The 98,015-nt window shown below is 43.2% G+C and carries 90 protein-coding genes, 1 tRNA gene, 1 other RNA gene, 1 pseudogene and 4 other annotated features (1 of these 97 running past the window's edge); of the genes and pseudogenes, 80 read left to right on the top strand and 13 right to left on the bottom strand.

Features of this window, described 5'->3' with window-relative positions:
• The 7 genes from ACQKMF_RS03640 to ACQKMF_RS03670 all read left to right on the top strand — a co-directional run.
• Positions 1-206, top strand: the final stretch of a protein-coding gene (locus ACQKMF_RS03640) for a GerAB/ArcD/ProY family transporter (protein WP_427571807.1). The gene continues 877 nt to the left of window position 1, outside the view; only the last 206 of its 1,083 coding nucleotides appear in the window; its start codon lies beyond the left edge, outside the window; the stop codon is at positions 204-206.
• A complete protein-coding gene (locus ACQKMF_RS03645) occupies positions 203-1,678 on the top strand; it encodes a spore germination protein (protein WP_427571809.1) in 1,476 nt (491 codons plus the stop codon). Before ACQKMF_RS03640 ends, ACQKMF_RS03645 begins: the two co-directional genes overlap by 4 nt.
• The gene (locus ACQKMF_RS03650; protein ID WP_427571811.1) at positions 1,675-2,796 is read left to right on the top strand and encodes a Ger(x)C family spore germination protein; all 1,122 of its coding nucleotides are present in this window, start codon (positions 1,675-1,677) and stop codon (positions 2,794-2,796) included. Before ACQKMF_RS03645 ends, ACQKMF_RS03650 begins: the two co-directional genes overlap by 4 nt.
• 214 nt (positions 2,797-3,010) lie before the next feature.
• Positions 3,011-3,622, top strand: a complete 612-nt coding sequence (locus ACQKMF_RS03655; RefSeq protein ID WP_101222828.1) for an XTP/dITP diphosphatase — start codon at positions 3,011-3,013, stop codon at positions 3,620-3,622.
• Positions 3,623-3,624: 2 nt separating this feature from the next.
• Positions 3,625-4,137, top strand: a complete 513-nt coding sequence (locus ACQKMF_RS03660) for a metallophosphoesterase (protein WP_260358268.1) — start codon at positions 3,625-3,627, stop codon at positions 4,135-4,137.
• A gap of 172 nt (positions 4,138-4,309) precedes the next feature.
• A tRNA-Arg gene (locus ACQKMF_RS03665) sits at positions 4,310-4,383 on the top strand.
• A gap of 191 nt (positions 4,384-4,574) precedes the next feature.
• Entirely contained in the window at positions 4,575-4,775 is a 201-nt protein-coding gene (locus tag ACQKMF_RS03670; protein ID WP_048688856.1) for a hypothetical protein, read from the top strand.
• Positions 4,776-5,084: 309 nt separating this feature from the next.
• Here the strand turns inward: ACQKMF_RS03670 and ACQKMF_RS03675 are convergent, their stop codons facing one another.
• A complete protein-coding gene (locus ACQKMF_RS03675; RefSeq protein WP_260358266.1) occupies positions 5,085-5,345 on the bottom strand; it encodes a hypothetical protein in 261 nt (86 codons plus the stop codon).
• Between the two features lie 282 nt (positions 5,346-5,627).
• On the opposite strand from ACQKMF_RS03675, the gene ACQKMF_RS03680 reads away from it, so the two are divergent.
• The 19 genes from ACQKMF_RS03680 (at position 5,628) to yihA (ending at position 27,575) form a co-directional block, all read left to right on the top strand.
• Positions 5,628-6,383: a DUF2087 domain-containing protein gene (locus tag ACQKMF_RS03680; RefSeq protein WP_427571814.1), complete on the top strand. Its 756-nt coding sequence runs from the start codon at positions 5,628-5,630 to the stop codon at positions 6,381-6,383.
• Positions 6,384-6,401: 18 nt separating this feature from the next.
• Positions 6,402-6,764 carry a GIY-YIG nuclease family protein gene (locus tag ACQKMF_RS03685; protein ID WP_101222824.1) on the top strand — a complete coding sequence of 121 codons (363 nt, stop codon included), beginning with the start codon at positions 6,402-6,404 and terminating at the stop codon, positions 6,762-6,764.
• Between the two features lie 173 nt (positions 6,765-6,937).
• Positions 6,938-7,111, top strand: a complete 174-nt coding sequence (locus ACQKMF_RS03690; protein ID WP_170971560.1) for a hypothetical protein — start codon at positions 6,938-6,940, stop codon at positions 7,109-7,111.
• A 108-nt stretch (positions 7,112-7,219) separates the two neighbouring features.
• Entirely contained in the window at positions 7,220-7,426 is a 207-nt protein-coding gene (locus tag ACQKMF_RS03695) for a hypothetical protein (RefSeq protein WP_427571817.1), read from the top strand.
• 815 nt (positions 7,427-8,241) lie between these two features.
• On the top strand, positions 8,242-8,517 hold the full coding sequence (locus ACQKMF_RS03700; protein ID WP_101222823.1) for a GNAT family N-acetyltransferase: 276 nt from the start codon (positions 8,242-8,244) through the stop codon (positions 8,515-8,517).
• 158 nt (positions 8,518-8,675) lie between these two features.
• Positions 8,676-9,161 carry a M15 family metallopeptidase gene (locus ACQKMF_RS03705; protein WP_427571819.1) on the top strand — a complete coding sequence of 162 codons (486 nt, stop codon included), beginning with the start codon at positions 8,676-8,678 and terminating at the stop codon, positions 9,159-9,161.
• Positions 9,162-9,486: 325 nt separating this feature from the next.
• Positions 9,487-9,745, top strand: a binding site (T-box leader).
• A 115-nt stretch (positions 9,746-9,860) separates the two neighbouring features.
• Positions 9,861-11,576, top strand: a complete 1,716-nt coding sequence (gene ilvB / locus ACQKMF_RS03710) for an acetolactate synthase large subunit (RefSeq protein ID WP_402938793.1) — start codon at positions 9,861-9,863, stop codon at positions 11,574-11,576.
• 3 nt (positions 11,577-11,579) lie between these two features.
• Positions 11,580-12,092 carry an acetolactate synthase small subunit gene (ilvN, locus tag ACQKMF_RS03715; RefSeq protein WP_101222819.1) on the top strand — a complete coding sequence of 171 codons (513 nt, stop codon included), beginning with the start codon at positions 11,580-11,582 and terminating at the stop codon, positions 12,090-12,092.
• A gap of 76 nt (positions 12,093-12,168) precedes the next feature.
• Complete coding sequence (gene ilvC, locus ACQKMF_RS03720; RefSeq protein WP_101222818.1) at positions 12,169-13,197, top strand: ketol-acid reductoisomerase; 1,029 nt, start codon at positions 12,169-12,171, stop codon at positions 13,195-13,197.
• A complete protein-coding gene (locus ACQKMF_RS03725) occupies positions 13,184-14,719 on the top strand; it encodes a 2-isopropylmalate synthase (protein WP_101222817.1) in 1,536 nt (511 codons plus the stop codon). The genes ilvC and ACQKMF_RS03725 overlap by 14 nt, the downstream gene beginning before the upstream one ends.
• Before the next feature lie 15 nt (positions 14,720-14,734).
• Complete coding sequence (gene leuB, locus ACQKMF_RS03730; RefSeq protein ID WP_402938788.1) at positions 14,735-15,847, top strand: 3-isopropylmalate dehydrogenase; 1,113 nt, start codon at positions 14,735-14,737, stop codon at positions 15,845-15,847.
• 70 nt (positions 15,848-15,917) lie between these two features.
• Positions 15,918-17,327: a 3-isopropylmalate dehydratase large subunit gene (gene leuC, locus ACQKMF_RS03735; protein ID WP_427571823.1), complete on the top strand. Its 1,410-nt coding sequence runs from the start codon at positions 15,918-15,920 to the stop codon at positions 17,325-17,327.
• Positions 17,328-17,355: 28 nt separating this feature from the next.
• Positions 17,356-17,955, top strand: coding sequence for a 3-isopropylmalate dehydratase small subunit (leuD, locus tag ACQKMF_RS03740; protein WP_427571825.1), 600 nt, complete (start codon positions 17,356-17,358; stop codon positions 17,953-17,955).
• A gap of 173 nt (positions 17,956-18,128) precedes the next feature.
• Entirely contained in the window at positions 18,129-19,163 is a 1,035-nt protein-coding gene (locus ACQKMF_RS03745) for a tetratricopeptide repeat protein (RefSeq protein ID WP_402938782.1), read from the top strand.
• 184 nt (positions 19,164-19,347) lie between these two features.
• Positions 19,348-20,640: a trigger factor gene (tig, locus tag ACQKMF_RS03750; protein ID WP_101222812.1), complete on the top strand. Its 1,293-nt coding sequence runs from the start codon at positions 19,348-19,350 to the stop codon at positions 20,638-20,640.
• A gap of 431 nt (positions 20,641-21,071) precedes the next feature.
• Positions 21,072-22,340: an ATP-dependent protease ATP-binding subunit ClpX gene (gene clpX, locus ACQKMF_RS03755; protein WP_101222811.1), complete on the top strand. Its 1,269-nt coding sequence runs from the start codon at positions 21,072-21,074 to the stop codon at positions 22,338-22,340.
• A gap of 409 nt (positions 22,341-22,749) precedes the next feature.
• A complete protein-coding gene (gene lonB, locus ACQKMF_RS03760) occupies positions 22,750-24,420 on the top strand; it encodes an ATP-dependent protease LonB (RefSeq protein WP_101222810.1) in 1,671 nt (556 codons plus the stop codon).
• 255 nt (positions 24,421-24,675) lie between these two features.
• On the top strand, positions 24,676-26,997 hold the full coding sequence (gene lon / locus ACQKMF_RS03765) for an endopeptidase La (protein WP_402938777.1): 2,322 nt from the start codon (positions 24,676-24,678) through the stop codon (positions 26,995-26,997).
• Positions 26,994-27,575, top strand: coding sequence for a ribosome biogenesis GTP-binding protein YihA/YsxC (yihA, locus tag ACQKMF_RS03770; protein WP_063232814.1), 582 nt, complete (start codon positions 26,994-26,996; stop codon positions 27,573-27,575). Before lon ends, yihA begins: the two co-directional genes overlap by 4 nt.
• A 72-nt stretch (positions 27,576-27,647) precedes the next feature.
• Here yihA and ACQKMF_RS03775 read toward each other — a convergent pair whose 3' ends face one another.
• A complete protein-coding gene (locus ACQKMF_RS03775; protein ID WP_101222808.1) occupies positions 27,648-28,130 on the bottom strand; it encodes a LiaI-LiaF-like domain-containing protein in 483 nt (160 codons plus the stop codon).
• Positions 28,131-28,384: 254 nt separating this feature from the next.
• Between ACQKMF_RS03775 and hemA the strand changes: the two genes are divergently transcribed.
• From hemA to ysxE, 8 genes are all read left to right on the top strand, one after another.
• Positions 28,385-29,731, top strand: a complete 1,347-nt coding sequence (gene hemA, locus ACQKMF_RS03780) for a glutamyl-tRNA reductase (RefSeq protein WP_402938773.1) — start codon at positions 28,385-28,387, stop codon at positions 29,729-29,731.
• Positions 29,732-29,741: 10 nt separating this feature from the next.
• Positions 29,742-30,572: a cytochrome C assembly family protein gene (locus ACQKMF_RS03785; RefSeq protein ID WP_133349505.1), complete on the top strand. Its 831-nt coding sequence runs from the start codon at positions 29,742-29,744 to the stop codon at positions 30,570-30,572.
• Between the two features lie 9 nt (positions 30,573-30,581).
• On the top strand, positions 30,582-31,514 hold the full coding sequence (hemC, locus tag ACQKMF_RS03790; RefSeq protein WP_101222805.1) for a hydroxymethylbilane synthase: 933 nt from the start codon (positions 30,582-30,584) through the stop codon (positions 31,512-31,514).
• Positions 31,514-32,305, top strand: coding sequence for a uroporphyrinogen-III synthase (locus tag ACQKMF_RS03795; protein ID WP_402938769.1), 792 nt, complete (start codon positions 31,514-31,516; stop codon positions 32,303-32,305). The genes hemC and ACQKMF_RS03795 overlap by 1 nt, the downstream gene beginning before the upstream one ends.
• Before the next feature lies 1 nt (position 32,306).
• Positions 32,307-33,299, top strand: coding sequence for a porphobilinogen synthase (gene hemB, locus ACQKMF_RS03800; RefSeq protein WP_402938766.1), 993 nt, complete (start codon positions 32,307-32,309; stop codon positions 33,297-33,299).
• A gap of 40 nt (positions 33,300-33,339) precedes the next feature.
• Complete coding sequence (hemL, locus tag ACQKMF_RS03805) at positions 33,340-34,629, top strand: glutamate-1-semialdehyde 2,1-aminomutase (protein WP_230176788.1); 1,290 nt, start codon at positions 33,340-33,342, stop codon at positions 34,627-34,629.
• Positions 34,630-34,962: 333 nt separating this feature from the next.
• Positions 34,963-36,393 (top strand): LysM peptidoglycan-binding domain-containing protein, encoded by a 1,431-nt coding sequence (locus tag ACQKMF_RS03810; protein WP_402938762.1) that lies wholly within the window; start codon positions 34,963-34,965, stop codon positions 36,391-36,393.
• Positions 36,394-36,480: 87 nt separating this feature from the next.
• Complete coding sequence (gene ysxE, locus ACQKMF_RS03815) at positions 36,481-37,551, top strand: spore coat protein YsxE (protein ID WP_427571832.1); 1,071 nt, start codon at positions 36,481-36,483, stop codon at positions 37,549-37,551.
• A gap of 56 nt (positions 37,552-37,607) precedes the next feature.
• Here ysxE and ACQKMF_RS03820 read toward each other — a convergent pair whose 3' ends face one another.
• On the bottom strand, positions 37,608-37,799 hold the full coding sequence (locus ACQKMF_RS03820) for a hypothetical protein (protein ID WP_101222799.1): 192 nt from the start codon (positions 37,797-37,799) through the stop codon (positions 37,608-37,610).
• 226 nt (positions 37,800-38,025) lie between these two features.
• Positions 38,026-38,253, top strand: a binding site (T-box leader).
• A 43-nt stretch (positions 38,254-38,296) separates the two neighbouring features.
• Here ACQKMF_RS03820 and ACQKMF_RS03825 point away from each other — a divergent pair.
• Entirely contained in the window at positions 38,297-40,948 is a 2,652-nt protein-coding gene (locus tag ACQKMF_RS03825; RefSeq protein WP_427571835.1) for a valine--tRNA ligase, read from the top strand.
• Between the two features lie 48 nt (positions 40,949-40,996).
• Here the strand turns inward: ACQKMF_RS03825 and ACQKMF_RS03830 are convergent, their stop codons facing one another.
• Both ACQKMF_RS03830 and ACQKMF_RS03835 read right to left on the bottom strand, forming a co-directional pair.
• The gene (locus ACQKMF_RS03830; RefSeq protein WP_427571837.1) at positions 40,997-41,839 is read right to left on the bottom strand and encodes an ATP-grasp domain-containing protein; all 843 of its coding nucleotides are present in this window, start codon (positions 41,837-41,839) and stop codon (positions 40,997-40,999) included.
• Entirely contained in the window at positions 41,808-42,749 is a 942-nt protein-coding gene (locus tag ACQKMF_RS03835; RefSeq protein ID WP_427571839.1) for an ATP-grasp domain-containing protein, read from the bottom strand. Before ACQKMF_RS03835 ends, ACQKMF_RS03830 begins: the two co-directional genes overlap by 32 nt.
• Before the next feature lie 98 nt (positions 42,750-42,847).
• On the opposite strand from ACQKMF_RS03835, the gene ACQKMF_RS03840 reads away from it, so the two are divergent.
• Positions 42,848-44,137, top strand: coding sequence for a bifunctional folylpolyglutamate synthase/dihydrofolate synthase (locus ACQKMF_RS03840; RefSeq protein ID WP_402938748.1), 1,290 nt, complete (start codon positions 42,848-42,850; stop codon positions 44,135-44,137).
• A 29-nt stretch (positions 44,138-44,166) separates the two neighbouring features.
• Here the strand turns inward: ACQKMF_RS03840 and ACQKMF_RS03845 are convergent.
• Positions 44,167-44,493 (bottom strand): annotated as a pseudogene (locus ACQKMF_RS03845) (transposase); the annotation flags it as partial.
• Positions 44,494-45,012: 519 nt separating this feature from the next.
• Between ACQKMF_RS03845 and ACQKMF_RS03850 the strand changes: the two are divergent.
• The 9 genes from ACQKMF_RS03850 (at position 45,013) to minD (ending at position 52,828) form a co-directional block, all read left to right on the top strand.
• Complete coding sequence (locus tag ACQKMF_RS03850) at positions 45,013-45,765, top strand: prepilin peptidase (RefSeq protein ID WP_427571841.1); 753 nt, start codon at positions 45,013-45,015, stop codon at positions 45,763-45,765.
• 307 nt (positions 45,766-46,072) lie between these two features.
• Positions 46,073-47,047, top strand: a complete 975-nt coding sequence (locus ACQKMF_RS03855; protein ID WP_427571843.1) for a hypothetical protein — start codon at positions 46,073-46,075, stop codon at positions 47,045-47,047.
• A gap of 191 nt (positions 47,048-47,238) precedes the next feature.
• Complete coding sequence (locus ACQKMF_RS03860; RefSeq protein ID WP_101222791.1) at positions 47,239-47,808, top strand: Maf family protein; 570 nt, start codon at positions 47,239-47,241, stop codon at positions 47,806-47,808.
• Positions 47,809-47,866: 58 nt separating this feature from the next.
• The gene (radC, locus tag ACQKMF_RS03865) at positions 47,867-48,541 is read left to right on the top strand and encodes a RadC family protein (RefSeq protein WP_101223484.1); all 675 of its coding nucleotides are present in this window, start codon (positions 47,867-47,869) and stop codon (positions 48,539-48,541) included.
• A 148-nt stretch (positions 48,542-48,689) separates the two neighbouring features.
• Positions 48,690-49,709 (top strand): rod shape-determining protein, encoded by a 1,020-nt coding sequence (locus ACQKMF_RS03870; RefSeq protein WP_034308871.1) that lies wholly within the window; start codon positions 48,690-48,692, stop codon positions 49,707-49,709.
• A gap of 125 nt (positions 49,710-49,834) precedes the next feature.
• Entirely contained in the window at positions 49,835-50,707 is an 873-nt protein-coding gene (gene mreC / locus ACQKMF_RS03875) for a rod shape-determining protein MreC (protein ID WP_101222790.1), read from the top strand.
• The gene (gene mreD / locus ACQKMF_RS03880; protein ID WP_101222789.1) at positions 50,704-51,222 is read left to right on the top strand and encodes a rod shape-determining protein MreD; all 519 of its coding nucleotides are present in this window, start codon (positions 50,704-50,706) and stop codon (positions 51,220-51,222) included. Before mreC ends, mreD begins: the two co-directional genes overlap by 4 nt.
• Positions 51,223-51,338: 116 nt before the next feature.
• The gene (gene minC, locus ACQKMF_RS03885) at positions 51,339-52,022 is read left to right on the top strand and encodes a septum site-determining protein MinC (protein ID WP_230176797.1); all 684 of its coding nucleotides are present in this window, start codon (positions 51,339-51,341) and stop codon (positions 52,020-52,022) included.
• Between the two features lie 2 nt (positions 52,023-52,024).
• The gene (minD, locus tag ACQKMF_RS03890) at positions 52,025-52,828 is read left to right on the top strand and encodes a septum site-determining protein MinD (protein ID WP_034308862.1); all 804 of its coding nucleotides are present in this window, start codon (positions 52,025-52,027) and stop codon (positions 52,826-52,828) included.
• A 126-nt stretch (positions 52,829-52,954) separates the two neighbouring features.
• Here the strand turns inward: minD and ACQKMF_RS03895 are convergent, their stop codons facing one another.
• Positions 52,955-53,398, bottom strand: a complete 444-nt coding sequence (locus ACQKMF_RS03895; protein ID WP_034308861.1) for a S1 domain-containing RNA-binding protein — start codon at positions 53,396-53,398, stop codon at positions 52,955-52,957.
• A gap of 239 nt (positions 53,399-53,637) precedes the next feature.
• Here ACQKMF_RS03895 and ACQKMF_RS03900 point away from each other — a divergent pair, with 239 nt between their 5' ends.
• From ACQKMF_RS03900 to ACQKMF_RS03950, 11 genes are all read left to right on the top strand, one after another.
• Positions 53,638-54,387: a M23 family metallopeptidase gene (locus ACQKMF_RS03900; RefSeq protein ID WP_101222787.1), complete on the top strand. Its 750-nt coding sequence runs from the start codon at positions 53,638-53,640 to the stop codon at positions 54,385-54,387.
• A complete protein-coding gene (locus ACQKMF_RS03905; protein ID WP_101222786.1) occupies positions 54,380-55,246 on the top strand; it encodes a M50 family metallopeptidase in 867 nt (288 codons plus the stop codon). Before ACQKMF_RS03900 ends, ACQKMF_RS03905 begins: the two co-directional genes overlap by 8 nt.
• Before the next feature lie 41 nt (positions 55,247-55,287).
• The gene (locus ACQKMF_RS03910; RefSeq protein ID WP_427572409.1) at positions 55,288-56,760 is read left to right on the top strand and encodes an Rne/Rng family ribonuclease; all 1,473 of its coding nucleotides are present in this window, start codon (positions 55,288-55,290) and stop codon (positions 56,758-56,760) included.
• A gap of 75 nt (positions 56,761-56,835) precedes the next feature.
• Positions 56,836-56,919: a sequence feature (ribosomal protein L21 leader region), on the top strand.
• A 13-nt stretch (positions 56,920-56,932) separates the two neighbouring features.
• Positions 56,933-57,241 (top strand): 50S ribosomal protein L21, encoded by a 309-nt coding sequence (rplU, locus tag ACQKMF_RS03915; RefSeq protein WP_034308849.1) that lies wholly within the window; start codon positions 56,933-56,935, stop codon positions 57,239-57,241.
• A 13-nt stretch (positions 57,242-57,254) separates the two neighbouring features.
• Complete coding sequence (locus tag ACQKMF_RS03920; protein ID WP_101222784.1) at positions 57,255-57,587, top strand: ribosomal-processing cysteine protease Prp; 333 nt, start codon at positions 57,255-57,257, stop codon at positions 57,585-57,587.
• A gap of 12 nt (positions 57,588-57,599) precedes the next feature.
• Positions 57,600-57,890, top strand: coding sequence for a 50S ribosomal protein L27 (gene rpmA, locus ACQKMF_RS03925; protein ID WP_048688955.1), 291 nt, complete (start codon positions 57,600-57,602; stop codon positions 57,888-57,890).
• A gap of 539 nt (positions 57,891-58,429) precedes the next feature.
• Positions 58,430-58,969, top strand: a complete 540-nt coding sequence (locus tag ACQKMF_RS03930; protein WP_101222783.1) for a Spo0B domain-containing protein — start codon at positions 58,430-58,432, stop codon at positions 58,967-58,969.
• Between the two features lie 48 nt (positions 58,970-59,017).
• Positions 59,018-60,307: a GTPase ObgE gene (gene obgE, locus ACQKMF_RS03935; RefSeq protein ID WP_101222782.1), complete on the top strand. Its 1,290-nt coding sequence runs from the start codon at positions 59,018-59,020 to the stop codon at positions 60,305-60,307.
• Positions 60,308-60,347: 40 nt separating this feature from the next.
• On the top strand, positions 60,348-60,797 hold the full coding sequence (locus ACQKMF_RS03940; RefSeq protein ID WP_034308837.1) for an ACT domain-containing protein: 450 nt from the start codon (positions 60,348-60,350) through the stop codon (positions 60,795-60,797).
• Positions 60,798-61,418: 621 nt separating this feature from the next.
• Positions 61,419-62,294 (top strand): prephenate dehydratase, encoded by an 876-nt coding sequence (gene pheA / locus ACQKMF_RS03945; RefSeq protein ID WP_101222781.1) that lies wholly within the window; start codon positions 61,419-61,421, stop codon positions 62,292-62,294.
• A gap of 331 nt (positions 62,295-62,625) precedes the next feature.
• Positions 62,626-63,318: a DUF6944 family repetitive protein gene (locus ACQKMF_RS03950; protein ID WP_427571849.1), complete on the top strand. Its 693-nt coding sequence runs from the start codon at positions 62,626-62,628 to the stop codon at positions 63,316-63,318.
• 58 nt (positions 63,319-63,376) lie between these two features.
• On the opposite strand, the gene ACQKMF_RS03955 is transcribed toward ACQKMF_RS03950, so the two are convergent.
• Positions 63,377-63,907, bottom strand: coding sequence for a transcription repressor NadR (locus tag ACQKMF_RS03955; protein ID WP_101222780.1), 531 nt, complete (start codon positions 63,905-63,907; stop codon positions 63,377-63,379).
• 49 nt (positions 63,908-63,956) lie between these two features.
• Positions 63,957-65,084 carry an IscS subfamily cysteine desulfurase gene (locus ACQKMF_RS03960; RefSeq protein WP_427571851.1) on the bottom strand — a complete coding sequence of 376 codons (1,128 nt, stop codon included), beginning with the start codon at positions 65,082-65,084 and terminating at the stop codon, positions 63,957-63,959.
• 104 nt (positions 65,085-65,188) lie between these two features.
• Between ACQKMF_RS03960 and nadB the strand changes: the two genes are divergently transcribed.
• From nadB to nadA, 3 genes are read left to right on the top strand one after another with little or no spacing between them, the layout of a single operon-like run.
• Positions 65,189-66,772, top strand: coding sequence for an L-aspartate oxidase (gene nadB, locus ACQKMF_RS03965; RefSeq protein ID WP_427571853.1), 1,584 nt, complete (start codon positions 65,189-65,191; stop codon positions 66,770-66,772).
• Positions 66,753-67,604 carry a carboxylating nicotinate-nucleotide diphosphorylase gene (nadC, locus tag ACQKMF_RS03970; RefSeq protein ID WP_101222777.1) on the top strand — a complete coding sequence of 284 codons (852 nt, stop codon included), beginning with the start codon at positions 66,753-66,755 and terminating at the stop codon, positions 67,602-67,604. The genes nadB and nadC overlap by 20 nt, the downstream gene beginning before the upstream one ends.
• On the top strand, positions 67,601-68,707 hold the full coding sequence (gene nadA / locus ACQKMF_RS03975) for a quinolinate synthase NadA (RefSeq protein ID WP_101222776.1): 1,107 nt from the start codon (positions 67,601-67,603) through the stop codon (positions 68,705-68,707). The genes nadC and nadA overlap by 4 nt, the downstream gene beginning before the upstream one ends.
• 411 nt (positions 68,708-69,118) lie before the next feature.
• Here nadA and ypfJ read toward each other — a convergent pair whose 3' ends face one another.
• Complete coding sequence (gene ypfJ / locus ACQKMF_RS03980; RefSeq protein WP_402938717.1) at positions 69,119-69,964, bottom strand: KPN_02809 family neutral zinc metallopeptidase; 846 nt, start codon at positions 69,962-69,964, stop codon at positions 69,119-69,121.
• 367 nt (positions 69,965-70,331) lie between these two features.
• Here ypfJ and safA point away from each other — a divergent pair, with 367 nt between their 5' ends.
• The 10 genes from safA to yajC all read left to right on the top strand — a co-directional run bounded on the left by safA (position 70,332) and on the right by yajC (position 80,135).
• Complete coding sequence (safA, locus tag ACQKMF_RS03985; RefSeq protein WP_427571856.1) at positions 70,332-73,145, top strand: SafA/ExsA family spore coat assembly protein; 2,814 nt, start codon at positions 70,332-70,334, stop codon at positions 73,143-73,145.
• A complete protein-coding gene (locus tag ACQKMF_RS03990; RefSeq protein WP_402938712.1) occupies positions 73,135-74,082 on the top strand; it encodes a phosphotransferase in 948 nt (315 codons plus the stop codon). The genes safA and ACQKMF_RS03990 overlap by 11 nt, the downstream gene beginning before the upstream one ends.
• A gap of 102 nt (positions 74,083-74,184) precedes the next feature.
• A complete protein-coding gene (locus ACQKMF_RS03995) occupies positions 74,185-74,784 on the top strand; it encodes a YhcN/YlaJ family sporulation lipoprotein (protein ID WP_157831014.1) in 600 nt (199 codons plus the stop codon).
• A 109-nt stretch (positions 74,785-74,893) separates the two neighbouring features.
• Positions 74,894-75,394 carry an intercompartmental signaling factor BofC gene (locus ACQKMF_RS04000; RefSeq protein ID WP_230176806.1) on the top strand — a complete coding sequence of 167 codons (501 nt, stop codon included), beginning with the start codon at positions 74,894-74,896 and terminating at the stop codon, positions 75,392-75,394.
• Between the two features lie 343 nt (positions 75,395-75,737).
• On the top strand, positions 75,738-76,352 hold the full coding sequence (gene ruvA / locus ACQKMF_RS04005; RefSeq protein WP_101222771.1) for a Holliday junction branch migration protein RuvA: 615 nt from the start codon (positions 75,738-75,740) through the stop codon (positions 76,350-76,352).
• Between the two features lie 11 nt (positions 76,353-76,363).
• On the top strand, positions 76,364-77,362 hold the full coding sequence (ruvB, locus tag ACQKMF_RS04010; RefSeq protein WP_427571859.1) for a Holliday junction branch migration DNA helicase RuvB: 999 nt from the start codon (positions 76,364-76,366) through the stop codon (positions 77,360-77,362).
• Entirely contained in the window at positions 77,359-77,565 is a 207-nt protein-coding gene (locus ACQKMF_RS04015; protein ID WP_137020415.1) for a DUF2905 domain-containing protein, read from the top strand. Before ruvB ends, ACQKMF_RS04015 begins: the two co-directional genes overlap by 4 nt.
• 38 nt (positions 77,566-77,603) lie before the next feature.
• Entirely contained in the window at positions 77,604-78,632 is a 1,029-nt protein-coding gene (queA, locus tag ACQKMF_RS04020; protein WP_101222769.1) for a tRNA preQ1(34) S-adenosylmethionine ribosyltransferase-isomerase QueA, read from the top strand.
• Between the two features lie 36 nt (positions 78,633-78,668).
• Positions 78,669-79,808 carry a tRNA guanosine(34) transglycosylase Tgt gene (gene tgt, locus ACQKMF_RS04025; RefSeq protein ID WP_101222768.1) on the top strand — a complete coding sequence of 380 codons (1,140 nt, stop codon included), beginning with the start codon at positions 78,669-78,671 and terminating at the stop codon, positions 79,806-79,808.
• 42 nt (positions 79,809-79,850) lie between these two features.
• Positions 79,851-80,135 (top strand): preprotein translocase subunit YajC, encoded by a 285-nt coding sequence (gene yajC / locus ACQKMF_RS04030; RefSeq protein ID WP_076365002.1) that lies wholly within the window; start codon positions 79,851-79,853, stop codon positions 80,133-80,135.
• 46 nt (positions 80,136-80,181) lie between these two features.
• Here yajC and ACQKMF_RS04035 read toward each other — a convergent pair whose 3' ends face one another.
• On the bottom strand, positions 80,182-80,553 hold the full coding sequence (locus ACQKMF_RS04035; protein WP_174524159.1) for a TIGR04086 family membrane protein: 372 nt from the start codon (positions 80,551-80,553) through the stop codon (positions 80,182-80,184).
• Positions 80,554-80,722: 169 nt separating this feature from the next.
• Between ACQKMF_RS04035 and ACQKMF_RS04040 the strand changes: the two genes are divergently transcribed.
• Positions 80,723-81,403, top strand: coding sequence for a DUF421 domain-containing protein (locus ACQKMF_RS04040; protein ID WP_101222767.1), 681 nt, complete (start codon positions 80,723-80,725; stop codon positions 81,401-81,403).
• Positions 81,404-81,431: 28 nt separating this feature from the next.
• Here the strand turns inward: ACQKMF_RS04040 and spoVB are convergent, their stop codons facing one another.
• Complete coding sequence (gene spoVB / locus ACQKMF_RS04045) at positions 81,432-82,994, bottom strand: stage V sporulation protein B (RefSeq protein WP_101222766.1); 1,563 nt, start codon at positions 82,992-82,994, stop codon at positions 81,432-81,434.
• A 171-nt stretch (positions 82,995-83,165) separates the two neighbouring features.
• Here spoVB and ACQKMF_RS04050 point away from each other — a divergent pair, with 171 nt between their 5' ends.
• From ACQKMF_RS04050 to dtd, 6 genes are all read left to right on the top strand, one after another.
• Positions 83,166-83,471: a post-transcriptional regulator gene (locus tag ACQKMF_RS04050; protein WP_157831013.1), complete on the top strand. Its 306-nt coding sequence runs from the start codon at positions 83,166-83,168 to the stop codon at positions 83,469-83,471.
• Positions 83,472-83,666: 195 nt separating this feature from the next.
• Positions 83,667-85,928: a protein translocase subunit SecDF gene (gene secDF, locus ACQKMF_RS04055; RefSeq protein ID WP_402938702.1), complete on the top strand. Its 2,262-nt coding sequence runs from the start codon at positions 83,667-83,669 to the stop codon at positions 85,926-85,928.
• A 146-nt stretch (positions 85,929-86,074) separates the two neighbouring features.
• Positions 86,075-88,450: a single-stranded-DNA-specific exonuclease RecJ gene (gene recJ / locus ACQKMF_RS04060; protein WP_427571863.1), complete on the top strand. Its 2,376-nt coding sequence runs from the start codon at positions 86,075-86,077 to the stop codon at positions 88,448-88,450.
• Complete coding sequence (locus tag ACQKMF_RS04065; RefSeq protein ID WP_034308789.1) at positions 88,441-88,953, top strand: adenine phosphoribosyltransferase; 513 nt, start codon at positions 88,441-88,443, stop codon at positions 88,951-88,953. Before recJ ends, ACQKMF_RS04065 begins: the two co-directional genes overlap by 10 nt.
• A 317-nt stretch (positions 88,954-89,270) precedes the next feature.
• Entirely contained in the window at positions 89,271-91,469 is a 2,199-nt protein-coding gene (locus tag ACQKMF_RS04070) for a RelA/SpoT family protein (RefSeq protein ID WP_101222762.1), read from the top strand.
• Between the two features lie 15 nt (positions 91,470-91,484).
• Positions 91,485-91,928: a D-aminoacyl-tRNA deacylase gene (gene dtd, locus ACQKMF_RS04075; protein ID WP_137020406.1), complete on the top strand. Its 444-nt coding sequence runs from the start codon at positions 91,485-91,487 to the stop codon at positions 91,926-91,928.
• A gap of 64 nt (positions 91,929-91,992) precedes the next feature.
• Here the strand turns inward: dtd and ACQKMF_RS04080 are convergent, their stop codons facing one another.
• Entirely contained in the window at positions 91,993-93,762 is a 1,770-nt protein-coding gene (locus ACQKMF_RS04080; protein ID WP_427571865.1) for an SH3 domain-containing protein, read from the bottom strand.
• Positions 93,763-93,891: 129 nt separating this feature from the next.
• On the opposite strand from ACQKMF_RS04080, the gene ACQKMF_RS04085 reads away from it, so the two are divergent.
• The 4 genes from ACQKMF_RS04085 (at position 93,892) to ssrS (ending at position 97,805) form a co-directional block, all read left to right on the top strand.
• Complete coding sequence (locus tag ACQKMF_RS04085) at positions 93,892-94,065, top strand: hypothetical protein (RefSeq protein ID WP_034308777.1); 174 nt, start codon at positions 93,892-93,894, stop codon at positions 94,063-94,065.
• 78 nt (positions 94,066-94,143) lie between these two features.
• Positions 94,144-94,380, top strand: a binding site (T-box leader).
• Positions 94,381-94,479: 99 nt separating this feature from the next.
• Complete coding sequence (gene hisS / locus ACQKMF_RS04090) at positions 94,480-95,751, top strand: histidine--tRNA ligase (RefSeq protein WP_101222759.1); 1,272 nt, start codon at positions 94,480-94,482, stop codon at positions 95,749-95,751.
• Positions 95,752-95,763: 12 nt separating this feature from the next.
• Entirely contained in the window at positions 95,764-97,533 is a 1,770-nt protein-coding gene (aspS, locus tag ACQKMF_RS04095) for an aspartate--tRNA ligase (protein ID WP_260358223.1), read from the top strand.
• Between the two features lie 86 nt (positions 97,534-97,619).
• Positions 97,620-97,805: non-coding RNA, 6S RNA (gene ssrS, locus ACQKMF_RS04100), on the top strand.
• The last annotated feature ends 210 nt before the right edge of the window (positions 97,806-98,015 follow it).

The raw sequence follows: 98,015 nt of genomic DNA on the forward strand, positions 1-98,015 counted from the left end.
CAAATTCAAAACATCAGAAGTGGATACTGCTCTCACTATATTCATTAATTGTTATTGGAACGCTAATCCATTGGGATGCCACTTCATTTTTTTATTTTATATACAAATATTTCTTTCCGATCAGTAGTCTGTTTCTCTTGAGTGCTGCAATTATACTGTTATTCCTTATTATAAAAAAGGGAAAAGGAAAAGGTGAAACATTATGAGGAAGGGAAAATTGAATGGAACTCCTTCTTGCGTTGACCAAATCCAAAAATGGTTCGAACATTCCTCTGATGTTGTTTTAAGAAAAAAAACATTTGATCCTGAAGGTCGTTATTTGTTGGGGTTTTTATATGCGCCAAACTTAGTCGATATGCAATTTATCAATGAAGTGATACTGCCTACAATATCAAAAGCGGTTCAAGAAAATGGGGAATTAACAATTGATCAACTAAGCAATATTATGGAGATCAGTACGCTAAAAAAAGACGCCGATTTAAAAGAGGAAGTAGAAAGCATTCTATTTTCAGGAGACCTAATCATTATTAATGAATCTTCTAATGAAATTTACTATACTCCATTAGCTAACTCCCCTAAGCGTAGTCCGGAAGAGTCCAATATAGAATCTTCCATTCGCGGACCTAGAGATGGATTTATTGAGAATATATCGGATAACATGTCTTTAATTCGCCAAAGGTTAAAAACGTCAACACTTAAATGCATTGAATATACAATCGGGAAAAGAAGTAAAACCAAAATATTGCTACTTTATATAGATGACATTATTAATCCTTCGATTCTTTTGGATATTAAAAAACGATTGGATTCATTAAATGTTGATATCATAGTCAGCAGTTATCAAGTTGAAGAACTCCTATATGATACTCAACTTTCCATCTTCCCTTTAATGGATTATATCGGTCGACCGGACTATGTTGTTGAATCCTTGAATCAAGGACGCTTTGCCATCCTGGTGGACGGGAATCCCACATGCTTGATCGGACCGACCAGTATTAATCAGTTACTTTATTCTGCTGATGACGCACATGCAAGCTTTTTTTACATTAGTTTTATGCGCATCATTCGTGTAGTCGCCTTATTTGTAACGGTTGCGTTACCGGGTTTTTTTATAGCGTTAGTTTCCTATCAATTCGACCAAATTCCCTTTTCGCTTCTTGCGACGATTTCAATCACGAGACAAGGATTACCGATACCTGCTTCTTTAGAGGCATTCATGATGATCATATTGTTTGAACTATTTAAAGAAGCTGGTCTTCGCCTGCCAAAAGCTGTAGGTCCGACGGTTTCTGTGTTGGGTGGATTGATTATAGGTGATGCAGCGATTCGGGCAGGGCTGACTTCACCCTCCATGTTAGTAGTAATAGCTGTTACAGTTCTCTCAAGCTATACCTTAATCAATCAGAATATTGCTGGAAATATCGTTCTTATAAGGTTATTCATATTTGCTTGTTCAGCGTTTTTAGGCTTGTTTGGATTCTTCATGGGAATATTCCTTATCTTGATTGTTGTGGTTTCCTTGGAAAGTTTCGGACAGCCTTTTGTGAATCCATTTTCCAAACCGAATAAATCGGATATGTTAAAAGTCTTATTCAAGCTTCCGTATGGGATGTTAAGGCAGCGGAATCAAGCTATACAGTCCAGTGATAATGAACCGCAAAAGGAGTCGAACAAATGAGAAAGCTAATTGCAGTCATGGTTATTGGCTGTCAACTTTTATTGACGACAGGATGCTGGGGAATGAAGGAAATTCAAGCTCAAACATATGGATCCGCTCTAGGGATCGATTATAAAGAGGGTGAATTCATCATATACTTTCAAGCGTTGAATTTTGCGGATATAGCAAAACAAGAGGGGGCCACTGCATTACAAGAAAGATCTACTGTTGTCATTGGGGAAGGTAAAGGGGAAAGTATCGAGGAAGCATTTACCGAATTAGAACAACATGCCGCATTACCGCTTTATATCGGGCATATTAACTCCTTCATTTTAAGTGAGAATGTAATCAAGAATAAAATGAAGGATTTCATTGAATATGTAGGAAAAGAGCCCTTATTGCGATACAATTCATGGCTGTTCGTTACGAAAAAGGATATTAAAAAGGTGTTTGACAGTGATAGTTTCTTTAATCTTCCTAACTTATTCACGATCATTCAAAGGCCAGAGACCGTTATTAACGAGAACTATTTCATTTCCCCGTTAAAATTCAGTGAACTGGTTTCGAAGTTTTATCAACCGGTTGGTTCCATTTTAATTCCCTCTTTGGTCATAAATGAGCATCATTACTCAGAGGGCGGGAAAGAAAAGAAGATACCAACGTTGAATGGCGGCTATGTTTTATCAAAACAACAATATAAAGGGTACGTAAGTAAACAAGATTTGATAGGTTTAAAATGGGTTGAAAACAAGGCGACAGTAATGTTTTTTTCCCTGAACAAACAAAAGGTAAGTGTTGAAATCATGGACCCTAAAACAAACATCATAGTATTGGAACAACAAAAGAAACCCTTATATGACTTAGAGGTTAGAGCAAATGGAATATTGAAACAAAATATAGCTAACTTGGATATGGAAAAAATCGAAAAAAAGGTAGAAACAAAAGTTAAGCATGATATTTTGAAGACATTGGAGACGGGGGAGAAAATCAATACAGACCTATTTAACATAAGTGAAAAGGCATACAGATACCATGTCAATAAGTGGGATAACAGAATTATTAATTCCTTTGATAAGACTTCAATAAATAACATAAAAGTTAATATCCATATTGAACATAGTGAAAATTACAAGCGTTAGTTTATAAGTTTCAGGTTATTTCAGATGAGGGAGTTGTGTTAGACTTAACTTATCTGGAAAATTCAGCAGCCGTTATTGATCATGAAAGGCAGCGTTGAATTCGTCCGTTTGGCACTGGAGAATAAGCGGCTTAACATATAATGAGTACAGCAAATTCTTTCTTAGACCGAAAAGAGCTCACATGCCGATAAAATGAAAAAGGGTGAAATGAAAAATGAAGACAGTAATAATTGCAACGAAAAATAAAGGGAAAGCAAAGGAGTTCGAAAGCTTATTCTCTGCTAAAGGATATGAAGTCAAAACACTTCTTGATGTACCGGATGCTCCGGATGTTGAGGAAACAGGGACGACATTTGAAGAAAATGCAATCCTGAAGGCAGAGGCCATTGCCCATCAGCTAGGCCGTTTTGTCATTGCTGATGATTCCGGATTGATTGTAGATGCATTGGAGGGCCGTCCAGGCGTATATTCTGCGCGCTATGCTGGAGAGTCCAAGAGTGATGAAGCGAACACGGAAAAAGTCCTCCGGGAACTGGAAGGCGTGCCAAAAGAGGATAGAACGGCGAGGTTTTATTGCGCATTGGCACTAGCGTCACCCAACCAGGAAACGATTACGGTATCGGGAACGATGGAAGGCTTGATTACAGAACGGCCTTCAGGAGCGAATGGATTTGGTTATGATCCCATCTTTTTTGTTGAGGAACAGGGTAAAACAAACGCAGAATTGACAAAAGAGGAAAAAAACAAAATCAGCCACCGTGCCAATGCATTGAGGGCTCTAGATGAAAAACTTGATCTATTTCTAAAAAGGGAAGAAGGAATGTGACGATGAAAGTGCTAATAATGAGTGACAGTCATGGCTTAACTCATGAAATCAGCATGATTACCGACCGTCATAAACAAGAGGTTGCAGCCATGATCCATTGCGGTGATTCAGAGTTGGAAAGAAATGACCCTCACATGTCGGGGTTCTTAGCCGTACGCGGGAATTGTGACTATGATTCGGCATATCCGAATGACATTGTGGAGAACATCGCAGGCAAGCGTTTCTTCCTTACACATGGACACCTCTATAACATAAATATGACCTTGATGAACCTATCTTATAAAAGTGAAGAGACAGGGGCGGATATTGTTTGCTTTGGTCATTCCCACGCTGCAGGCTCTGAATTGATTGACGGCAAGCTCTTCATCAACCCGGGAAGCATACGTCAGCCGCGTGGACGAAAAGAAAAAACCTATGCCATTTTGGAAATCGGAAATGACCAACTTGAAATCATCTATTATGACCTTGAAGGAAAAATCGTTGAAGAACTAAGAAATGCTTATCAAATGGAATGACTTCATGTATAATGAACAGGAAGCGTTTTTCCCCGCTTCCTGGTTATTAAAAAAAGAAAAAACTTTTTTTGAAAAAGCGTTGACTTTCTTTTGATATCCTACTATAATAAGAAGTGTCCTAAGGGAACAGTTAAGGTAATACATAAGTTTTACCGCAACTTATATCATAAACGTCTCAGTAGCTCAGCTGGATAGAGCAACGCCCTTCTAAGGCGTCGGTCGGGAGTTCGAATCTCTCCTGGGACACTACTAAAAAAAGCCAAAACCTTCAAAGGTTTTGGCTTTTTTACTTTTGGCTTAAGACAACGAGGGTAATTTAAATTTGCTATCCTTTTAACTGTTAAAGTTCGTATGACGACAAGAAGTTTTTTATTTCATATTTATCGCAGGTGGATGACCTTTTATGTCGAACTTGTTATAAATAAGGAGATGTTTAAATGAATAAAGATAGATTATTCAAGTTCATTCAAACTTCCACTCGGGGCAATTTCTTCTCAGTCGAAATAACCGAAGATGGAACAGAAGTGGTCCAATTAGCCAAGGAGTTAGAAAAAGAAGGAAGAATCAAGTTGAGGGAATGCACACGAAAAGAGCAAGGTGTTTATCTGGAAGGGATACTTAAGTTTGTGCCTAGCTAATACTTAAAGAGCTCAACGAAGGACTTATATTAGGAATTTCATATGTTCCACAAACTCAGGCATCCATGATTGGATGCCTGAGTTTGTATCTGAATTTTAAAGCAAAGTTGATTGGAGCCGGTGTGCGAGACTCCTGCGGGGAAAGCGCGTCCAAGGGAGACTCCGCAGGCGCAAAGGGCGCCGAGGAGGCTCCCGGACCGCGGAAAGCGAGTGCCTCGAGTGGAAATCAACGTTCGGATAACAAAAACCAATTATTATCGAGTTTGTCTACAAATTCAGGCATCCATAATCGGATGCCTTTTTTCTATATCAAATTCTATTTAATGTTTGGAGATTTTTTTTAATGATTTCACGGTTTTTGATTATTGCCGTATTCAATTCTTCGACGGGGGAACTTTTATCATCTCCTAAACTAAGCTGCATCCCACTTGATTGGTTTTGTATAAGTAATTCAATCGTATCGCGTAATTCTGGCAGTGATACCTTGAATTGTTCAGATAAATGTTGTATTGCCTTGTGTAAATCGGTGTTATGGATTGATGGAACAATAGCATTGTTTTCATCTTTCAATATATATCCTCCTCTAAAGCTTATTCACGCTTATATAGCATATTATTGGGGAAATTAAGCTTATTATTCAATGTGCTATACGGCATTAGTGTCATGGGGATCGTTTCGTTTAATGGATGGTGTATCGCCTGTCAGCTGTATTGTATGTTATGAAGCCCTCTGGCCATCAAGTTCATCTTTGGATAATTTGCTGGAGTTAAATTAGAAAAAACATTGACATAATTCAAACGAATTAATATTATGTTTATTATATTATAAACTTTATAGGGAAGTGTTTGTTTTATGAAGAACGCTGAAATGTTTTGGAGCGCATCTCAGGATGAGCTTAAACAAGGGTATATAGAAGGTGAGAACCAATATGTTTGTTTGCTGTGCGGAAATGCAGTTGAAAAGGGGGTGGTATACCCGAAAGATGGGGTTCTTTATGAAGCAAAGAGGTATATGCGGATTCATATTGAACATGCACACAACTCCGTTTTTGAATACTTGATCGATCTCGATAAAAAACTTACAGGTCTCACGGACCATCAAAACCGCCTTCTTCGCCTATTTTTCCAAGGGAAGAATGATGCTGAAGTTCAGGAGGAAATGGGGATAGGCAGTCCGTCCACCATTCGGAACCATCGTTTTGTGTTGAAAGAAAAAGAGCGTCAGGCTAAGTTGTTTTTAGCCCTGATGGAACTTTTGAAAGATAAAGATGAACATGCGCCGGCATTTATCCCGCTTCATCAAAAAGCGACGATGGTTGATGATCGTTATAACGTTACCGAGGATGAAAAGGTGACTGTACTGAAAAAGTACTTCCCTAAAGGCAGTCAGGATGCATTAAAGTCTTTCCCGCCAAAGGAAAAACAAAGGCTGATCATTCTTCAAGAAATTATGAACCGATTTGAAAATGAGCGGAAATACGAAGAAAAAGAAATCAATCAAATTTTGGGTGCCGTTTATCATGATCACGTTCTTTTGAGAAGGTATTTAATAGAATATGGATTTTTGGATAGAAAGCCTGATGGGAGCCAATATTGGCTGAAGAAATGATGACTGGAGGCAAGAAAAATGGATCGTAAAAAAGAATTGAAGCAATTATATAAAGAAACGAAAGTTGAAGCAGGTGTATACCAAATCAGAAATACGGTAAATAATAAAGTTTTTATCGGAAGCACGAGGAATTTAAAGACGTTGAAGGGGAAACAATTTGAATTGGAAGTCGGAACAAACACCAATAAAGTGCTGCAAGGTGAGTGGAACCAATATGGGAAAGATGCTTTTTCTTTTGAGGTGCTGGAAGTATTGAAGCCGAAAGAAACAGGATTTTTTGATGTTAAACGGGAATTGAAAAAACTTGAAGAAATGTGGATGGAAAAAATACAGCCATACGAAGAACGGGGATACAATAGAATGAAATCCACTGACTTGTAAGTGGCCTTTAAAACAGGGAGTCATTTGTGGCTCTTTTTTTGTGGGAAAAAAATCAGAGGATCTCACTTGTTGTAAGTTTTTAAATGGTTTAAGCTAATAATGAGGGTCCTGTTTATGAAATAGGGGGAAACCAGTGGAGACCTTCACTAAATAATTTATTTTAGGAGTTGCGAATGAAAAAAATAGGATGGACCATAACGGGGATAGGAGCAATCATAGCGCTGGGGGCCTTACTTTATCCTTTGAATGTTATTGATAAAACTCTATGTATATATTTATTGCTCGGCGGTGCAGGGCTTATGTTTGTCGGGTCTATGTTCAGGGCCTTTTCACTCCTGAAAAGATGACTGATTTTATTAAGGTGATGACATGGAGAAAAACCAATTGAAATATGTCCAGCAGCAGCTGGCTAATGAACGTACCTTTTAGCCTGGGTAAGAACGGTGATTGCGATAGTGGGGGTTGGTTTTCTTGCGACTAGCATACATTTTACGTTTGGTGTGCATCGGGATCCCCGGATTGACCTGATTAGTATCGTGCTGGGGATGTTTACATGTGCATTGGGCCTTGTGATTACAGTGCTGGCGAAGTTCGGTTATCTTCAGAAGAAGCGGCAAATCTATGAAGGGACATTCCGGCCCTCGAGTTCGACGTTATTCTAATCGCTGTTTTTATGTTCATATTGTTATCGATGATCATTTTATATTTTGTTTTCATAAAAGTGTAAAACTGTCCTAACATTTAAAGGGCAGTTTTTTTCAATTTCTACTATTATATACTTATTCTTACATCATTACGGGAAGATTTCTTCCATTGATTAAATGCAATCAAAAAACGAAAGCTTGAAAAACACTGTATTTCAGGTTATGAAGAATTATTCAGACTGTAGAAAATTCGAAGAAAACCTGTTGCCTGCAGTAATTTTATGGTGTTTACAATTTGGACGTTGATTTCCGATCCAGGCACTCGCTTTCCGCGGGCGGCCCGGGAGCCTCCTCGGCTGATCTCCTCTAGACGCGCTTTTCCCGCAGGAGTCTCGCACCTTCCTCTACAATCAACTTCGTAATAAAATTCAGATGGAAATCATACTTAAGGTTTGAAGGTATGGCTACTTTGTGTCCGTTGATTCGGGGGCATCATTTGATGAAAGATAAATTTTCTGAACCCTATTGTCGACAAACTGGAATAATTAAAACCTTTTTATTACATTAAATACAGTGTTGTGCACGTAGCCATGGTGAAATTTGAAGTACCGGAAGGGCATATAAGCGGTAAGGAAAAATCGGTCAAGTTTTGCCTTTCTTGAAAAAATATATATTAGCCACCATCAGTTTGTGAATAAACTTCACATGGGCAATGCTATCATTAAAACTTTTGAAAGTACTTTACTTTATTCAATTTCAATCGCATTTTAAATATTTGTTTAATTTCCATTTTGTGAGATATGATAAAGAGGAACTAAAAGGAGGTCATTAACATGGTTGATATTAGAAAAGGTGAAAGTTCTTTTTTTGTCGAAGAATCTGGTGAGAAATTAGCGGAAATCACATTCTTTAAATCAGGTGATGATGAAATCACGGTCGATCATACCGTTGTTTCTGACAAGCTGCGCGGACAAAAGGTAGGAAATGCCCTTGTTGAAAAGGTAATAGGATTCGCAAGGGAGGAAAAACTGAAAATTGTTCCGGTATGTTCGTTCGTTCAAAAACAATTTGAAAAAAATGAAGAATACGAGGATGTATTGGCTAAATGAACTAGAGGGCTGGACCAGGGGATGATTAATATCACCTGTGTTCAGCCCATTGTCATTTTTTTAGATAATCTTCACTCCATCAATTCCCCAAGAAAAAAATATAAAAATGCCTTTCCGCCTACAGTGTTGTTCGCATTTAATATAGGGGAGGTGCTAGGATGGCCATCAAATTACAAACCCTATTGAATCGCGCAAAGGAAAATATGGGAGGCGGTATGGACCCGGTCGTGAACGAGACGATACTCGAAGTAGTTAAATTAGCTTATGAAGCGGGGATATTTGTTCAAATAACAGCTGGTTATCGAAGTTTCCCAGAACAAAATGAATTGTATGAACGGGGCAGAACGAATAAATCAATGCCTATCGTGACTTATGCCAGAGCTGGCCAGTCCTTGCATAACTATGGACTTGCTGTAGATTTTGTCATTGTTAGTGATGACGGCAAGCGGACATTGTGGACAGAGGGCGAAAAGTGGACAAGGGTAGCGGCCATAGCAAAATCCCTGGGATTTGTTTGGGGAGGGGATTTTGAATTGTTCCGTGATTTTCCTCATCTTGGAATGTCAGGCGGTTTATCCACTAGAGATCTTCAAAAGGGATTGAGGCCGAATCTTATATCAAGAGTGGGTTTCAGCGAACAGTGAAAGGGAAAATGGATGATCCGCTGTTTGAGAACACTAATACTAGTGACTGGCATCATGTGCGTAGTGCGAGGATATTTCAGTGGAGAAGTTTTGTTATCACTTTAATAATTTTAATGGGATATCTGACGTTTTTAAAAATTAAATATTGAAAAAACTTTTTTTATAGAATGTGGCCATGATAGGTATGTAAGCGGATACAACAAATCTTTCAATTTAGAATTATCAAAAAATTTAAAAAAACCTGTTGACTACTACCTGAAATACACGTAAGATAATCACAAATACAAGACATCAAACATAAGCGTTTCAAAAAATATGAATAATGCGAAAAGCATTGAAGAGGATAAGTAGTCTTTTAAAAAGGCAGTCACAGAGAGCCGGGTAGCTGAGAGCCGGTATTGTCCCGAAAGATGAACTCACCTTGGAGTTTCAGCTTGAACGTCAGACTAGTAGGGCTGAACGGGTGCGTACCAGTACCCGTTACCAAAACAGAGAATAGTGTAGGCTATTCAAAGTGCGCATGGAGTTTCATGCGAAAAAGGGTGGTACCGTGGAGTGGCTCATCAAGCCTTTTCACCCCTTTAACTTGCCGAGTGCAAGTACATTTGGGGTGAAAAGGCTTTTTTGTATGCATAAAAAGCTGAAAATTCTGAATGTTAAGAAATATTCAATAGAAAAGAGAAGGAGGTTTTTTACGAAATGACACAAAAGTCAGTTGTTGCTGATCGGAAAAGTGGAAAGAAACATTATACTGGTGCTGAATTTCTGCTGAATGCATTGAAAAAGGAAAATGTTGAAGTCATATTTGGTTATCCGGGAGGTTCTGTATTGCCGATTTATGACAAGCTTTACAGTTCAGAACTTTTTCATATTTTGACAAGGCACGAACAAGGTGCGATTCATGCAGCGGAAGGATACGCCAGGATTACCGGCAAGCCGGGAGTGGTCATAGTTACATCCGGTCCAGGGGCAACGAACATTGTCACCGGTTTGGCCGATGCAATGATTGATTCTTTACCGCTTGTGGTAATTTCGGGTCAGGTAGCTACCAGTGTAATTGGCTCGGATGCTTTCCAGGAGGCTGATGTACTGGGGATTACTACCCCGATCACAAAACATAACTATCAGGTAAGGAGGCCGGAAGACCTTCCGCGCATTATAAAAGAAGCTTTTTATATCGCTTCAAGCGGACGGCCCGGTCCAGTATTAATCGATATACCTAAGGACATGGCCATTATAGAAGGTGTATCGACTGAAGAGGAGCCAGAGATGAATCTCCCGGGCTATCAGCCGACGACCAAGCCGAATTACTTACAGATCAGAAAGCTTGTTGAAGCCGTAAGCGGGGCGAAAAGACCGGTCATTCTTGCAGGGGCAGGTGTCCTGCATGCAAAGGCCTCCCATCTATTAAAGGAATATGTCGAGCAGCAAGGCATTCCCGTCGTCCACACTTTATTGGGTCTTGGGGGCTTTCCGGCGGAACATCCTCTCTTTATCGGTATGGGTGGTATGCATGGCTGCTATGCAGCAAACATGGCGTTAGCGAAATGTGATCTATTAATCAATATCGGTGCCAGGTTCGATGATCGATTGACTGGGAACCTAGCGAAATTCGCACAGCATGCAACGGTGGCCCATATCGATATTGATCCAGCGGAAATCGGTAAAAATGTGCCGACAAAAATTCCGGTCGTCGGAAGTGCCAAGGAAGCACTGGCAGAGTTGATTGCGCAAAATGGCAAGAAACCGGAAATTGATGAATGGACAACACAGCTTACTGCATGGAATGAAGAGTTCCCATTGCGTTATACCCATGAAGAAGGCGTATTGAAACCTCAGCGGGTCATCCAGATGCTTCACGAAAAAACGAATGGGGAAGCCATCGTTACGACGGATGTTGGACAGCATCAAATGTGGGCAGCGCAATACTATCCATTTAACAAACCGAATTCATGGGTCACTTCCGGTGGATTGGGGACGATGGGCTTTGGCTTACCATCGGCTCTCGGAGCGCAACTGGCGAATCCGAAAGCGACGGTGCTTTCCATATCTGGGGATGGTGGATTCCAGATGTGCCTGCAGGAACTTTCAGTCATTGCCGAAATGAATCTGCCAATCAAAATCATCATCGTCAACAACGGGGCACTAGGTATGGTAAGACAGTGGCAGGAACTATTTCATGAAAAACGTTTCTCGCACAGTATTTTTCAATCGCATCCGGACTTCGTGAAATTGGCTGATGCTTATGGAATTCCGGGGTACAAAGTGACGACGGAGGAAGAAGCAAGCAACTGCCTGGATGTAGCGTTAAAGACTGATGGTCCAGTGTTGATTGATTTCCGGGTAAAACAAAATGAAAATGTCTTTCCGATGGTAGCACAAGGAAAAGGGCTTGATGAAATGGAAGGAGTTTAATCAATGAAGGGAATTCTTAGCCTCACAGTGAACAACAGGCCAGGCGTCCTGAATCGGATTACGAACCTGTTCACGAAAAGAAATTATAACATTGAAGGCATGACTGTCGGACCTTCCGAACAGGATGGCATTTCAAGGATGACCTTCGTGGTCGATGTTGATGACGAAGCTGTCATTGAACAGATCACCAAGCAATTGAATAAGCAGATCGATGTTTTGAAAGTATATGATATTACGAATCAATCGATTGTGGCGAGGGAACTTGCACTCATTAAAATATTGGTGACTACACAAACCCGAGCCGAGATTTATTCAGTCATCGAACCCTTCCGAGCTTCAGTTATTGATGTCAGTAAAGATAGCCTGACAGTTCAAATCACAGGGGAATCGGATAAAATCGAAGCCTTCATTGAACTGATCAAGCCATATGGCATCAAGGAATTGGCAAGGACAGGGACAGCCGCCATCCCGCGTGGAATGCAAATTGCACACGCTAAGAGTGCGACAATCGTATAAAAATAAAAATAAAAACCAAAACAAACCAAAACAAACCAAAACAAAAAACAATGATGAAAAGGGAGATGTAATTATTATGGCAAAAGTATATTATAACGCAGAAGCAAACGAGAATTTCTTCAACAATAAAAAGGTAGCGGTAATCGGATATGGTTCACAAGGACACGCACATGCACAAAACCTACGTGACAGCGGTGTAGATGTAATCATCGGAATCAGGAAAGGTAAATCCTTCGATAAAGCGGTGGAAGACGGCTTCAATGTTTACACGGTGAAAGAGGCAGCTGAACAGGCAGACGTGATCATGAACCTATTACCGGATGAAACTCAGCCGAAAGTATACCAAGAAGAAATCAAGCCGGTATTGCGCGCAGGTCAAGCGTTAATGTTCGCACACGGATTCAACGTCCATTTCAATCAAATCGTTCCTCCGGCAGACGTAGATGTATTATTAGTCGCTCCAAAAGGTCCGGGACATCTTGTTCGCCGTACATATGAACAAGGCGCAGGGGTGCCGGCATTATTCGCCATCTATCAGAATGTTACGGGTGAAGCAAAAGATTTGGCCCTTGCGTACGCTCGGGGAATCGGCTCTTTAAGAGCTGGCGGTTTGGAAACTACATTCCAAGAAGAAACGGAAACGGATCTATTTGGAGAACAGGCAGTACTTTGCGGCGGATTGACTGCCCTTGTGAAAGCTGGATTCGAAACATTGACAGAAGCTGGATACCAACCGGAAGTAGCATATTTCGAGTGTTTGCATGAACTTAAATTAATCATCGACCTTATGTATGAAGGCGGTATGGAAAACATGCGCTATTCCATTTCTGACACAGCTCAATGGGGAGATTTCGTTTCTGGACCACGCGTTGTGACGGAAACTACGAAAGAGGCAATGAAAGCGATCTTGAAAGACATCCAAGACGGTGAGTTCGCTAAAGGATGGATCTTGGAAAACCAAGCGAATCGTCCAGTCTTCAATGCTATCAATAATCGTGAAAACCAACATCAAATCGAAGTGGTTGGCCGTGAATTAAGAAAAATGATGCCATTCGTAAAACCTCAACAAAAAGAGAAAGAAGTGGTAGCCGTTGCGAAAAATTAATATATTTGAAACTACACTTCGAGATGGGGAGCAATCAGCCGGTGTAAATTTGAATTTTACCGAAAAACTTGAAATTGCTTATCAGCTTGAAAGATTAGGTGTTGATATTATCGAAGCCGGTTTTCCGGCAGCATCCAAAGGGGATTTCAACTCCGTACAGGAAATCGCGCGCAAAATCAAAAACAGCTCTGTCACAGGGCTGGCGCGCGCTGTAAAAGGCGATATCGATGCAGCTTGGGATTCATTAAGGGGCGGGGAAGAACCAAGGTTGCATACTTTCATCGCCACTTCGCCCATTCATCGTGAATATAAGTTGAAAATGACGAAGCAGCAAGTGATTGAAAAGGCAGTTGATATGGTCAAGTACGGGGCAGCGCGTTTTCCGATCGTACAATGGTCTGCAGAAGATGCAAGCCGTACAGAACTTGACTATTTGGCTGAAATCGTTGAAGCGGTCATTCAGGCTGGTGCCAAGGTCATTAACATCCCGGATACTGTTGGATATGCAGCTCCAATCGAGTACGGAAACATTTTCAGATACCTTCGTGAACATGTTCCTTCTATTGATAAAGTTAGTTTATCCGCACACTGCCATGACGATCTTGGAATGGCGACGGCCAATTCATTGGCTGCCATCGAAGGCGGAGCTACGCAAGTCGAAGGCACAATCAACGGAATTGGGGAACGTGCCGGAAACGTGGCCCTTGAAGAAGTGGCCATGGCACTCTACATCCGTAAAGATTTCTATCAAGCGGAAACGGGTCTTGTATTGAATGAAATAAAAAGGACCAGTGATTTGGTCAGCCGCCTTACGGGAATGCAAGTACCTGCTAATAAAGCCATTATTGGTGCCAATGCATACGCACATGAATCTGGCATTCACCAGGATGGCGTGTTAAAAGAAAAAACGACATACGAAATCATTTCACCAGAACTTGTCGGGGTTTCGTCCAATTCGTTAGTTTTAGGAAAGCATTCAGGACGCCATGCTTTCAAAGAAAGATTACAAGAGTTGAATTTTACGGTAACGGATGAGGAAATGAACTCATTATTCATTCAGTTCAAGGAATTGGCCGATAATAAAAAGAACATGACGGATGAAGATATCGTTGCGCTAGTGCTTGAAGAGAAAGCGACGGATATCAGTTTTTATGACATGATTTCCTTGCAGATTTCCCATGGTACCCATCAGACGGCGACAGCAACGGTCACGCTGAAAAAAGGCGATAATGAAGAGATTCAGGAAGCGGCTACAGGTGCAGGAAGTGTAGAAGCCTTATATAACACGCTTGAAAGATGTTTGGGCAGCGAGATCAGCTTGCTGGACTATCGAATTCAATCGGTGGGCGGCGGAATGGATGCCCTTGCTCAGGTTTTTGTAAAAATTGATTATAACGGTGTGGAAACAAGCGGCAGGGGTCTTGATCAGGACGTCTTGGAAGCATCCGCCAAAGCGTATTTGAACGCTGTGAACCGTGTGATCATCATGAAGGAACTGGAAGAAAAAGCAGTATTACAATAGGAAGGGGAGATTTCGATGAAAAGGAATATTGCGGTGCTTCAAGGAGATGGCATCGGGAAAGAAGTAACAAGAGGCGCTGTAGAAATCCTCGAAGCCGTTGCCCAAAGATATGGACACGATTTTGAATTTCAATATGGTGAGATTGGCGGCGGGGCCATCGATAACACAGGTGCACCCCTGCCGGATGAAACAGTGGAGATTTGTAAAAACAGCGATGCGGTATTATTAGGGGCCGTTGGAGGACCTAAGTGGGATGACCAGCCTGCGCACCTAAGACCAGAACGAGGTTTGTTGAAAATCCGCAAAGATTTGAATCTTTATGCTAACATCCGTCCAATCAGCTATTATTCCAGCTTGTCGGAATCTTCTCCTCTTAAAAAGGAATTCATTGAAGATGTGGATTTCGTGATTGTCAGGGAACTGACAGGCGGCCTTTATTTCGGAAAGCCAAGTGAGCGCGTGGAAAAAGAAGGGCAAGAGGCGGTCGTCGATACACTTTTCTATCAGAAAAGCGAAATGAAGCGCATCATTGAACTTGCTTTTGCATTAGCATCGGATCGCAAGAAAAAAGTAACATCCGTGGATAAAGCGAATGTTCTTGAATCAAGCAGGATGTGGCGTGAGACGGCTGAAGAAATTGCCAAGGACTATCCGGATGTAATCCTTGAACATATGCTTGTTGATAATGCGGCCATGCAATTGATCAAAAACCCGAAACAATTTGATATTATCGTGACGGAGAATATGTTCGGTGATATTTTAAGCGATGAAGCGTCGGTATTGACTGGCTCGCTTGGAATGCTTCCTTCCGCCTCCATATCAACAAATGGGCCTAATCTATATGAACCGATTCATGGCTCCGCCCCGGATATCGCAGGCAAAAACCTGGCTAATCCGATTGGGACGATTTTATCAGCGGCTTCCATGCTTCGTCTATCCTTTGGTTTGGAAGATGAGGCGAAAGCCGTTGAGCAAGCTGTGGAAACGGTCCTTGAATATGGCTTAAGAACAGGCGACATCGCAAATGGCCAACCAAATATTACATCCACTTCAGAGATGATCGCAGAAATAAAAGCAAATCTTTTAGACCAGGAAGCCATTTCCAATATCATGGGAGCTTACGCATAAACTTCTTTCACGGCCTAACAATAGGCCGTGTTTTTTAAAAAAACACAAGATTGATCGAGGTGGGATAGTGATGGGAAAGTCGATAATAGAGAAAATATGGAATCGCCATATTGTAAATGAAGAGGAGAATAAACCGGATTTAATTTATATAGACCTTCAATATATTCATGAAGTGACCTCTCCGCAAGCATTTGAAGGATTGAGATTAAAAGGACGCACAGTCAGAAGACCAGACCGTACTTTCGCGACAATGGATCATAATGTGCCAACCGTTAACCGCTATTTCATCGAGGATGATATTGCAAGGAAACAACTAGAGGCGCTTGAACAAAACTGTAAGGAGTTCGGCATCCGCCTTGCTGATTTAGACAGCCCGGATCAAGGTATCGTTCACGTTATCGGGCCGGAATTAGGGCTTACACAGCCAGGAATGACGATTGTCTGCGGAGACAGTCATACTTCCACACATGGTGCGTTTGGCTCGATTGCGTTTGGAATCGGTACGAGTGAGGTCGAGCATGTTTTGGCTACACAAACCCTATGGCAAACTAAACCGAAAACATTAAAGCTTGAGGTTAATGGCAAGCTTGGTCATGGTGTGATGGCGAAAGATGTCATTTTATATGTGATTTCTAAATTCGGCGTCAATTTCGGTACTGGACATATCATTGAGTATTGTGGGGAAGTTTTCCGGGATATGTCGATGGAAGAGAGAATGACGGTTTGCAATATGTCGATCGAAGGCGGGGCAAGAGCGGGGCTGGTAGCTCCCGATGAAACCACTTTCTCTTATTTGAAAGGTCGTAAATATTTGCCGAAAGGAGAAGAGTTCGAGCGATGTGTTCAGGACTGGAAGTCACTTTCCAGTGATGAGGATGCAGTTTATGACCAAGAAATCATTCTTGATGGCAGTTTGATTCCACCGATGGTGAGCTGGGGGACGAATCCTGGAATGGCTAGTGGCGTGGACGGTAAAGTGCCTACCTTCGCGGAAGATATCATGGATCCCAAGGAACTGAATCGAGCCATTGAGTATATGGGTCTTAAGGAAGGTATGCCGATCACGGAAATTCCCGTACAACATGTTTTCATAGGATCGTGTACCAATTCGCGCATTGAGGACTTACGGCAAGCTGCAGAAATGATCGAAGGCCAAACTGTTCAAAAAGGAGTTCGGGCGATGGTCGTTCCCGGTTCACAAAGCGTCAAAAGGCAAGCGGAAGATGAAGGGTTGGATGAAATCTTCAAATCTGCGGGCTTCGAATGGCGTGAATCGGGCTGCAGCATGTGCCTGAGCATGAATCCTGACGTGGTTCCGTCCGGTGAGCATTGTGCCTCCACAAGTAATCGGAACTTCGAAGGCAGGCAAGGCGCTGGAGCAAGAACGCACCTGGTTAGTCCGGCTATGGCTGCCGCGGCCGCCATTCATGGGAAATTTGTAGATATTAGGAATTTGAAAAGAACTGAACAAGTCCATTAAGAATACGAATTAACCGGAGGTGCATAGAATGGAACCCATTACTATATATAAAGGAAGAGCGGCGGCACTTGACCGTAAAAACGTGGATACGGACCAAATCATTCCAAAGCAATTTTTAAAACGGATTGAGCGAAGCGGATTTGGCGAATTTTTATTCTATAACTGGCGTTTTGATGAAAATGGACAGAAGCGTCCTGATTTTGAATTGAATCAGCCTCATAATCAAAACACGTCCATTTTAATAGCAGGAGAAAATTTTGGCTGCGGTTCTTCGCGTGAGCATGCCCCTTGGTCATTGAAAGATTATGGATTCGATATCATCATCGCTCCGTCTTATGCTGATATCTTTAAAAGTAATTGCATGAAGAATGGCATGGTCCCCATCGCTTTAACCCAGGCTGAAGTAACCTATTTAATGGAGAGAGTGTCGGCACCTGACTATGAGTTGACGATCGACCTCCCCAATCAGACATTGAATGATGGTCAAGGGTTTGAAGCAAGCTTTGAAATTCATCCATATTGGAAGGAAATGCTCATCAAAGGCTGGGATGAAATTTCGATAACGCTTCAATATGATAAAGAGATTTCTGCCTATGAATCTCAAAAAAAGGCTGTTTCGAGCATTTAATATTAATAGAAGAAGGTCATATCCCGTTCTCCTTTCTAGATTTAGAAAGGATGCGGGATTTTTTTATCTGGGAAAGAGAGAAAGGTGTTCATCCGCCCCATATAAATTTTGTGTTTCCTACTATTACATGCTAAACTGTTTCTCAAAAAGCGAACGGTGAGGCGGAAAATAGGATGGATAATGAGAATAACCAAAAGAAGGCCGAAGAAACCAAGATTATCGCCTTTCCAAATCTCGGTGATAGGCTGATAGCAAAGGGACTGGATGAGCTTGGAAACAGAAACTTTAAAGCGGCTGCACAGCTTTTCAGCCAAGCCAGGGAGTATGAGCCCGAGAATGATGAAGTTTGCATGGGACTAGTGGTCTCACTAGTCGAACTTGAGCATTACAAGGAGTCAAAAGAGTTGTGTATAGAGATGCTGAATAAAGGCATCGGTGACTATTTTCAACTGATCAATATTTATTTGATGGTACTGCTGCAATTAGGCGAGCATCAGGAAATGGTCACGACGATCGAACTGCTATTTGAAGAAAGCCAAATTCCTTTTGATAAAGAGGAACATTTCGAAAAGATGCTTCAGTTCAGTAAAAGGGCCCTTGAGGATAAAAAAGAGGAGAAGGAAAGGCAAAATCAGCAGCTTTCAGAGGAATTGCAGGAGGATGAACTTTTTGAAGGGAAAACGGATAATGAAATGCTAATGGTCATTTCAAAACTAACGAATATCAATATTCGACCATTTATCCCTCAAATCGAAAAATTTCTACAAAAAGAAGAGGGACACCCTTTCTTTAAAACGATGCTCCTTAACATTCTTATCGACCAGGAATATAACGAGGAAGTGACGTTGAGGAAATTCAATCAATCGAAGTCGGTCATACCAAGGGAATTGAAAAGTTTGAAGGAGACGGACTTCTATAAGAAGGTAACCGGACTGACCGAAGAGGAAATCAGTCAGGATAATCCGAGCTTATTTGAAATGGTCCATAGTTTGATTGAACGTCATTCTTTTTTATTGTTCCCTTTTGAACCCGGACCTGAAAGCTTTCCTGCATGGGCAGCTGCCTATCATGCCTTGGCGGAAGAATACATGACCGGGGAAGTTTTCGGTAGGGACTTAGCGGACCTGTACCAGGCTGATGAGGAAAGCATTGCGGATATTCTTTCCTATATAAAAGAAATTGAAGAAATTTCTTATCCCATTATTTAAGCTATTGCTGTTGTAACAGATTAATCCTGTGGTATAATGTAGTGGTTGTAATGTATATTCGTCTAATTTTGACGATTTCCCCAATATTTTTTGGGTATATTTGAAGGATGACTTGTTAACACTTGCAAAGCATATTCATCCAATGCTTATTATTGAAGTATATAGATTTTTTGGAGGGAAACACATGTCTGTAAAATGGGAAAAACAAGAAGGTAATCAAGGCGTACTAACAATTGAAGTTGACGCTGCAAAAGTAAACGAAGGTTTAGACGCAGCTTTCAAAAAAGTAGTGAAACAAGTAAATGTACCTGGCTTCCGTAAAGGTAAAATGCCACGTCAAATGTTCGAAAAAAAATTCGGCGTAGAATCACTTTACCAAGATGCGCTTGATATCATTCTTCCAGATGCTTATGCAAATGCTGTCGAAGAAGCTGGAATTCAGCCTGTAGATCGTCCTGAAATCGACATCGAGAAAATGGAAAAAGGCGAAAACCTGATCTTCACTGCAACTGTAACAGTTAAGCCTGAAGTTAAATTGGGAGATTACAAAGGTGTTGAAGTTGAAAAATTCAATACTGAAGTAACTGACGAAGATGTTGAAAACGAATTGAAAACTTTACAAGAGCGTCAAGCTGAGCTTGTCGTTAAAGAAGAAGGACAAGTTGCTGAAGGCGATACAGTTGTTCTTGACTTTGAAGGATTCGTTGATGGTGAAGCATTCGAAGGCGGAGCTTCAGAAAACCATTCATTGGAAATCGGTTCAAACTCTTTCATTCCAGGATTTGAAGAGCAACTTGTCGGTCTTGAAACTGGCGCTGAAAAAGATATCGAAGTTACATTCCCTGAAGAATACCATGCTGCTGAACTTGCAGGTAAACCAGCAGTATTCAAAGTGAAAATTCACGAAATCAAAACAAAACAACTTCCTGAGTTGGATGATGAGTTCGCGAAAGATGTCGACGACGAAGTGGAAACTTTGGCTGAACTTAAAGAAAAAACAAAACATAAATTAGAGCATGACAAAAAGCACGAAGAAGAAAACTTCATTCAAAACACTGTAATTGGTAAAGCTGTTGAAGGCGCAGAAATGGACGTTCCTGAAGCGATGATTTCAAATGAAGTTGACCGCATGATGAATGAGTTCTCTCAACGCATTCAATCTCAAGGTCTGAATTTGGAGCTTTACTACCAATTCTCAGGTCAAGACGAAGAAGCTTTAAAAGCGCAAATGAAAGAAGAAGCTGAAGGACAAGTTCGTACGAGCCTAACTCTTGAAGCAATCGCTGAAGTTGAAAAACTTGAAGCGACTGACGAAGACGTAGAAGCTGAACTTGCACAAATGGCTACTATGTACAATATGGAAGTTGATGCGATCAAACAAGCTCTTGGAAACTTAGAAGGAATCAAAGGCGATCTTAAAATTAAGAAAGCAATTGACTTCTTGGTAGAAAACAGCAAAACAGTTGACGCAAAATAATTTTTATAAATAAGTAGATTTAAATATTTCCTTTAAAAAACAAGGCGCGAGTAATCGTGCCTTGTTTTATACATATTGAGAATTAGTGTAAATTTCAAATATCGGTTATTTCCTGATTGATTTTTTTTGGATTTCAGTGTAGATTAGTTCTAATACCGCATATACATATTTATACAGCAAATCCTGCTTTTAAAAATCCAAAGTTTTGGGCAGACTGGTAAAGGGCAAATACATATTGATTGATTATTGTACTTATTTAACAACTCGGACGCGTGAGCATTTTTGTTACTAAACTTCCAAGAACATGATAAAATGCAAAACATACTAGGGATTTTGGAATGTTTAAGTAGATGTGTGCCTCGTTTTTTTTCATTACGATTGGGTACCGCTATGTAATAGAGTTGGAAGAGTATTTAAAGGGGTGAACGTACATGTTTAAATTTAATGATGAAAAAGGACAGTTAAAATGTTCTTTTTGCGGTAAAACACAAGAACAAGTCCGTAAACTGGTTGCTGGTCCAGGTGTCTATATTTGTGACGAGTGTATAGAACTTTGTACGGAGATCGTCGAAGAAGAGCTGGGCACTGATGAAGAAGTAGAATTCAGGGATGTTCCTAAACCTATGGAAATCCGTGAAATTCTTGACGAATATGTTATTGGACAAGAACAGGCAAAGAAATCTTTGGCTGTCGCTGTTTACAACCATTATAAACGTATCAATTCCAATAGCAAAGTCGACGATGTGGAGCTTTCTAAAAGTAACATCGCCCTGATCGGACCGACGGGAAGCGGGAAAACCCTTCTTGCGCAAACATTGGCGCGCTTACTGAATGTTCCATTTGCGATTGCTGATGCCACTTCATTGACAGAAGCTGGATATGTTGGGGAAGATGTCGAAAACATCCTTCTAAAGCTGATCCAAGCCGCTGATTATGATGTGGAAAAAGCGGAAAAAGGCATCATTTATATTGATGAAATCGATAAAGTTGCCCGTAAATCGGAAAATCCTTCTATTACACGTGATGTGTCTGGTGAGGGTGTGCAACAAGCATTATTGAAAATCCTTGAAGGAACGGTTGCAAGCGTTCCGCCACAAGGTGGACGTAAACATCCACATCAGGAATTCATCCAAATCGATACGACCAATATTTTGTTCATCTGCGGCGGTGCCTTTGATGGCATCGAACCGATCATCAAACGCCGTCTTGGTCAAAAAGTCATTGGATTTGGCTCTGACGTGAAAAAGGATGATGTTGCAGAAAAAGAATTGCTTTCAAAAGTCCTTCCTGAAGACTTGCTTCGTTTCGGATTAATTCCGGAATTCATCGGTCGTCTTCCGGTAATTGCGACTCTTGAGCAATTGGATGAAGCTGCGTTGATTGAAATCCTGACAAAACCGAAAAATGCCCTTGTTAAACAATATCAAAAGTTGCTTGAACTAGACGATGTTGAATTGGAATTCGAACAGGAAGCGCTAAGTGAAATTGCTAAAAAGGCAATTGAACGTAAAACTGGTGCACGTGGTCTGCGGTCCATCATCGAAGGCATCATTCTTGAAGTGATGTTCGATCTGCCTTCACGTGATGATGTAGCAAAATGTGTAATCACAGGCAGCACGATTTCGAAAAATGAATCTCCAAAGCTCGTCCTTAAAGACGGTACAACCATCAAAGGACAAGAAAAGAAAACATCTGCTTGATAATATGGAAAAGAAAGGCTGCCAGTTAATGCTGGCAGTCTTTTTGTTTATAGACCAAAGTTGATTGTAACGTAAGGTACGAGACTCCTGCGGGAATACGCGTCCAAGGGAGACCCCGCAGGGGCAGAGCGCCGAGGAGGCTCCCGGACCGCCCGCGGAAAGCGAGTGCCTGTAGTGGAAATCAACGTTAAAACCTCAAAACAGTAGGTAAAACCAGTTAATTTCGAGTTGTTTACAGTCTGAGACTGCCGGTTCATCCTGGCAGTCTTTTCCTTTGTCTTTTTTTCAATTTGTTGTTACTTAGGATAAAAACGCCAAAATTTTCAACACGAATTTCTTGGATAATATCGCCCTTCCAAAGGAGATACTAACAGAAATGACAAACTAGGAGAGTGCAGGAGGGAATACGATGAATTGGACAGGATTGGCGTTGTTTATCCAGCTGTTTTTTGGGATTATTATTGGATTGTATTTTTTGAACTTATTGAAAGGCCAGCGGACACAAAAAGTTTCCATTGACCGTGATTCACGTAAGGAGATGGACCAATTACGGAAAATGAGATCGATTTCGTTAACAGAGCCATTGGCAGAGAAAGTCAGACCAAGCACATTTAATGAAATCATCGGTCAAGAAGATGGGATTAAATCTTTAAAAGCTGCTTTATGCGGGCCTAATCCCCAGCATGTGATAATTTACGGTCCTCCAGGGGTAGGGAAAACGGCAGCTGCCAGACTTGTTTTGGAAGAGGCGAAGAAAAATGGCAAGTCCCCTTTTAAGAATTCAGCCGTTTTCGTTGAATTGGACGCCACCACAGCCAGGTTCGATGAACGGGGGATTGCCGATCCGCTCATTGGTTCTGTGCACGATCCAATCTATCAAGGAGCCGGGGCAATGGGACAGGCAGGCATTCCGCAGCCAAAGCAGGGTGCAGTCAGCAATGCTCATGGAGGCGTACTGTTCATAGATGAAATAGGGGAGCTTCATCCAATACAGATGAATAAACTGTTAAAGGTATTGGAGGATCGTAAGGTCTTTCTTGAAAGTGCTTATTATCAAGAGGAAAATCAAAATATTCCCACTCACATCCATGATATTTTTAAAAATGGACTGCCGGCTGACTTTCGATTGATTGGGGCCACAACAAGAACACCGAATGAAATCGCGCCTGCGATACGCTCAAGATGCATAGAAGTGTTTTTCCGTGAACTTGACCGTGAGGAAATAATCACCGTGGCTAAGAATGCCTCAGATAAAGTGGGAATCACCATCAGTGAAAAAGGCTTGCAGTCGATCTCGGATTATGCCCGAAATGGCAGGGAAGCTGTCAACATGATTCAGACCCTTGCTGGTATATCAATTAATGAAAACAGGACTTTTATCAGAGAAGAAGATATAGATTGGATGGCCCATAGCAGTCAGCTGACACAAAGAATGGATAGAAAAATAGAAGCGAATTCTAAAATAGGTCTTGTCAACGGTCTTGCAGTTTATGGTCCCAACAGCGGGGCATTGCTGGAAATCGAGGTTACGGTCATGGCCGCTACTGATGAAAAAGGATCGATAAATATTACTGGTATCGTTGAAGAGGAAAGTATCGGCGGTGGAAGCGGCAAATCGGTTCGCCGCAAGAGCATGGCAAAAGGTTCAATTGAAAATGTCATTACGGTTTTACGGTCGATGGGAGTGCCTGCCGGTCAATTTGATATCCATGTGAACTTTCCAGGCGGAAGTCCAGTAGATGGCCCTTCTGCAGGAATTGCAATGGCCACGGGCATATACTCGGCCATTTATAAAATCCCTGTTGATCACACAGTGGCAATGACTGGAGAAATAAGCATTCATGGCGGCGTTAAACCGATCGGCGGTGTCATTCCGAAAATAAAGGCAGCAAAACTGGCCGGGGCAAAGAAAGTAATCATCCCAGCTGAAAACATGCAGCCACTTCTATCTGAAATCAAGGATATAGAAATCATTCCCGTTTCAAATGTGAAAGAAGTGCTGGATCAGGCATTGAAAAAAGAATTGATGTCGGAACAAATCCTCACAACCTTGGACCTATCAAAAAAAGAAAGTGTATAAAGGAGATGCCCCGGGAAAAACAAGAACCGGGGCATTTTAAGGACCATATTGGCGTTCCGGACAAACCTGAAGTATAAAATAAACACGCATTGAGACGTGCTTTTTTATCTAATATTGGAGATAATAATAGCAGTCGAAACGTGTTAAGGTAAACGAATAGACACTTCTATATAAATAGGATAGAATTGTTAAAAGGTTGAGAACATGGGTAAATAGTTTACAACGACGATACTAATTAGATGGAGGTGTCAGGAAATGACTGATAAAGAAATCATCGTCCCCCTCCTGCCGCTTAGAGGACTGCTTGTATATCCAACGATGGTACTTCATTTAGATGTAGGCCGAGATAAATCGGTACAAGCCCTTGAGAAAGCAATGGTGGAAGACCATCTTATATTTTTGACGACACAACAAGATGTTTCGTTGGACGAACCAGGTGAAGAAGATTTATTTACAATGGGAACTTTAACAAAGGTAAAACAGATGCTGAAGCTTCCGAATGGTACAATCCGGGTGTTGGTGGAAGGGTTGAACCGCGCAGAAGTCATGGAATTTTACGATTATGAGACACATTATGGTGCCAAGATTAAAATATATGAAGACAGTGATGAAAAGGATGCTGAACATCAAGCATTAATGCGCACACTACTGGATTATTTTGAACAATACATAAAAATGTCCAAGAAAATAACCGGTGAAACGTTTTCGTCCACTTCGGATATTGAAGAGCCTGGGCGATTAGCGGATATAATCGCTTCCCATTTGCCTTTGAAATTGAAGGAGAAGCAAGAAGTGCTTGAGACCATTGATATGAAAGAGCGTTTAAGCCGTGTAATCGAGATCATCAATAACGAGAAAGAAGTTCTTTTTCTCGAGAAAAAGATCGGCCAGCGTGTTAAGCGTTCGATGGAACGGACTCAAAAGGAATATTATTTACGAGAACAAATGAAAGCGATCCAAAAGGAATTGGGAGATAAGGAAGGAAAAACAGGGGAAATTGAGGTTCTCAACGAAAAGATAGAGGAAGCGGAAATGCCTGAGCATATCAAAGAAACGGCACTAAAGGAATTGGACCGTTATGAAAAGGTTCCTTCCAGCTCGGCCGAAAGCTCTGTCATCCGCAATTATATCGAATGGTTGATCTCGCTTCCTTGGACCAAAGCGACCAAAGATGACTTGAATATTCATAAAGCCGAAAAAATCCTGAACAGGGACCATCATGGTTTGGAAAAGGTGAAGGAGCGGGTACTTGAGTATCTGGCCGTCCAGCAATTGACCAATTCATTGAAGGGACCGATCCTTTGCTTGGTGGGACCTCCAGGGGTCGGGAAAACCAGCTTGGCTAAATCGATCGCTTCATCGCTGAATAGGAATTTCGTCCGTATATCTTTAGGTGGGGTGCGCGATGAATCAGAAATCCGCGGACATCGCCGTACATATGTAGGGGCGATGCCAGGAAGGATCATTCAAGGCATGAAAAAAGCTGGAACGATCAATCCAGTCTTTTTACTGGACGAAGTGGATAAGATGTCCAATGACTTTAGGGGAGATCCATCTGCAGCGATGCTGGAGGTGCTCGATCCAGAGCAAAATCATAATTTCAGTGATCATTATATTGAAGAAACTTACGATCTTTCCAAAGTCATGTTCGTGGCGACGGCGAATAATTTGGGATCGATTCCTGGCCCGCTTCGTGATCGTATGGAAATCATTTCGATTGCAGGTTATACTGAGATAGAGAAACTTCATATAGCCAAGGATCACTTGCTGCCTAGACAGCTGGAAAACCATGGTTTAACGAAGACACAACTGCAAATCCGTGAGGAAGCTCTTACAAAAATCATCCGTTATTATACTCGGGAAGCCGGTGTTCGAAGTTTGGAGCGACAGCTTGCAGGCATCTGTCGGAAGACTGCGAAAATCATCGTGTCCGGAGATAAAAAGCGGGTCGTCATATCAGAAAAGAATGTCGAGGAGTTTTTAGGGAAAACCATGTTCCATTATGGACAGGCTGAGGTCGAGAACCAAGTCGGTGTAGCTAATGGATTGGCATACACATCGGTAGGCGGCGATACGCTGCAAATCGAGGTTTCCTTATCACCAGGTAAAGGCAAGCTGATCCTGACAGGAAAGCTTGGCGATGTAATGAAAGAGTCAGCCCAGGCTGCTTTCAGTTATGTCCGTTCAAAAACCGAGAAACTTCAGATTGATTCGAACTTCCATGAAAAATATGATATTCATATTCATGTCCCTGAAGGTGCGGTCCCAAAAGATGGTCCTTCTGCAGGCATCACGATTGCAACAGCGTTAATATCGGCCCTTACAAATAGGCCGATCAGAAAAGAGGTAGGCATGACAGGCGAAATTACATTACGCGGACGGGTTCTTCCGATCGGCGGGCTTAAAGAAAAATCTTTAGCGGCCCATCGCGCAGGACTTACGAAAATCATCATCCCGCAAAATAACGAAAAGGATATTGATGATATCCCGGAAAGTGTCCGTAAAGCATTAACATTTGTTCCAGTTTCACACGTCGATGAAGTCCTTGAGCATGCATTGGTAGGTGTGAACGAATGAAAGTGACAAGTTCAGATATTGTCATCAGTGCTGTGAAGCCTGAACAATATCCCAATACTCCAATACCGGAATTTGCCTTGGCAGGCCGTTCCAACGTTGGAAAATCCAGTTTCATCAACAAAATGATCAATCGAAAAAACTTGGCGCGCACATCCTCTAAACCGGGTAAGACGCAGACCTTGAATTTTTATATCATAAATGAAGCACTCCATTTTGTGGATGTACCGGGTTATGGCTATGCAAAAGTATCCAAGACGGAACGTGATGCTTGGGGAAGAATGATCGAAACGTACTTCACTTCCAGAGACCAGCTCCGCGCTGCGCTTCTGATTGTGGATTTGCGTCATCCGCCTACAAAGGATGATATCGCGATGTATGAATTCCTGAAGCATTATGATCTGCCCCGGATTGTCATTGCAACCAAAGCGGATAAGATTCCAAAAGGCAAATGGCAGAAACACTTGAAAATCACGCGCCAAACGCTAAATATGGAAAAAGAAGATGAATTGCTTCTATTCTCTGGTGAAACAGGCGAAGGCAAGGAACAAGCCTGGGGCGTCCTTAAGAAATATATGTAAAAGAAAAGGGTATTCCGCATCTGGAATACCCTTTTTCATCATGGAATTTGCAAAAATGCGAATCGGCAATTCTCACTTTTTTCGAACCAAAAAATAAATGCCGATTGCCATCAACGCAAATGGCCAAAACCTTTCGATGTTCGCAGTGCTTGTTTCAACAAGCCCAAAAGAAGAAGTGATTTGATCATAGAATAAGAAAGTGATCGAGATGAGAAGTATTACCATCCCGTGAAACATTCCAGAATTTGTTTTACGTGCCCGGAGAATAAATCCGAGCGAGATGATTAAAATAAAGATACCTATATTATCCGGCCAGATATCCAGATTCTCGACGATATGGAAGTGAGCCCCGAAACCCAGTAGGATGACGCCTGGCAGGATGGACTCATATTCATTACCGCTATATGCCTGAATCAGGAAGGCTGCACCAACTATACATAATAAAGTGGGCCAGCTGAAAAAGCCTGGAAAGATTTCGATTTGGGAATGTTCAAGAAAAAAATAGAGCCCGAAACCGATTAATACGATTCCTGGGAAAATACGCTGCGTTTTCATTTTATCCTCCTATGCAATTCGATTACTTGAAGTTTTTTGCCATTTTTGATATGGTACTTTTGTACACAATGTCGAAATATGTATGTAACTTACCAATCCTGCTAAGACACCTTTTGTAGCATTACGGGCGTTTTGGCTGTCTTTTCATGGTAGCATACGTTATTCATAAACTGTTCATATTATTTGCGTAAAACCATTTTAGTACATGGTATAATAAATTTACATGAAAAATTTTGGGGGTGCAAAACAAAAGGATGCATATTCTAGCGGTTGGTATAAATTACAAAACTGCCCCTGTAGAAATTCGGGAAAAACTATCGTTTAACGAAGCCGAACTTGCCGAGGCAATGAAAGCTCTTAAAAATAAAAAAAGCATCTTGGAAAATATTATTATTTCAACATGTAACAGGACGGAAATATATGCGGTCGGTGACCAGCTTCATACAAGCAGGTATTATATAAAGGAATTTCTTTCGGAATGGTTTAATATCGATAAAGAAGAATTTTCTAAATATCTGTTCATTTATGAAGGCGATGGGGCTGTTGAGCATTTATTTTCAGTTACCTGCGGCTTGAATTCCATGATACTGGGCGAAACTCAGATTTTGGGACAAGTACGTTCAAGCTATCTGTTAGGGCAGAAGGAAGATACGATCGGTACCGTTTTTAACCATCTCTTCAAGCAAGCCCTTACATTGGCTAAAAAAGCTCATTCGGAAACCGAAATCAATACAAATGCCGTTTCCGTCAGCTATGCGGCAGTCGAGCTTGCCAAGAAAATCTTTGGAGGCCTGAACGGCAAGAATGTCTTGATTCTTGGGGCCGGTAAGATGGGTGAGCTGGCCATTCAAAATCTGCATAGCAATGGTGCCGACAGCATTACAGTCATTAACCGCACCTTCCAGAAAGCGGTCGACCTGGCGGAAAGATTCAATGGTACGGCGAAACAGCTTCAAGAGCTGCAATGCGCTTTAGTGGAAGCTGATATCCTGATTACTTCCACCGGATCAAAAGATCTCCTTGTAACAAAAGAAATGATGTCATTCATCAATAAGCTTCGTAAAGGCCGTCCTATTTTCATGGTCGATATCGCAGTGCCGCGTGACCTCGATCCAACATTGGCTGAGCTGGAAAATGTCTTCTTGTATGATATTGACGATCTTGAAGGGATCGTGCAAGCCAATATCGAAGAACGTAAAAAAGCTGCCGAGAAAATAGAATTGATGATCGAATCAGAAATCGTTGATTTCAATCAATGGATTAATTTACTTGGTGTGGTTCCCGTCATTTCTTCTTTACGGGAAAAATCCCTATCGATACAAAAGGAAACGATGGAAAGCATCGAAAGAAAGCTACCGCATTTGAGCGAACGTGACAAAAAAGTTTTGAATAAGCATACGAAAAGCATCATCAACCAAATGCTGAAAGATCCGATTCTTTATGCAAAAGAGCTGGCAGATGAGCCGAATGCAAAAGAGCAATTAAATAATTTCGTGAAAATCTTCCATTTAGAGGAATTGATTGAAGACCAGCTGGTTACGGATGAAAAAGAACGGAACAGCTCCAAGTCATCCCTATTGAATCCAGTTCCTGTCCAGTAATGAGGTAGATATGGAATTACTAATGACAAGATTGCATGAAGCCACTGTATTGTTGTATGCCATCAGTATGCTTTTATATTTTATCGATTTCCTCAATAATAACCAGAAGGCGAACAGGGTCGCCTTCTGGTTGCTTTCTATTGTTTGGGTACTGCAAACAATTTTTTTATTTCTGTATGTGTTGAAAACGGGAAGGTTCCCGGTATTGACGATTTTTGAAGGATTATATTTTTATGCATGGGTCCTCATATCGTTATCTTTAATCATTAACCGATTGCTAAGAGTCGATTTTACGGTCTTTTTTACGAATGTATTAGGTTTCATGGTTATGGCCATCCATACCTTTGCACCTGTTCAGATAGAATCTCAAGTGCTTGCCCAGCGCCTGGTTTCAGAGCTACTGCTCATACATATCACTTTTGCCATCCTATCATATGGGGCATTCACGCTTTCTTTCGTTTTTTCACTTTTATACTTAATCCAATATGATTTACTGAAACGGAAGAAATGGGGAAAACGCCTGCTTCGACTCGGCGATCTAACAAAGCTCGAGCAAATGTCTTATGTCCTCGCAGTAATAGGTGTTCCATTATTAGTGGTTTCCCTTATCCTGGGGATTCAATGGGCATATATAAAAGTGCCTGGGGTATCCTGGCTGGACATGAAGATCATCGGCTCATTTATTTTGCTTATCGCTTACAGTGTGTTTTTATACTTGAAAATTCGGAAACAAATGTATGGAAGGACGCTAGCCTTTCTGAATATTGGATCTTTCATGATTGTGTTAATAAACTTTTTCCTTTTCGGAAGCCTTTCAACATTCCACTTTTGGAATACATAGGAGGAAACTATGAGAAAAATAATTGTCGGTTCTAGACGTAGTAAATTAGCGATCACCCAAACTAACTGGGTTATCGATCAACTTAAAGAGCTTGGGGTCCCATACGATTTCGAGGTGAAGGAAATTGTCACAAAGGGTGACCAAATCCTTGATGTAACACTTTCCAAGGTAGGCGGAAAGGGCTTATTCGTTAAAGAAATCGAACAAGCGATGCTGGATAAAGAAATTGATATGGCTGTACATAGTATGAAAGATATGCCAGCAGTGCTGCCTCCAGGCTTGACGATTGGCTGCATACCACCGAGGGAGGACCATCGGGATGCCTTGATTTCAAAAAATCATGAAAATCTTTCCGAACTGAAGCCGGGTTCCATCATAGGTACAAGCAGCTTGCGCCGTGGCGCGCAAATATTGGCTAGAAGGCCGGACCTTGAAATTAAATGGATTCGCGGTAATATCGATACCCGTCTGAATAAGCTGAAAACGGAAGATTATGATGCTATCATTTTAGCTGCTGCCGGACTGTCAAGAATGGGTTGGGAGAAGGACATCGTAACGGAATTTTTAGATGAAGATATTTGCATTCCGGCAGTTGGACAAGGAGCACTTTCCATTGAGTGCCGTGAAGACGACAAAGAGCTGCTGGCGGAACTTGCGAAATTGACCTGTGAAAAAACTAAAAGAACGGTTGAAGCGGAACGTGCCTTTTTGGATAAAATGGAAGGCGGATGCCAGGTACCGATTGCCGGATTTGCGGTGGCAAAAGATAATGGATCCGTTTCCTTGACGGCTTTGGTCGCTGCCCCGGATGGAAAGGTGATTTATAAAGAAATGGTTGAGGGAACCGATCCCGAGGCGGTTGGGCATGCTGCTGCCAAACAGATTAGTGAAATGGGCGGTAAAGAATTGATCGATCGCGTAAAAGAAGAGCTTGATCAGTAATGAATCCCTTTCAACCTCTTAAGGATTATCAGGTATTAATCACCAGAGGGAAAGGACAGGCAGATGGTTTAAAAGAGTCGATCGAAAAAAATGGCGGAACGCCGCTTCTTGTGCCATTGCTTGAGTTCACTCTTCCTGATCATTTGGAAGATGTACAACAGCGGTTAGATGAGTTACTTACATATGACTGGATCATTTTGACCAGTCAAAATGGGGTGGATTTCTTCTTTAAGCTTCTTGGTAACCAGCCTTTAAAGCTTCCGAAAATAGCCGTAATCGGCTCCAAAACAGAAGCAGCCCTGAAACGGCTTGGATATAAGGCGGATTTCGTTCCAACTCAGTTTGTTGCCGAAGGGTTCGTGGCGGAGTTCAATGCCCTGCTTGATAAAGGGGCCCGCGTGTTGCTGGCAAAAGGAAATCTCGCAAGGGCGGTTATTGCGGAGGCAATCAATGAAGCTGGTGCATCCTGTGATGAAGTGATTATTTATCATACCGTGCTTCCTCGAAGCAGTGAAAAAAAACTGGTGCAGCTTATAAGGAACGACGATATCGACATCATAACCTTTACGAGTTCATCGACGGTCAATCATTTTTTACAGATCATGAAACGCCATGAATTGGATACATACATAGACCGGATCATCATCGCCTGCATCGGGCCGATTGCCGCTAAAACGGCTGAAAAACATGGGCTATCCGTCGATGTCTGTCCAGAAGTTTATACGACGGATGCCATGGTTGCTGAGTTAATACGCTTCATTTTGAAAAGAAGTAAAAAGGAGGAACTTTAAAATGAAAAACATTCCATTCAATCGCCACCGTCGCTTGCGTGCAAGTGCCGGCATGAGGGCTTTAGTCCGTGAAACACAATTACATAAAGAGGATTTGATCTATCCGATCTTCGTCATCGACGGAGAAAATGTGAAAAATGAGATCAACTCCATGCCAGGTATCTATCAGCTATCCATGGATAATCTGGGGGCCGAAATGGATGAAGTCGTGAGTCTGGGCATTAAATCAGTCATTTTATTCGGTGTCCCTTTTGATCATGATAAAGACGAACAGGGTACAGGGGCATTTCACCATAACGGACTTGTGCAAGAAGCAACCCGTTTTATTAAAAAACAATATCCCGATGTTATTGTCATAGCGGATACCTGCCTATGTGAGTATACAAGCCATGGCCATTGCGGGGTCGTAGAAGGGGAAAAAATCCTCAATGACGCTTCACTTGACCTTCTTGCCAAAACGGCAATCAGCCAGGCAGAGGCCGGCGCCGATATCATTGCACCTTCCAACATGATGGACGGTTTTGTTGCGGCCATCCGTGCAGGTCTGGATGAAGCGGGTTATGAAGATATCCCAATCATGTCCTATGCGGTGAAATATTCTTCGGCTTTTTACGGCCCATTCCGTGATGCCGCAAATGGTGCGCCGCAATTCGGCGACAGGAAAACTTACCAAATGGATCCCGCCAATCGCCTTGAAGCATTCCGTGAAGCTGAATCCGATGTTGCTGAAGGTGCGGACTTCCTAATCGTGAAACCGGCCCTTTCCTACATGGACATCATCAGGGACGTTAAAAATAACTTTAATCTTCCGATCGTTTCCTATAATGTCAGCGGTGAATATTCAATGGTTAAGGCAGCTGCCCAAAATGGCTGGATTGATGAAAAAGCGATAGTGATGGAAATGCTGACAGGCTTGAAACGCGCAGGTTCCGACTTGATCATTACGTATTTTTCTAAAGAGGTAGCACGCTGGATAAACGAAGAAAATCAATGATATAAAAATATAACCTGTAATGGAAAAAGGGGATTGAATCATGCGGTCATATGAAAAATCGAAAAAAGCGTTTGCTGAAGCAAAAAATTTGATGCCAGGCGGCGTGAACAGCCCGGTGCGTGCCTTCAAATCTGTGGACATGGATCCCATTTTCATGGAGCGCGGAAAAGGCTCAAAAATGTATGATATCGATGGAAATGAATATATCGACTATGTTCTTTCATGGGGACCGCTTATCCTGGGTCACACGAATGACCGTGTCGTGGAATCATTGAAAAAGGTAGCGGAATCAGGTACAAGCTTTGGGACCTCGACACTGATTGAGAATGAACTGGCCAAGCTGGTCATTGAACGGGTGCCTTCGATTGAAATGATCCGTATGGTATCTTCAGGCACGGAAGCGACGATGAGTGCACTAAGGTTGGCACGAGGCATTACAGGCCGTGATAAAATCCTGAAATTCGAAGGCTCCTATCATGGACATGGCGATTCCTTGCTGATCAAGGCGGGTTCAGGCGTTGCGACATTAGGCTTACCGGATAGCCCGGGAGTACCGGAAGGCATTGCAAAAAATACGATTACCGTAGCATATAATGATCTAGCTGCGACCAAATACGCATTTGAACAATTTGGCGAAGACATTGCCTGTATCATCGTAGAACCTGTTGCAGGGAACATGGGTGTGGTTCCGCCACAACCTGGTTTCCTCGAAGGCTTACGTGAAGTGACCACCCAATACGGGGCTCTATTGATCTTTGACGAAGTTATGACAGGGTTCCGTGTCGGCTATAATTGTGCACAAGGCTATTTTGGCATCGTACCTGATTTGACTTGCCTTGGGAAAGTTATTGGCGGCGGCTTGCCTGTAGGTGCATTCGGAGGCAAGCGAGAATTCATGGAACAAATTGCCCCGAGTGGGACGATCTATCAAGCGGGAACATTGTCGGGTAACCCCCTTGCCATGACGGCCGGTCTTGAAACGCTGAGCCAATTGACTCCAGAATCTTATGATGAGTTCACCCGAAAAGGGGATATGCTCGAAAAAGGTATTGGGGAAGCAGCGAAAAAGTACGGAGTCCCGTATACATTCAACCGTGCCGGTTCCATGATTGGACTTTTCTTTACGAATGAAGAAGTGGTAAACTATGATACAGCAAAAACATCCGATTTAGAGTTCTTTGCTTCTTACTATAGGGAAATGGCGAATCAAGGCATCTACTTGCCGCCGTCACAGTTTGAAGGTTTATTCCTTTCCACTGCACATAGTGATGAAGATATCGAAAAGACCATTACAGCGGCAGAACAGGCTTTTGCAAAATTAAAAAAATGATGCAAGGCTTCACGAACTACCGATATATTGAATAATGATAACTTTGAACTGGCTGCCATTTTCCAAGAACTTTTGGAGAAGGGTAGCCAGTTTTTTTGAATTCAATCAGTACGTGGAAAGTCGAATTAATGGTTTCATTCAGGATTTTCATGCCTATTGTTACAATCCCACATGATTTTAGCCTGAAATATTTGAATCCCTTCTTTTTAAGAGGTTCAGGAAATAAAAGGTCTCGAGTGCGGCGTATGAAATTAAGGAATAATCGGCTTCCTTCATTCATAGATTGATATTGGTATAGGTACCGTTTCCTGAAGCTGAAAGGAGGAGTTGTTTTTGTCGCAAGAAAATGAATCGTATTTACGATTTTCTTTAGAGGAATCCGTTTGGTTCCAGAAGGGACAGGAAGTGGCTGAGCTATATTCCATTTCGCTTGATCCAAATGTGACGATTCAAGAAAGTGACCAATATGTTTTTATACGAGGCTCGTTGGATTTAAGCGGTGAATATAAAGACTCGCAAAATGGTGAAGAAGAGGAGTTTTCGCAGACCTTTTTGCCAAAAGCGGTTCAAAAGGTCGAGAGGCATCCCAATGGACTAAATGAGTTCACACACCGTTTTCCGGTTGACATAACGATTCCGAATAATCGGATTGCCTCATTGGATGAGGTCGATGTCTCGATTCAAAGCTTTGATTATGCCCTGCCAGAGCATAACTGTTTGAAATTGCAGGCGGATCTTTTGATAACCGGAATCTATAATGATTCATATGTGGAAGAACGGTTCGATACGGAGCAGGAAGTTGGGGAAACAGAGGAACAAGAAGAAACGGATGGGGAAAATGAGTCGTATATTCCTTATGCGGCTGCAGTGCCGCCGATTCCGGACTTTCAGCCTGTTTTCCGTGATGAGGAGGAAGAAGAGTTATACGCGCCCTTTTCTGCAGAGTCAAAACGAGTTTCTGAAGCAAATGAAGAAGAGGAAGAGGAGCCGATTTATTTAAGCGATCAGCATAGTGCCCCAGTTTTTGAAATTCCCGTTTCACCATATCCTGAAGAGGAGGAGTGGGAAACGGAAGTGCATAGACAGGAAGAAGCTGAAGCTGTAGAGGAAGAAGTTATTGGAGATCCGTCTGACCCAACGGATAAGGTACCTTCCATGGAAGAGGGGAAACTGGAGGAAGAACCAAGCAGGCAGGATCCAGTGGAGAAGATAGAGATTCCTAGAGTGACATTGAAAGAAGAAGTAGAAGAAGTAGAAGAAGAAGTAGTAGAAGAGCCAAGTCAAGCAGCCATCCATCAAAATAGCCCTGTTTCCAATTTAGAAACCGAGGAGGTCATACGGCAGGAGGAGGATGGCGTTGCAGCGGGTCCTATTCTAAATGAACATGTAAAGGTGGAGCAGGAAGAGGAATCTCATTCGTCCTTAAGCGATCTATTCAAAAAGAGGGAAAGACCTGCGCCACCGGCTAAGGAGGTTAAGAATTTCAAAGGCAGGAAACAAGCCGCGGAACGTGATGATAAAGAAACGGCCGATCATGGTGAGAAGCAGCCTTCCATCATGGATTTATTCGGACGGAAACAGGAAGAAGAACTGGTAAGGATGAAAGTTTGTATTGTTCAGCAAGGGGAAACGCTTGATGACTTGGCTCAACGATATGATGTTACGGTTCAATCGATACTTTTCAGCAATGAATTGGAGTCGAATCAAAACGTTCATGAAGGGCAAGTCATCTATATACCGAAGGCGGTTGCATATAAGAATTGATCGGGACAGAGAGCAGAGCATATGGTCTGCTCCTGTTTTTTAGGTGCTGGAGAATCTTTAGTTTTTTAGAGAAAGTGAGTGAGTCTCGTGAGGGAAAACGAGAATCAGCAGCCTGCCAATCTGAATCGGGACACGGAAACCGTATTGAAGGAATATGCCATGTATGTACAATATATCGAGGACTTCGGGCGTGTGAAAAAAGTGTACAGTGATCGCGGTACATTTGCCTTGAAATCGATGTTACCGCAGAACGGCATTGATTTTATCAAAAATGTTCAAAAACTGTACCATCGCGGCTATAATCGGATCGTTCCGATTTATCAAACGATGGATCAGCGTTACGCCGTTCTTCATAATGGCCGTTTGTATTACCTGATGCCCTGGCTCAATAATCAGGGGGACGGGGAGCGCGATGAAAAACATAAGCAAATGTTCAGGGAGCTTGCTCGGATGCATACACTTTCCGTTAAGGAAATACAAGTGGATATTGAGGAAAGGGAAGCCCATTATGAGCGGACGCTTGATGCCTGGAATAACGAGAAGGACTTTATGGATGAGTATATTGTCAGCTGTGAAAAGAAGTGGTATATGTCTCCATTCGAAATGACGGTTTGCTCTTTCTACACTGATATTTCACAGGCGCTGAAGTACTCGATCAAGAAGTTTGAAACCTGGTATGAAAAAACGAAGGATAGTGAAAAGGTGCGAACCGTGGTCACGCACGGAAAGGTTTCTTTGAAGCATTTCGTTTATGATGAGCGGGGGTATGGCTACTTCATCAATTTTGAGAATTCGAATACGGCTCCGCCGCATTTCGATTTACTGCCATTTCTCGTTAAATCGGCCAGGACCTATCCTGTCCAATGCGATGACTGCGTTGACTGGCTATATAACTATTTTCGTTATTTTCCGTTGAAGGAAGAAGAATTGCTGCTCATGCAAAGTTATCTGGCATTCCCTGGATCAGCTTTGGAATTAGTGAAGAGTTATTCCGATGGCAGGATCCATCGTTCAGAGCTTGAGAATGTTACTCAACTGCAGCGGCAATTTTGGCTTCTGAAAAATATTGAATATATGGTGATGAAAATCGAAGAGATCGAACAGCAGAAAAAGGCTGCTGCCGAGGCTGCCAAAGAAGAACAATCACCTCCAAGCTAAATATACATGATTGGATTATCTCCAGTCATGTATATTTTTTTGCTGTAAGGGAATAATTATATCCATTCGAAATATAAAGACATGGCCAGGAAAATAAATGCGATTAGCAGGAGCATATCGAAGAAAGTCGGAAAAATCAACGTGCGTAATCCTTGGAATACGATAAAGGGGACGATGAACTGCTGGCAGACACCGCGGAATTTCTTCATCCAAGGCGGTAAAGTATAGGGAGTATATCTTCGCTTCATATTATTACCTTCCTTTTTAGGACTTCTTATATTCTATGGGTGGGCAGTGGAAAAGGTGATAAAGCCGTCACATTCACTGTTCCTGGAGGATAAAATAAAGAAAACGACCTTGAATGTATCAAATGGGATGATTCCTGGGAAAGTAAGCGAAAAGATGATTGACTGGAGCCCCATATTTTTTGTACTATATACTATATGCATTCAATGAATTTACATATGAATATAAATCAATGCAAAGACCGGAAATAGTAAGATGATATGCACTTTTCAGAGAGGAAACCAAATTGGTGCGAGGTTTCCAGGCAGCAGCATCCGAAGTCGTCCGCGAGCAGTCTTCGTGAACCTCTTAGTAGCGAAGGCCGGTGAAGAGCCGTTATCCGATTTGAGAGCCGAAAGAGTTTTTTTCTTTTTCGGAAAAAAGGTGGCACCGCGAACAACTTCCTTCGTCCTTTTGTGATGATGGAAGTTTTTTTTATGCCTAAAAAGGAGGAAATGATATGGAAGAGAACCAAATTTCTATGCCGACTAAATATGATCCGCAGACGATAGAGAAAGGCCGCTACAAATGGTGGCTTGATGGAAAGTTTTTCGAAACGACGGGTGACGATAAAAAAGAACCATACACGATTGTCATCCCGCCGCCTAACGTGACAGGTAAGCTTCATCTTGGTCACGCTTGGGATACGACACTTCAAGATATTTTAACACGCATGAAAAGAATGCAAGGCTATGATGTTTTATGGTTGCCGGGCATGGACCATGCCGGTATCGCCACTCAAGCGAAAGTAGAACAGAAACTTCGTGCGGAAGGCATGAGCCGTTATGACCTTGGACGTGAAAAATTCGTAGAAGAGACATGGAAATGGAAAGAGGAATATGCGAGCCATATCCGTGAACAATGGTCAAAGCTGGGTCTTGGACTTGATTATACACGTGAACGCTTCACTCTTGATGAGGGGCTTTCAAAAGCTGTGCGCGAAGTGTTCGTTTCGCTTTATAACAAGGGCTTGATTTATCGCGGCGAATACATCATCAACTGGGATCCATCGACGAAAACGGCCTTATCCGATATCGAGGTTATTTACAAAGATGTGCAGGGCGCATTTTACCATATGAAATATCCGTTGGTTGACGGATCAGGTGAAATCGAAATTGCCACCACCCGTCCAGAAACGATGCTTGGTGATACTGCTGTTGCTGTACATCCTGAAGATGACCGTTATAAACACTTGATCGGCAAAATGGTCCGCTTGCCAATTACAGGCCGGGAAATCCGGATTGTCGGTGATGATTATGTCGATATGGAATTCGGTTCAGGCGCGGTCAAAATTACTCCGGCTCATGACCCGAATGATTTCGAAATCGGGAACCGTCACGATTTGGAGCGCATCCTTGTCATGCATGAAGATGGCTCGATGAATGAAAAGGCTGGTAAATATGAAGGCATGGACCGGTTTGAATGCCGTAAACAAATCGTCAAAGACCTTCAGGAAGAAGGAGTACTCTTCAAAATCGAAGATCACCTTCACTCAGTCGGACATTCAGAGAGAAGCGGTGCTGTTGTTGAACCATATCTTTCGACGCAATGGTTCGTTAAAATGCAGCCGCTGGCTGATGCATCCGTTGAGCTTCAAAAAGGATCAGATGAGGAAAAAGTTCATTTCGTACCGGATCGTTTCGAAAAAACGTACCTGCATTGGATGGAAAATATCCGTGACTGGTGCATTTCCCGTCAGCTTTGGTGGGGTCACCGCATTCCAGCCTGGTACCATAAAGAAACAGGTGAAGTGTATGTAGGTCACGAAGAGCCTGCGGACGCTGAAAACTGGGAACAAGATACGGATGTTCTGGATACATGGTTCAGCTCGGCATTATGGCCGTTCTCGACTATGGGCTGGCCTGACAAGGACAGTATCGATTTCCAACGTTACTATCCAACCGGGGCACTTGTGACAGGCTATGATATCATATTCTTCTGGGTATCACGGATGATTTTCCAAGCTCTTGAGTTCACGGGTGAACGACCATTTGAAGATGTGCTGATCCACGGACTCGTTCGTGACGAACAGGGGCGCAAGATGAGTAAATCGCTTGGCAATGGTGTCGATCCGATGGATGTCATCGATCAATACGGTGCCGATTCACTGCGTTACTTCTTGTCTACTGGCAGCTCGCCAGGACAGGATCTTCGTTACAGCACGGAAAAAGTGGAAGCGGTCTGGAACTTCTCCAATAAGATTTGGAACGCATCCCGTTTTGCTTTGATGAACATGAATGGCATGACTTATGACGAAATCGATTTAAGCGGTGAGAAGTCTGTAGCCGATAAATGGATCTTGACGCGCTTGAATGAAACGATTTCCAACGTAACCAGACTTGCGGACCGTTATGAGTTTGGTGAAGTGGGCCGTGTGCTATACAACTTCATTTGGGATGACTTCTGTGACTGGTATATTGAAATGGCGAAGCTTCCGCTATATGGCGAAGACGAAGCAGCGAAGAAAACGACGCGCTCGATCTTGGCTTATGTACTGGATAACACGATGAGATTGTTACACCCGTTCATGCCTTTCATTACAGAAGAGATCTGGCAGAACCTTCCGCATCAAGGTGAGTCCATCACTGTTGCCGCTTGGCCGGAAGTGAATGAAGGATTGACAGATACAGCTGCAGCCGAGGAAATGAAGCTGCTTGTTGAAATAATCCGCTCCGTACGTAATATCCGTGCTGAGGTGAACACACCGCTTAGCAAAAAAATCAATTTGATTTTAAAAGCGAAAGATGAGTCAATCTTAGAGACGTTACAGAAAAACAGCAGCTATATCGAGCGTTTCTGTAATCCTGAACAATTGACGATCGGAATTGAAGTCGAGGAACCTGCTCAAGCCATGACAGCTGTCGTAACTGGCGTAGAACTGATCCTTCCGCTGACAGGACTGATCAATATTGACGAAGAAGTGAAACGTCTTGAAAAAGAACTCGACAAACTTAATAAAGAAGTTGAGCGTGTACAGAAAAAACTAGGCAACGAGGGCTTCGTCAAAAAGGCGCCGGCAAGCGTCATCGAAGAAGAACGTGCCAAGGAAAAAGACTATAGCGAAAAACGCGACTCTGTAATCCACAGGATCAGCGAACTGAAACAACTGTAAACAAAAGGATGAACCAGCTTTATGCCGGTTCATCCTTTTTGTGCTTCGTTAGGAGGATATTCTTTCTTTTATGAATGTAAGGTACTCCGATACGATATTCATATCACTTAATGCACTTAATGTCCGGCTGCCGACGACATCCTCGATTTCGTTGAGCATGGGGCTGCCATCTTCGGCAAATATGAAATCGATTCCGACCAGGCCGAAATCAAACGACTTCATTACTTTTTCGACAAGGCCTAATTCAGCTGCAGATAGCTCATATAGTGAAGCCGATCCGCCCAGCGTATAATTTGCCTTGAAACTTGAAGCGGACTCCCTAAGTACAGCAGCCTTCACTTTTTTTCCAATTACAAAAACGCGGATATCTTTACCGAATAAGCCGGGTTTTTGGACTATCCAATTTCCATCTTTCAGTATGGCAAGATCATCGGCATGTTGTATTAGATATACTTGTTTCCCGCCGCGTCCACTTGTTTCTTTAGCAATGAAAGGGAACTCCATGTCATCGGCACTCGGTCTTCCGTTACAATATACGGTATCGGCCATTGGAATCCCAAGCGAGGACATATATTGGTGCGTCTTTGCTTTGTCATTCGCGATTTCCGATACGAAGGAGGAGTTAAAGCAAGCAATCCCCAGTTGCTCAAGCTGCTTTGTAAAAAAAGGATCGATGGTCCGGACGATAGCGAAGTCCGGCAATGAAATTGGCTGCGTCTCATGTTCCACGTACAACTCGTTGAAACGATGACCGATCCTAAGGTCTTCCCGAAAGTGAAAGTGTAAATCAAGATCAAGCTTACTGGCTTCGTCAAGCATCCAATCTATGTATCCTTTGTTTTTCAAGGCATCCTCACGGTTATAAATCAACCAGCCTGCTTGTTTTTTCATTAGATGCACTTCCTTTTCCTAATTCTTTCAAGATATAATCGAACATGCTTTCAGCGATGTTGATGCCTGTACATTCATAAATATTCAGTAAATGAGAATTCGAATTCACTTCGCACAAAAGCGGACCTTCTTCACCGAACAACAAATCGACGCCAGCGAAGTCGGCACCCAGAATTTGCGCACATCGGATGGCAAGTTGTGCTTCTTCATTGGTGGGTATATATGGTGCAGCCTGCCCTCCGGCAGTCATATTAGCTCGGAAGTCTTGCTCCGAATGGCGTTGCATCGCTGCTATGACTTGATTGCCCACGACATTCACACGAATATCCCGACCTTTACTGTGCTCGATGAATTCCTGGATTATAAATGGTTTGTGGCCAAGATTACAGATCGTCTTTAGTAACTCATCCTCTGTTTGGATCAAATATACTTGTTCCCCAAAAGAACCGTATGCTTCCTTAACGATAAGCGGATACCCAAGCTCATTGCCGATTTGGATAAAAGCATCCATATTGACCCTTTCAATCCCTTCGTACGTAAAAGGGGGAAATAAGGTTTTCGGCATTGGTATGCCATGCCCGGTCAATGCTTGATGTGTTTTTGCTTTACTGTCGCAAATATCGATCGCTTTACTGCTGTTATAAACGGGGATGCCGAGCAATTCCAAATGGCGTGCCAAATGAATGTCTTTATCCATGAACAGAACAAAATCAGGAAGCTTATCAAAAGCTCCTTTAAGCAGTGGCACTCCTTTTTCGATTATGGGAATGAGATCTGAATTACGGATAAGAGTTGCCATGATATCTTTCCTTTCAGCCGCCTCTTTAATGAACAAAGCTAAACTGGAAAACTTATCATGCTGTAAATAGCCGTTAACGACAATCCAACAGTGGTAATCTGAAGGTTTCATGGTAAAACACTACCTTTCATCTAGGTTAATCGTTCATATATTGATAAAATAATCTTAACGCATAAGAGCGGTATAAAGAAAGAGGAGGCACAACGATAATGGTAACGACCATGAAAGAAATCAATCATTTTTTTGAAAGGCGCCAAGTTCAATTGGGCATGAATTTTGGCCTATCACGGATGGAAGCATTGTTAACTGAATTAGGAGACCCGCATAAGGCGCTACAGTATATTCATATTGCAGGATCTAACGGGAAAGGATCAACACTCCAATATATTAAAGAGATCCTACTTGCCCAAGGGATTCGGGTCGCTTCCTTCACATCACCTTATTTAATACGGATGAATGAACAGCTCAAGATTAATGAAGATGAAATCAGTGATAAGGATTTTATCGCTGTCTTCCGGGAGCTTTGGCCGATTATCCAAGAGATGGACAGTAAAGGGGACGGTCCCACTCAGTTCGAAATTTTGACTGCGGTGGCATTTTCTTATTTTAGCAAAAAGGAAGTGGATTTGGTTTTGATGGAAACCGGTTTGGGAGGCAGGCTCGATACAACGAATGTCATCCAGCCGTTTCTTTCGATCATTACCTCGATTTCTTTGGAACATACGAGCATCCTGGGTAACACACTTGGGGAAATTGCTTTTGAGAAGGCTGGCATCATTAAAAGCGGGGCGCCGATCATCAGCGGAGTCACAGCCGGGGAACCAGCAAAAGTAATTGAAGAAAAAGCGTCATCATTAGGGGTACCTTATTACCAATTAGGTAAAGACTTTCATATAGGCAATATAAAGCAAAGTGAACGAGGGCAAAGTTTCTCATTTTCGCTTGCCGACAGGTCCATCGAAAATGTGGAAATGCGGATGCTAGGACGTCATCAAATGGAGAATGCGGCACTGGCCATTGCTGCTGTCACATTAGGAATGGAAAATATCGATAAAAGAAGCATCCTTAAAGGAATAGGCGAAGCGAAATGGGATGGCCGCTTTGAAAAAATATCGGATGAGCCGTTGGTGATCATCGATGGTGCACATAATCCTGCCGGCATCGACGTGCTGAAGGAAACGCTAAAAGTGCATTACCCCGATTATAAGTACCGATTCGTATTCAGTTCATTTAAAGATAAAAATTATTCCGAGATGCTTCATGGACTGGAAACTGAAGCGATGGAAATCATCATTACCGAATTCGACCATGAACGGGCGGCGGATGCGAAAACGCTATATGAAAAATGCAGTCATCCCAATAAACGGATAAACAAGGATTGGCAGGAGGCGATAACGGAAGGCAGCAGGAAAACAGGGGAAAAAGAGATTCTTGTCATCACAGGGTCGCTCCATTTCCTTTCACTTGTGAGGGAGTTCCTAATCAGAGAAGATGCCTAAAGGGATGTGCCTTTACCGGTGGACTAATTATTTTTCCCGATTGTCGAGAAATGAGGCGCTTTATCATGGAAACCAAAGCCTAAGAACCAACGGTAAGCCATATTTGTTTCAACTTCTTCAATTGCTTTATGCATTGAACGAATACCGAGGGTAAATCGAATGAAAGTCAGTTTGGCTAATATAACTGGATCAATACTTGGGCTTCCTATCTCTGAATATATATCTTTCAAATCATAAATGAAAGTGAAGTCAATGGCAGCCTCAATTTTACGAACCAAATGATTCGCCGGCACCAGTTGATCTAAAGTAATCATTTCAAGTTGGTCTCGCTGAATAGAATAATGTTTCAAAAGCATCCTCATCACCTCAGGTTTTAATAGTTCTATTTTAAAACAAAAAAGACTATAGGCAAAAGGTTCCATCTGAAATTTTAAACATAGTTGATTGGAACGGAAGGTGCGAGACTCCTGCGGGAATAGCGAGTCCAAGGGAGACCCCACAGTCGCAAGTGCGCCGAGGAGGCTCCCGGACCGCCCGCGGAAAGCGAGTGCCTGAAGTGGAAATCAACGTCCAAAATTGTACAAACCAAAAAAAACTGTAGACAAACTCGATTTTCAGGTCCTTTTCCCTTGTTAACAGAGCTGTTTGAAAAGAAAAAACTCTAATAGGGTGATTGATAACAAATCACCAAGTATTTTTGTTAAAATATGTTTATATATTGATTCTACATGATTGATGAATAGTAGGATCTACTTAATGAAATGACGGGAGGAATGAATGATCATGAAGAGCCCCAGTGACGATTACATAGCGGAAGGGACTTTTTTATTAGGGTTTCATAGAAAAGCAATCGAATCCTCATGCACTTTGTATAAATGATGGCTATCCATATCTATCTCTTCGTCTTCGGCTTAATTTTAGGCTCATTCTTTAACGTTGTCGGTTTAAGTGTTCCAGCTGGTCAGACATTTGCAAATCGTCGCTCCGCCTGCCCTTCTTGCGGGCGTACATTGACATTCTTCGAGTTGATGCCGGTTATTTCCTATATGTTGCAAGACGGAAAATGCCGGGGATGTAAAGCAAGGATTTCCCCACTTTATCCGATAGTGGAAATGCTGACCGGTGTTTTGTTTGCCTCTGCTCCCATATTCCTTGGCTGGTCGAGCGAACTCTTGGTTGGCTTGACATTGATTTCATTATTTATGATCATCTTCGTGACTGATGTCGCCTATATGCTCATACCTGATAAAATACTGCTTTTCTTTACGGTGATTTTTATCGTTTTAAGAGTCTCATTTCCGCTGTCGCCCTGGTGGGATTCAATTGTCGGGGCAGTGGTGGGCTTTAGCCTGCTGTTATTAATCGCAGTCGTGAGTCAGGGTGGTATGGGTGGCGGTGATATCAAGCTATTTGCAGTGATTGGCTTTGTACTGGGACTGAAGATGGTGCTGTTATCGTTTCTTTTTGCGTGCTTTTATGGGGCATTCCTGGGCTTCATCGGATTGCTGAGCGGAATCCTAAAAAAGAAAACACTTATTCCTTTCGGTCCGTATATCGTTTTTGGGACATTGACTGCTTATTTTTGGGGCGATTCCCTTCTGCATTGGTATGTAACTTTTTTAAGATGAGCTTAAAGAACCAACCTGATCCAAGAGGAATTTGTCAAAAATCACCTTAACAATAGCTCAGTAGGGAACTATCCCCAATTGGCTGCAAGTGAAGCTGGCATGAAAGAGTGATGTATGTAATTGGTGAGAGGCGATATTGAATGGTTTGTGAACCAGAAGTACCAGTACCTGGAATTCTATTTTCGTCACCCATATATGAATAGGGAAATTTGACGAAACCTATTAATGACAAGACGACAAAAGTCTTGTTATTTTTTTTTACCTCTATGTTAGGATGAAAAAAATGATCTAGAGGGGAGGAAAAAAATTGGGCAAGCCGGAACAAAGCAAGGGTGTAACGATTAAAATAAATGGGGAAGAAAAAGTATTTGCCGATAAAAAGGCTGAAAGTCAAGAGGCGGCGAGTAAGGAGCAGGAACAGGGACACACAGACGAGAGTTTCGAATGGATACTCCCTGAGGATTCAAACGAAAACAAAATCGTTTTGGTACCCTCACCGCCAAAGAAAAAAATGCCGAAGCTCATCGGTTTTGGTACCAGTTCGCTGAAAAGTTCTAATAAAAGACCGATCAAGACATTCATGATCGCTGTCATTTGTGCTGTTTTTTTTGGGTCGATTCTTGGCTTGATCGCCGTTAAAACGATTACAAAGGAAAAAGCCGAAGTATCTTCGGTCGAGACCCCGGTTCCAACGGAAGCCACTGTTGAGGATAAAAAAGCGGCAGTGACTGAACCAGGAAACCAGCTGAAGACATTCCTTGTACAGGGAGGAGTATTCAGCAGCGAGGATGCGGCAAGGCAAATACAAAAGAAAATCATTGAAAAGCAGGTTCCTGCTGAAATTTTCAAATTGGAAGACAGCTATTATCTATTCTTGGGGTCGGCAGAGAGTCTAGCTTCAAGTAAGGAGCTGGCCTTATTCTTAAAGTCCTATGATGTGGACGTATATTGGAAGGAAATCAATTTTGAAGCGGCTGGGACAAGCCAGGAAGATGAGAAAACCCTCGACAAGATGAAGGAAATATATACTTCCTTGGCAGAAACATCCGCAACCAAGCTTCGCGGAAAGGAAGGGACGGTAAACAAAGAAAACCTGAAAAAAAACTTGGATGAACTGAAGGCGGGGAAATTATCGCCTGAGTTTTCGAATATGAACGATGACCTGACTGCTGCCGCAAAGTCGATTGATGAATATGAGACTTCCAAAAACGAAGAAAAGCTATTCCAGGCTCAAGAAAGTCTTCTTGATTTTTTATTGAATTACCAAAACAAATCGAGTTAAGTAAAGAAAAGAAGGGGGGCTGCCAAATGGACAAGCTCCCCAATATGAAACCATCTGTGACACCTTTTTTATTTTCCGGGAAATACTTACAGGCATTTGTCGATTCATAGTAAACAATAATTGTGGATTGCACCATAATTTGATAGGATAGTTATGTATCTCCCTATGTAAAGAAAGGTGACTTTTATATTATGCAGCCATTGATTTTAGCTTCTTCATCACCACGTCGTAAAGAACTTCTACAATTTCTTCAAATCCCCTTTGAAAGCATGAATTCCAATGTCGATGAAAGTATTGATGAAAACATGTGTCCTGATGCAGCGGTGAAAGAACTGGCATCCCGTAAGGCGGAAGCCATCGCAGCAAAATTTCAGGAAAGCTGGGTAATCGGCTCGGATACCGTTGTTGTCCTTGATGGAGAGATATTGGGTAAGCCGACAAGCCGTGCGGATGGAAAAAGAATGCTGGAAATGTTATCGGGACGGACACATGAGGTATACACAGGTGTCGCCATTCTATTCGGCAAGCATCGCAGAGTATTCGCAGAAAAAACGGAAGTGACATTTTGGGAGCTGCCAGAAGCTGAAATCGAACGTTATCTGGATAGCGGGGAACCTTTTGACAAAGCTGGCGGCTATGGGATTCAAGGATACGGATCTCTTCTTGTCGAACGAATCAAAGGGGACTATTTCTCAGTCGTCGGGCTTCCGGTCTCAAGACTGGCCCGGGAACTTAAAGCGATGCAGCAAGAGTTAGAATGATCGATTTCCTCTGGCATCTTCCCTTTTCTAAGGAAGGGTTGATTTTTTGAGCGAAAAAATGTTAATACGGGATTACCCGAAAGAGGAGAGGCCGCGCGAAAGGTTTCTGCAAGACGGACCGCAGGGTCTCTCCAATCAGGAATTGCTCGCTCTGCTATTGAGGACGGGATCAAGGGAAGAATCCGTCCTGCAGCTATCCGGCAGGCTCATCAATTCCTTCAAGGGCCTTCGCCTGCTAAAAGAAGCCTCAGTGGAAGAACTGACCGTGATTAAAGGGATTGGTGAAGCGAAAGCGATTCAAATCCTGGCCTCTGTCGAACTTGGCAGGAGAATTAACAATTTGAATGATCAAGACCGTTATGTGATTAGATCTCCAGAAGATGGAGCCAATTATTGCATGGAAGAAATGCGGTTTTTATCACAGGAACATTTCGTCTGTCTTTATTTAAATACGAAAAATCAGGTGCTTCAAAAAACTACGGTATTCATCGGCAGCCTCAATGCCTCGATCGTGCATCCGCGCGAGGTCTTCAAAGAGGCTTTCAAAAGGTCCGCTGCCTCTATCATCTGTCTTCATAACCATCCCTCCGGAGACCCCTCTCCCAGCAGAGAAGATATTGAAGTGACGAAAAGGTTAGTAGAATGTGGTAAAATAATCGGGATTGAAGTATTGGACCATATCATCATCGGGGAGCATAAATATGTTAGTTTGAAGGAAAAAGGTTATTTATGACACTATCAAAATTTTTGACGATGCGATATAATATTGTTTATGATTTTTAAAAGAGGAAACTTTTTCAAAACTCTTATTGTCAAAAAACGACAAATTATTATTTGAACTTATAAAAAGGCATTTTTGTTTACGAAAGGGAGATACCATAATGTTTGGAATTGGCGCTAGAGATATAGGGATTGATTTAGGAACGGCGAATACGCTTGTCTATGTGAAAGGAAAAGGCATCGCAGTACGTGAACCATCGGTTGTAGCTGTGCAAACAGATACAAAGCAAATCGTTGCAGTCGGAAACGACGCGAAAAACATGATCGGCCGTACACCTGGTAACGTGGTTGCCCTCCGCCCGATGAAGGATGGAGTAATTGCCGATTATGAAACGACGGCTACCATGATGAAGTACTATATGAAGGAAGCTCAAAAGAAGGGCGTATTTGGCAACAAGCCATATGTCATGATTTGTGTGCCTTCTGGGATTACTGCAGTTGAGCAGCGTGCAGTCATCGATGCAGCAAGACAAGCTGGAGCCCGTGACGCATATCCAATCGAAGAACCGTTTGCAGCAGCGATCGGTGCGGACCTTCCTGTTTGGGAGCCTACAGGAAGCATGGTCGTTGATATCGGCGGAGGAACGACGGAAGTGGCAATCATTTCCCTTGGCGGAATCGTTACAAGCCAATCGATCCGTATCGCAGGTGACGAAATGGACGACGCCATTATCGTTTACATCCGTAAGAACTACAATTTGATGATCGGTGAGCGTACTGCTGAAGCGATCAAAATGGAAATTGGTTCTGCTGGGGATACGGAAGGCGTAGAAAACATGGAAATTCGCGGCCGTGACCTATTGACTGGATTACCAAAAACAATCGAAATTACAGCTGAGGAAATATCCAAAGCATTAAGCGACACAGTTTCTGCAATTGTGGATTCCGTGAAAAACACTTTAGAGAAAACACCACCTGAATTAGCGGCTGACATCATGGACAGAGGCATTGTGCTGACAGGCGGGGGCGCTTTGCTGCGCAATTTGGATAAAGTCATCAGTGAAGAAACGCAAATGCCGGTGATCATCGCTGAAAACCCGCTGGATTGTGTTGCAATCGGAACGGGAAAAGCGCTGGACCACATTCACTTATTCAAGACTAAATCAAGAGATTCGCGATAAGCATTACTTCTCAAATAGGGCCGGCTCAACAAAAGGTGCAATTTTGAGCCGGTTTTCTTATGTTTTGCTGTTTAATTAAATCCATAGTGTATTTTTAAGAAATTTTAGATAGAGGTGTAATCACCATGCCACAGTTTTTTAATAAAAAGCTCCTTCTCTTGCTCGTTAGTATTATCGTTCTCGTGGCATTGATCGGTTTTTCATTAAGGGAGAGAGAAGAGTTGACTTGGCCGGAGCAATTCCTGAAAGATACGACAGGCTGGGTCGGAAATGTGTTTAATAAGCCAGTATCGGGTATAACAGGTTTTGTAGGGGGCTTAAAAGACCTACAACATACATACGATGAAAACAAAAAATTGAAAGCCCGCTTGGATGAATATGTATTATTGAAAACGCAAGTCCAAGATTTAAAGGAAGAAAATGAAGAACTTCGCGATAACCTCAAAAAAGAAGATGACCTGCGCAAGTATTCGCCCACTCAGGCGACGGTCATTGGACGCAATCCCGACCGCTGGCATGAAATGCTGACGATTAATAAAGGGAAGCGCAATGGGGTAGAAAAAAATATGGCTGTCATCACGTCCAATGGGTTAGTCGGTAAGGTGAAATCAGCGACGGATTTCACGGCCTCGGTTCAACTTTTAAGCTCGATCGATAAAGCCAATCGTGTCTCATCGATCGTCCAAGGTGATGATAAAGCATATGGCTTGATTGAAGGATTCGATGATAAGAAGAACCTTTTGCTGATGAAACGGATCCCATATGATAAAAAGATCAAGAAAAATTCATTGGTCATCACATCCGGTTATGGAGGGATCTTTCCGAAAGGTCTGCTGATCGGGAAAGTTGTCGATGTTAAAGTGGATCAATATGGATTGAACCAGACTGCATATATTGAACCTTCGACGGATTTTTATGATATTAATAATGTCATGGTCGTTCAGCGCGAAGTGGACGGTGTACCGAAAGAAAGTGAAGGGGAGGATGAAGCTGAGTGAGATATTTCATCCTTTCTTTTATAGCCTTGGTTTTTTTTGTTTTTGAAAGCATCTTCGCCCAGATGTTCGCTGGAGATGCATTCGGGGCCGATAAAATCCTCGTGCCCCATTTCATGATGGTTTTCGTTTTTTTCCTGACCATGTTCGGCTCAAGGAAAATGGGTATGCTTTATGGTGCGATTCTTGGGTTGACTTATGATGTCGTATATACGGAAATCCTTGGGACTTACATGTTCCTGCTGCCTTTTCTTGCCTATTTGATATCGAAATGCATGAAAATCCTGCAAAATAATATATTGATTGCCTGTCTTACTGCGCTTTTATTCACGGCAGTTTTAGAGGTTGTCATCTTTCAGATGAATATCATACTCTCTTTTGCAGATATGGGGTTTGCTGAATTTGCGGAACGGAGATTGATTCCGACATTATTATTGAATCTCGCATTCATTATTATTAGCTGCTACCCTTTAAAGAGAATGATTGAAAAGCTTGATTTGCAAGGAGAAACGGAATAACGTTCCTGTGTCTTAAGAAGCAGGTGGGAAATGTATTTTCTCATTTCCGTGTACGTAGAAAAAGGAAATTTGTTTTCCTATGTCGAATTATATTTCATTGAGGTGAAACAAACGTCATGAATAAAAGAATTCAGCAAAATGTCATGATTAAGGGAACAAAAGACGGGTTTATGCTTCATCTCGATGATTCTTGCTCATTTTCCGAATTATTGAAAGAGTTAGAAGTGAAGCTTTCGGCAAACTATCAGTTTCAAGAAAATGACCCGTCCATTTCCGTAAAAGTACATACAGGGAACCGCTATCTTGATGAACAACAAGAAGAACAGATTAAAGAGGTCATCCATAAAAAGAAGAAGCTTTTCGTGGATGAGATGATTTCGAATGTCCTGACGAAGGATGAAGCGAAACGATGGAAAGATGAAAACCAAGTGACGACCGTGACCAAGGTGATAAGGTCGGGACAGGTTTTTGAAGTTCCCGGGGACTTACTGCTGATAGGGGATGTCAATCCCGACGGAACGGTTCGTGCGGGTGGCAACATATATATCATGGGACAGTTAAAGGGAATAGCCCATGCCGGATATAAAGGGAATAACGAGGCCATTATAGCTGCCTCTGTCATGAAGCCTGCCCAACTGCGTATTGCCGGAAAAGTGAATTTATCTCCTGACCAATATACGAAATGGGGACATGACTTGGAATGTGCCTTCATGGATGAAGAACAAAATATCATAATAGAAAAATTGCAAGTCTTAAAGAAATATAGACCTAATTTAAATAGATTAGAAGGGGGTCTCTAATCGTGGGAGAGGCAATAGTTATAACATCCGGTAAGGGTGGTGTCGGGAAAACGACCACCTCCGCCAATTTAGGAACATCTTTAGCTCTTCTAGGCAAAAAGGTTTGCTTGATTGATACGGATATTGGTCTTCGGAATTTGGATGTGATCATGGGATTGGAGAATCGCATCATCTATGATTTGGTCGATGTGGTCGAAGGGCGCTGTAAGATACACCAGGCGCTTATCAAAGATAAACATTTCGAGGATTTGCTTTATCTGCTTCCCGCTCCGCAAAATAGTGACAAAACAGTGGTGAATGAAGAGCAGATGAGGAAACTCATCAGCGATATGAAGCCTGACTATGATTATGTCATCATTGATTGCCCTGCAGGCATTGAACAGGGCTTCAGGAATGCCATAGCTGGGGCAGACAAGGCTATCATCGTTACGACTGCAGAGAGACCGGCTGTCAGGGATGCTGACCGTATTATTGGCCTGCTTGAAAAAGAAGAGCATATTGAACCGCCCCAATTGATCATCAACCGGATCCGCGGCCATTTGCTTCATGAGGATGAAGAAATGGATATCGATGGAGTTGCCGATTTTCTTAAGATTGATTTGATCGGCGTCATTCCTGATGATGACCAGGTCATTGTGGCAGCGAATAAAAAGGAACCCATTGCCTATAATCCGGATAATAGAGTTTCGCTTGCCTATCGGAACATCGCCAGAAGGATCCTTGGTGAATCTGTGCCCTTGACTCCAATTGGCAGCGAACCAAAGGGCTTCATGTCCAAATTGAAAAAATTCTTCAGCGTGCGGTAAATCTATATTCTTTTGTCAAGAAGCGGGGAGCATTTGATGCCCTCGCTTTTTTTTATGCTTCTTGTGAAATAAAAAAGGCAAGCCATATACTGGCTTGCCTGATCTATATGCTAAAAATGCAGCGGGTTATCCGCGTCTTCCGCCTCTGCCGCCGCGTTTTGATTCGGTGCTGCGTTTAAGTGTCGATAAATTTTCTTCACTAGTCTTTAAAAAGCGCACCATTTTATCTTCGAAATTTTCCTTTGGTTGGAAATTACCTTTTGAACGAAAATCTTTAGAACGGCTATCCCCTTGGCGTGGTGGGCGTTTGGTATAAGAAGAGGTTTGCCCTTCGGGTCTATCTATAGCCTTTTTGATGGACAAGGCAGTTTTTCCGTCTTTCTCACTAATCACTTTTACTTCAATTTGGTCGCCTACTTTAAGATGGTCATTTACGTCTTTTACATAGCTATCTGCTACCTCACTGATATGCACAAGACCTGTTGAGCCTCCTGGTAATTCTACGAATGCTCCAAAATTAGTGATACCTGTTACTTTACCTTGTACTTTGCTGCCTATTTCGATTGACATAAAAAAATGTTCCCCCTCAATAATGTTAAAACCACTTTATTATAACAAATTCCGGGGAACAATATCAATCTCAATTATTCGATTTTCTGAATCGATTGCCCGAACCACCTTGGAAATTCATAAGTTTCAGTGAATTTTTCATCGGAAAAAATTTTTTAAGGGAAGTGCAGAATAGTCTGGACAAGTTGCTCATACGTTGTAATATAGCGCTTTGACATGAGCAGGGGGGGAAGTCTGGAATGGATGATCGCAGGAAAGATATCCGCAATCGTATCGCCAAGAGACGCAAGTTTAATGATAAACCTGCAGGAAGCAGTAGTTGGACGGAGATCAACAATGAGGAACCATATGGGATTGATTCATATAACGGATATTCCGAAAAAGACCATCCGCTCTTCAAGAAAGAATATTTTTTCTTTAAAATCCTTGCCAGTGTATGCCTGTTCCTGATTGTCGCGGTGATGTTCAAACACCCTTCTGTGCGGCTTGACCCTGCCAGGAGTTTTGTCATGGAGAACATGAGCAAGGAATTTCAGTTCGCTTCAATCTCCAATTGGTACGAAAGTGCGTTTGGTAAACCAATCGCTTTTTTACCGAATGAAGCCAATACGGAAACTGTTGATTCGAATGAAGAATATGCAATGCCAGCTTCTGCAAAGATTACCCAAAACTTCGAGACGAACGGTGAGGGAATCATATTGGAAACGAGCAAAGGCTCAAAGGTCGAGGCCGTTAATGAAGGGGTAGTCATTTTTGCCGGTGAAAAGGAGGGGATCGGAAAGACGGTAGTCATTCAGCATGCCAATAAAACTGAATCTTGGTATGGGCAGCTGAAAGAAATTGATGTGAAATTGTATGAGTTCGTTAAAAAGGGCAATGAAGTCGGACAGGTTACACTAAGTGAAGATGGATCCATGGGCAGGTTTTATTTAGCGATAAAGGAAAATGATGCTTTCGTCGATCCTAAAAAGGTGATTTCCTTTGAGTGAATATGGGAAGTTACTGTTTAAAATCAGGGTGCATCCGACATTGTGGTTTGTCATTGGCATCGCCATCCTCACAGCCCATTTCGTTGAAGTGATGATGCTGTTGCTCATCGTCTTCATACATGAGATGGGGCATGCCGTCTGTGCGCAGCACTTCAAATGGCGGATAAAGTCAATCCAGCTTCTTCCTTTTGGCGGGGCTGTCGAGACTGAGGAATATGGAAACAAGAGTTTGAAGGAGGATTTGGCGGTGGTGCTTGCCGGTCCGCTTCAACACGTTTGGCTCATTGGCGCAGCTTTTCTGCTCTATTTCTTTACCATTATCCCATATGAGCTGTACCAGCCATTTTTGTATATGAATCTTATGCTGCTGATTTTTAATCTGCTGCCAATTTGGCCCCTGGACGGGGGAAGGCTGCTATTCATCGGTGTTTCCCTATACTGCACCTTTCTGGAAGCGCAGAAGCATACACTTCACTTTTCTGCAGTATTCGCTTTCCTTGCTTTTTTGACCTGGCTCATTCTGGATCCGCTCAATTTGAACATCTGGCTCATCATCTTTTTCATAAGTCTGTCACTCGTCATGGAATGGCGGCAGAGGTATTATGCGTTCATCCGCTTTCTTCTGCAGCGCCATTACGGGCATACGAATGATTTGGCGAAACTGAAGCCGATCTCGGTGGATTCACAAGAACCGATTTATAAAGTGCTGGAAATGTTTCAACGCGGCTGTAAACACCCCGTGATCATCATGAAAAACGGGAAAGAGAGCGGCTCGTTGGATGAAACGGAAATCCTTCATGCCTATTTTTCCGAGAAAATGACAAACGGGAAAATCGGCGACCTATTATATTCTTATTAAATATGTTATCCTTTCTTCAAATTGAGGAGAGGATTTTTTTGATGAAAAAAATGATCGCGAACCTGGCTTCACGCGAAAAAAGAGTGGCTGTACTTGAGAATGGTGTTTTACGTAAACTTGAAATCATTCCGCCTCAAAAGCGCAGTACGGTCGGTAATATTTATCTTGGGAAGGTGACGAAGGTGTTGCCGGGCATGGATGCCGTCTTCATTGATTATGGAGCAGAGAAAAATGGTTTTTTACACCGTGACGAGATTCCCTCTTTCCAGCTGATAAAAAAAAGTGATGGGAAAGCATCGATCGGTCAATTTGTCCGTCAGGGAGAAAAGCTGCTAGTTCAGGTGACGCGGGATGAAGCGGGCACCAAAGGAGCTAAATTGACTGGGCTGATCGAGTTTTCGACAGATTCCCTCGTATACATACATGGAATAGATTATGTTGGTGTTTCAAAGAAATTCAAAAACAATGATCTTCAGAAGCAATGGCGGGAAACTGCTTTGCAGCATAAAAAGCCTGATGAGGGATTGATTGTCCGCACCTCGATGGAGAACGAAAGTGAATCGGTCTTCCTTGACAGGTTAAATGGATTGCGGGAGCTCTATAAAGGGCTTGAACTTAAGGCTGCGTCCCTCAAGGCCCCTTCCCTTCTCTATGATAGGGATGAATACCTTGATATGATCATTTCCGAAATGTCGGGAACGGCGACCGGGGAACTTGCCATCGATGACTTCGAGGCCTATCTCGAGTTGAAAAAATGGATACAGGAAAACCGTAAGGAGTGGGAAATATCCCATGTATCGGGTACAAAGAATATTTTTTCCGAATGGAATGTGGAAGCGCAAGTTGAGAAAATGGCCAAGAAAATCGTTTGGCTTGAGAATGGCGGATATTTAATTTTTGAAGAAACGGAAGCTTTCACCGTAATCGATGTCAATTCAGGTAAGTTCACCGGCAAGGTGGCGAAGGAAGCAACATTGTTTGCGGTTAATCAGGCTGCGGCGAAAGAGGTCGCCCGTCAACTGAGATTGAGGAATATCAGCGGAATCATCCTGATAGATTTCATCAATATGGAGCAGTCCCGGCATAAGCAGGAAATCATCGAAATCGTTAAAAAGGAAGCGGTGAGGGATGAGAAGCGAACCCAGGTCATCGGTTTTACGGAACTGGGCATTTTACAAATGACGAGAAAGCGAACCTCCCCGTCTTTAAGTGAGATGACGACGGTGCCTTGCCCAGTGTGCAGTGGAAGCGGTAAAATCGAGAGCCCTGAAACGGTTGCCTTCCGGTTGGAACGTGAACTGCTGGAACACAGGAAGACAGATGATGAAGCGGTCTGGGTGGAGGCCAGTAAAGCGGTGGCGGACGTGCTGCTTGGTGAAAAGGAATCATATCGGCCGACATTGGAGGAATTGATCGGTAAAAAGGTATTCCTGTCTTTTATCCCAGGTTCGAGGAATGCTTACTCCATCAAGCGCTTCGGGAGCATTCAGGAAATCGGGAAGGCTTTCGAGTGAAGGGCGGGAATTGTTATAAATATATTGACAGCCTTTCCTGTTTCATGTTAGGATTTTAATGTTATGTTTGTAGCACCCGTGCTACAACCGCTCAACATCAGGTTTTAAGCTTTTGCCTTTCTGGTAAAACGCCTGTGATTGGCGAGTCTGAGACATTTAAGGAGGTGCAAGTATGTACGCAATTATCGAAACTGGCGGTAAACAAATTAAAGTAGCAGCTGGCGAAGCGGTTTACATTGAAAAATTAAACGCAGAAGCAGGCGAAACTGTTACATTTGACAAAGTTTTATTCGTAGGTGGCGAAGACGTGAAAGTCGGTGCTCCATTAGTTGAAGGCGCTACTGTAACAGGTACTGTCGAAAAACAAGGTAAGCAAAAGAAAATCACTGTTTTCAAATACAAAGCGAAGAAAAACAATCGTAAAAAACAAGGTCATCGTCAACCATACACTAAAGTTGTTATCGAAGCAATCAACGCGTAAGGGCTGATTCTAGATGATCAAAGTTGTATTTGATGCTCCGCAGGAACGGATTGCTTCGTTCACCTTAAGCGGACATGCTAATTTTGCTAAAAAAGGTTCTGATATCGTTTGTGCAGGTGTATCGGCTGTATCCTTCGGGGCAGTCAATGCAATCATGTCCTTAACGGACGTAGAGCCTGAGATTGAGCAAGGGAGAGAAGGCGGCTATCTTCGCTGCGTCATTCCGGGGAATCTTTCTCCGGAATCGGAAGAGAAGGTTCAGCTGCTTTTGAACGGCATGCTCATATCGCTGCAAACCATCGAACGTGATTATGGTAAATACATGAAAATTATCCTCAACCAGTAGGAGGTGGAACAAATGTTAAGATTAGATCTTCAGTTCTTCGCTTCGAAAAAAGGAGTAGGTTCTACAAAGAACGGACGTGACTCAATCTCCAAGCGCCTTGGTGCTAAACGTGCAGATGGTCAATTCGTATCTGGTGGTTCTATCCTTTACCGTCAACGCGGAACAAAAATCTATCCTGGTGAGAACGTAGGCCGTGGTGGAGACGATACTCTATACGCTAAAGTAGACGGTGTTGTTAAATTCGAACGTTTCGGACGTGACCGTAAAAAAGTAAGCGTATATCCAGTTGCACAAGAAGCATAATTGGCATCTTTGAACAGAGGCTGACTCAAAAGGGTCTGATTCCTTCTACAAGACACTATATACCGCGTCATTTTTAATAATGGTATGCTATATAGTGATGAAGGGGTCCGGCCCTTTATTTATACTATAGGAAATGAACCAGCAGTTTGCAGGAGACTTTAGTCATTAGTATAAGGAAAACAACCTCTGACTTACAAAAGGCTCGCCAATCGGCGGGCTTTCTTAAACTTTCAGGGGGAAATCCAAGATTACTCATCCATCCGATTTGGTTTAAACCAAATAGACACTCCAATTCAACTATAATATCTCCAATTGGTGCATAAAAGGCCCATTCTCTTTTTTAGTTCAAATGGCTCTACCATCGTCCAAAGAACTCAGGGTGTGCGGCTGTATTTTTTGGACGGGGGCTTTCATGTGAAGGCATGTGAATCGAGCTTCATTTCCTGTTTGTTGTTTTTTTGATATACTGTACAAATGGAAGTATTCAACATGATAGAGCTGAAAAAAAAGTTTCTTTATCATAATTGAAGGTGTTAATAATGGACAAAAATTGGACGACTATTGAAACTCTGCGTCAAACCAGGCATGACTGGCTGAATAAAATTCAAATCATCAAAGGGAATCTGGAGTTGAACAGAATTGATCGTGTCAAGGGCATCATTGATGAAATCATTGTTGAAACCCAGAATGAAGCACGCCTCTCCAGTTTGAATTTACCTAAGTTCACCGAGATGTTGTTGACGTCGAATTGGAATAATGGATCATTTTATTGCGAATATGAAATCATTGATGTTTTTGAAGGCTCAACTGAGATGGACGGGCTGATGTATCGCTGGACAAATGATTTCTTTAAAATTCTCGATAAGAATCTCGATCCGTTTTTTGAAAATATACTGGCTGTTTCCATGTGTAAAAAAGAAGTGAGCGATATGCGCTGTTCATTTCATATGCAAGGCAGGTTCATTGATCAATCCCCAGTGATCGAGTTTTTGGAAAGTTCATTGACGGCCGAGCAATCAATTGAAATTCTTGAATGTAATGAGGATGAAATATTTTTTAAGATGGATATTAACTTTTAGAGAAGTATACAGCAAGAAATGACTTGCAGAAAACAAGGAAGTGATAGCATGTTTGTCGATCAAACGAAAGTCTATGTAAAAGGCGGAGACGGTGGTAACGGGATAGTTGCTTATCGTCGTGAGAAATTCATACCTAAAGGCGGACCTGCCGGCGGAGATGGCGGAAATGGGGCCAATGTCGTTTTTGAAGTGGAAGAGGGCTTGCGTACATTAATGGATTTCCGTTACCAACGTCACTTTAAGGCACCTCGCGGAGAACATGGCATGTCCAAAAACATGCACGGTGCGGCTGCAAAGGATATGGTCATCAAGGTTCCACCAGGCACCGTTGTCATTGATGATAAGACAAAGGAAGTCATTGCTGATTTAGTTGAGCACGGACAACGCGCCATTATTGCCAAAGGTGGCCGCGGAGGCCGGGGAAATTCCCGTTTCGCCACACCTGCCAATCCTGCACCTGAAATCGCGGAGAACGGCGAACCGGGCCAAGAACGTGATATAGTCATGGAATTGAAACTGTTGGCTGATGTCGGTTTGGTTGGTTTCCCAAGTGTAGGGAAATCCACTTTGCTTTCCGTCGTATCCGCAGCAAGACCTAAAATTGCCGAATACCATTTTACGACGATCGTCCCGAACCTCGGAATGGTGGAAACGGAAGATCACCGCAGCTTCGTCATGGCCGATTTACCTGGTCTGATCGAAGGCGCTTCAGAAGGTGTGGGCCTTGGACATCAATTCCTGCGCCATATTGAAAGAACGAGGGTAATCGTTCATGTAATCGATATGTCGGGTCTTGAAGGTCGGGATCCATATGAAGACTACCAAACAATCAATAAAGAGTTGGAAGAGTATAACCTGCGCTTGACTGAACGTCCGCAAATCATTGTAGCAAGTAAAATGGATATGCCGGACTCAGAAGATAACTTAGCGGCTTTCAAAGAAAAGCTGGAAGAAGACTACCCTGTCTTCCCGATTTCTGCCGTGACGCGTGAAGGGATCCGTGAGCTTCTTTATGCTATTGCTGATAAAATCGAAGAGACCCCAGAGTTCCCTCTTGAACATGAAGAAGAGAATACTGGAATCCACCGGGTTCTATATAAACATACATCACAGTCGGATGAATTTAACATTGAACGCGAACCCGATGGCAGCTTTGCTGTATCCGGATTCAAGATCGAGCGTTTATTCAAAATGACTGACTTCACCCGTGAAGAGTCCATACGTCGTTTCGCCAGACAGCTTCGTTCGTTCGGAGTCGACGAAGGCCTTCGCCAAAAAGGTGCGACAAATGGCGATATCGTCCGTATCCTTGAATATGAATTTGAATTTGTTGATTGATTGGAGACCATGATGGCAGGCAAAAGGAGGCGTGCGGAGTTTGAATAAGTCCGATCAGAAATTTTTCCTCGTTCGAGAGGATGTCCTTCCCGAAGCGATGAAAAAAACGCTGGATGCAAAAGAAATGATTGAACGGGGAAAAGCGGAATCAGTTTGGGAAGCGGTACAGCGAGTGGACCTAAGCAGGAGTGCTTTTTACAAATACCGTGACACGGTTTTTCCGTTTCATACAGTTGTTAAGGAAAAGCTGATTACACTGTTCTTCTATCTCGAAGATCGTTCTGGTACTCTATCGGAGCTTTTACGGCTCGTCGCCTCATCCGGTTGCAACATCATGACCATCCACCAAACGATTCCTTTGCAGGGACGTGCAAATGTCACCCTATCCCTGAATACGGGTGGGATGACGATGGATATTAATGAACTGCTTACTAAACTGCGTAAAATGGAGTTCGTCGAAAAAGTCGAAATCATTGGTAACGGCGCATGAAAACAGCCTGTACATTTCACATGTACAGGCTGTCAGTTTGTAGACAAAAGGTTTCGAATTGGTCTCATTAAGAAACCTTTTCCAACTGATCATTAGAGTGTCTACTATGTAAAGATGAACGAACAAAACAGTTTGCCTATTCGTTTCATGCGGCGCAGACCGTGATGGATGTATGTTGGGGAGGATAGTAGCTCCGAGAAAATCAAACAGGTCAGTATCTTTAAAACGTGGCTCATAATTTTGGCCGAGCGTAGAGAAGTGAGGCATTTATCATGGAAACCGTAACCTAAAGACCAACTGACTCTAGTAATCATGTCAAATTGAACTCGTTGATTGGAACTTAAGTTACAGACTCCTGCGGGAAAAGCGCGTCCAAGGGAGATCCCGCAGGCGCGATGGCGCCGAGGAGGCTCCCGGTCCGCCCGCGGAAAGCGAGTGCCCTCCGTTCCAATCAACGGTCAAAGTTTAAAAACCTAACAGCCTGAAGGCAAACTCATTTATTATCGGGTTAGTCTTCAGGCTGTTTTCATTTGAAAGAGGAAATTAACGATTAACTATTGTAAAAAATCAGAAAATGGCATAACATAAACAATAGATTTTCCGTGAAAAGGAGTTTATAATATGACATCAAAAATTGCATTTCTTGGACCAAAAGCAACGTTCACGGATTTAGCTGTATCGCGACTATTTCCTAATGATATAAAAATACCGATGAACACGATTCCGGACTGCCTAGATGCTGTTCGGGACGGGGAAGTGAATCACGCGCTCGTGCCGATCGAGAATGCTTTGGAGGGTTCGGTAAATATAACGATGGATTACTTAGTCCATGAAGTCACATTGCCTATGAAAGGTGAAGTGACGATTCCAATCCAACAGCATTATATGGTGCATCCTGACCATGCATATCCTGGTTTCAAACCTGACATGGTATATTCGCATTCCCATGCCATCGCTCAATGCCGCAAATTTCTACATAATGAGCTAAGGGGCATTCCGTATGAGTATGTCACATCCACAGCTGCCGCTGCGAAGATGGTGATGGAGAATCCCGATATCAATATTGCAGCGATTGCAAATGATATGGCTGCAGAGGAATACGGTTTGACGATTGCAAAACAAAATATTCACGATTACGAACATAATCACACCAAGTTTATTGTCGTATCCAACAGTGAAGTCGACTATGAAGGTCATTTGACCGTTGAAGGCGACAAGAAAACGACCTTGATGATTCAGCTGCCTGCCGACCACTCAGGACAGCTGCACCAAGTCCTTTCCGCTTTTTCCTGGAGGAAACTTAACCTTTCCAAGATTGAATCAAGACCTATGAAAACTGGATTGGGCAATTACTTTTTCATCATCGACATCGAAATGCCCCTTGACGATGTCCTTATCCCAGGAGCGATTTCCGAGCTTGAGGCCTTAGGATGTACGGTATCGATCATGGGAAGCTATTCATGCTTTAAAGTCCAAACAGGTGTACCGCAGCGCTGATTTTTCTTTTGTGAAAATTTTTTTCTAAAATGATAAATGGTACAACCTCAGCTGAGTTTTATCCAATGAATATGTAAGTGCCCCGGGGTTTTCCCGGGGCATTTTTTTGCGAAGGTTTTGTATTCCCTTGGCGTGCATTTTATGAAATATATAAAAGTAGGCAGCATGATTTTGGATGAAAAACAAACACCGATTGTGATGAAAGCAAATACAATAAGTAAATCCCGGTAGGCCACATGGAAATAGGAGCAGTAATACATACCTTGATGACTGATTCAGTGGATGCACCTTTTTAATCAAAAATGCAGAGAGAGGGTGGTGGTCAGCAGAGATGGATAGTCAATTCAAAGAAACTTTCGGTTCTTGGACTCAAGCGATAGGAACCGTCATTTCTGCTGTTGCTGGTACACCATCCAAAGTCTTGGACGAAGAATTTCGTACGAACTTGGATTTGATTGGAAATGAACTTCAAGCAACAGGTAATGCCTTATTGGCTGATGCGGAAGAAACCTGGTCACTGGATAAATTCGGTAATATAATACAGGCAATCGGGAATTCGACCGTTATCTTAGGCCTAGTCATTGATTTTGATGAAATAACGAAACAGGAATTAATCATCAAAGGTAATCTGATTCAAGCGTTGGGCGGAGGCACAGCTTTGGCGGGGGCATACGAAAATCCGGATGAACCGGAGCAGGCCTTAAATGCTACGGGAAATTTGTTGCAGGCGATTGGGAATTCGATGCAAGCGATAGGTGGAATTGCCGAACTTAAAAATAGCATTCTAGAAAAAGACCAAGATAAGGATCAAGAGCAAGAAGAACAAGATAAGGAGCAGGAACTGCAAAAATATCAATATCCTTATTTGGAAGAGAAGCCATCTGATGCTGAATCAATCCAAGTGATGGGAGGCTGGGTACAGGCGGTCGGTTCCGTCATTAGTCTTATCGGGCAGTTAAGAAGTAACGAAGATGAAAACTCCGGGGATGGCAGCTCAAATGAAAGCAATTCCAATGATGAGTGAACATAAGGCCCATAAAAAAAACCTCAAAAGATATGGCTTTTGAGGTTTTTTCGTTCATTCAATCGACTAAAATGCCGGCATCCCTCAAAGCACACTCCGCTTCGTCGAGCAGTTCTTCAGATGATGCGCTCAGTGTATGGAGATGTATGCCGCTCGTTAGCTCCGATAAAAAAGATGCATTCGTTGCCGTCACCCTTGAAAGGAATTGCTGGACTTCCTTACGGCTGCTGACCATGATGGAAGCAGTTAGGTCACCGTATACGGGGTGCTCGATTTTGACATCTTTCACCGTGATGCCGATATCCACGAGTAAATATAGCTCTTCTTGGGTCCGGGAAGGATCATGTTGGCAAGCAATGATCCGTTCCGGCTTTTGCGTGCTCCCCGTTTGTAAGTACAGATAGCCTTGGCTCGTCGCAATGATAGGCTCATTCCGCGCTTTCAGGAGGGTTATGTCACCAACGATAACCTGCCGGCTTACATTCGTTATCTGCGAAAGCTCGCTGCCTGTTACAGGCTCCGCGCTTGTTTGCAATAAATGTAAGAGTTTCGTCCGTCTTTCTTCCCCGAGTAATTTCTTTCTTTCCATAAACATTCACCTCTTTAATTACAAACATTCTAACACAGATTGGAGGATTTTATCGAATGGCAGCTATTCCTTCGATGCAGTCCGCCAACTTGTGAATGTCGTCGGCCGTCGTGTATTTGCCAAAGGAAAAGCGGACGAATTGATGGGCTTCATCTTCGCTTTTCCCAATGGCCATCATCGTTTTTGAAGGATCCTGTTTACCGATTTGACAGGCGCTTCCCGTCGAAACGGCGAATCCTTTCTGGTTTAATTCCAGCATGATGTACTGTCCTTGCAATCCAGCGAAGGTCAGCGCCAGAATGTGAGGCAATTGCTCGTTTTTTGCTTCGATGATTTGAAAATCGATTTTCAAATCCGTTAGCCGTTGGATCAATTGCATCCTAAGTGTGGAAATCCGTTTTCGTTCATCTTCCATGATATCCCCCAATTTCTTAGCAGCGGTTACAAAGGAAGCTATTCCGGGGACGTCCACTGTTCCTGGTCGGAAACCATATTCATGAGTGATATTCGGGACCGAAGCCTTCAACTGATGGATGGCCGGGAAAATGACGGCCCCAGTCCCTTTTGGACCATAAATCTTATGACTGGAAACGGATAGTCCATCACATGAGGCAGCTATCTTGCCAAGCGGTAATTTAGCAAATGATTGGACACAATCCACATGAAAAAAGGCCTGGTGTTTACGAACGATTTCACTTATTTGCTCAATGGGTTGAATGACCCCGATTTCCGAATTCACATGCTGGACAATGACCAAGCATGTTTTCTCCGACATACATTCCTGGAGATGTTCAATATCAACACGGCCATCTTCCAAATGCCGTAAATAAGTAACCTCGAAGCCATCTTGTTCAAGCTTTGTCACGAAGTTGGCAAGAGATGCATGTTCAGTTCGGCTTACGATCAAGTGGTTCTGCCAGGATGGTTTCGAAGCGATAAATGTATCTATGGCAAGCATGTTGCTTTCTGATCCGCCGCTCGTAAAGATGATTCCTTCCTTTTTTATGTTCAGCATTTCTGCGAGTTGCTGTCGTGACATATCCAATAAACGTGCCGCCTCAGAGCCAATATCATGCAAACTGCTCGCATTCCCGAAAAACTTCCGGGATGCTTGGCTGAATACGTCGAGAGCCTCCTCATCAATCGGAGTTGTAGCGGCATAATCCAAATAAATCAAGAAATCACTTCCATCCTTTAATCTTAAAAAACTTCTTGATAATAGTTTAATAATATGTAAATATAGTTGTCAAGACACCTGTCATAAACAGGAGGAATGAAATAATGGTAAAAGCGGAAATCATCGTGATAGGCAGCGGTATTGCTGCCTTGAAAACGGCATTGGAAGCAAGTGAACATAAGCATGTGATACTCATCACAAAATCAAATATCCGTCATGGCAATTCTTATTTAGCTCAGGGCGGGATTGCTGCTGCAATATCTGATCGTGACAGAGTATCCTTACATAAAAAAGATACGCTGGCGGCTGGTCAGCGATATAACAAGGTGAATGCAGTGGAAAAACTCGTCGAAGAGGCACCTTCGGTAATAGCTGATCTTATTGAATCGGGTATGCGATTTGACCATGATCATGACGGAACACTATTGCTTGGCATGGAGGGCGCCCACAGTGAACGAAGAATCCTCCATAGTCACGGAGATGCTACCGGGAAGTACATGATGGAACATCTTATAGGGTGCTTGAAAAAATCATCGATTACTGTGCTGGAGAATGTTGCTGCAGTGGAGTTGATCATCGGGAAAGATGATTCCTGCATAGGGGTCAAAACACTTGATAAGGCAGGTAATCTTGCTGCCTATCATGCTGAACAGACGGTTTTGGCTACAGGCGGCTGTGGTTCCCTATACCATTTCACTTCAAATTCACAAACGGTATCAGGTGATGGAATTGCACTTGCATTCAAGGCTGGGGCAAAAGTTCGTGACATGGAATTCATTCAGTTTCATCCGACCCTGCTTTTTGTAAATGGCAAAGCGCAAGGGCTGGTTTCAGAAGCGGTCCGCGGGGATGGTGCGAGATTAGTGACGGAAATGGGAAGGCCGATCATGGAGGATGTCCATAGCTTGAAGGATCTAGCTCCAAGGCATATTGTGGCACAAACGATTTTTTCCTATTTGCAGCGCGGTGAAAAGGTATTTTTGGATATTTCGATGATTAAGGATTTTAAGATTCGTTTTCCGACAGTGAGCTCATTATGTGAAAAAAGCGGGCTGGACCTTCAATCGGGGAAAATCCCCGTTGCACCTGGAAACCATTTTCTAATGGGAGGAATTGAAGTGGATGAATTCGGGCAGACCTCAGTTCCTTCTTTGTTTGCTGTTGGTGAAGTAGCGTGCACGGGTGTACATGGTGCAAACCGATTGGCAAGCAATTCACTTCTCGAAGGGCTGGTTTTTGGAAATACACTTGGCCGTTTCCTTGCTAAAGTGCCGGCAAGGACGATACCGGAAGAAAAAGAGCAGTCCAAGAGTTCCAGTCCAGTTACCTTTTTACCTGATCTCACGACATTGCAGGAAAAATTAATGAACGAAGCGGGAATCGTTCGAGATGAAGCGGGATTAACTCGACTGAAGGATTATCTTGAGACATTTGATATCGAAAAATTGCTGCATTTGGAAGTAACGGAATTAAAGATAGAAGAAATAACGAAAATAAATGCCATGATAGTGGCGTGGCTGATTGCCGAATCCGCATTGACCAGAACGGAAAGCAGGGGCGGTCATTTCCGCAGTGACTATCCAAGCGAAGATGACGCCAAATGGCTTGGAAATTCGGTTATCCTTGCTTGCACAGATGTGAAAAACCGAGTGAAAGGGAGACGACTATATGAATATATTGAAGCTTAAGCAGATGCTGCAACAATTTTTATTGGAAGATATAGGGGAATGCGATGTAACGAGTGATACGATTTTCGATCAAGGTGAACAAGGGACTTTGACATTCATCGCAAAAGAAGGCGGGGTCTTTAGTGGAGGGGACGTCATCAAGACGGGATTTGCATTATTGGATGAGCAAATCGAGGTTTTCCTTTTTGTTCAAGATGGCGAAGTCTTTGAAGAAGGACAGCAGCTTGCAAGAATGACCGGCGATATGGCATCTCTTTTAAAAGGGGAACGGGTCGTTTTGAATTTGGTGCAGCGTATGTCCGGCATTGCTACACAGGCTAATAAAGCTGCCATGATTTTAGCGGGGACGAAGACGAGAGCTTGTGATACGAGGAAAACTACACCTGGTCTGCGGATGCTTGAAAAGTATGCGGTCCGTTCCGGCGGGGCATACAATCACAGAAATGGTCTGTATGATGCAGTCATGATAAAGGACAACCATATTTCTTTCGCTGGGTCCATAACGAAAGCGGTTCAAACGGTAAAATCCAAACTGGGACATACCACTAAAGTGGAAGTGGAAACGGAATCACCACAACAGGTGCTTGAAGCAGTGGAAGCCGGTGCAGATATCATCATGTTCGATAATCGAAGCCCAGAAGAAATCAAGCAACTGATTAAATTGGTTCCCGCCCACGTCATAACTGAAGCTTCTGGAGGGATCAATTTAGACAATCTAGCCTCATATCGGGAAACAGGGGTAGATTATATTTCGTTGGGCAGCTTGACCCACAGTGTAAGGGCACTTGATATTAGCGCAAAGGTCAAAGAATGTGAGGGGATATTGAAATGAACATATTGGAAATGGCTAAAACAGCAGGAAATGCATTGCCTGAAACGTATAAAACGATGACAAAGGAAGAGATGGAGAATCGGGTCCGGGACATTAAGGAACGACTGGGGAACCGCCTTTATATCCCAGGTCATCATTATCAACGGGAGGAAGTCATTCAATTTTCGGATTCAACGGGAGATTCACTTCAATTGGCTCAGCTTTCAGCGCAAAATCGCGAAGCGGATTATATCGTGTTTTGCGGTGTGCATTTCATGGCTGAAACAGCTGATATTTTGACGGAAGAAGGGCAGACGGTTATCCTTCCTGACATGCGTGCAGGCTGCTCCATGGCGGATATGGCGGATATTGAACAAACGGAACGGGCTTGGACAAAGCTTCAGGATTTATTTGGCGATACGATCCTTCCGCTAACTTATGTTAATTCCACCGCGGCCATCAAAGCATTTGTAGGTAAAAATGGCGGGGCGACAGTGACTTCTTCCAATGCACAAGGGATGGTCTCGTGGGCACTTTCGCAAAAGGAAAGGATCCTTTTTCTTCCCGATCAGCATCTTGGTAGGAATACAGCCTTTGACCTTGGCATCTCATTGACTGAAATGGCTGTCTGGGATCCGCATAAGGATGAATTGATTTATGAAGGGGAGCTCGAAGATCTGAAGGTACTTCTTTGGAAAGGACATTGTTCAGTCCATGAAAATTTCACCACAACTAATATTGAAACGCTTCGAGCGGAGCAGCCTGAAATGAATATCATCGTTCATCCCGAATGCCGCCGTGAGGTAGTCGCCCTTTCAGATTATGCGGGTTCGACATCGTACATCATCAATATGATCGAAAGAGCCGAACCAGGCAGTTCCTGGGCAATCGGAACGGAAATGAACCTTGTCAAGCGACTTATCGCCAATAATCCTGACAAGAACATCATCTCGTTAAATCCGAATATGTGTCCATGTCTTACGATGAACCGAATTGATCTGCCTCACCTGCTGTGGGCGCTTGAATCCATTGAAGAAGGTATAATCATCAATCCGATCAAAGTGGAGAAGAACATTGCGGATAATGCAATCCTGGCTTTAAACAGAATGCTGGAACGCGTTTGAGTCAGTGCTTACTAAAAAGACTTTGGATCATAAGAAAAAGAGGGGCAATACCCCTTTGAGTTTGTCCGCTTGAGGTGGATTGGAATGGTCTTATCCCGTATCCCTATTACAATCTTATCAAAGAATTATTGCCATGACTTTAAAACAAGACCGAGTAATCCATGTATTTTTACTGTTTTAGCTGAACCTCACAGGATTGAAGAAATTTGCGACACTCCTGCCGAATAACTGACTAGCCTAGACCCTACAGACGCTTGGCAGACAGTCGGCGGAAAGGGAGCGGATTTCTGAAATCAACTGCAATTTTTAACATAAAAAAAGTAGACAAATTCGCTTTTCTTCGAATTTGTCTACAATCTGAAGGGGGGATAAGCCCCCCTTTTTTCTTTTAATCTAAACAGGTAAGAACTTTTAAAGGTTACTCGCTTTAAAAGTATTCCCTTCATTCATATCCCCGGATTTAAAACCTTTATTGAACCACCGTTTTCTCTGTTCGGATGTACCGTGCGTGAAGCTGTCCGGAACCGCATACCCCTGCGCCTTTTCTTGGATACGGTCATCCCCCACACCACTTGCTGCATTCAAGGCCTCCTCAAGATCGCCTTTTTCAAGCAAATTCTCTCCTTGGACATGATGTGCCCAAACTCCAGCCAAATAATCGGCCTGTAGTTCAAGACGGACAGAATACCTATTATATTCAGTCTCGCTGACCTGTGAACGATCGGGCATTTCCTTTTCCGTTGTCCCTAAAAGTGTCTGAACGTGATGTCCGACTTCGTGGGCAATAACATAGGCCATGGCGAAATCACCAGGTGCCTGGAACTCTTGCTTCAACTCTTGATAAAAGCTGAGATCAATATATAGTTTCATGTCACCCGGACAATAAAATGGCCCTACGGAAGAAGCTGCCATTCCGCATGCCGATTCGACACTGCCTGAATACAGGACAAGGTTCGGTTTCTTATATTCCAGTCCATTTTTTCGGAATTCTTCTGTCCAGACCTGCTCCGTTTCTGCAAGGACGACAGATACGAACTGCGCAAGTTCCTTCTCTTCATCAGTCTCGACATAAGTGCTGCCATTGTTAGATTCAGTAGAATTCAAACTGCCTAGCAATTCGCTAGGATTACCGCCAAGGAGCGTCACGATCAAGACAATTACCAATCCGATTCCTCCGCCGATTCCGGCCATGCCTTTTCCGCTCATGCCTCTTCTGTCCTCGACGTTCGAGCTGCCCTGTCTACCTTTCCATTTCATTATTATTCCCCCCAGGGATGTAAGATAAGTACCTGAAGACAAAGCCTTAGGTCATTTACTTTCTTATACCCGGATTTCCCTGAGTTTAGACAGAAGTTTGAAAGAAGCGTTTCATAACATGATGGCTTCAAACCTAAAAGCCATTGCCTCCTTTTTTTAGAATGAAGACAATGGTCCCAATTAAATTTCCTTTTTGAAGATGTCATATCATTTAGTTCCTCTCCAAAAAAGTACCTTCCATTTCCCTAAATCATTGATCCAATCATAAATGTCATTTTTCAAGCATAAGTTTTCATGATAAAAATAATAGCAATTCACCCACTGCTTCATAGAATATATGGACATATGCACAGGAGGGGTTAACAGCGTGAAAATTCATATAGTCCAAAAAGGCGATACACTTTGGAAACTCGCCAAAAAATACGGCGTCAGTTTTGAAGAACTTAAAAAAGTTAACGCGCAATTGAGCAACCCGGATATGATGATGCCCGGAATGAAAATTAAAATACCAGGGACATCCGGAGCTGTAATAAAAGAAACGGCTAAACCAAACGTGAATATTCAACCGGGAATTAAAGAATCCCAAATTCAACCGTACCAGGCTCAGCCAGCGCCTATAAAAGAGCAGCCAATTATGCAAAAACCGGCTGTTAAAGAACAGCCGATGTTTCAACAGCCGGTAAAAGAACAGCCGAAATTTCAACAGCCGGTAAAAGAGCAGCCGAAATTTCAGCAGCCGATGAAAGAGCAGCCGAAATATCAGCAGCCGGTAAAAGAACAGCCGAAATATCAGCAGCCGGTAAAAGAACAGCCGAAATATCAACAGCCGATAAAAGAGCAACCAATCGTTCAACAACCAGTGAAGGAACAACCTGTCAAGAAAGAGCAGCAGATCGTTCAGCCAAAGCCAATCATTAAAGAAAAGCAAAAAATCGTTCCAAAAGAAGTTCCGGTGCCCATGCCGGTGATTCCGGAAATCGATATCAATAATTATTATATGGTCAACATGACCAATATGAGTGTGCAAAAGCCTCCTGCACCACCACCTTTACCAAAGAAAAAAGAAGAGCCGGCAGTCACTAAAAAGAAGAAGAAAAAGCCAGCTGTACAGCCAGCACAGGAATACAGTGAGCCGGTGGATGATTGTATTCCAGTAACACCAATTTTGCCCGGAAGTGGTTATTGCATTCAGCCGCCACCGTGGGCGCAGATGCATATGCAAGCCCCATATCAAGGAGTTCCAGGGTATCAGGCGGCTCCGGAAGTACATGGTTATCAAATGATGGAAGAGAGCTCTGATGTTTGGGGAGAATCTTCTGACATGTACATGATGGATCAAGGATTCGTCCAAGGGGCGAGCATGAATATACCAAGCCAGCAACAATATCCATATCAAGCCTCCGCACCGGTTCCGCACCATTACTATGGAGGGATGAATCAACAAGCTCAAGTAGCAGGTTCATATATGCAGCAAGATTATGAGTCACCAGGCGAATCGCCATCTTCATACAACAACAATAACTATAACTTACCTCAGCAGTATAACCAGGCTGCAGGTGAGGAAGAGGAAGATTGCGGCTGTAATAAGGGGTTACTTGGAACTTATGGGCCGGATGTGAAAGGGCAGTATCAAGGAAACCAAAAAATGGATGCCAATGCACATCACAATCCAGATTATCACCAATATCAATCCGTTCAGTCACAGCAGCAACAGGCCCCATACCAAGGGATGTCACCTAAAGAGTCTCAAATGGAGAAAGAGATGCAACAATATGAAGAAGAGTCAGTAGAATCGGCTCAATATGAAGGATTCATGATGATGGGCGGCCAAAACGGAGGCCAGCCAGACATGATGATGGGCGGTCAAAACGGAGGCCAGCCGGACATGATGATTGGCGGTCAAAACGGAGGCCAGCCGGACATGATGATGGGCGGTCAAAACGGAGGCCAGCCGGACATGATGATGGGCGGCGAAAACGGAGGCCAGCCAGGCATGATGATGGGCGATCAAAACGGAGGCCAGCCAGACATGATGATGGGCGGCCAAAACGGAGGCCAGCCAGACATGATGATGGGCGGTCAAAACGGAGACCAGCCAGACATGATGATGGGCGGTCAAAACGGAGGCCAGCCGGACATGATGATGGGCGGTCAAAACGGAGGCCAGCCAGACATGATGATGGGCGGTCAAAACGGAAGCCAGCCAGGCATGATGATGGGCGGCCAAAACGGAGGCCAGCCAGGCATGGGTGGTCAAAACGGAGGTCAGCCAGGCATAAAAGAGATTCAAATAGGAGGTCCTCCATTCATGATGGGCGGTCAAAATGGAGGCCAGCCAGGTATGATGATGGGCGGTCAAAATGGAGGCCAGCCAGGTATGATGATGGGCGGTCAAAATGGAGGCCTACCCGGCATGATGATGGGCGGTCAAAACGGAGGCCAGCCAGGCATGATGATGGGCGGTCAAAATGGAGGCCTACCCGGCATGATGATGGGCGGTCAAAACGGAGGCCAGCCCGGCATGATGATGGGCAGCCAAAACGGTGGTCAGCCAGACATGATGATGGGCGGTCAAAATGGAGGCCTACCCGGCATGATGATGGGCGGTCAAAATGGAGGCCAGCCAGGTATGATGGGCGGTCAAAATGGAGGCCAGCCAGGTATGATGGGCGGTCAAAACGGAGGCCAGCCGGGCATGATGGGCGGTCAAAACGGAGGCCTACCCGGCATGATGATGGGCGGTCAAAACGGAGGCCAGCCGGGCATGATGATGGGCGGCCAAAACGGAGGCCAGCCGGGGATGATGATGGGCGGTCAAAATGGAGGCCAGCCAGGCATGATGATGGGCGGTCAAAATGGAGGCCAGCCAGGCATGATGATGGGCGGCCAAAACGGAGGCCAGCCAGGTATGATGATGGGCGGTCAAACCGGAGGTCCGCCGTGGATGGGCCGTCAAAATGGAAGTCAGCCGTGGATGATGGGCGATCAAAACGGAGGCCAGCCGGGAATGATGCCTAGACAATTTGGTGGTCAGCCGGACATGATGCGCGGTCAGCTAGGGGGGCAACCTGAAGCTATGTTACCTGGACAAATGGGTGGCCAGCCAGGCCAATTCGGGGGCGTTCGTGCGCCTGAAACATTTGGGATACCGACATATGTAGATGAAAGCGATGACTACTAATTATCAAGGAGACAGTGTTTTTAACACTCGTCTCTTCTCTTATTTAAATCGTAAGCCAAAGAATGTCCACCATATTCAAAGCAGTGTCTATTTAATAACTTTTGAAAAGGGTTATTCAATGATCCTTAAAGGATTTGACAGCTTTGAAAAGTGGGATCGTCAAAGAGAATTGACTTCATTGTTAAAACAAAAGGGTTTTCATCAAACGTATTATATTCATCAGAATTTAATGCCCTTTGAATTTAAAGGAAAATGGTATGGGACTATGGACTATTTTCCGCCGAGTAAGAAAAAATTCAGATATTCCAACCATAAGGACCGTTTAGAGGGAATTAAGTTACTGGAAAGCTTCCATGATGTGTCGGAACATCTCTCCATTAACGCGCCTGTGTTCAATCAATCAAAAAAGTGGAAAGAACGTTTATCACTTTTTAAAAAGAACTTTTCTTATGTTCGCCAATATGTTTCCGAAGATATTATCAAGGAATGGATTAGATGGGGTGAGTGGGCGCTAGAGGGGTTTGATAAAAATCAGTCTTCATGGAATAAGGAAAAGAAAGTAATCATTCATGGTGATTGTGCCCACCATAATTTCTTGCGGAGAGCGGACGGCACTTTGACTTTAATCGATTTTGACTTAATGGCAAATGCCCCGAGGTGCATTGATTATTTACAGTATGCAAATCGAATATCGCATCATTTGGAAGATGCGGCCACCGATCTGTGGGAAGTGCCGCAATTGCAAAGGTATCAGTCAGACCCGGCCTTTTTATATGCTTTAACTTATCCTACCGATATTTTCCGTGAATGGAATCGCCTTAATAAAAGTTCTTCCCAGCTTCATTCGGTCTGGAAAATGTCCGTGGAAGGTTTTTCGGAGCGGATGGCGATGAATGAAAAATTGGCAAAAAGGATTTCTTCCCTTAATAGGAATTAAAACGGTTTTTTGGCCGTATCTTACAGAGTACATTTCCCGTTCGACACCCATGCTAATTATGAGCGGAATATAGCTCATTCAATTGCAATGGGAGGGTTATTGGTGCAGAAAATAAAATGGGCACAGCCGCTTTGTACGGTATTGGCCGCCGTCAGTTTGGTTGGATGTGCTAATAATGATACAGCGGAAAATGAAAATATCACGAATGATACAGGATACCATGAAAAAGATGCATTGGTACGCAACATCAATTATGAGAATATGGTGCAAGGTTTATACAATAAAGATGATGCGTACAGTAAGAGTGACCGTAACTACCATGGACATGAGAGTAAACCGCTTAAGGCGCGATCATCTTATTATAATTCTTATGAAGGCGCTTTAGCCGACAAAGTCAATGGTGTCGCCAATAAAGTGGAGCCGGTCATCGATACCAGGACGATCATAATGAAAGACGAAATGCTGGTAGCCTTGCTGCTTGATGACTACAGCCAAGCAAAAGATGTTAAAGAAAGAATCAAGAAGGAAATCGGACCGCTTACCAATGGCCGTACCCTATATGTCACCACAGATGAAGGTGTCTATTTCAGGACGATGACACTTGATAACAATCTTCGGGATGGCGACACGAGGGAAATGATCATTTTAGATGCCAATGACATGTTCGATAACCTTAACATTCACGAAAATCACTTGAAATAATTAGTGAGCTGACCCGATATGGAGTCAGCTCTTTTTGATTTTTTTCTGGTTAATAATCCTTATTTGGGTCAAACTACATAAAAAGTAAACGCCTTAAGAGGTGAGTATATTGATTAATCAACTCAGAATCCAATTTTTCATGACGCTTTTCATATTGCCATTTTGCTTAACCGTTTTTGCCGAAGAAACCGTTCAAAAGGAAAATGATCCAATTGAGAGGAAGGTCATTCTTCAGCGTATGTATCTGGATGGCGAGTTAAGTGAAGAGAAATTGACAGAAACCATTTGGTCGATGGAGGACTTTTGGTCAAAATATGAAGGATGGAAAGTAGTCGATCAAAATGAAGAGCAGATTGTCATGAAGAAAATTGAAAATGACATATCTCCGCTCTTAAAAGCGAACGGTTACCTTGGTATGAGGGAAGATGGTACGTTATCCATTTTTATCGGAAGGCCTGAGCATGCCAAGATCATTCATACTTTCTACCAAATAGACGTTGGTAAACTAGAAGCATACAAGCAGGAGGAACTGCAAAAAGGGATTCCGATCATGAATAAAGACCAATATAAACAGCTTATTAAAGAATATGAGCCATATTCGGTAAACTAGGGTGGGATGATATCCGATCCTTCAGACTGTAGATAAACTCGATAATAATGGAGTTTGTCTACAGTTTTTTTATATTTACAATTTAACTGTTGATTTCCACTGCAGGCACTCGCTTTCTGCGGGCGGTCCGTCCTCGGAGCCTTTCTGCCTGTGGGGTCTCGCTTGGACGCGTATTTCCGGCAGGAGTCTCGCATACCCATTCCAATTAACATTGTTTTATGGATGATAATGACACCGGAAGTAATGTGAAAGGACTTTGCAGACTATGAAATAACTTTTAATGAACAACACCCCCTTTTTATGATAAAATGAGAGGTACAGCAAAATCAGGGAGAGAATTAATTTGTATGATTATATAAAAGGCAAGGTCGATTATATTGGGCCTGAATACATAGTTGTGGAAAATGGGGGGATCGGATATCAAGTGATGACGCCGAATCCTTTTATTTTTTCCGCTCAATACCAGAAAGAAATTCAAGTTTACCTATATCATTATGTTCGTGAGGATATGGCAGCATTATATGGATTCCAGACTCGTCAAGAAAAGGCGTTATTCACAAAATTATTGAATGTAACCGGAATCGGGCCGAAGGGTGCTCTAGCCATATTGGCATCAGGCCAGGTTGATCAGGTGGTGCAGGCAATCGAAAATGAAGATGAATCGTTTTTGGTGAAATTCCCGGGAGTCGGAAAGAAAACGGCAAGGCAAATGATCCTCGATTTAAAAGGGAAACTTGAGAATATAATTCCGGATGCGTTTCCAAGCTTGTTTAACGAAGGCGTCACGGCTGCACTAAGTCCAAATGGTTATACAGAGGAATTGGATGAAGCCGTTCTTGCATTGAAGGCTCTTGGTTATTCTGAAAAGGAAGTCCAAAAGGTTGCCAAGAAATTGCAGGCTGAAGATATGACGACCGAGCAATATATTAAGAAAGCATTGCAAATGATGTTAAGATAAGGAGTGGCGCAATGGAGGAGAGAATATTCAATCAGGAAGCCGATTTGAACGAACTGTCCTTTGAACAAAGCCTGCGGCCGCAAAACTTAAAGCAATATATCGGACAGGATAAAGTGAAAGCGAATTTAAGTGTATATATCGAAGCGGCAAGGATGCGTGAAGAAACGCTCGATCATGTACTTTTATATGGACCGCCTGGCCTTGGAAAGACGACGCTTGCCGTCATCATCGCCAATGAAATGGGTGTGAATATCCGCACGACTTCGGGTCCCGCCATTGAGCGGCCGGGAGATCTGGCGGCCATTTTGAGTGCACTTGAACCGGGTGATGTATTGTTCATTGATGAGATTCACCGTCTTCCCCGTGTCGTTGAAGAAGTGCTATACCCGGCTATGGAGGACTTCTGTCTGGATATTGTAGTCGGTAAGGGGCCGGAAGCCCGTTCCATCAGGATCGACTTGCCGCCGTTTACCCTCGTAGGGGCCACGACACGTGCAGGCTCACTGTCTGCACCGCTCAGGGACCGTTTTGGCGTTTTGAGCCGTCTTGAATATTATACGGAAAACCATTTGACTGATATCATCATCCGTACTGCAAGAATCATGGATACGGAAATGGATGATCAAGCAGCGGCAGAGCTTGCAAGAAGATCAAGGGGCACACCAAGAATAGCCAATCGGCTTTTACGGAGGGTCAGGGATTTCGCCCAGGTACGCGGTGATGGTACGATAACGGCCGAGCTTGCCGATTATGCGCTTGAATTAATGCAGGTCGACCGTTTAGGACTCGATCATATTGACCATAAATTACTTAAAGGGATTATTGAAAAATTCCGTGGCGGGCCCGTGGGTCTGGAAACGATTGCTGCAACGATTGGCGAAGAGGCGCAAACGATCGAAGATGTGTATGAACCATATCTGTTACAAGTCGGTTTTCTTCAGCGTACCCCAAGAGGCCGGATGGCAACACAGCTTGTTTATGAGCATTTCGGAATGGAGATGCCTGAATGATGAATATACCAAAGATGGTTATGATTCTGGGTGTGATAATATTCGTGATTGGTTTTGCGATGAAATATATCAGTCTCGGCAGGCTGCCGGGAGATATTTTTCTGAAAAAGGGGAATACGACGTTTTACTTTCCCATCGTTACATCAATCATCGTCAGTGTTGTATTGTCCGCGATTTTTTATTTGATCGGCCGTTTTAAATAATGATTACAGCTTGATAGACACGTAAGGAAGTGGAACAGATGAAATTGGATATGTTTGATTTTCATTTACCGGAGGAACTGATTGCCCAAGTTCCTTTGGAGGATAGGGAAGCAAGTAGATTGATGGTGCTGGACAAAGAAACCGGCAAGCTTCAGCATGATGTATTCAGCCATATCACGGAATATATCAAACCGGGAGATTGCCTGGTGTTGAATGATACGAAGGTGCTTCCGGCCCGGCTTTACGGCAGTAAAGAAGGAACGGGTGCAAAAATAGAAGTCTTGCTGCTTAAGCAAGAGCATGATGATGTATGGGAAACGCTTGTGAAGCCGGCCAAACGGATTAAAGAAGGCTCGACAATCGTTTTTGGCGATGGTAAGCTGAGTGCCGTTTGTACAGGTGTACTTGAGCATGGCGGCCGAATCCTTGAATTCAAATATGAAGGCATATTTTATGAAATACTGGAGAAGCTTGGCGAAATGCCGTTACCTCCATACATCAAGGAACAACTCGACGACCAGGACCGCTATCAAACGGTTTATGCGCGTGAACGGGGATCTGCAGCCGCACCTACCGCTGGCCTGCATTTTACGGAGGATTTGCTCGGGAAACTTAAAGAGATGGGTGTCCACATCGCATTCATCACGCTGCATGTCGGGCTTGGTACATTCCGTCCAGTAAGTGTCGACGATATTGATAGCCACGAAATGCATTCCGAATTTTATCAAATGACGGAAGGCACTGCCAGATTACTGAATGATGTGAAAGGAAAAGGCGGGAAAATCATTACGGTCGGCACTACGTCCACAAGGACATTGGAAACGATTGCGTCCCGCAATGATGGGGTTTTCAAGGAAGAGAATGGCTGGACGAGCATCTTCATTTATCCTGGTTATGAGTTCAAAGGAATCGATGCGATGATAACGAACTTCCATTTGCCCAAATCGACTTTAATCATGCTGATTTCTGCACTTGCGGGCAGGGAGCATGTCCTTCATGCCTATGAAACGGCTGTGGAAGAAAAATACAGGTTCTTTAGTTTTGGAGATGCAATGTTAATTAAGTAATATAAGAGTGAGAAGCTCTTGAAGGGAGTTATTGCGTTGACTGCAATACGATATGAGTTAATCAAAACATGTAAACAGACAGGGGCACGGCTAGGCCGGGTCCATACGCCGCATGGTTCTTTCGAAACGCCGGCATTTATGCCGGTTGGAACGATGGCTACTGTCAAAACGATGTCCCCGGAAGATTTGAAACAAATGGGGGCTGGCATCATCCTGAGCAATACGTACCACTTATGGCTGCGTCCGGGGCATGAAATCATCAAGGAAGCTGGCGGATTGCATAAGTTCATGAACTGGGATCGGGCGATTTTGACCGATTCAGGAGGCTTTCAAGTCTTCAGTTTGAGCGAGTTTCGCAAAATTGAAGAAGAGGGCGTGCATTTCAGGAATCATCTGAATGGCGATAAATTATTCTTATCCCCGGAAAAAGCGATGGAAATACAAAATGCGCTTGGTTCAGATATTATGATGGCATTCGATGAATGTCCGCCATTTCCGGCGACTGAAGAGTATATGAAGAAGTCGGTTGAACGGACATCGCGCTGGGCGGAACGCTGTTTGAATGCACATGAGCGTCCTAATGACCAAGGGCTGTTTGGTATAGTTCAAGGCGGGGAATTTGAAAACCTTCGCAAACAAAGTGCAAAAGACCTTGTCTCCCTTGACTTCCCGGGTTATGCTATTGGAGGGTTATCCGTTGGGGAACCGAAGGATATCATGAACCGCGTCCTTGAGTTTACAAGTCCGCTGCTGCCAAGTAACAAACCTCGTTACCTGATGGGAGTCGGTTCGCCGGACTCATTGATCGATGGTGCACTCCGCGGTATCGATATGTTTGACTGTGTACTGCCGACGCGAATTGCGCGTAATGGTACGCTCATGACGAGCAATGGGCGGCTGGTTGTGAAAAATGCGAAGTATGCACGCGATTTCGGTCCAATCGATGAAAATTGCGATTGCCATGTTTGCAAGAATTATAGCCGGGCATATATCCGCCATTTGATTAAGTGTGAAGAAACCTTTGGGATTCGTCTTACGACTTACCATAATCTTCATTTTCTGTTAAACTTGATGGAACAGGTCAGACAAGCTATTCGAGAAGATCGTCTTGGAGACTTTAGGGAAGAGTTTTTTGAGCAGTATGGTTTCAATGAACCAAATGCGAGAAACTTCTAATTCCATAAATATTTTAATGAGCGAAAGGAGTGAATATACAGAATGGGTTCTTTAACACAAATACTTCCGTTGATTTTAATGTTCGTATTGTTCTATTTCTTATTGATCCGCCCGCAGCAAAAACGCCAAAAGGCTACGCAAAGCATGCAAAGCAGTCTGAAAAAAGGTGATAAAGTTGCTACTATCGGCGGTATGCACGGAACAATCGATGCAATCGATGACCTGAAAATCGTCATTAAATCACCAGACGGCACAAAACTGACTTTTGACCGTGCAGCAATCCGTGAAATAACGGAAAGCGCACCGAATAAGGAAGTATCCGTATAAGACAAACGAAAACCGGGCCATGTGCCCGGTTTTTTTTGCTGTTTTTTTAATCGGTGCGGGAGTCGGAACTCATGTTGACCCCAAGCACGCCGCCCATCATGGCCGTAATCACAAAACAGCCATAGTATATCCATTGCTTGATGGTGAAAAGTGCATCGTGACCTAAATATTGAAAAAGGAACACGACCAACAGATAAAGCAGCCCAGTGCTCCCGCCCAAGAATAGTCCTTGCTTTTTCCCTTTGCCTCCTGAAATGAATCCACCAATGAACAGCGATAAAAAGGACACGATCATGATCACGTATGTCAGGGATGATTCAGTCAGTGAAGTAAAACGAAGAAGGATGGAAACGATTAAACTAGCAATCATCGCTATGGCAAAGATGGAGCCTACGCCATAAATTACGGCGACACTCATTTTTTTAGTTTCGATGGGTATTCCTCCTTTTTGAAAGGCTGATACGTATAGCCTGTTTATGTGTTTGTACAAGCATATTCCCGATATCGAACCTTTAGACCAGGTTTAGGAAGCTTCCCGCAAAATTAGAAAAGAATATAGAGTAATTTTTCAGTTCCCAAGCCATGCTATGGATGAAGGATGTGGTATTGAAGTGGATATCCTGGCTATTATTTTTAGAACAACAGTGATCTATCTAGTCATCTTAATCCTTTTTCGAATGATGGGTAAGCGGGAAGTTGGGGAATTGAGCATTCTTGATTTAGTAGTATCCATCATGATCGGGGACATTGCCGTCCTTTCCTTTGAAGATTTGGATAGACCATTTTTCAGGCAAATCATTCCGATGTTCGTTCTTGCTTTCATCCAAATAATATTGGCTTTCATTTCATTGAAAAGCATTAGATTTCGAAACATCGTGGACGGTACGCCCCAGATCATCATCAATCAAGGGAAAATAGATGAAAAAGCGATGCGTAAGCAACGATATACTTTCGATGATTTATTGACCCAGCTGCGAGAACAGGGAATTAGTGATTTAAATGAGGTGCAATTCGCAATCCTCGAATCTACCGGGAAGCTTTCGATCATCAAGAATACCAAAGATAAAAGGTCTAAAACCAAGGAAACACCTTATCCCCTTATAATCGACGGGGAGATACAGGAGAGGAATCTCGATAGAATTGGCAAAAATCATTTTTGGCTCCGGCACCAGTTGAAAAAGCTGGGAGAAACGAAGATTAAAGAGATTTCGATTTGTGGGTACATAGATGGCCAATTTTATATCGATAAAAATGAAACGAAGAAATGACCGAAGCCTTTTAATGCTTCGGTTCATTTTATTTCCAAGCGAATTTTGATAAAAAGCCGCCCACTACAGGAATCCTGATCAGATCCGCCTTTTTTATGCTGCCGGTCATGAGCAGGAAAAATGTGAACAGCAGGATGACGACGGTCACGGAAAGCAAAAGCCGTATGCCAAGTGGCTGTGAGGAGAGCGGGAATTGATAAAGATAATAACCGCCCCACCCGGAAATTAAGGCAAGGACCAAAGCTGACATATAGCTGCGGAAATGAAGCGTGAAAGGGACGACCTTCAGCACAGTAGAAAAATGCAGGAAGGTAACGAGCATCGTACCGACTGCTATCCCGATTGCGGCACCCATGATCCCGAAACTTTCCTTTGACGCCAGCAGCCAGATCACACCGATTTTAAGGATGTTACCAGCCAGGCTGTTGAACATTGCGGCCTTTGCAAGATCCAGTGCTTGCAGCATGGATTGCAGCGGATATTGAAAGTAATAAAGTATGAAAAAGGGTGCCAGGAATTTAATGAAAACGGCAGCATGCGAAGAGCCGTACATGACTTGTAAAATCGGTTCGGCAAAGATGAACAGAATGACGATAGCTAAACAGCCTGTGATAAAGGTGATTTTCAGTGCCTGCTGAAGCCTGTGTTCAACGAGTGAAAAGTTTCCGGTCGTACGGGCTTCGCTCACTGCCGGGACAAGTGCCGTCGCCAATGATGACGTAACGAAGGAAGGTAGCATGAGTAAAGGCAGGGCGTACCCTGTCAGCTCCCCGTATTGACTTGTGGCTGCGGCCGCGGTGACTCCGGCGAGTGCCAAACTCTGGGCGACCACTATCGGTTCGAAAAACCATGAAACCGATCCAATCATCCTGCTTCCGGTGGAAGGAAGGGCAATTCCCATCAATTCGGTGAACGTTCCTTTTCCGGATTTGACATTCTTGAAGAAACCCTTTCTGAACTTAAAATGTTTCTTTAATTTAAAGCTGGTCAATAAGTAGATGAGAGATACAAGCTCACCGATAATCGATGCGAACATCGCCCCGGCTGCAGCATATTCGATTCCATATGGCAAAAAGGCCTTTGTCAGGACGGCTATGAAAGTGATTCGGGCCACCTGTTCGATAACTTGTGAGAAAGCGAATGGCTTCATATTTTGCTTGCCTTGGAAATAACCGCGCAGTACGGAAGATATGGCGATGATCGGTACTATAGGGGCAATCGCCATGAGCGGCCATACCGTCCGTTTATCAGTGAATAGGTATTCTGAGAGAGCCGGTGCGAAAAGCAGCATCGCAGGAGTGAAAATCATCGATAGAGTAAAGGTGCAAGCCAAAGAGACGACAAGGATTTTCTTGATTTTCCGTTCATCACCTCTGGCATTGGCCTCAGCCACGTATTTCGAAATGGCGATTGGCAGGCCTAACTGGGTTATGTTCACGACGAGAAAGAGGGTCGGTAAAGCCATCATATATAAACCAACGCCTTCTTCGCCGATGAAGCGGGCGATGACAATGCGGTTAATGAAACCAAGAACCCGTGTAATCAGGCTTGCGATTAATAAAATCAGCGTCCCTTTTAAAAATTTGGACATTGAACTCCCTCCCTGCCTTCTCAAAAAAGCGGTTATGCTATACAATTATCTATATGCTTGTACTTGGACAAAGCATGACAAAAGTGTTTGTTTGCGTTCTAACAAATGATAAGAAACCCTTCTAAGAAAATGCGCATTCATTTGAGAATCATTTTTACTGGAGGCAAAGTGATGGCAAAAAAGAATCATCCCTATCAAAGGTATTATCTAAAGGTGCGTCCATTTTTAAAGAGCAAGCGTGAGGAATTCCAAATGGTCGGATTGAATGCCGTAACGGAGGAAGACATATGGGGAACCTTAACCAAAAATAAATGGAAGCGTCCTCAGGAAAACATTCACATACATGAACTTGTCGCAGATATCGTGACATTTTCGAGCAACCAGTTCATGACCTTCCAAATGGTCGAAGCTTATAAATCACCAAACCTATTTGAGCCGCTTTCTGAAGATGAACTGAAGGAACTTTTGAAAGAATGACGCAAAGATATACTTAAATTGACAGCTGTTTGTATTTGACTCATAATAGATATGGTCATGCTTTTTTTGGAAAAGCATGGAAAGCTGTGTCTTTTTTCTCAAGAAGAAAAGGGAATGCAGTTATCATATGAACAAAAAATGACAGTTTTTTTAACTTCAGGAACAGGCGTATTATAGAAAGGGGCCTACTACATAATGGTAAAAAGAAGCAGGATCGTTGCGTTTTTTCTAATCGCACTTTTGATTTTCGCAGCGATGGGGACGACTTCAAAAGGAATCCTAAAGGATATCAAGCTGGGTCTTGATCTTCAAGGCGGTTTTGAAGTGTTATATGAAGTAAAACCGCTGTCTGGGGAGAAAATCACCCCGGATGTTTTACGGGCTACAGTAAGCTCGCTTGAGCGGCGTGTCAATGTTTTGGGTGTTAGCGAGCCTAACATTCAAATCGAAGGGAAAGACCGGATCCGCGTTCAATTGGCTGGGGTCAAAGACCAGAACAACGCTCGGGAAATCCTTTCGACACAAGCTAAATTATCCTTCCGTGATTACAACGATAAGGAAATGATGACCGGGGCCGACCTGAAAGAAGGAGGCGCGAAACAAACGTTCCAAGATAATCAACCGGTTGTTGAAGTCACATTGAAAGATGTGGATAAATTTAAGGACATCACTCAAAAAATATCCACGATGGAAAGTCCGACTAATGTACTTGCAATCTGGCTGGATTTTGAGGAAGGAAAAGATTCCATCAAAGATACCTCTTCACAGGACAATATGATTTCAGCTCCAGCTGTCAGTGAAGTTTTTAATACGAAGAAGGTGTATATTACCGGTCAATTCACGGTTGAAGAAGCGAAAGAGCTTGCAGCCCTTCTGAATGCAGGTGCCCTGCCTGTGGATTTAACAGAAAAGTACTCCACTTCTGTAGGTGCCCAATTCGGTGCAGGTGCACTGAATGATACTATTTTTGCAGGAATCATCGGAATTGCACTTGTTTTTATCTTCATGCTTGTGTATTACCGCTTCCCGGGATTCATTGCAGTCGTTACTTTAAGCATATACATTTTCTTGACCCTATTAGTGTTTGATTGGATGAATGCAGTCCTTACGCTGCCTGGTATTGCGGCATTGGTACTCGGGGTCGGGATGGCTGTCGATGCCAATATCATAACCTATGAGCGAATCAGGGATGAATTGAAACTTGGTAGATCCGTTAAGGCGGCTTATAAAGAAGGTACTAAGAATTCACTTGCTACAATCACGGATGCAAATTTAACGACCCTGCTGGCTGCGGCCGTACTGTTCTATTATGGAACAAGCTCGGTTAAAGGGTTTGCCACCACTTTGATCATTTCGATTTTAATGAGTTTCATTACAGCCGTTTATGGTACACGCCTCTTCATGAGTCTGTGGGTGAATAGCGGGTTCCTCGACAAACGTACAGGATGGTTTGGCGTGAAGAAGAAGCACATTCACGATTTATCCGAGAAGATGGATTTAATGTCATTGCCAACACGCTTTGATAAAATCGATTTCGTCAAACATCGGAAAGTTTTTTATGGCATTTCAATCGGTGTCACCATTATCGGGATCATATTCCTGCTCGTCTTTAGATTGAATCTCGGGATTGATTTCACGAGCGGCACCCGAATCGAGATTGCTTCCAAAGACGTCTTGACGACACAGCAAGTCAAAACCGAAATGGAAAAGGTCGGTATCGACGAAGGGGATATCAAGGATGTCAGGCTCGCTGGACAAGACAATAAGAATGCTGTCGTTCGGACAGTCGGTGTCCTCGATAAACAAGAGATTGCTGAATTGAAGGACCATTTCAAGAAGGATTACGGAGCAGAACCGAATGTCAGCACCGTATCACCGACTGTAGGGAAAGAGCTTGCGAAAAATGCCATGTTTGCGTTAGCGATTGCATCAATCGGAATCATATTGTATGTATCGATACGATTTGAATGGCGAATGGCTGTTCCTGCCGTTGTCGCGCTAATACATGATGCTTTCTTCATCATCACGATTTTTAGCTTACTCCGGCTCGAAGTGGATATCACCTTCATTGCTGCGGTTCTGACGATCGTCGGTTATTCGATCAATGATACGATCGTTACCTTTGACCGTATTCGTGAAAACCTACGCTTCAGCCGTAAAATCAAAACCGCCGAAGAGCTTGAGAACATTGTTAACATCAGTATCAGGCAAACTTTGACGAGATCCATTAACACGGTTTTGACCGTTCTCATTACGGTCATCGCATTGATGATCTTCGGTAGTGAAGCTATCCGAAACTTCTCCATTGCCTTGTTCATCGGTTTGATATGCGGCGTTTATTCATCGCTATTGATCGCTTCCCAATTCTGGCTTGATTTAAAAATCAGGGAATTGAAGAAGAAGGGTCCGCTGAATACCGCAAAAGAAAAGAAACAAAGTCTTGAAGGACAAGTTTAATAGGTGAGAGGGGGCTGGCATGATGCCAGCCTTCTTTTTGTTAAACTAAGTTTATTGGATAGGGAATTACAGCCATTTATGAGTTTAAAATAAAATTGAAACTGGTATATTCGTTTTGTATAATGAGTAGGTTGAGGGGTGAATAAATGTTAAAGCCAAAAACACGGTGGAACTTGCAATCTGCCGATGAAAACAAAGTTGCTGTACTAGCTGAAGAGCTTCATATCACACCTTTGGTTGCAGCCCTGCTTGTGAATCGAGGCCTGGATACAATTGAAAGTGCCCGATCGTTTTTATTTGTAAAAAATCAAACTTTTCATGATCCATTTTTATTGAAGGATATGGATAAAGCAGTATATAGAATAAGAGAAGCCATTCAAAATGGGGAAAAAATACGTATATTCGGTGATTATGATGCGGATGGCGTGACATCGACCACAGTGATGATGACGGCGCTGATGAAATTGGGGGCCAATGTTGATTTTTATATCCCGAATCGGTTTACAGAGGGGTATGGTCCGAATCCGATGGCGTTCCGCCTTGCAGCTGAGCAAGGGGTGAAGGTATTAATAACCGTCGATACCGGAATTTCTGCAATCGATGAAGCGAAACTTGCCGGCGAGCTTGGCATGGATTATATATTGACCGACCACCACGAACCGGGGCCGGAACTGCCTGAGGCATTGGCAATCATCCATCCTAAACTTGAGAACAGTTCCTATCCATTTAAAGACCTTGCCGGAGTAGGGGTCGCATTTAAGCTTGCACACGCCCTGCTTGGGGAATTGCCTGAGGATCTGCTTGAAATAGCGGCAATCGGCACGATAGCGGATTTAGTGCCATTGCAAGGGGAAAACCGCCTCATTGCTGCGAAAGGCATCGAGCAGTTACGTTTGACTCGCCGCCCGGGACTTGTTGCGTTAATGAAAGTGGCGAATGTTCAGCAGGAAGCATTGAATGAAGAATCAATCGGCTTTGCGATGGCACCGAGGATCAATGCTGTCGGGCGCCTTGGAGATGCCGATCCCGCTGTCGATTTATTGATGTCACAAAGCCTGGAAGAAGCGGTGGAACTTGCGAATGAAATTAATGATATCAATAAAGAGCGGCAGGAAATGGTTGCAGCAATGGCGGCGGAAGCGATTGCTGAGGTCGAGGAAAACTTCCCGCCGGAGTCCAATGGCGTGCTCATCATCGGAAGGGAAGGCTGGAACGCAGGAGTCGTGGGGATCGTTGCCTCTAAACTTGTTGAACGCTTTTACCGGCCCACGATTGTATTGAGCTATGACCGGGAAAAGGGATACGCGAAAGGTTCTGCTCGGAGCATTGCCGGTTTCGATCTTTTTCAAAGTCTTTCCGCCTGCCGTGAACTGCTGCCTCATTTCGGTGGGCACCCGATGGCTGCTGGAATGACATTGAAAATTGAAGATGTCCAGGAGCTCAGGGACCGCATGAATTTGATTGCGAAGGAACAATTGAACGAAGAGGACTTCACACCGATTACAAACTTGGACGGTGCTACGACTTTAGCTGACGTATCCATTCAAACGATTCAGGAAATGAGCTTGCTGGCGCCATTTGGGGTAACGAATCCCAAGCCGAAGATATTGATAGATTCCGTACAGCTTTCAAGTGTCCGCAAAATAGGTGCCAACCAAAATCACTTGAAGGTCCAGTTGGAAGATGGTGAAAATCACAAACTTGACGGTGTGGGCTTCGGTCTTGGTCATTTTGTCGATGAAATAGCTCCACACGCTGAGGTCTCGGTTATTGGTGAGCTTTCCATCAATGAGTGGAATAATATGAAAAAGCCCCAGATCTTTGTCCAGGATGTCTCGGTGAACCATTGGCAGTTATTCGATTACCGCGGCAAGGGACAGGCAGAGAAGTGGCTTGCCGACATTCCTGCACAAAATCGGAAGATCGTCATATTCTCGGAAGATATTTATAACAGATATCCATTTTTACAAAATCATCCGGATCTCGTTATTATCAAGAATGAACTGGATGCAGAGCAGCTCGACTGCTTCGAAGGTCATTTGGCATTCATGGACATGCCGCCGTCAAGGGAATATTTGAAACGGGTGGTTGCCGATAAGCACCCTTCGCGTATCTACGCTCACTTTTCCCATGAACAGGACCATTTCCTAAGTACGATGCCAACAAGGGATCATTTCAAATGGTTTTATGCCTTCCTTGCCAAAAAGGGACCGCTCGATGTGAAAAGATATGGTGATGACCTAGCCAAATACCGCGGCTGGTCAAGAGATACTGTGGATTTCATTTCTAAGGTGTTTTTTGAGCTTGATTTTGTTACAATAGAGAATGGGTTAATTATGCTCACAACCAATGCGAAAAAACGCGATCTCAGTGAATCTGAATCGTATACAAGAAAGAAAGAGCAATTTGAGCTTGAACAAGAGCTTGTTTATTCTTCCTATCAGCAATTATTCGATTGGTTCAATCATTATTTAGTTCATGAGGCAACAGACCTTGAGGAGGAAACAAAGCAATGGATTTAAAGCAATATGTAACAATTGTGCAAGACTGGCCAAAACCGGGTATTGTCTTCAAAGATATTACAACATTAATGGATAACGGTGCAGCTTATAAATACGCAACAGACCAAATCGTCGAGTACGCTCGCGATAAGAATATCGACTTGGTGGTCGGGCCGGAAGCGCGCGGATTCATTATCGGATGTCCAGTCGCATACTCATTGGAAGTGGGCTTTGCTCCAGTGAGAAAAGAAGGAAAACTTCCACGTGAAACGATAAAAGTCGAATATGGATTAGAATATGGCAAGGATGTATTGACAATCCATAAAGATGCCATTAAACCGGGACAGCGTGTATTGATTACGGACGATTTACTTGCTACCGGGGGAACAATCGAAGCGACGATCAAATTGGTTGAACAGCTTGGCGGAATTGTAGCCGGGATTGCATTCCTCATTGAATTGACTGACTTGGATGGTAAAGATAAATTAGACGGCTATGATGTCTTGACATTAATGAGCTTTTAATAAAGAAGAGCACTCTGACCAGGGTGCTCTTTCTGTTTTTACCCGTTTTTTCTGGATTTTGTCGAATTTCCAGTGAAAAAAAGCAGTATTCTTTATAAAATACACGTTTATCTCTTTACATCCTTGCCTTTTTTTTCGATAATAGTAATAATAAAGAGTTTTTCTGCTAATAAGTTTATTTGCACTTTTATCCGTTTAAGCGGATTTATTTTTTTTCGCAAAAATTGTCACGTTTTGCAGAATAAAGGGAAGTGCTACCAATCATACTCAATCCGGATCAAATCCGGTGGCAGTTAAAGTGGGGTAAAGGTGATTAAATGGCTAATGATCAAATATTGACTGCCGAGCAGGTTGTAGAACGGGCCAGCTTATATCTTCAGCCGGAAGAAGCTGAATTTATTCATAGAGCGTTTAAGTATGCAGAATATGCTCACCGAGAACAATTTCGTAAATCGGGAGAGCCTTATATTATTCATCCGATTCAAGTGGCGGGCATTCTGGCTGAACTTGAAATGGACCCTGCAACCATTGCGGCAGGTTTTTTACATGATGTTGTTGAAGACACGGAGATCACTCTGAAGGATATTGAAGAAAATTTCAGTCCTGAAGTCGCCATGCTTGTGGATGGCGTGACAAAGTTAGGGAAAATCAAGTATAAATCACAGCAGGAGCAACAGGCGGAAAACCATCGGAAAATGTTCGTGGCGATGGCCCAGGATATACGGGTCATCCTGATCAAGCTTGCGGACAGACTTCATAATATGCGGACATTGAAGCATCTGCCGCAGGAAAAGCAGAGAAGGATATCGAACGAGACGTTGGAAATTTTCGCACCGCTTGCTCATCGTCTTGGTATCAGTACAATTAAATGGGAACTTGAAGATACTGCCCTAAGGTATTTGAATCCTCAGCAGTATTACCGAATCGTCAACTTGATGAAGAAAAAGCGTGCAGAACGTGAACAGTATCTGGAAGAAGTCATTGATGAAGTGCGTAAAAACGTTGAGGAAGTCAATATTAAGGCTGACCTTTCCGGGAGACCGAAACATATATACAGCATTTATCGTAAAATGGCTTTGCAGAATAAGCAGTTCAGCGAAATTTATGATTTGCTTGCCGTTCGTATCGTCGTCAATAGCATAAAGGATTGCTATGCCGTTTTAGGGATCATCCATACATGCTGGAAGCCGATGCCAGGCCGATTCAAAGATTATATTGCGATGCCGAAGCCGAATATGTATCAATCGCTCCATACGACGGTGATCGGACCGAAAGGCGACCCGCTGGAAGTGCAGATCCGTACTTCCGATATGCATCGCATTGCCGAGTTCGGGGTTGCCGCGCACTGGGCTTATAAAGAAGGAAAAGATGTCGGTGAACAGCCTTCACTGGAAGAAAAATTGACATGGTTCCGGGAAATTCTTGAATTCCAGGATGATGCGACTAATGCAGAGGAATTCATGGAATCCCTTAAAATAGACCTTTTTTCTGATATGGTATTCATTTTTACACCAAAAGGCGATGTCATCGAACTGCCATCAGGATCCAACCCGATAGATTTCGCTTACCGGATTCACTCGGAAATCGGAAACAAAACGATTGGTGCCAAGGTGAATGGGAAAATGGTGCCGCTGGATTATAAACTGAAAACTGGCGACATCATAGAAATCTTAACTTCTAAGCATTCATATGGTCCAAGTCAGGATTGGCTTAAACTAACGCAAACATCTCAGGCGAAAAACAAGATCCGCCAATTTTTCAAGAAGCAGCGCCGGGAAGAAAATATCGAAAAAGGCAAAGAGCTTGTTGAAAAGGAAATCAAGGATATGGAGTTCGACCTGAAGGAAATCCTGACGGCCGAGAATATCAGGCGTGTTGCAGATAAATTTAACTTCCTGAATGAAGAAGATATGTATGCAGCAGTCGGATATAACGGAATCACTGCCCTTCAGGTAGCTAACCGCCTTACCGAAAAATGGCGTAAGCAGAAAATGGTCGAGCAAGAAGCGGATATTTCTGAAGCTGTAGCCGATCTGAAAACCTTCTCCAATACATCGAAAAAACGTGACTCAGGTGTACAGGTACCGGGGATTGATAACCTGCTTATCCGTTTATCGCGCTGTTGCAACCCAGTGCCAGGGGACGAAATCGTTGGTTATATAACCAAAGGCCGTGGAGTTTCAGTTCACAGACAGGACTGCCCGAACCTGGATAGCGGGGATTCCGACCATCGCCTTGTACCTGTTGAATGGGAAAGTACGATTAATGAACGCAAGGAATACATCGTTGAAATTGAAATCAGCGGCTATGACCGTCGCGGCTTATTAAACGAAGTGCTGCAGGCCGTCAATGAAACCAAGACCAACATTTCGGCGGTCTCGGGTAAATCGGACAGGAATAAGGTGGCGACCATTCACATGTCGATCTATATCCATAACATTGCCCATTTACAAAAGGTCGTCGACCGTATCAAACAAATTTCAGATGTTTATTCCGTTAGAAGGATAATGAACTAAGGAGTTTTTATTGCCATGCGTGTTGTTTTACAACGTTCCAAAGCGGCAAAAGTCGTTGTCGCAGACCAAGTCATCGGGCAAATCGACAGCGGGCTCGTCCTGTTGGTTGGTGTCACCCATGGGGATACCATCGATGACGCCGCCTATTTGGCCGATAAGATTGTAAATCTCAGAATATTTGAAGATGAAAATGAAAAGATGAACCATTCACTCTTGGATGTGGGAGGTTCGATTTTATCAGTTTCACAATTCACCTTATACGGCGATAGCCGCAAAGGCCGTCGACCGAACTTCATGGACGCCGCCCGTCCTGAAGAGGCGAATGAAATATATGAAGCATTTAACGAGGAACTCCGCAAGAAAGGCGTCCATACTGAAACCGGTCAATTTGGTGCCATGATGGATGTTCAGCTTACTAATGACGGTCCCGTTACACTAATACTTGAAAGCAAAAAATAACCTGCTGCGGCAGGTTATTTTTGTAGAAAAGCCAGCTTCGATTCGAAGCTGGCTTTTCTAATTCTTATTTAAAATACCTCGCCAATCCATTATAGATGGCAGATGTGATTTTTTCTTGATACTCATTCGATGTTAACGTCAATTCTTCCACTGGATTGCTTAAATAACCTAGTTCAATAAGTGTAGCTACCCGTTTATTTTCGCGGGTAACATGAAAATTCCCGTAACGTGATCCCCGATTGGGCACCTGCATGGTTGAACCGAGTGAATTGGCCAGAGTAGCCGCCAATGCATGCTGGTAGTCATGATAGTAGTATGTGGTTATCCCGCTGGTGATCTGGTCCTTGGTGCTATCATAATGGAGGCTGATGAAAGCATCCGCGTTATGTATATGAGAAGTGCTGACCCGGGAAGGGAGTGGAACATAGGTATTTCCGCTTCTGGTCAGGATCACTTTAGCTCCTGCCGCCTGAAGTTTGTCCCGCAGCAGCTCTGCCGTACGAATCGTCAGGTTTTTCTCGAGTGTTCCACCGACGCCTATCGTACCGCTATCCCTGCCGCCATGGCCGGGATCGATCACAATGGTTTTATCCTTTAAGTACTTTTCAACGCCAGGTCGTTGGATCTGCTCCGAATTCCCTTCGATCGTCACGATCCATCCGGCCACATAAGCCGTTTTTCCGCTCTTCAGTTTAATGGAGTACCAGTCGCCTTCCATACCTGATGCGGAGAACGTTTCACCTGCATTGGCCTGCTCGACAATCTTCGAGTTGCCATCAGGCTCGCTTCTAAGAATCGTACCATCATGAATGATGGTAAGCTCGTTTCCTTTTACATCAACCTTTTTTTCCTTAGCCGTTTGTTCAACATTCTCTTTTTCCAGGTACCAACTCACGACCCAGCCCTTTTTTGAACCGGAGAGCTTGATCTGTGTCATATTTCCCTTTGTTTGCAGTACGGCGTACGTCTCATCCTTGTTCACCGAACCGATGACCTTGCTGGAGAGAGAGGCTTCTTTCCTGACATTTAAACCCGCAGCGGTCACCCTTGCAGTGGCGCCTGCCGTTTCATTTTTCATGTCTTCTTTACCTTCGCTTACTTGTATGTAAGGTTCAGCTACCCAACCGCGGACTCCTTGGAAATCTATTTCAGCCCATTCATTTTCAACCCTGTAAACGGTCACTGACGTATTTTTATTCAGCTTTCCTAGCGAGGCACTGCTTGTCGATGGTTCCGAACGGACATTGAGCCGGTCCACCAAAGTTACTCCGTTTTTTACGGATTGATTCGTTTCTTTTTTCATAGTTGAATCTTTCTTCGCTGCATTTCCTGATGCGGCGGGGAGATTAAGGTAGTCAGAAGAGACCCAACCTTCGATATCCGCCGTTTTGATCTTTATCCAATTTTCATTTTTTTCAATGATGTCAACAGCTGTACCTTTACTCAAGGACCCAACCGTTTGAAATGTAGTGCCTGGACCTGTACGGACACGGACCGAGCTGCCTGATATCACGCCTTGTCCGGATTCCTTTTTGACCTGATTGGTTTCAGACCCAGTTTGTTTCTCCACTAACCAATTGGCAACCCATCCCGTTTTGCCGGCGCCAATCCGGATTTCGATCCAGTCGCCATCCTCATTCAGAATGGGATACGAGTCCCCTTTTTCCAGTTTTTTCACGATAGGGAAACTGAGGCCTGCACCTTCACGGACATTGACCACTTGGTTCGTCACGATATTTTCCCCTTCATCTTTTCCAAAAGCGTGATTGACGGGGAAAATCGCTGAGAATATCAGCATCAGTGTCAGGCCAAATAAACCCGATTTCTTCTTCATAAGTTGTCTCTCCCTTTTAATGTCTATATGTATGTATTCTCGTTCAATGAAAATTTCCCTCTTTCCTTGTGCAAAAAACATTTTTTTTAGGAAAGAATAGAGCTTATATAACTCTAGGAGGGAAACCACATGAAATTCAGCGAAAAAGATCAAACGAGCTTAAGCGGAGGCAATCAAGTATTGGGTGTCGATTTTCACGATTTCATCCAAAAGGAACAAAGCGCAAACCTTGTTGAATTGGCATCTGAATTCGGAGTCAATGTCCGGACAATCAAAAATCTGAAAAAACGTTTGAACCAATAAAATGCGACAAAATCCTCAGTCTGCCTTGACATTTGATGTTAACGTCCGTATGATTATAAAATATCAGACTTATTACTGCAATAACCAATGATGGAGAAGAGTAATTAAGAAACACATGAAAAGAGAGGAAATGCCGAGGCTGAAAGCATTCCACATGATGACTTAATGAAAGAACCCTCCGTAGGCTTCACTCCGAACGGATTTACTTAATAGGAGATGAACGTAAAACAGGCGTTAACTGTTTTTGAGCGGGGGCACTTTTTTTGTGCTTCAACTAGGGTGGCACCACGGGATATCCAAACTCTCGTCCCTTGTAACATATAAGTTACAAGGGGCGGGAGTTTTTTGTTTGGAAAAAATCAGTATAGCGCGCCGTATCAGAAAGGGCGCCTTGCTTTAAAGGAGGAAACACATATGTCTATTCAGATTCCTAGAGGTACCCAGGATTTATTGCCTGGCCAAACGGAAATTTGGCAGTATATCGAAAACACGGCGCGTGAGATTTGTCACCGTTATCAATATAAAGAAATCCGCACTCCAATTTTTGAGCACACGGAATTATTTTTACGTGGTGTAGGGGATACAACCGATATCGTTCAAAAAGAGATGTATTCATTTCAAGATCGCGGTGAAAGGAACTTAACCCTTCGTCCGGAAGGCACCGCATCTGTTGTACGGTCATATATCGAGAACAAAATGTTCGGGTGGGCCAATCAACCGGTCAAGCTTTATTATATCGGGCCGATGTTCCGCTACGAACGTCCGCAAGCAGGCCGATTCCGCCAGTTCGTTCAATTCGGCATCGAAGCTTTAGGAAGTAAGGATCCAGGAATCGATGCAGAGGTTCTGTCACTTGCGATGAACCTGTACAAGGAACTTGGTTTGAAAAAGCTGAAACTTGTGATCAACAGCCTTGGTGATAAGGAAAGCCGGACAGCGCATCGCAATGCGTTAATCAAACATTTCGAACCCCGCATCGGCGAGTTTTGCGGCGATTGTCAAAACCGTCTGGAAAAGAATCCTTTGCGTATCCTGGATTGCAAAAAGGATCACGGTCACGAATTGATGAACACGGCTCCATCCATCATTGAATATTTAAATGATGAATCCCGTATTTATTTCGAAAAGGTGAAACAGCATTTAACCGATTTGGAAATCGATTTCGTAGAAGATCCGACTCTAGTGCGCGGCTTGGATTACTATAATCATACCGCCTTTGAAATCATGAGTGATGCAGAAGGCTTTGGCGCCATCACTACACTTTGCGGAGGCGGCCGTTATAACGGGCTGTCTGAAGAACTTGGCGGACCGGAAACACCAGGAATCGGCTTTGCACTTAGCATTGAACGCCTGATTGCAGCCCTCCAAGCAGAAAACATCGAGCTTCCGATCAAAAAGGGAATTGACTGCTATCTTGTTTCATTAGGTGAAACAGCCAAGGATTATACCGTCAAACTTGCCCATCAATTGCGGAATGCCGGTTTTACCGTCGAAAAAGACTATCAAGACCGTAAAGTGAAAGCACAATTCAAATCAGCCGACCGCCTTGAAGCAAGATATGTGGCGACACTCGGGGATGATGAATTGGCAAATAATAAAATCAATGTGAAGTTCATGGAAACCGGTGAACAAGTCCAGATGGATCTTGCTACATTCGTTGAACAATTTAAAAAGCTACAGGCTTAAGGGGGAAATACCATGTTTGGCAGAACATACTTCAATGGTGAAGTGACAGAAGCAGCAATTGGTGAAAAAGTAACATTAAAAGGATGGGTACAAAAACGCCGGGATTTGGGCGGTGTCATCTTTATCGACCTACGTGACAGAAGCGGAGTCGTCCAAGTCGTTTTCAATCCGGACATTTCGGCAGACGCGCTGGCTACAGCCGAAAAAATCCGTAATGAATACGTCCTTGATATCCAAGGGACAGTCATCAAACGTGATGAAGCCAACTTCAATCCGAACGTAACAACAGGGACAGTCGAAGTTCAAGCCGAAAACGTTACAATTTTAAACGAAGCAAAGACCCCTCCATTCATCATTGATGAAAGAACGGATGTATCAGAAGACATCCGCTTGAAATATCGTTATTTGGACCTGCGCCGTCCAGCGATGTTCGAAACGCTGAAAATGCGTAACCAAACAACAAAAGCGATCCGTGATTACTTGGATGGTGAAGGCTTCCTTGATATCGAAACACCTATCTTAACAAAAAGTACACCTGAAGGAGCACGTGACTATTTAGTGCCTAGCCGTGTGCACGAAGGGGAGTTCTATGCACTTCCGCAGTCACCGCAAATCTTCAAGCAGCTATTGATGGTATCAGGTTTCGAACGTTATTATCAAATTGCCCGCTGTTTCCGTGATGAAGATTTACGTGCTGACAGACAGCCTGAATTCACGCAAATCGATATCGAAACAAGCTTCATGAGCCAAGAAGATATCATCAAGACCGCAGAAAACATGATGGCTAAAGTGATGAAAGACGTAAAAGGATTGGACGTAACACTGCCATTCCCTAGAATGACCTACAATGAAGCGATGAGCCGTTACGGATCCGACAAACCGGATACACGCTTCGGAATGGAACTTAAAGATGTTTCCGAAATCGTCAAAGACAGTGATTTCAAAGTGTTCACCGGCGCTGTTGCAAGCGGCGGACAAGTAAAGGCGATCGTCGTTAAAGACGGAAATGCGGATTATTCCCGTAAAGACATTGATGGATTGGCTGAATTTGCAGCGATTTACGGTGCAAAAGGCCTTGCATGGCTGAAAGTTGAAGAAGACGGCGTAAAAGGGCCGATCGCCAAATTCTTCGCTGAAGATCAAGAGCAATTAGTATCTGTATTGGAAGCCGAGGTGGGCGATTTAATCCTATTCGTGGCGGATAAGAAAGGCATAGTCGCTGATTCACTTGGAGCACTACGCATCAAGCTTGGTAAAGAAAGAGGCTTGATCGATCAAAGCAAATTCAACTTCCTATGGGTGACCGACTGGCCATTATTTGAATATGACGAAGAAGAAGGACGCTACTATGCAGCACACCATCCATTCACAATGCCATTCCGTGAAGACATGGACAAATTGGAATCAGACCCAGCAAGCGTCCGTGCCCAAGCATATGACCTTGTTCTGAACGGCTACGAACTTGGCGGTGGATCACTGCGGATATTCGAACGTCACGTTCAGGAAAAAATGTTCAAAGTACTTGGATTCTCCGAAGAAGAAGCAAACGCACAATTCGGCTTCCTAATGGATGCATTCGAATACGGAACGCCTCCACACGGCGGAATCGCCCTTGGATTGGACCGCATGGTCATGCTGCTCGCCGGCCGCACGAACCTTCGCGACACCATCGCGTTCCCGAAAACAGCAAGCGCAAGCGACCTGCTCGTTGACGCACCGAGTACTGTAAGTGACAAGCAATTAGCCGAACTTAACCTAAGACTTGCTGCACTTAAAAAATAATTCATTTGGGAAAAATATGAAAAAATACCTAGGTGTTTTTTCTTGAAACTGAGCTAAGCATTATGATATGATATTTCCAATAAGTAAGAGTCCTGATGTGTTCGTTCTTTAACCTATAAGTTTTGACCGAACACTTATAGTTACCGGGAGCACTAGTTTCCTGGCCGCGTAAAAGCCTCCCTCGAAGAGGACTTACAAACGCGAGGAACCGAGCACCCACCTGCGGAGAGCGGGTTCAAAACAAAGGCGTAAACGGCACAATTGGGACTCTTACACCTTACAAAGCAACTCATGTTACATAACATGGGTTTTTTTGTGCGTAAAAATAGTCAATTTACAGGAGAATGTGTATATTTACGAGTAAATGGTGCGAATTCAGGAGTAAAAGGAGGGAACTCACAAGTAAATGGCGTAAATTCACGAGTAAATAGTGCGAACTCACGAGTAAATGGCGTAAACTCACGAGTAAAAGGCGTGAATTC

Origin of the sequence: Peribacillus sp. NPDC101480 (assembly GCF_050277335.1) — a bacterium.
Lineage (GTDB): Bacteria > Bacillota > Bacilli > Bacillales > DSM-1321 > Peribacillus.

Bases quoted from the DNA above. Each gene is read 5' to 3' on its own strand.
- ACQKMF_RS03645 (WP_427571809.1), top strand. From the start codon at position 203: ATGAGGAAGGGAAAATTGAATGGAACTCCTTCTTGCGTTGACCAAATC.
- ACQKMF_RS03650 (WP_427571811.1), top strand. From the start codon at position 1,675: ATGAGAAAGCTAATTGCAGTCATGGTTATTGGCTGTCAACTTTTATTG.
- ACQKMF_RS03655 (WP_101222828.1), top strand. From the start codon at position 3,011: ATGAAGACAGTAATAATTGCAACGAAAAATAAAGGGAAAGCAAAGGAG.
- ACQKMF_RS03660 (WP_260358268.1), top strand. From the start codon at position 3,625: ATGAAAGTGCTAATAATGAGTGACAGTCATGGCTTAACTCATGAAATC.
- ACQKMF_RS03670 (WP_048688856.1), top strand. From the start codon at position 4,575: ATGAATAAAGATAGATTATTCAAGTTCATTCAAACTTCCACTCGGGGC.
- ACQKMF_RS03680 (WP_427571814.1), top strand. From the start codon at position 5,628: ATGAAGAACGCTGAAATGTTTTGGAGCGCATCTCAGGATGAGCTTAAA.
- ACQKMF_RS03685 (WP_101222824.1), top strand. From the start codon at position 6,402: ATGGATCGTAAAAAAGAATTGAAGCAATTATATAAAGAAACGAAAGTT.
- ACQKMF_RS03690 (WP_170971560.1), top strand. From the start codon at position 6,938: ATGAAAAAAATAGGATGGACCATAACGGGGATAGGAGCAATCATAGCG.
- ACQKMF_RS03700 (WP_101222823.1), top strand. From the start codon at position 8,242: ATGGTTGATATTAGAAAAGGTGAAAGTTCTTTTTTTGTCGAAGAATCT.
- ACQKMF_RS03705 (WP_427571819.1), top strand. From the start codon at position 8,676: ATGGCCATCAAATTACAAACCCTATTGAATCGCGCAAAGGAAAATATG.
- ilvB (WP_402938793.1), top strand. From the start codon at position 9,861: ATGACACAAAAGTCAGTTGTTGCTGATCGGAAAAGTGGAAAGAAACAT.
- ilvN (WP_101222819.1), top strand. From the start codon at position 11,580: ATGAAGGGAATTCTTAGCCTCACAGTGAACAACAGGCCAGGCGTCCTG.
- ilvC (WP_101222818.1), top strand. From the start codon at position 12,169: ATGGCAAAAGTATATTATAACGCAGAAGCAAACGAGAATTTCTTCAAC.
- leuB (WP_402938788.1), top strand. From the start codon at position 14,735: ATGAAAAGGAATATTGCGGTGCTTCAAGGAGATGGCATCGGGAAAGAA.
- leuC (WP_427571823.1), top strand. From the start codon at position 15,918: ATGGGAAAGTCGATAATAGAGAAAATATGGAATCGCCATATTGTAAAT.
- leuD (WP_427571825.1), top strand. From the start codon at position 17,356: ATGGAACCCATTACTATATATAAAGGAAGAGCGGCGGCACTTGACCGT.
- ACQKMF_RS03745 (WP_402938782.1), top strand. From the start codon at position 18,129: ATGGATAATGAGAATAACCAAAAGAAGGCCGAAGAAACCAAGATTATC.
- tig (WP_101222812.1), top strand. From the start codon at position 19,348: ATGTCTGTAAAATGGGAAAAACAAGAAGGTAATCAAGGCGTACTAACA.
- clpX (WP_101222811.1), top strand. From the start codon at position 21,072: ATGTTTAAATTTAATGATGAAAAAGGACAGTTAAAATGTTCTTTTTGC.
- lonB (WP_101222810.1), top strand. From the start codon at position 22,750: ATGAATTGGACAGGATTGGCGTTGTTTATCCAGCTGTTTTTTGGGATT.
- lon (WP_402938777.1), top strand. From the start codon at position 24,676: ATGACTGATAAAGAAATCATCGTCCCCCTCCTGCCGCTTAGAGGACTG.
- yihA (WP_063232814.1), top strand. From the start codon at position 26,994: ATGAAAGTGACAAGTTCAGATATTGTCATCAGTGCTGTGAAGCCTGAA.
- ACQKMF_RS03775 (WP_101222808.1), bottom strand. From the start codon at position 28,130: ATGAAAACGCAGCGTATTTTCCCAGGAATCGTATTAATCGGTTTCGGG.
- hemA (WP_402938773.1), top strand. From the start codon at position 28,385: ATGCATATTCTAGCGGTTGGTATAAATTACAAAACTGCCCCTGTAGAA.
- ACQKMF_RS03785 (WP_133349505.1), top strand. From the start codon at position 29,742: ATGGAATTACTAATGACAAGATTGCATGAAGCCACTGTATTGTTGTAT.
- hemC (WP_101222805.1), top strand. From the start codon at position 30,582: ATGAGAAAAATAATTGTCGGTTCTAGACGTAGTAAATTAGCGATCACC.
- ACQKMF_RS03795 (WP_402938769.1), top strand. From the start codon at position 31,514: ATGAATCCCTTTCAACCTCTTAAGGATTATCAGGTATTAATCACCAGA.
- hemB (WP_402938766.1), top strand. From the start codon at position 32,307: ATGAAAAACATTCCATTCAATCGCCACCGTCGCTTGCGTGCAAGTGCC.
- hemL (WP_230176788.1), top strand. From the start codon at position 33,340: ATGCGGTCATATGAAAAATCGAAAAAAGCGTTTGCTGAAGCAAAAAAT.
- ACQKMF_RS03820 (WP_101222799.1), bottom strand. From the start codon at position 37,799: ATGAAGCGAAGATATACTCCCTATACTTTACCGCCTTGGATGAAGAAA.
- ACQKMF_RS03825 (WP_427571835.1), top strand. From the start codon at position 38,297: ATGGAAGAGAACCAAATTTCTATGCCGACTAAATATGATCCGCAGACG.
- ACQKMF_RS03830 (WP_427571837.1), bottom strand. From the start codon at position 41,839: ATGAAAAAACAAGCAGGCTGGTTGATTTATAACCGTGAGGATGCCTTG.
- ACQKMF_RS03835 (WP_427571839.1), bottom strand. From the start codon at position 42,749: ATGAAACCTTCAGATTACCACTGTTGGATTGTCGTTAACGGCTATTTA.
- ACQKMF_RS03840 (WP_402938748.1), top strand. From the start codon at position 42,848: ATGGTAACGACCATGAAAGAAATCAATCATTTTTTTGAAAGGCGCCAA.
- ACQKMF_RS03850 (WP_427571841.1), top strand. From the start codon at position 45,013: ATGATGGCTATCCATATCTATCTCTTCGTCTTCGGCTTAATTTTAGGC.
- ACQKMF_RS03860 (WP_101222791.1), top strand. From the start codon at position 47,239: ATGCAGCCATTGATTTTAGCTTCTTCATCACCACGTCGTAAAGAACTT.
- radC (WP_101223484.1), top strand. From the start codon at position 47,867: ATGTTAATACGGGATTACCCGAAAGAGGAGAGGCCGCGCGAAAGGTTT.
- ACQKMF_RS03870 (WP_034308871.1), top strand. From the start codon at position 48,690: ATGTTTGGAATTGGCGCTAGAGATATAGGGATTGATTTAGGAACGGCG.
- mreC (WP_101222790.1), top strand. From the start codon at position 49,835: ATGCCACAGTTTTTTAATAAAAAGCTCCTTCTCTTGCTCGTTAGTATT.
- minC (WP_230176797.1), top strand. From the start codon at position 51,339: ATGAATAAAAGAATTCAGCAAAATGTCATGATTAAGGGAACAAAAGAC.
- ACQKMF_RS03895 (WP_034308861.1), bottom strand. From the start codon at position 53,398: ATGTCAATCGAAATAGGCAGCAAAGTACAAGGTAAAGTAACAGGTATC.
- ACQKMF_RS03900 (WP_101222787.1), top strand. From the start codon at position 53,638: ATGGATGATCGCAGGAAAGATATCCGCAATCGTATCGCCAAGAGACGC.
- ACQKMF_RS03910 (WP_427572409.1), top strand. From the start codon at position 55,288: ATGAAAAAAATGATCGCGAACCTGGCTTCACGCGAAAAAAGAGTGGCT.
- rplU (WP_034308849.1), top strand. From the start codon at position 56,933: ATGTACGCAATTATCGAAACTGGCGGTAAACAAATTAAAGTAGCAGCT.
- ACQKMF_RS03920 (WP_101222784.1), top strand. From the start codon at position 57,255: ATGATCAAAGTTGTATTTGATGCTCCGCAGGAACGGATTGCTTCGTTC.
- rpmA (WP_048688955.1), top strand. From the start codon at position 57,600: ATGTTAAGATTAGATCTTCAGTTCTTCGCTTCGAAAAAAGGAGTAGGT.
- ACQKMF_RS03930 (WP_101222783.1), top strand. From the start codon at position 58,430: ATGGACAAAAATTGGACGACTATTGAAACTCTGCGTCAAACCAGGCAT.
- obgE (WP_101222782.1), top strand. From the start codon at position 59,018: ATGTTTGTCGATCAAACGAAAGTCTATGTAAAAGGCGGAGACGGTGGT.
- pheA (WP_101222781.1), top strand. From the start codon at position 61,419: ATGACATCAAAAATTGCATTTCTTGGACCAAAAGCAACGTTCACGGAT.
- ACQKMF_RS03950 (WP_427571849.1), top strand. From the start codon at position 62,626: ATGGATAGTCAATTCAAAGAAACTTTCGGTTCTTGGACTCAAGCGATA.
- ACQKMF_RS03955 (WP_101222780.1), bottom strand. From the start codon at position 63,907: ATGGAAAGAAAGAAATTACTCGGGGAAGAAAGACGGACGAAACTCTTA.
- nadB (WP_427571853.1), top strand. From the start codon at position 65,189: ATGGTAAAAGCGGAAATCATCGTGATAGGCAGCGGTATTGCTGCCTTG.
- nadC (WP_101222777.1), top strand. From the start codon at position 66,753: ATGAATATATTGAAGCTTAAGCAGATGCTGCAACAATTTTTATTGGAA.
- nadA (WP_101222776.1), top strand. From the start codon at position 67,601: ATGAACATATTGGAAATGGCTAAAACAGCAGGAAATGCATTGCCTGAA.
- ypfJ (WP_402938717.1), bottom strand. From the start codon at position 69,964: ATGAAATGGAAAGGTAGACAGGGCAGCTCGAACGTCGAGGACAGAAGA.
- ACQKMF_RS03990 (WP_402938712.1), top strand. From the start codon at position 73,135: ATGACTACTAATTATCAAGGAGACAGTGTTTTTAACACTCGTCTCTTC.
- ruvB (WP_427571859.1), top strand. From the start codon at position 76,364: ATGGAGGAGAGAATATTCAATCAGGAAGCCGATTTGAACGAACTGTCC.
- ACQKMF_RS04015 (WP_137020415.1), top strand. From the start codon at position 77,359: ATGATGAATATACCAAAGATGGTTATGATTCTGGGTGTGATAATATTC.
- queA (WP_101222769.1), top strand. From the start codon at position 77,604: ATGAAATTGGATATGTTTGATTTTCATTTACCGGAGGAACTGATTGCC.
- yajC (WP_076365002.1), top strand. From the start codon at position 79,851: ATGGGTTCTTTAACACAAATACTTCCGTTGATTTTAATGTTCGTATTG.
- ACQKMF_RS04035 (WP_174524159.1), bottom strand. From the start codon at position 80,553: ATGAGTGTCGCCGTAATTTATGGCGTAGGCTCCATCTTTGCCATAGCG.
- ACQKMF_RS04040 (WP_101222767.1), top strand. From the start codon at position 80,723: ATGGATGAAGGATGTGGTATTGAAGTGGATATCCTGGCTATTATTTTT.
- spoVB (WP_101222766.1), bottom strand. From the start codon at position 82,994: ATGTCCAAATTTTTAAAAGGGACGCTGATTTTATTAATCGCAAGCCTG.
- ACQKMF_RS04050 (WP_157831013.1), top strand. From the start codon at position 83,166: ATGGCAAAAAAGAATCATCCCTATCAAAGGTATTATCTAAAGGTGCGT.
- secDF (WP_402938702.1), top strand. From the start codon at position 83,667: ATGGTAAAAAGAAGCAGGATCGTTGCGTTTTTTCTAATCGCACTTTTG.
- recJ (WP_427571863.1), top strand. From the start codon at position 86,075: ATGTTAAAGCCAAAAACACGGTGGAACTTGCAATCTGCCGATGAAAAC.
- ACQKMF_RS04065 (WP_034308789.1), top strand. From the start codon at position 88,441: ATGGATTTAAAGCAATATGTAACAATTGTGCAAGACTGGCCAAAACCG.
- ACQKMF_RS04070 (WP_101222762.1), top strand. From the start codon at position 89,271: ATGGCTAATGATCAAATATTGACTGCCGAGCAGGTTGTAGAACGGGCC.
- dtd (WP_137020406.1), top strand. From the start codon at position 91,485: ATGCGTGTTGTTTTACAACGTTCCAAAGCGGCAAAAGTCGTTGTCGCA.
- ACQKMF_RS04080 (WP_427571865.1), bottom strand. From the start codon at position 93,762: ATGAAGAAGAAATCGGGTTTATTTGGCCTGACACTGATGCTGATATTC.
- ACQKMF_RS04085 (WP_034308777.1), top strand. From the start codon at position 93,892: ATGAAATTCAGCGAAAAAGATCAAACGAGCTTAAGCGGAGGCAATCAA.
- hisS (WP_101222759.1), top strand. From the start codon at position 94,480: ATGTCTATTCAGATTCCTAGAGGTACCCAGGATTTATTGCCTGGCCAA.
- aspS (WP_260358223.1), top strand. From the start codon at position 95,764: ATGTTTGGCAGAACATACTTCAATGGTGAAGTGACAGAAGCAGCAATT.